Annotated in this window: 114 protein-coding genes, 1 tRNA gene and 3 pseudogenes (2 of these 118 cut by a window edge); 46 read left to right on the forward strand and 72 right to left on the reverse strand. The window is 68.5% G+C overall.

Features of this window, described 5'->3' with window-relative positions:
• From nadC to AC1C2R_RS19545, 4 genes are all read left to right on the forward strand, one after another.
• On the forward strand, positions 1-192 hold the 3' portion of the coding sequence (gene nadC, locus AC1C2R_RS19530; protein ID WP_495353441.1) for a carboxylating nicotinate-nucleotide diphosphorylase. The gene continues 663 nt to the left of window position 1, outside the view; only the last 192 of its 855 coding nucleotides appear in the window; its start codon lies beyond the left edge, outside the window; its stop codon occupies positions 190-192.
• Complete coding sequence (locus AC1C2R_RS19535) at positions 189-1,334, forward strand: cysteine desulfurase family protein (protein ID WP_495380995.1); 1,146 nt, start codon at positions 189-191, stop codon at positions 1,332-1,334. The genes nadC and AC1C2R_RS19535 overlap by 4 nt, the downstream gene beginning before the upstream one ends.
• The gene (locus tag AC1C2R_RS19540) at positions 1,331-1,498 is read left to right on the forward strand and encodes a hypothetical protein (RefSeq protein ID WP_495353439.1); all 168 of its coding nucleotides are present in this window, start codon (positions 1,331-1,333) and stop codon (positions 1,496-1,498) included. Before AC1C2R_RS19535 ends, AC1C2R_RS19540 begins: the two co-directional genes overlap by 4 nt.
• 237 nt (positions 1,499-1,735) lie before the next feature.
• Positions 1,736-3,196, forward strand: a complete 1,461-nt coding sequence (locus tag AC1C2R_RS19545) for a DHA2 family efflux MFS transporter permease subunit (protein ID WP_495354403.1) — start codon at positions 1,736-1,738, stop codon at positions 3,194-3,196.
• A 95-nt stretch (positions 3,197-3,291) separates the two neighbouring features.
• Here AC1C2R_RS19545 and AC1C2R_RS19550 read toward each other — a convergent pair whose 3' ends face one another.
• Complete coding sequence (locus tag AC1C2R_RS19550; RefSeq protein WP_495381113.1) at positions 3,292-5,010, reverse strand: VWA domain-containing protein; 1,719 nt, start codon at positions 5,008-5,010, stop codon at positions 3,292-3,294.
• A 241-nt stretch (positions 5,011-5,251) separates the two neighbouring features.
• Here AC1C2R_RS19550 and AC1C2R_RS19555 point away from each other — a divergent pair, with 241 nt between their 5' ends.
• Entirely contained in the window at positions 5,252-6,382 is a 1,131-nt protein-coding gene (locus tag AC1C2R_RS19555; RefSeq protein WP_495380996.1) for an N-formylglutamate amidohydrolase, read from the forward strand.
• Here AC1C2R_RS19555 and AC1C2R_RS19560 read toward each other — a convergent pair.
• Positions 6,373-6,597, reverse strand: a complete 225-nt coding sequence (locus tag AC1C2R_RS19560) for a hypothetical protein (RefSeq protein WP_495380997.1) — start codon at positions 6,595-6,597, stop codon at positions 6,373-6,375. The two genes, AC1C2R_RS19555 and AC1C2R_RS19560, sit on opposite strands and share 10 nt — an antisense overlap.
• Positions 6,598-6,600: 3 nt before the next feature.
• Here AC1C2R_RS19560 and AC1C2R_RS19565 point away from each other — a divergent pair, with 3 nt between their 5' ends.
• Positions 6,601-7,248: a phosphoribosyltransferase gene (locus tag AC1C2R_RS19565; RefSeq protein WP_495353436.1), complete on the forward strand. Its 648-nt coding sequence runs from the start codon at positions 6,601-6,603 to the stop codon at positions 7,246-7,248.
• On the opposite strand, the gene AC1C2R_RS19570 is transcribed toward AC1C2R_RS19565, so the two are convergent.
• A complete protein-coding gene (locus tag AC1C2R_RS19570; protein WP_495353435.1) occupies positions 7,237-8,052 on the reverse strand; it encodes a putative protein N(5)-glutamine methyltransferase in 816 nt (271 codons plus the stop codon). The two genes, AC1C2R_RS19565 and AC1C2R_RS19570, sit on opposite strands and share 12 nt — an antisense overlap.
• A 211-nt stretch (positions 8,053-8,263) precedes the next feature.
• Here AC1C2R_RS19570 and AC1C2R_RS19575 point away from each other — a divergent pair, with 211 nt between their 5' ends.
• Entirely contained in the window at positions 8,264-10,156 is a 1,893-nt protein-coding gene (locus tag AC1C2R_RS19575) for an anthranilate synthase family protein (RefSeq protein WP_495380998.1), read from the forward strand.
• On the opposite strand, the gene AC1C2R_RS19580 is transcribed toward AC1C2R_RS19575, so the two are convergent.
• On the reverse strand, positions 10,131-10,580 hold the full coding sequence (locus tag AC1C2R_RS19580) for a nitroreductase family deazaflavin-dependent oxidoreductase (protein ID WP_495353433.1): 450 nt from the start codon (positions 10,578-10,580) through the stop codon (positions 10,131-10,133). The two genes, AC1C2R_RS19575 and AC1C2R_RS19580, sit on opposite strands and share 26 nt — an antisense overlap.
• 136 nt (positions 10,581-10,716) lie before the next feature.
• Here AC1C2R_RS19580 and AC1C2R_RS19585 point away from each other — a divergent pair, with 136 nt between their 5' ends.
• Positions 10,717-11,160: a hypothetical protein gene (locus AC1C2R_RS19585; RefSeq protein ID WP_495353432.1), complete on the forward strand. Its 444-nt coding sequence runs from the start codon at positions 10,717-10,719 to the stop codon at positions 11,158-11,160.
• A 23-nt stretch (positions 11,161-11,183) separates the two neighbouring features.
• On the opposite strand, the gene AC1C2R_RS19590 is transcribed toward AC1C2R_RS19585, so the two are convergent.
• From AC1C2R_RS19590 to AC1C2R_RS19600, 3 genes are read right to left on the reverse strand one after another with little or no spacing between them, the layout of a single operon-like run.
• Positions 11,184-12,860, reverse strand: a complete 1,677-nt coding sequence (locus AC1C2R_RS19590; protein ID WP_495380999.1) for an ABC-F family ATP-binding cassette domain-containing protein — start codon at positions 12,858-12,860, stop codon at positions 11,184-11,186.
• Positions 12,861-12,903: 43 nt separating this feature from the next.
• The gene (locus tag AC1C2R_RS19595; protein ID WP_495353430.1) at positions 12,904-13,482 is read right to left on the reverse strand and encodes a GNAT family N-acetyltransferase; all 579 of its coding nucleotides are present in this window, start codon (positions 13,480-13,482) and stop codon (positions 12,904-12,906) included.
• A 25-nt stretch (positions 13,483-13,507) separates the two neighbouring features.
• Positions 13,508-14,368 carry an Fpg/Nei family DNA glycosylase gene (locus AC1C2R_RS19600; protein ID WP_495381000.1) on the reverse strand — a complete coding sequence of 287 codons (861 nt, stop codon included), beginning with the start codon at positions 14,366-14,368 and terminating at the stop codon, positions 13,508-13,510.
• Positions 14,369-14,470: 102 nt separating this feature from the next.
• Here AC1C2R_RS19600 and AC1C2R_RS19605 point away from each other — a divergent pair, with 102 nt between their 5' ends.
• Positions 14,471-14,836 carry a DUF4180 domain-containing protein gene (locus AC1C2R_RS19605; protein ID WP_495353428.1) on the forward strand — a complete coding sequence of 122 codons (366 nt, stop codon included), beginning with the start codon at positions 14,471-14,473 and terminating at the stop codon, positions 14,834-14,836.
• Positions 14,837-14,846: 10 nt separating this feature from the next.
• On the opposite strand, the gene AC1C2R_RS19610 is transcribed toward AC1C2R_RS19605, so the two are convergent.
• The 5 genes from AC1C2R_RS19610 to AC1C2R_RS19630 form a co-directional block, all read right to left on the reverse strand.
• Positions 14,847-16,151, reverse strand: coding sequence for a hypothetical protein (locus tag AC1C2R_RS19610; protein WP_495381001.1), 1,305 nt, complete (start codon positions 16,149-16,151; stop codon positions 14,847-14,849).
• A gap of 70 nt (positions 16,152-16,221) precedes the next feature.
• Complete coding sequence (locus AC1C2R_RS19615) at positions 16,222-16,794, reverse strand: RNA polymerase sigma factor (protein WP_495381002.1); 573 nt, start codon at positions 16,792-16,794, stop codon at positions 16,222-16,224.
• 59 nt (positions 16,795-16,853) lie between these two features.
• Positions 16,854-17,708: a DNA-formamidopyrimidine glycosylase family protein gene (locus AC1C2R_RS19620; RefSeq protein WP_495381003.1), complete on the reverse strand. Its 855-nt coding sequence runs from the start codon at positions 17,706-17,708 to the stop codon at positions 16,854-16,856.
• A gap of 157 nt (positions 17,709-17,865) precedes the next feature.
• A complete protein-coding gene (locus AC1C2R_RS19625; RefSeq protein ID WP_495381004.1) occupies positions 17,866-18,126 on the reverse strand; it encodes a DUF6458 family protein in 261 nt (86 codons plus the stop codon).
• A gap of 33 nt (positions 18,127-18,159) precedes the next feature.
• Entirely contained in the window at positions 18,160-18,342 is a 183-nt protein-coding gene (locus AC1C2R_RS19630; RefSeq protein WP_495353423.1) for a CsbD family protein, read from the reverse strand.
• 243 nt (positions 18,343-18,585) lie between these two features.
• Here AC1C2R_RS19630 and AC1C2R_RS19635 point away from each other — a divergent pair, with 243 nt between their 5' ends.
• Positions 18,586-18,714: a hypothetical protein gene (locus AC1C2R_RS19635; protein WP_495381005.1), complete on the forward strand. Its 129-nt coding sequence runs from the start codon at positions 18,586-18,588 to the stop codon at positions 18,712-18,714.
• Between the two features lie 90 nt (positions 18,715-18,804).
• Here AC1C2R_RS19635 and AC1C2R_RS19640 read toward each other — a convergent pair whose 3' ends face one another.
• A complete protein-coding gene (locus AC1C2R_RS19640) occupies positions 18,805-19,278 on the reverse strand; it encodes an NUDIX domain-containing protein (RefSeq protein WP_495381006.1) in 474 nt (157 codons plus the stop codon).
• Positions 19,279-19,366: 88 nt separating this feature from the next.
• On the opposite strand from AC1C2R_RS19640, the gene AC1C2R_RS19645 reads away from it, so the two are divergent.
• Positions 19,367-19,594, forward strand: a complete 228-nt coding sequence (locus AC1C2R_RS19645) for a hypothetical protein (RefSeq protein ID WP_495353420.1) — start codon at positions 19,367-19,369, stop codon at positions 19,592-19,594.
• Positions 19,595-19,709: 115 nt separating this feature from the next.
• Here AC1C2R_RS19645 and AC1C2R_RS19650 read toward each other — a convergent pair whose 3' ends face one another.
• A complete protein-coding gene (locus AC1C2R_RS19650) occupies positions 19,710-20,015 on the reverse strand; it encodes an NIPSNAP family protein (protein ID WP_495353419.1) in 306 nt (101 codons plus the stop codon).
• A 147-nt stretch (positions 20,016-20,162) separates the two neighbouring features.
• Here AC1C2R_RS19650 and AC1C2R_RS19655 point away from each other — a divergent pair, with 147 nt between their 5' ends.
• Positions 20,163-20,507: a LysR family transcriptional regulator gene (locus AC1C2R_RS19655; RefSeq protein WP_495381007.1), complete on the forward strand. Its 345-nt coding sequence runs from the start codon at positions 20,163-20,165 to the stop codon at positions 20,505-20,507.
• Positions 20,508-20,952: 445 nt separating this feature from the next.
• On the opposite strand, the gene AC1C2R_RS19660 is transcribed toward AC1C2R_RS19655, so the two are convergent.
• A complete protein-coding gene (locus tag AC1C2R_RS19660) occupies positions 20,953-21,447 on the reverse strand; it encodes an SRPBCC family protein (RefSeq protein WP_495353417.1) in 495 nt (164 codons plus the stop codon).
• Positions 21,448-21,550: 103 nt separating this feature from the next.
• Here AC1C2R_RS19660 and AC1C2R_RS19665 point away from each other — a divergent pair, with 103 nt between their 5' ends.
• The 3 genes from AC1C2R_RS19665 (at position 21,551) to AC1C2R_RS19675 (ending at position 23,074) form a co-directional block, all read left to right on the forward strand.
• A complete protein-coding gene (locus AC1C2R_RS19665; protein ID WP_495353416.1) occupies positions 21,551-22,024 on the forward strand; it encodes a winged helix-turn-helix transcriptional regulator in 474 nt (157 codons plus the stop codon).
• Between the two features lie 256 nt (positions 22,025-22,280).
• Entirely contained in the window at positions 22,281-22,595 is a 315-nt protein-coding gene (locus AC1C2R_RS19670) for a PadR family transcriptional regulator (RefSeq protein WP_495353415.1), read from the forward strand.
• Positions 22,592-23,074 (forward strand): hypothetical protein, encoded by a 483-nt coding sequence (locus tag AC1C2R_RS19675; RefSeq protein ID WP_495381008.1) that lies wholly within the window; start codon positions 22,592-22,594, stop codon positions 23,072-23,074. The genes AC1C2R_RS19670 and AC1C2R_RS19675 overlap by 4 nt, the downstream gene beginning before the upstream one ends.
• Positions 23,075-23,592: 518 nt before the next feature.
• Here AC1C2R_RS19675 and AC1C2R_RS19680 read toward each other — a convergent pair.
• Positions 23,593-24,894 carry a glycosyltransferase gene (locus AC1C2R_RS19680; RefSeq protein ID WP_495381009.1) on the reverse strand — a complete coding sequence of 434 codons (1,302 nt, stop codon included), beginning with the start codon at positions 24,892-24,894 and terminating at the stop codon, positions 23,593-23,595.
• Between the two features lie 338 nt (positions 24,895-25,232).
• On the opposite strand from AC1C2R_RS19680, the gene AC1C2R_RS19685 reads away from it, so the two are divergent.
• The gene (locus AC1C2R_RS19685; RefSeq protein ID WP_495381010.1) at positions 25,233-25,574 is read left to right on the forward strand and encodes a PadR family transcriptional regulator; all 342 of its coding nucleotides are present in this window, start codon (positions 25,233-25,235) and stop codon (positions 25,572-25,574) included.
• Between the two features lies 1 nt (position 25,575).
• Complete coding sequence (locus AC1C2R_RS19690) at positions 25,576-26,550, forward strand: hypothetical protein (RefSeq protein WP_495381011.1); 975 nt, start codon at positions 25,576-25,578, stop codon at positions 26,548-26,550.
• 296 nt (positions 26,551-26,846) lie between these two features.
• On the opposite strand, the gene AC1C2R_RS19695 is transcribed toward AC1C2R_RS19690, so the two are convergent.
• Positions 26,847-27,146, reverse strand: a complete 300-nt coding sequence (locus AC1C2R_RS19695) for an arsenate reductase/protein-tyrosine-phosphatase family protein (RefSeq protein ID WP_495381114.1) — start codon at positions 27,144-27,146, stop codon at positions 26,847-26,849.
• Positions 27,147-27,154: 8 nt separating this feature from the next.
• On the opposite strand from AC1C2R_RS19695, the pseudogene AC1C2R_RS19700 reads away from it, so the two are divergent.
• Both AC1C2R_RS19700 and AC1C2R_RS19705 read left to right on the forward strand, forming a co-directional pair.
• Positions 27,155-27,391 (forward strand): annotated as a pseudogene (locus AC1C2R_RS19700) (aquaporin family protein); the annotation flags it as partial.
• A gap of 95 nt (positions 27,392-27,486) precedes the next feature.
• Complete coding sequence (locus tag AC1C2R_RS19705; protein ID WP_495381012.1) at positions 27,487-28,284, forward strand: helix-turn-helix domain-containing protein; 798 nt, start codon at positions 27,487-27,489, stop codon at positions 28,282-28,284.
• A 14-nt stretch (positions 28,285-28,298) separates the two neighbouring features.
• Here AC1C2R_RS19705 and AC1C2R_RS19710 read toward each other — a convergent pair whose 3' ends face one another.
• The 10 genes and pseudogenes from AC1C2R_RS19710 to AC1C2R_RS19755 all read right to left on the reverse strand — a co-directional run.
• Complete coding sequence (locus tag AC1C2R_RS19710) at positions 28,299-28,847, reverse strand: nuclear transport factor 2 family protein (RefSeq protein WP_495353412.1); 549 nt, start codon at positions 28,845-28,847, stop codon at positions 28,299-28,301.
• A gap of 586 nt (positions 28,848-29,433) precedes the next feature.
• Positions 29,434-29,703 carry a hypothetical protein gene (locus AC1C2R_RS19715; RefSeq protein ID WP_495381013.1) on the reverse strand — a complete coding sequence of 90 codons (270 nt, stop codon included), beginning with the start codon at positions 29,701-29,703 and terminating at the stop codon, positions 29,434-29,436.
• Between the two features lie 264 nt (positions 29,704-29,967).
• The gene (locus tag AC1C2R_RS19720) at positions 29,968-30,576 is read right to left on the reverse strand and encodes a hypothetical protein (protein WP_495353404.1); all 609 of its coding nucleotides are present in this window, start codon (positions 30,574-30,576) and stop codon (positions 29,968-29,970) included.
• The gene (locus tag AC1C2R_RS19725; RefSeq protein ID WP_495381014.1) at positions 30,573-31,181 is read right to left on the reverse strand and encodes a hypothetical protein; all 609 of its coding nucleotides are present in this window, start codon (positions 31,179-31,181) and stop codon (positions 30,573-30,575) included. Before AC1C2R_RS19725 ends, AC1C2R_RS19720 begins: the two co-directional genes overlap by 4 nt.
• A gap of 159 nt (positions 31,182-31,340) precedes the next feature.
• The gene (locus AC1C2R_RS19730) at positions 31,341-32,102 is read right to left on the reverse strand and encodes an ABC transporter ATP-binding protein (RefSeq protein ID WP_495353402.1); all 762 of its coding nucleotides are present in this window, start codon (positions 32,100-32,102) and stop codon (positions 31,341-31,343) included.
• Positions 32,099-33,043: an ABC transporter ATP-binding protein gene (locus tag AC1C2R_RS19735; RefSeq protein WP_495381015.1), complete on the reverse strand. Its 945-nt coding sequence runs from the start codon at positions 33,041-33,043 to the stop codon at positions 32,099-32,101. Before AC1C2R_RS19735 ends, AC1C2R_RS19730 begins: the two co-directional genes overlap by 4 nt.
• Positions 33,040-35,841, reverse strand: coding sequence for a hypothetical protein (locus AC1C2R_RS19740; protein ID WP_495381016.1), 2,802 nt, complete (start codon positions 35,839-35,841; stop codon positions 33,040-33,042). Before AC1C2R_RS19740 ends, AC1C2R_RS19735 begins: the two co-directional genes overlap by 4 nt.
• A gap of 11 nt (positions 35,842-35,852) precedes the next feature.
• Positions 35,853-39,257, reverse strand: a complete 3,405-nt coding sequence (locus AC1C2R_RS19745; protein WP_495381017.1) for an FtsX-like permease family protein — start codon at positions 39,255-39,257, stop codon at positions 35,853-35,855.
• A gap of 278 nt (positions 39,258-39,535) precedes the next feature.
• The gene (locus AC1C2R_RS19750) at positions 39,536-39,916 is read right to left on the reverse strand and encodes a hypothetical protein (RefSeq protein ID WP_495353398.1); all 381 of its coding nucleotides are present in this window, start codon (positions 39,914-39,916) and stop codon (positions 39,536-39,538) included.
• Between the two features lie 170 nt (positions 39,917-40,086).
• A pseudogene (locus AC1C2R_RS19755) lies at positions 40,087-40,206 on the reverse strand (DUF6357 family protein); the annotation flags it as partial.
• A gap of 130 nt (positions 40,207-40,336) precedes the next feature.
• Here AC1C2R_RS19755 and AC1C2R_RS19760 point away from each other — a divergent pair.
• Positions 40,337-40,594, forward strand: coding sequence for a hypothetical protein (locus AC1C2R_RS19760; protein WP_495381018.1), 258 nt, complete (start codon positions 40,337-40,339; stop codon positions 40,592-40,594).
• Between the two features lie 6 nt (positions 40,595-40,600).
• Here the strand turns inward: AC1C2R_RS19760 and AC1C2R_RS19765 are convergent, their stop codons facing one another.
• Positions 40,601-41,245, reverse strand: coding sequence for a TetR/AcrR family transcriptional regulator (locus tag AC1C2R_RS19765; RefSeq protein ID WP_495381019.1), 645 nt, complete (start codon positions 41,243-41,245; stop codon positions 40,601-40,603).
• Positions 41,246-41,364: 119 nt separating this feature from the next.
• On the opposite strand from AC1C2R_RS19765, the gene AC1C2R_RS19770 reads away from it, so the two are divergent.
• The gene (locus AC1C2R_RS19770) at positions 41,365-42,375 is read left to right on the forward strand and encodes a glycoside hydrolase family 113 protein (RefSeq protein WP_495381020.1); all 1,011 of its coding nucleotides are present in this window, start codon (positions 41,365-41,367) and stop codon (positions 42,373-42,375) included.
• Positions 42,376-42,515: 140 nt separating this feature from the next.
• Here the strand turns inward: AC1C2R_RS19770 and AC1C2R_RS19775 are convergent.
• Positions 42,516-42,736, reverse strand: a pseudogene (locus tag AC1C2R_RS19775) (IS5/IS1182 family transposase); the annotation flags it as partial.
• A gap of 340 nt (positions 42,737-43,076) precedes the next feature.
• On the opposite strand from AC1C2R_RS19775, the gene AC1C2R_RS19780 reads away from it, so the two are divergent.
• Positions 43,077-43,367 (forward strand): ArsR/SmtB family transcription factor, encoded by a 291-nt coding sequence (locus AC1C2R_RS19780; protein ID WP_495353396.1) that lies wholly within the window; start codon positions 43,077-43,079, stop codon positions 43,365-43,367.
• Entirely contained in the window at positions 43,364-43,765 is a 402-nt protein-coding gene (locus AC1C2R_RS19785; protein ID WP_495353395.1) for a VOC family protein, read from the forward strand. The genes AC1C2R_RS19780 and AC1C2R_RS19785 overlap by 4 nt, the downstream gene beginning before the upstream one ends.
• Positions 43,766-43,768: 3 nt before the next feature.
• On the opposite strand, the gene ychF is transcribed toward AC1C2R_RS19785, so the two are convergent.
• The 3 genes from ychF to AC1C2R_RS19800 are packed head-to-tail and all read right to left on the reverse strand — an operon-like array spanning position 43,769 to position 46,579.
• A complete protein-coding gene (gene ychF / locus AC1C2R_RS19790; RefSeq protein ID WP_495353394.1) occupies positions 43,769-44,842 on the reverse strand; it encodes a redox-regulated ATPase YchF in 1,074 nt (357 codons plus the stop codon).
• Positions 44,843-44,848: 6 nt separating this feature from the next.
• Positions 44,849-45,754 (reverse strand): DMT family transporter, encoded by a 906-nt coding sequence (locus AC1C2R_RS19795; RefSeq protein ID WP_495381021.1) that lies wholly within the window; start codon positions 45,752-45,754, stop codon positions 44,849-44,851.
• Between the two features lie 27 nt (positions 45,755-45,781).
• Positions 45,782-46,579 carry a class I SAM-dependent methyltransferase gene (locus AC1C2R_RS19800; RefSeq protein WP_495381022.1) on the reverse strand — a complete coding sequence of 266 codons (798 nt, stop codon included), beginning with the start codon at positions 46,577-46,579 and terminating at the stop codon, positions 45,782-45,784.
• 138 nt (positions 46,580-46,717) lie between these two features.
• Between AC1C2R_RS19800 and AC1C2R_RS19805 the strand changes: the two genes are divergently transcribed.
• On the forward strand, positions 46,718-47,335 hold the full coding sequence (locus tag AC1C2R_RS19805) for a 3'-5' exonuclease (protein WP_495353391.1): 618 nt from the start codon (positions 46,718-46,720) through the stop codon (positions 47,333-47,335).
• A gap of 146 nt (positions 47,336-47,481) precedes the next feature.
• Positions 47,482-48,882 carry a DNA recombination protein RmuC gene (locus AC1C2R_RS19810; protein WP_495381023.1) on the forward strand — a complete coding sequence of 467 codons (1,401 nt, stop codon included), beginning with the start codon at positions 47,482-47,484 and terminating at the stop codon, positions 48,880-48,882.
• A gap of 90 nt (positions 48,883-48,972) precedes the next feature.
• Here the strand turns inward: AC1C2R_RS19810 and AC1C2R_RS19815 are convergent, their stop codons facing one another.
• Positions 48,973-49,605 (reverse strand): MurR/RpiR family transcriptional regulator, encoded by a 633-nt coding sequence (locus tag AC1C2R_RS19815; RefSeq protein ID WP_495381024.1) that lies wholly within the window; start codon positions 49,603-49,605, stop codon positions 48,973-48,975.
• A 1-nt stretch (position 49,606) separates the two neighbouring features.
• The gene (locus AC1C2R_RS19820; RefSeq protein ID WP_495381025.1) at positions 49,607-50,650 is read right to left on the reverse strand and encodes a S66 peptidase family protein; all 1,044 of its coding nucleotides are present in this window, start codon (positions 50,648-50,650) and stop codon (positions 49,607-49,609) included.
• Between the two features lie 176 nt (positions 50,651-50,826).
• Between AC1C2R_RS19820 and AC1C2R_RS19825 the strand changes: the two genes are divergently transcribed.
• Complete coding sequence (locus tag AC1C2R_RS19825) at positions 50,827-51,699, forward strand: serine hydrolase (RefSeq protein WP_495381026.1); 873 nt, start codon at positions 50,827-50,829, stop codon at positions 51,697-51,699.
• 6 nt (positions 51,700-51,705) lie between these two features.
• Here the strand turns inward: AC1C2R_RS19825 and AC1C2R_RS19830 are convergent, their stop codons facing one another.
• The 4 genes from AC1C2R_RS19830 to AC1C2R_RS19845 form a co-directional block, all read right to left on the reverse strand.
• The gene (locus AC1C2R_RS19830) at positions 51,706-52,101 is read right to left on the reverse strand and encodes a VOC family protein (RefSeq protein ID WP_495353386.1); all 396 of its coding nucleotides are present in this window, start codon (positions 52,099-52,101) and stop codon (positions 51,706-51,708) included.
• A gap of 76 nt (positions 52,102-52,177) precedes the next feature.
• A complete protein-coding gene (locus tag AC1C2R_RS19835; RefSeq protein WP_495381027.1) occupies positions 52,178-53,563 on the reverse strand; it encodes an MFS transporter in 1,386 nt (461 codons plus the stop codon).
• 77 nt (positions 53,564-53,640) lie between these two features.
• A complete protein-coding gene (gene glpX, locus AC1C2R_RS19840; protein WP_495353384.1) occupies positions 53,641-54,642 on the reverse strand; it encodes a class II fructose-bisphosphatase in 1,002 nt (333 codons plus the stop codon).
• Between the two features lie 148 nt (positions 54,643-54,790).
• On the reverse strand, positions 54,791-55,771 hold the full coding sequence (locus AC1C2R_RS19845) for a fructose-bisphosphatase class II (protein WP_495381028.1): 981 nt from the start codon (positions 55,769-55,771) through the stop codon (positions 54,791-54,793).
• Positions 55,772-55,892: 121 nt separating this feature from the next.
• Between AC1C2R_RS19845 and fbaA the strand changes: the two genes are divergently transcribed.
• Positions 55,893-56,924, forward strand: a complete 1,032-nt coding sequence (fbaA, locus tag AC1C2R_RS19850; RefSeq protein ID WP_495353382.1) for a class II fructose-bisphosphate aldolase — start codon at positions 55,893-55,895, stop codon at positions 56,922-56,924.
• A gap of 7 nt (positions 56,925-56,931) precedes the next feature.
• Positions 56,932-57,591, forward strand: a complete 660-nt coding sequence (locus tag AC1C2R_RS19855) for a DUF6264 family protein (protein ID WP_495353381.1) — start codon at positions 56,932-56,934, stop codon at positions 57,589-57,591.
• 381 nt (positions 57,592-57,972) lie between these two features.
• On the opposite strand, the gene AC1C2R_RS19860 is transcribed toward AC1C2R_RS19855, so the two are convergent.
• On the reverse strand, positions 57,973-59,013 hold the full coding sequence (locus AC1C2R_RS19860; RefSeq protein WP_495354401.1) for a 4-hydroxy-3-methylbut-2-enyl diphosphate reductase: 1,041 nt from the start codon (positions 59,011-59,013) through the stop codon (positions 57,973-57,975).
• An 87-nt stretch (positions 59,014-59,100) separates the two neighbouring features.
• Between AC1C2R_RS19860 and xseA the strand changes: the two genes are divergently transcribed.
• From xseA to AC1C2R_RS19885, 5 genes are all read left to right on the forward strand, one after another.
• A complete protein-coding gene (gene xseA, locus AC1C2R_RS19865) occupies positions 59,101-60,390 on the forward strand; it encodes an exodeoxyribonuclease VII large subunit (protein ID WP_495381029.1) in 1,290 nt (429 codons plus the stop codon).
• Position 60,391: 1 nt separating this feature from the next.
• Positions 60,392-60,655, forward strand: a complete 264-nt coding sequence (locus AC1C2R_RS19870) for an exodeoxyribonuclease VII small subunit (RefSeq protein ID WP_495353379.1) — start codon at positions 60,392-60,394, stop codon at positions 60,653-60,655.
• A complete protein-coding gene (locus tag AC1C2R_RS19875; RefSeq protein ID WP_495353378.1) occupies positions 60,655-61,296 on the forward strand; it encodes a DUF4245 domain-containing protein in 642 nt (213 codons plus the stop codon). The genes AC1C2R_RS19870 and AC1C2R_RS19875 overlap by 1 nt, the downstream gene beginning before the upstream one ends.
• 10 nt (positions 61,297-61,306) lie before the next feature.
• The gene (locus tag AC1C2R_RS19880; RefSeq protein ID WP_495353377.1) at positions 61,307-61,963 is read left to right on the forward strand and encodes a carbonic anhydrase; all 657 of its coding nucleotides are present in this window, start codon (positions 61,307-61,309) and stop codon (positions 61,961-61,963) included.
• Positions 61,964-62,030: 67 nt separating this feature from the next.
• On the forward strand, positions 62,031-63,443 hold the full coding sequence (locus AC1C2R_RS19885; protein ID WP_495353376.1) for a class II fumarate hydratase: 1,413 nt from the start codon (positions 62,031-62,033) through the stop codon (positions 63,441-63,443).
• A gap of 57 nt (positions 63,444-63,500) precedes the next feature.
• Here AC1C2R_RS19885 and AC1C2R_RS19890 read toward each other — a convergent pair whose 3' ends face one another.
• The gene (locus AC1C2R_RS19890) at positions 63,501-64,178 is read right to left on the reverse strand and encodes an HAD family hydrolase (protein ID WP_495381030.1); all 678 of its coding nucleotides are present in this window, start codon (positions 64,176-64,178) and stop codon (positions 63,501-63,503) included.
• Between the two features lie 127 nt (positions 64,179-64,305).
• On the opposite strand from AC1C2R_RS19890, the gene AC1C2R_RS19895 reads away from it, so the two are divergent.
• Positions 64,306-64,932: an MSMEG_1061 family FMN-dependent PPOX-type flavoprotein gene (locus AC1C2R_RS19895; RefSeq protein ID WP_495353374.1), complete on the forward strand. Its 627-nt coding sequence runs from the start codon at positions 64,306-64,308 to the stop codon at positions 64,930-64,932.
• Between the two features lie 89 nt (positions 64,933-65,021).
• Here AC1C2R_RS19895 and phoH2 read toward each other — a convergent pair whose 3' ends face one another.
• From phoH2 to AC1C2R_RS19910, 3 genes are all read right to left on the reverse strand, one after another.
• The gene (gene phoH2, locus AC1C2R_RS19900) at positions 65,022-66,368 is read right to left on the reverse strand and encodes an RNA 5'-3' helicase PhoH2 (RefSeq protein ID WP_495353373.1); all 1,347 of its coding nucleotides are present in this window, start codon (positions 66,366-66,368) and stop codon (positions 65,022-65,024) included.
• Between the two features lie 275 nt (positions 66,369-66,643).
• Entirely contained in the window at positions 66,644-67,762 is a 1,119-nt protein-coding gene (locus AC1C2R_RS19905) for an aminotransferase class V-fold PLP-dependent enzyme (RefSeq protein ID WP_495381031.1), read from the reverse strand.
• Positions 67,763-67,877: 115 nt separating this feature from the next.
• Entirely contained in the window at positions 67,878-68,663 is a 786-nt protein-coding gene (locus AC1C2R_RS19910; protein ID WP_495381032.1) for an isoprenyl transferase, read from the reverse strand.
• 73 nt (positions 68,664-68,736) lie between these two features.
• On the opposite strand from AC1C2R_RS19910, the gene trhA reads away from it, so the two are divergent.
• A complete protein-coding gene (gene trhA, locus AC1C2R_RS19915) occupies positions 68,737-69,540 on the forward strand; it encodes a PAQR family membrane homeostasis protein TrhA (protein WP_495381033.1) in 804 nt (267 codons plus the stop codon).
• A 32-nt stretch (positions 69,541-69,572) separates the two neighbouring features.
• On the opposite strand, the gene AC1C2R_RS19920 is transcribed toward trhA, so the two are convergent.
• Positions 69,573-69,902 (reverse strand): hypothetical protein, encoded by a 330-nt coding sequence (locus AC1C2R_RS19920; protein ID WP_495353369.1) that lies wholly within the window; start codon positions 69,900-69,902, stop codon positions 69,573-69,575.
• Between the two features lie 90 nt (positions 69,903-69,992).
• Between AC1C2R_RS19920 and AC1C2R_RS19925 the strand changes: the two genes are divergently transcribed.
• Together AC1C2R_RS19925 and greA are read left to right on the forward strand one after the other, a co-directional pair.
• Complete coding sequence (locus AC1C2R_RS19925) at positions 69,993-70,403, forward strand: DUF4307 domain-containing protein (RefSeq protein WP_495381034.1); 411 nt, start codon at positions 69,993-69,995, stop codon at positions 70,401-70,403.
• A 106-nt stretch (positions 70,404-70,509) separates the two neighbouring features.
• A complete protein-coding gene (greA, locus tag AC1C2R_RS19930; protein ID WP_495354400.1) occupies positions 70,510-71,001 on the forward strand; it encodes a transcription elongation factor GreA in 492 nt (163 codons plus the stop codon).
• Positions 71,002-71,045: 44 nt separating this feature from the next.
• On the opposite strand, the gene ilvA is transcribed toward greA, so the two are convergent.
• On the reverse strand, positions 71,046-72,293 hold the full coding sequence (gene ilvA, locus AC1C2R_RS19935; RefSeq protein WP_495353367.1) for a threonine ammonia-lyase: 1,248 nt from the start codon (positions 72,291-72,293) through the stop codon (positions 71,046-71,048).
• Entirely contained in the window at positions 72,290-73,516 is a 1,227-nt protein-coding gene (locus AC1C2R_RS19940) for an AI-2E family transporter (RefSeq protein WP_495381035.1), read from the reverse strand. The genes ilvA and AC1C2R_RS19940 overlap by 4 nt, the downstream gene beginning before the upstream one ends.
• A 107-nt stretch (positions 73,517-73,623) precedes the next feature.
• Here AC1C2R_RS19940 and AC1C2R_RS19945 point away from each other — a divergent pair, with 107 nt between their 5' ends.
• On the forward strand, positions 73,624-74,832 hold the full coding sequence (locus AC1C2R_RS19945; RefSeq protein ID WP_495381036.1) for a winged helix-turn-helix domain-containing protein: 1,209 nt from the start codon (positions 73,624-73,626) through the stop codon (positions 74,830-74,832).
• A gap of 27 nt (positions 74,833-74,859) precedes the next feature.
• On the opposite strand, the gene AC1C2R_RS19950 is transcribed toward AC1C2R_RS19945, so the two are convergent.
• Together AC1C2R_RS19950 and AC1C2R_RS19955 are read right to left on the reverse strand one after the other, a co-directional pair.
• Complete coding sequence (locus AC1C2R_RS19950; RefSeq protein WP_495381037.1) at positions 74,860-75,735, reverse strand: M48 family metalloprotease; 876 nt, start codon at positions 75,733-75,735, stop codon at positions 74,860-74,862.
• Between the two features lie 94 nt (positions 75,736-75,829).
• On the reverse strand, positions 75,830-76,396 hold the full coding sequence (locus AC1C2R_RS19955) for a LemA family protein (RefSeq protein WP_495353363.1): 567 nt from the start codon (positions 76,394-76,396) through the stop codon (positions 75,830-75,832).
• A gap of 129 nt (positions 76,397-76,525) precedes the next feature.
• On the opposite strand from AC1C2R_RS19955, the gene AC1C2R_RS19960 reads away from it, so the two are divergent.
• The 3 genes from AC1C2R_RS19960 to AC1C2R_RS19970 are packed head-to-tail and all read left to right on the forward strand — an operon-like array spanning position 76,526 to position 78,721.
• Positions 76,526-77,188, forward strand: coding sequence for a TetR/AcrR family transcriptional regulator (locus AC1C2R_RS19960; RefSeq protein WP_495381038.1), 663 nt, complete (start codon positions 76,526-76,528; stop codon positions 77,186-77,188).
• Positions 77,178-77,990, forward strand: coding sequence for an ABC transporter ATP-binding protein (locus AC1C2R_RS19965; RefSeq protein WP_495381039.1), 813 nt, complete (start codon positions 77,178-77,180; stop codon positions 77,988-77,990). The genes AC1C2R_RS19960 and AC1C2R_RS19965 overlap by 11 nt, the downstream gene beginning before the upstream one ends.
• Positions 77,987-78,721, forward strand: coding sequence for an ABC transporter permease (locus AC1C2R_RS19970; RefSeq protein WP_495353360.1), 735 nt, complete (start codon positions 77,987-77,989; stop codon positions 78,719-78,721). The genes AC1C2R_RS19965 and AC1C2R_RS19970 overlap by 4 nt, the downstream gene beginning before the upstream one ends.
• Before the next feature lie 24 nt (positions 78,722-78,745).
• On the opposite strand, the gene AC1C2R_RS19975 is transcribed toward AC1C2R_RS19970, so the two are convergent.
• The 4 genes from AC1C2R_RS19975 to AC1C2R_RS19990 are packed head-to-tail and all read right to left on the reverse strand — an operon-like array spanning position 78,746 to position 83,247.
• The gene (locus AC1C2R_RS19975) at positions 78,746-80,059 is read right to left on the reverse strand and encodes a D-arabinono-1,4-lactone oxidase (RefSeq protein WP_495381040.1); all 1,314 of its coding nucleotides are present in this window, start codon (positions 80,057-80,059) and stop codon (positions 78,746-78,748) included.
• Positions 80,060-80,117: 58 nt separating this feature from the next.
• Positions 80,118-81,365: an alanine racemase gene (locus AC1C2R_RS19980; protein ID WP_495353358.1), complete on the reverse strand. Its 1,248-nt coding sequence runs from the start codon at positions 81,363-81,365 to the stop codon at positions 80,118-80,120.
• On the reverse strand, positions 81,365-82,654 hold the full coding sequence (locus tag AC1C2R_RS19985) for an MFS transporter (RefSeq protein WP_495381041.1): 1,290 nt from the start codon (positions 82,652-82,654) through the stop codon (positions 81,365-81,367). Before AC1C2R_RS19985 ends, AC1C2R_RS19980 begins: the two co-directional genes overlap by 1 nt.
• Complete coding sequence (locus tag AC1C2R_RS19990; RefSeq protein ID WP_495381042.1) at positions 82,651-83,247, reverse strand: TetR/AcrR family transcriptional regulator; 597 nt, start codon at positions 83,245-83,247, stop codon at positions 82,651-82,653. The genes AC1C2R_RS19985 and AC1C2R_RS19990 overlap by 4 nt, the downstream gene beginning before the upstream one ends.
• Positions 83,248-83,331: 84 nt before the next feature.
• Between AC1C2R_RS19990 and AC1C2R_RS19995 the strand changes: the two genes are divergently transcribed.
• Positions 83,332-84,258, forward strand: a complete 927-nt coding sequence (locus AC1C2R_RS19995; RefSeq protein ID WP_495353355.1) for a Ppx/GppA phosphatase family protein — start codon at positions 83,332-83,334, stop codon at positions 84,256-84,258.
• A 6-nt stretch (positions 84,259-84,264) separates the two neighbouring features.
• Here AC1C2R_RS19995 and AC1C2R_RS20000 read toward each other — a convergent pair whose 3' ends face one another.
• The 12 genes from AC1C2R_RS20000 to AC1C2R_RS20055 all read right to left on the reverse strand — a co-directional run bounded on the left by AC1C2R_RS20000 (position 84,265) and on the right by AC1C2R_RS20055 (position 96,538).
• Entirely contained in the window at positions 84,265-85,662 is a 1,398-nt protein-coding gene (locus tag AC1C2R_RS20000; protein ID WP_495381043.1) for a glycosyltransferase, read from the reverse strand.
• Positions 85,655-86,980: a non-hydrolyzing UDP-N-acetylglucosamine 2-epimerase gene (gene wecB / locus AC1C2R_RS20005; protein WP_495353353.1), complete on the reverse strand. Its 1,326-nt coding sequence runs from the start codon at positions 86,978-86,980 to the stop codon at positions 85,655-85,657. The genes AC1C2R_RS20000 and wecB overlap by 8 nt, the downstream gene beginning before the upstream one ends.
• A 114-nt stretch (positions 86,981-87,094) precedes the next feature.
• A tRNA-Leu gene (locus tag AC1C2R_RS20010) sits at positions 87,095-87,168 on the reverse strand.
• Between the two features lie 51 nt (positions 87,169-87,219).
• Positions 87,220-88,626, reverse strand: coding sequence for an NAD(P)/FAD-dependent oxidoreductase (locus tag AC1C2R_RS20015; protein WP_495353352.1), 1,407 nt, complete (start codon positions 88,624-88,626; stop codon positions 87,220-87,222).
• Between the two features lie 49 nt (positions 88,627-88,675).
• On the reverse strand, positions 88,676-89,956 hold the full coding sequence (locus tag AC1C2R_RS20020; RefSeq protein WP_495381044.1) for a S8 family serine peptidase: 1,281 nt from the start codon (positions 89,954-89,956) through the stop codon (positions 88,676-88,678).
• Positions 89,957-90,018: 62 nt separating this feature from the next.
• Complete coding sequence (locus tag AC1C2R_RS20025) at positions 90,019-90,594, reverse strand: DUF501 domain-containing protein (protein ID WP_495381045.1); 576 nt, start codon at positions 90,592-90,594, stop codon at positions 90,019-90,021.
• Complete coding sequence (locus AC1C2R_RS20030) at positions 90,591-91,292, reverse strand: FtsB family cell division protein (protein WP_495381046.1); 702 nt, start codon at positions 91,290-91,292, stop codon at positions 90,591-90,593. The genes AC1C2R_RS20025 and AC1C2R_RS20030 overlap by 4 nt, the downstream gene beginning before the upstream one ends.
• Positions 91,293-91,371: 79 nt before the next feature.
• Positions 91,372-92,652 carry a phosphopyruvate hydratase gene (gene eno, locus AC1C2R_RS20035; protein WP_495353348.1) on the reverse strand — a complete coding sequence of 427 codons (1,281 nt, stop codon included), beginning with the start codon at positions 92,650-92,652 and terminating at the stop codon, positions 91,372-91,374.
• A gap of 225 nt (positions 92,653-92,877) precedes the next feature.
• On the reverse strand, positions 92,878-93,804 hold the full coding sequence (locus AC1C2R_RS20040) for a hypothetical protein (RefSeq protein ID WP_495381047.1): 927 nt from the start codon (positions 93,802-93,804) through the stop codon (positions 92,878-92,880).
• 147 nt (positions 93,805-93,951) lie between these two features.
• Positions 93,952-95,217, reverse strand: coding sequence for a histidine--tRNA ligase (hisS, locus tag AC1C2R_RS20045; protein WP_495381048.1), 1,266 nt, complete (start codon positions 95,215-95,217; stop codon positions 93,952-93,954).
• Positions 95,218-95,303: 86 nt separating this feature from the next.
• On the reverse strand, positions 95,304-95,744 hold the full coding sequence (locus AC1C2R_RS20050; RefSeq protein WP_495381049.1) for a DUF6841 family protein: 441 nt from the start codon (positions 95,742-95,744) through the stop codon (positions 95,304-95,306).
• Between the two features lie 80 nt (positions 95,745-95,824).
• On the reverse strand, positions 95,825-96,538 hold the full coding sequence (locus AC1C2R_RS20055) for a nucleoside triphosphate pyrophosphohydrolase (protein WP_495381050.1): 714 nt from the start codon (positions 96,536-96,538) through the stop codon (positions 95,825-95,827).
• A 149-nt stretch (positions 96,539-96,687) separates the two neighbouring features.
• Between AC1C2R_RS20055 and AC1C2R_RS20060 the strand changes: the two genes are divergently transcribed.
• Positions 96,688-97,887 carry a Na+/H+ antiporter NhaA gene (locus tag AC1C2R_RS20060; protein WP_495381051.1) on the forward strand — a complete coding sequence of 400 codons (1,200 nt, stop codon included), beginning with the start codon at positions 96,688-96,690 and terminating at the stop codon, positions 97,885-97,887.
• A gap of 36 nt (positions 97,888-97,923) precedes the next feature.
• The gene (locus tag AC1C2R_RS20065) at positions 97,924-98,220 is read left to right on the forward strand and encodes a hypothetical protein (RefSeq protein ID WP_495381052.1); all 297 of its coding nucleotides are present in this window, start codon (positions 97,924-97,926) and stop codon (positions 98,218-98,220) included.
• Positions 98,221-98,355: 135 nt separating this feature from the next.
• On the opposite strand, the gene mfd is transcribed toward AC1C2R_RS20065, so the two are convergent.
• Entirely contained in the window at positions 98,356-102,075 is a 3,720-nt protein-coding gene (gene mfd / locus AC1C2R_RS20070) for a transcription-repair coupling factor (RefSeq protein ID WP_495381053.1), read from the reverse strand.
• A 151-nt stretch (positions 102,076-102,226) separates the two neighbouring features.
• Here mfd and AC1C2R_RS20075 point away from each other — a divergent pair, with 151 nt between their 5' ends.
• Positions 102,227-102,943, forward strand: coding sequence for a ribonuclease H family protein (locus AC1C2R_RS20075; protein ID WP_495381054.1), 717 nt, complete (start codon positions 102,227-102,229; stop codon positions 102,941-102,943).
• Between the two features lie 33 nt (positions 102,944-102,976).
• Here the strand turns inward: AC1C2R_RS20075 and pth are convergent, their stop codons facing one another.
• The 7 genes from pth to AC1C2R_RS20110 all read right to left on the reverse strand — a co-directional run bounded on the left by pth (position 102,977) and on the right by AC1C2R_RS20110 (position 110,242).
• The gene (gene pth, locus AC1C2R_RS20080; protein WP_495381055.1) at positions 102,977-103,606 is read right to left on the reverse strand and encodes an aminoacyl-tRNA hydrolase; all 630 of its coding nucleotides are present in this window, start codon (positions 103,604-103,606) and stop codon (positions 102,977-102,979) included.
• A gap of 112 nt (positions 103,607-103,718) precedes the next feature.
• Positions 103,719-104,351: a 50S ribosomal protein L25/general stress protein Ctc gene (locus AC1C2R_RS20085; RefSeq protein ID WP_495353338.1), complete on the reverse strand. Its 633-nt coding sequence runs from the start codon at positions 104,349-104,351 to the stop codon at positions 103,719-103,721.
• Positions 104,352-104,604: 253 nt separating this feature from the next.
• Positions 104,605-105,843: a D-mannonate dehydratase ManD gene (gene manD / locus AC1C2R_RS20090; protein WP_495353337.1), complete on the reverse strand. Its 1,239-nt coding sequence runs from the start codon at positions 105,841-105,843 to the stop codon at positions 104,605-104,607.
• Between the two features lie 57 nt (positions 105,844-105,900).
• A complete protein-coding gene (dgoD, locus tag AC1C2R_RS20095) occupies positions 105,901-107,046 on the reverse strand; it encodes a galactonate dehydratase (RefSeq protein ID WP_495381056.1) in 1,146 nt (381 codons plus the stop codon).
• Positions 107,047-107,053: 7 nt separating this feature from the next.
• Positions 107,054-107,950 carry a carbohydrate ABC transporter permease gene (locus AC1C2R_RS20100; RefSeq protein ID WP_495353335.1) on the reverse strand — a complete coding sequence of 299 codons (897 nt, stop codon included), beginning with the start codon at positions 107,948-107,950 and terminating at the stop codon, positions 107,054-107,056.
• Positions 107,947-108,897: a carbohydrate ABC transporter permease gene (locus tag AC1C2R_RS20105; protein ID WP_495353334.1), complete on the reverse strand. Its 951-nt coding sequence runs from the start codon at positions 108,895-108,897 to the stop codon at positions 107,947-107,949. The genes AC1C2R_RS20100 and AC1C2R_RS20105 overlap by 4 nt, the downstream gene beginning before the upstream one ends.
• A gap of 49 nt (positions 108,898-108,946) precedes the next feature.
• Complete coding sequence (locus tag AC1C2R_RS20110; protein ID WP_495381057.1) at positions 108,947-110,242, reverse strand: ABC transporter substrate-binding protein; 1,296 nt, start codon at positions 110,240-110,242, stop codon at positions 108,947-108,949.
• Between the two features lie 148 nt (positions 110,243-110,390).
• Here AC1C2R_RS20110 and AC1C2R_RS20115 point away from each other — a divergent pair, with 148 nt between their 5' ends.
• Positions 110,391-111,164, forward strand: partial view of a FadR/GntR family transcriptional regulator gene (locus AC1C2R_RS20115; RefSeq protein WP_495353332.1) — the 5' portion only. 39 nt of this gene lie beyond the right edge of the window; the window shows 774 of its 813 coding nt (coding positions 1-774); its start codon is at positions 110,391-110,393; its stop codon lies off the right edge, out of view.

Raw genomic sequence — 111,164 nt, forward strand, 5'->3', positions numbered from 1 at the left:
TTCACGCCCGACGAGCTGCGGGCGGGCGTCGCGCTCGTCGCCGGACGGGCGATCGTCGAGGCATCCGGCGGGGTGACCCTCGAGACGGTGCGCGAGATCGCCGCGACCGGCGTCGATGTCATCTCGGTCGGTGCGCTCACCCACTCGGTGCGCTCCCTCGATCTCGGCCTCGACGTGGTGGTCGAGACGTGATCTTCCTCGACCATGCTGCGACCACGCCGGTGCGCCGAGAGGCGCTCGAGGCGATGTGGCCGTTTCTCTCGGGCTCATTCGGCAACCCGTCGAGCCGGCACGGCCTCGGTGACGAAGCTGCCCGGGCGCTCGCCGGTGCGCGCGCCGAGGTCGCCTCGGTCATCGGCTGCCGGCCCGGAGACGTCGTGTTCACGAGCGGCGGCACCGAGGCCGACAACCTCGCCGTGAAGGGGCTCGCGCTGGCGAACCCGCGAGGCAGGCACATCGTCGTCTCGCCGATCGAGCACGAGGCGGTGCTCGAGTCGGCCGCCGCCCTCGCCCGGTTGCACGGCTTCGACGTGTCGGAGGTCGCCGTCGATGCCGGGGGCGTGGTCGAGCCCGAGGCGCTCGCCCGGGTCCTCCGCCCCGACACGACGCTCGTCTCCGTGCAGCTGGCCAACAACGAGATCGGCACGGTGCAGCCCATCACCCGGCTGGCCGAACCGGCGCACGCGGCAGGCGCACTGATGCACACCGACGCGGTGCAGGCGGCCGGCTGGCTCCCGCTCGACATCGATGATCTCGGCGTCGATGCCCTCTCGCTCGCCGGCCACAAGATCGGTGCCCCGAAAGGCACGGGCGCACTCATCGTGCGCGGCCGGCTCCCGCTCGAGGCGGTGCTGCACGGTGGCGGGCAGGAACGCGGACGACGCTCGGGCACCGAGAACGTCGCCGGCGCGGTCGCCTTTGCGACTGCACTACGACTCGCTGAGGCCGAGCGAGCGGATGCCGCGGCGCGCGTCGGCCGTCTCGGCGCGCTGCTCGCAACCAGTGTCGCTGCGACGGTGCCCGGCGCGCGCCTCACCGGAGACCCCGAGCGCCGGCTCCCGGGCACGGTGTCCTTCGTCTTCCCCGGCACGAGCGGCGAGGCGGTGCTGCTCGAGCTCGAACGCGAGGGCGTGATCTGCTCGAGCGGCTCCGCGTGCGCGGCCGGCAGCGACGAACCCTCGCACGTGCTCACGGCGATCGGGGTGCCGGCCGAACTCGCGCAGACGGCGGTGCGGTTCACGCTCGGCGCCGAGACGACGACCGAGGATGTGACGGATGCTGCGGCATCCGTCACCCGCGCCGTGTCGGCGGTGCGCGCTATCGTGGAGTCATGAGCAATTCGATTCCGACTTCTGCAGGCGACGACGAACTCGCTCGCCGGGTTGCCGATGCCGATCTCGGCGCCGATGTCGATGCAGAGCTCGCGCCCGAAGAGCAGCTGCTGAAGGGCTGGCTCCCAGAGCCGACCCCGACTGACGGTCCAGCCCCGGCCCCGTAAACCGCCCCGCGACGACGATTCCCCAGCCGAACCGCTTCATCGGCTGAGCGCAGTTCCATACGTTCCGATCGATGTCGGAATCGGGGAATACTGTGTGACCCTGCGCGGGTTGTCTCACCTATTCGACGCTCTCCCTGGCGCAGCTCTGCGCCAAATCGATTGGACGCATTTTCCTTGACCGAACGCGCCGTTCCCGAACTCCGTGACCCCGGCGTCGCCCCAGCAGGCGACACCCCGATGCATGAACACTCCGATGTCGAGGCGCTGCATGGCGCTCGCAACAACCGGGTGATCTGGCTGCTGCTCGCCGCTTCCTTCGTCGTCATTCTCAACGAGACGATCATGGGCGTGGCGATCCCGCACCTCACCACCGACCTCGAGATCTCCATCGCCGCCGCGCAGTGGCTCACGACCGCATTCATGCTGACGATGGCCATCGTGATTCCGATCACGGGCTTCCTGCTGCAGCGGTTCGCGACCCGGCCGATCTTCATCGCAGCCATGAGTTTGTTCTCCGCAGGCACGCTCATCGCCGCCCTCGCACCGGGCTTCGAGGTGCTGCTCCTCGCCCGCGTCGTGCAGGCGAGCGGCACGGCCATCATGATGCCGCTGCTCATGACGACCCTCATGACCCTCGTGGCACCGGGCGACCGTGGCAGGTTCATGGGCCGGGTGTCGATCGTGATGTCGGTCGCCCCCGCGATCGGCCCGACCATCTCGGGCCTCATCCTGAACTACCTCTCGTGGCGGTTCATGTTCTGGCTCGTGCTGCCGATCGCACTCGTCATGCTGTTCATCGGCATCCGCCGAGTCGAGAACGTCAGCGAACCGCGCGTCGTCCCGATCGACGTCTTCTCGGTCGTGCTCTCGGCGTTCGGCTTCGGCGGCCTCGTCTACGGTCTCAGCCTGATCGGCGGCGAGACCGGCGGCAGCGTACTCGGAGCCGCGCCGATGTGGATCGCGCTCAGCGTGGGCGCCGTCGGCATCGCCGGATTCATCTGGCGTCAGATCGCCCTGCAGTCCGACGATCGGGCGCTGCTCGACCTGCGTACGTTCCGATCGGGCAACTTCGCGATCTCCGTGGGCCTCATGACGATCATGATGGCGGCACTGTTCGGCACGATCATCCTGCTGCCGATCTACCTCCAGAACGTGCTGCACCTCGAGCCGATCACGACCGGGCTTCTGCTGCTGCCGGGCGGACTCACCATGGGTCTGCTCGGACCGATCGTCGGGCGCCTCTTCGACCGGCTCGGGCCGACCCCGCTGCTCGTGCCCGGCTCGATCGTGGTCAGCGGCGTGCTCTGGTCGCTCACCCTCGTGACCGACCAGACGTCACCGTGGCTGCTGCTGATCGCGCACGTGGTGCTCTCGGCCGGCCTCGCGTTCATGTTCACGCCGCTCTTCACCTCGGCCCTCGGCTCCGTCGAACCGCGCCTCTACTCGCACGGCTCGGCGATCGTCGGCACTATGCAGCAGGTGGCCGGCGCCGCCGGCACGGCCCTCTTCATCACGATCATGGCGGCGCAGACCCTGACCAGCGCCTCGACCGGGGCGACGGCCGAGGCCGCCGCGGCATCGGGCGTTCGGTCCGCGTTCCTCGTCGGTGCGATCCTCTCGCTCGCGGCGATCGTCGGCGCGTTCTTCGTGCGCAAGCCCGCAGACATGATGGAAGGTTCGCCCGTCGTCGCACACTGAGCGACGACGCAACTCCGAAGTACAAGGTCCGAAGGGGCCCGGCAGTTCACATCCGCCGGGCCCCTTCGTCGTACACTGCCTCGTGCTCTGGCGACTCAGCCGCAGTTCGGTCGGCAGCTGCGCTGCGAGAGCGCGTCGACGAGCACGATGCCGAGGTCTTCGGGCTTCGACGCCGAGTATGCGGCCCCCTTCGTCGCCTGTGCGATGCGCTGCATCGCCGCGAGGTCGGTGTCGGGGCCGAAGCCGATCATGATGACCGGCACGGGCTTCTTCGGGTCGTCGATCTTCGCGAGTTCGGCGAGCAGGGTGTCGATGTCGATGCCGTTCTCGTCTTCGTTCTTGCCATCGGTGAAGAGCAGCACCGAGTTGACCTTCTCGGGGTCGTACGTCTCGCGCACTCGCTGCACCGCCGCGAGGGTCGTGTCGTAGAGGCCCGTGGCCCCGCCGAGCCGAGCCGGCAGGGATTGGATGACACCGGCGATCTGCTGCATGTGCGCGGCATCACCGAGCGGGGCGATCGGTGAGAGGTCTTCGTAGTCGAGGTCGCCGTTGCGCGCCGTCGAGAAGACCCACACGCCGAGCTCGACTTCGCCCGAGAACTTCTGCATCGCGCCGACGGCGGCCTGCTGGAAGATGTCGATGCGGCGAAGCCCGTTCTCGGCGGGCTCCTCCATCGATCCCGATACGTCGATGACCGCGAGCATGCGCGAGCGGAGCGTCAGCACGCTCCAGGCGCGAAGGATCTCGAGCTGCGCGGCGCCGTCGAGCGCGGCTGCCACCGGGGGCGCGTCCACACCGATGCCGGCGATATCGAGTTCACCGGATCCGTCGGGCGCACGGAAGCCCGCTGCGGCGAGTGTCGTTGCACCGTCGCGTACCGCTGCCTCGAACGCGTCGATCAGCTCGGCGCGCGAGACCGTGTCGGCGTCGGCCGAGTCCTCATCGGTCGAGTCTTCGTCGGCCGAGTCCTCGTCGGCGTCTGCCGATTCGTCGGAGGTCGCCGCATCCGCTGCCCCGAGTCGCACGAAGGGGTAGTCGAGGGCGACCGTGCCGTCGGTGGGATAGGCGGCGACGAGCCCCTCTGCGGGGTCGTCGAGGTTGTATGCGGCGACCTGTGCCTCGCTCGCGATGACGACGGCGGGTTGCCCGGTCGCACTCAACGCGCCGAACGCCGCACTGGTCGACGCCGGGATCGACTTGCCGAGTTCGATCATGGCCCCGGCGAACTGGCGCGGGTCGTCTGGTGAAGAATGGCCGCGCAGGGCGAGAAGGCCGGCAAGGCTCGCGGCGGATGCCTCGGGGTCGGGCAGGATCGTCGGCAAGGTGCCGCCGAGCACTCGTGCCCAGCTCACCGGCTCGGCCCCGAGTTCGGTGGCCTTCGCTGCGGCGCCGGCGAACACGACCGGCGAGGACGCCACCGATTCGCGGACGTCCACTTCGGGCGTGCTCTGCCCGAGCGAGGTCGCGGTCGCGTTCATGCGATCGAGCCACACGGCCGACTCGGGCACCCAGGCGTCGGCATCCGAACTGCCGGTCGCGACGATCGCGGCGGTGTCGGCCGAATCTTGAGCGACGATCTCGGTGGTCGCGCACCGTTCTGAGTTCTCGTCGAACGCCGCAGCGAGATCGGTGAGTGCGGGCGCGATCGACGTGTCGGCGACGACGACGATCTCTTCGGTCTCGGCGCAGCCGGCCTCGGCCGACGCGAAGATCGGGTTCAGGTAGCCGCCGACCCAGAGGAACACCCCTGACGCGATGACGCCGACCACGAGGACGGCGCCGACGATCGACAGAATGAGCTTGCGGTCCGGCATCTTCACCGGTGCCGCGACAGTATGACGCCCCACGGAGACTCCAAGCCGACGGGGCGGGGCCCGTCGAATCCTTTGTACGGGTTCCCCTCTCGGGGGAAGGATTTCGTTCAGTGTAAGCGACGAGTCCCAGTACGCGAACTTCGCTCGTCTTCTCGCTGCCGGTCGTGACCCGACCGTGACTCGTCGCCGGCCCGCCATCGCCCCACCACCCCGTTCAGGCGCCGGGTCTAGGGTCGGGAACATGGATGCCGCAACGCCGCTGCTGATCCCCGCCGGGACCGTCTTCACGAGCGAAGACATCACCCACTTCGCGGGCAAGGGCGAAAGCGGTGTGAACCTCGATGAGGCGATCGCCCGCGCCGACGTGCTCGTGACTGCCCCGCACGCGGGAGCCGCGATCCCCGAGGAGCTCGCCGCGTTCCTCGCGCCCGGCTTCACCCGGCGCCTGCAGTTCGATTACACCGATTGCTCGACGAGCCCGATCGTGCGCCGGTGGGCCGAGATCGACCCGCGCATCGTGGTCGTCGAGAATCCGCATCCGCGCATGGTGCGCGACCCCAACCGCGAGAAGCCGGCCGACCTCGCCGCCACGCTCACGGAGGCCTTCGCCCGCGTGCGCGCCGCGGGCGCCTGGAACCGCGTCGACCTCACCGGAGTCGATGCGATTCGCCCGGTCACCTTCTCGTTCTTCCCGTTGCTGCGTGTGCCGCAGTCGGCGGCCGAACTGCACGAGCTCGTCGACCAGTTCTCCGAGGTCGCCGAGCGCGGGCTCGGGGTGTATGAGCGCGCACGCGACGAGCTCATCGAGCGCCTCCAACAGCAGGCATTCGCGCTCGCCGCGCCGGGCTCACCGACCGCATTCACGATGTTGGCCTTCCACGACACGATGAATCACACGACGACGCGCGACGGTGCGATCTCGGTTGAACGCGCACCCGAGGCGCGTCTGCCCGACGTCGTCGCCCTGTCGAACCGCGGCGATCACCGCGGCGACCCCATCGGCGACTCCCCCGTGACAATGCGGCCCGATCTCCATCGCCTCCTCGCGGATACAGCTCGCCGCGCGTTCGACGTCGACGCGCCCGATGCGGTCGCCCTCAACCAGCCCTACCTCGGTAGCTACGAGATCATCGCCGCCGGGCGCCGCTTCGGCGACCTCGCCGGGCGAGCGGATGCCGCGGGCGTCGTGCTCTCGGCGGTGCAGGCCGAGTTCCGGCGCGAGTTCCTGCTCGGCGACGCGAACACCCGCATCCTCATGCGCCCCGGCACCGGTTGGATCGAGCCCGACGCCGATCGGGTCGACGCGATCGCCCGTGCGTGCATGGCGATGTTCGACGACGTGCGGCCAGGCCTCCTCGCACCTCACGACTGACGTCGCGCCGCGGCATCCGTCGCCTCATGATCGCGCCCCTTGGCACCGCGACTCCTCGGTGCGACCATGGGAGGAAGCCGACGGAAACGGGCCGACAGACCCGAACGACGGTGCAACGGACGCACGTCGTTCAACGGATGCACGTCGGTCAACGGATGCACGTCGGTCAACGGATGCACGTCGGTCAACCGACGCACGTCGTTCAACGGATGCACGTCATGGAGCAGTTCCGAAACCGGACGGACGCCGGTCGGCGTCTGGCCACAGCACTCGAGGGAGTCGACCTCGAGCGGCCGGTCGTGCTGGCACTGCCGCGCGGCGGCGTGCCGGTCGCGGCGCCGGTCGCACGAGCGCTGGGTGCACCCCTCGACGTGCTCGTGGTGCGCAAACTCGGAGTGCCGCGGCAGCCGGAGGTCGCTATGGGGGCGATCGGCGAGCAGGGTGCTCGCGTGTTGAACGACGACATCGTCGACGCCGTGCGCGTGTCACCGGGTGAATTGCGCGACATCGAACGGGTCGAGCGGCATGAACTCGAGGCGCGCGTCGCTCGCTTCCGGGGTGCCGAGCCGCCCGTCGCGCTCGAGGGGCGCACCGCGGTGATCGTCGACGACGGCGTCGCAACCGGAGCGACCGCACGCGTCGCGGCTGCGGTTGCGAAGGCCAGGGGCGCCGCTCGAGTGGTGCTCGCGGTGCCGGTCGGCGCGGCCGAAGCGCTCGCGACGATCGCCGAGACATCGGTCGACGAAGTGGTGTGCCTCTCGGTGCCGCCCGGGTTCATGGCGGTCGGCATGCACTATCTCGACTTCGCGCAGACCACCGATGACGAGGTCGCGGCGCTGCTGGCGGACGCGCGATCAGGCGGCTGAGTCGCGCTCGCCGATCACGATCGTCGCGTCGGCGTCATCGTCGTGCAGCACACGTGCCGAGAGGCCCGCGGCCTCGAAGAACCCCGCGGCGACCAGTGCCTGCCGAACACTCGTCTCGATCAGTAGCGCACCGCCGGGGGCGAGCCATGATCGAGCGGATGCCACGACCCGACGATGCACATCGAGCCCGTCGCTGCCGCCGTCGAGTGCCATGCGCGCCTCGTGGTCGCGCGCCTCGGGCGGCATCATGGCGATCGCCTCGCTCGGCACGTAGGGGGCGTTGACGGCGAGCACGTCGATGCGCCCTCGCAGCTCGGCCGGAAGTGCGGCGAAGAGGTCGCCCTCGAAGACGAGACCGCCCAGCGGTTCGAGGTTCGTGCGCGCCGCCTGCACGGCGACCGGGTCGAGGTCGGCGGCGACGAGGTGCACGGGGCCCGCGGCGCCCGCGATGGCCGCACCGATCGCCCCGGCGCCGCAGCACAGGTCGACGACGACCGGCAGGTGTGCCGAACCGTCGTCATCGCGCGCGAGCGCGGCGTGCGCGGCGAGGCGGGCGGCCTCGGCCGCGAGGAACTCGGTGCGTCGGCGGGGCACGAAGACACCCGGCAGCACGCGGATGCGCAGGCCCGCGAACTCCGCCCACCCGAGCACCTGCTCGAGCGGCTCACCCGCGACGCGGCGTTCGACGAGCCGATCGAGTTCCACCAGATCCTGGGTCGCCTCCACGAGGAGTCTGGCCTCGTCTTCGGCGAAGACGCATCCTGCTGCGCGCAGGCGGGTGACGATCTCGGGTTCAGCAGGCATCCGTCGCAGCCTACTGCGGGCAACCGTCGGGCGTCGTCGTCGGTCACGTCGTTCGGACGTGGTGCTACAGTGCTCTGCATGACCACGTCGAACCAGAACTGGTGGCTCGCCTCCTAGGCGGCCACGCGTTTCGACGTACTGACGACCGCCCGAGGGCGGTCGTTTTCGCGTTTGCGGGAGGGCCGAGCCGAAGGCCCGACCGGAGAACACCATGACGCGACTGCTCGCGACCCTGCTCGCCGCCGACGAACCTGGGCCCTTCGCGGTCCTGCGCCGCGAGAACGAACCTCGACTCGACGTGCTCATCGGCGACGTCGTCGACGTCGACCGACTCGCCGACATCCCGCTCGACGGCGCTGAGGTGCTCGCCCTCGTGCCGTTCCGCCAGGTGCGCGAGCGCGGTTTCGTCGCTCACGACGACGGGGCTCCCCTACGGTGCCTCGTCGTGCGTGAACGCGAGTCGATCGACGTGGATGAGGCCATCGGCATGCTGCCGGAGCATCCGCTCGCCGTCGACGGCCTCGCAGTCGACGTGAGCGATGTCGACTACGCCGCCCGAGTGCGCCGGGTGATCGATGAGGAGATCGGCCGGGGCGAAGGAGCGAATTTCGTGATTCGACGCGAGTTCGCGGGGCGCATCGGGGCACCGGCCGGCCGAGCCGTGCTCGGCTGGCTTCGTGCGCTGCTCGAGCACGAATCGGGTGCGTACTGGACGTTCGCGGTGCACACTCGCGGTCTTTCCGCAGTCGGTGCGACGCCCGAGCGGCACGTGAGCTCGATCGACGGGGTCGTGTCGATGAATCCGATCAGCGGCACCTTCCGCCACCTCAGCGGGCCGCCCTCCGACGACGAGCTCGCGGTGTTCCTCGATGACGTGAAAGAGCGCGAGGAGCTCGTCATGGTCGTCGACGAGGAACTGAAGATGATGAGCGCGGTCTGCCCTGACGGCGGGCGCATCCGAGGTCCGTTCCTGAAGCGGATGTCGCGGCTGACGCACACCGAGTACCTCCTCGAGGGGCGAAGCGACCTCGACCCGCGCGAGGTGCTGCGCCGCACGATGTTCGCCCCGACCGTGACGGGATCGCCGCTGGGCAACGCCTGCACGGTGATCGCACGCCACGAGGCGACGCCGCGGGGCTATTACGGGGGCGTCCTTGCCCGCTTCACGCCGACCGCGGCCGGGTACGACCTCGACGCGCCGATCCTGATCCGCACCGCGTACGTCGACGGCGCCGGCGGGGTGCGCGTGCCGGTCGGTGCGACGCTCGTGCGGCATTCCGATCCCGACGGCGAGGTCGCGGAGACGCACGCGAAGGCAGCGGGCGTGCTGACCGCGCTCGGCGCCGTCCCGCGCACCGGTGGGCCGATCGCGACGGTCGCAGCTGCCGAGGGCCGCGACGACGACCGCATCACCACCCTGCTCGCCGCTCGCAACGACCATCTCGCGCCGTTCTGGAGCACCCCGCAGGGCGCTCACCTCTCGCGCGGGGCCACTGCGCTCGTCATCGACGCCGGCGACGACTTCACGACGATGCTCGCGCACCAGTTGCGTCACCTCGGCGTCGCAGCGCGGGTCGTGCCGTGGAGCGAGGCCGTGCCCGAAGCATCCGACGATCTCGTGGTCTTCGGACCGGGGCCGGGCGACCCGCGCGACCCCGACGACGTGCGCATCGCTCGCGTGCGTGAACTCATGGCCGGGCGGCTCGCGAGCGGGGCGCCGCTGCTCGCGGTGTGCCTCAGTCATCAGGTGCTCGCCGACCTCGCCGGTCTGCCGATCGAGCCGCTGGCCGCACCGCATCAGGGACTGCAGCTCACGGTCGATCTGTTCGGCGAGCCGGCGGCGATCGGCTTCTACAACACCTTCACGGCGTCGGCGCCGAACCGCTCGATCACCCCGCGACTCGAGCTCGAAGTGGCATCGAATGCCGCGACGGGTGTGGTGCACGCGCTCCGCGGTCCCGGCGTGGCCTCGGTACAGGGGCATCTCGAATCGGTGCTCTCGCCCGACGGGCTCAGTGTGCTCGAGCGGCTCCTCGACGGGCTCCTCGACGGGCCGCTCGCTCCAGACCGGGCCGGGCTCATCGAGGCCGGAGGTGCAGCCTGACCATGGGGATGTCGGGGTCGACCAGACCGGTGACATCCTGAATCGAGCGTTGCAGCATCGCCCATGCCTTGGGCCGATGCGCGGCGTACCGCAGCAGCAGCTCGCGACTCTCGTCGGGGTCCAGTAACTCCGCACGGGCGGGCACACGCCGCCGCCAGCCGATGCTCACACCGCAGCGCGGTTCGGCCGAGAGATTCCGGTACCACTGCGCGCGGGTACCGAACCCGGAGGCCACCACGACACGGTCGGATGCCTCGCGGTCGACGGCCTCGATCACGGCGAACCGCGCCTCGCCACTCGTTCGGCCGCGATGCTCGAGCAGCAGAAGCCGGCCGCCGAAGATGAATCCGAACCCGGCCGTGAAGAGCGGGATCGGCAGGCGCACTGCCCACCGTGTCGTGAGGAACTTCGCACCGAAATCCACGTTGCTTCGCCTCTCATGAGATGACGAGAGCCTCTCCGGCCGGATGATCCCGCACTGCGGCCGGTTCCGCAAGGCGTTGCCACGCCGGGTCGGGCGCGCTTGACTTGCCGTGACCGACCTGAGGAGGCGGATCACCGTGGATACCACTATCGTCTGGATCATCATCGGCATCGTCGTCGTGATCGTGATCATCGTCATCATCGTCATGGCAACGAATCGGCGGCGCCGAGAGGCCCACGCCGAGGCCGGGCGCAGGAAGGCCGCGGATCTGAGGCAGGGAGCCGCCGAGACGGATGCCGCTGCGCGGCAGCATGACGCGGATGCGGCGAGCGCAGCCGCCGCAGCGAAGCAGGCCGACGCCGAGGCTGCGCAGGCCCGTCTCGAATCGCAACGGCGCTCCGACGAGAGCGCCGACCGGCAGTCGGCAGCCGCCGACCTTCATGCCGAAGCCGACGATCGACTCCGCAAGGCCGACACGCTCGATCCCGACGTCGAGGTCGCAACCGACGAGGCCGGCAGGGCCACCGAAGCGAACGGCGCCGGCGACGATGGTCGGCGCGGAGGGGCACACCTGACGTGACCGCGCGTCGGACCCAGGCGAGGTCAGCTGTCGCTGACCCGCCCGGCTTCGACGTGCCAGCGGCGGTCGAGCCGAACGTTCTCGAGCATCCGTCGGTCGTGCGTGACGAGCAGCAGGGTGCCCTCGTAGGATTCGAGCGCTTCTTCGAGCTGCTCGATCGCGACGAGGTCGAGGTGGTTGGTCGGCTCGTCGAGGACGAGCACGTTGACACCGCGGGCCTGCAGTAGCGCGAGCCCGGCACGGGTGCGCTCGCCCGGCGAGAGCGCGTCGACGGGTCGGCGCACGTGGTCGGCCTTCAACCCGAACTTCGCGAGCAGGGTACGCACCTCGCCGGCTGAGTACTCGGGCACGAGGGCCTCGAAGGCATCCGCGAGTGCGGCCTCTCCTGTGAGCTGGGTGCGGGCCTGATCGATCTCGCCGATGGCGACGGATGCTCCGAGGCTCGCGCTGCCGGTATCCGCAGCGCGCCGGCCGAGCAGAAGCCCGAGGAGCGTCGACTTGCCCGCCCCGTTCGGGCCGGTGATGCCGATGCGCTCCCCCGCATCGACCTGCAGCGAAACTGGGCCGAGCGTGAAGTCGCCCTGCGTGACGACGGCCTCGTTCAGCGTCGAGACGACCGAGCTCGATCGCGGCGCCTGGCCGATCGTGAACTCGAGCTGCCACTCTTTGCGCGGCTCCTCGACCTCGTCGAGGCGCGCGATGCGGCTCTCCATCTGGCGCACCTTCTGCGCCTGCTTCTCGCTCGACTCGGTCGCGGCCTTGCGCCGGATCTTGTCGTTGTCGGGCGACTTCTTCATGGCGTTCCGCACACCCTGGCTCGACCACTCCCGTTGGGTGCGTGCGCGAAAGACGAGATCGGCCTTCTTCGACGCGAACTCCTCGTAGTCGTCGCGCTGCTGTCGTCGCGCCGTCGCGCGTTCTTCGAGGTAGGAGTCGTAGCCGCCGCCGTAGATGCGGTTCGAGTGCTGGGCGAGGTCGAGCTCGAGCACGCGCGTGACCGAGCGGGCGAGGAACTCGCGGTCATGGCTGACGAGCACCACCCCGCCGCGAATGCCGCGCACGAACGCCTCGAGCCGGTCGAGGCCGTCGAGGTCGAGGTCGTTCGTGGGCTCATCGAGCAGCACGAGGTCGAAGCGGGAGCACAGCAGTGCTGCGAGACCGACGCGCGCGGCCTGCCCGCCCGACAGCGACGTCATCAGCGGGTCCGCTGAGAGTTGGGCGTCGGCTCCGTCGAGGGTCAACCCGAGCTCTGCGAGCACGGCGGGCAAGCGCTCATCGAGGTCGGCGGCGCCCGATGCGAGCCATCGCTCGAGGGCGACCGAGTACTCATCGGCAGGGTCGGGGGCGCCGGGCGCCGGGGCATCCGTCGAACCCAGCGCGGTCGCTGCGGTATCAAGGCGAGCGGATGCCTCGGCTGCGCCCGTGCGCCGTGCGACGTAGGCGGCGATGGTCTCGCCGGGAACGCGCTCGTGCTCTTGGGGCAGCCAGCCGACGAACGCGTCGGACGGCGAGAGGTGCACGGTTCCGGCTTGCGGCTCAAGTTCGCCTGCGAGGATGCGGAGCAGCGTCGACTTGCCCGCCCCATTCACCCCGACGATGCCGACGACATCGCCCGGAGCGACCGTCAAGTCGAGGTCTTCGAAGAGCGTTCGGTGGGCGTAGCCGCCGGCAAGGCCCTGAGCCACGAGTGTTGCAGTCACCGGTCAACTGTAGTCAGCCCGCGCTGCGAACTCACCGCGCGAGTCACCGCGATGCGCGCCACTCCTCGTCGAGGATCGCGTAGGTGCAGCCGTCGATCCAACCGAGCTCCGCATGCCACGAGTCCTGCACGCCGTGCTGCTCCCGCCGCATCCCGAGCTTCTCCATGATCTTCCACGAGGCGATGTTGTCGGCGAAGCAGCCCGCCGTCACCCGGCGCACGCCGAGCTCGCCGAACGCGAGGTCGAGCAGGGCCCGGGCGATCTCGGTGGCGTAGCCCTTTCCCGCATGCGCGGGATCGATCAGGTACCCGAGGCCCGCCTCGGCCCGGCGCCATGGCCCTTGGTCGACGTGCGACTGCCCCATGCCGTCGGTGATCCAGAGGGAACCGGTGCCGACGACTTGGCCGTCGATCAACGCCACGGCCGAGTGGTCGTTCGGGTCGTCGATGCCGCCGAGCCAGGTCGCACGGAACGCCTCGGGGTCGACCTCGGTTCGTATCAGCCACCGAGTGACCTCGGGGCGGTTGCGCCACACGAGAACCTGGTCGAGGTCGGCGCTCGTCGGAGGGCGGAGGATCAGTTGGCCCGCAGGGCGCGGCCACTGCACATCGGAGGTGGTCATGTCTCCTGCATAGCAGGCTCGAGGGCTACTTCAAGAGTCTGGACAGCACGCGGTCGGCAAGTGGCTTGCCGCCCGTCTGGCAGGTCGGGCAGTACTGGAACGTCGAGTCGGCGAAGATGACCTCGCGCACGGTGTCGCCGCACACCGGGCAGGCCTCGCCGGTGCGGCCGTGCACCTGCATGCGTGTGCGCTTGCCGTCTTTCAGCTCGTCTGGTCGTTTGCCGGATGCCCCCGCGACCGCCTCACCGAGCGTGGTGCGCATCGCGTCGTAGAGGCGCTCGACCTCGTCTGGGCTGAGCTTGGCGGCGAGCGCGTACGGGGACATGCGCGCGGTGTGCAGGATCTCGTCGGAGTAGGCGTTGCCGACTCCCGCGAACACCGACTGGTCGCGGAGAAGTCCTTTGATGCGGGTGCGTCGGTCGTGGAGGATCGCCGCGAAGTCGTCGAGGGAGAAGTCGGGTGCCGTCGGGTCGGGGCCGAGCCGCGCGATGCCGGGTACCTCGGCGGTGTCACGCACGACGTAGACGGCGAGCGACTTCTTCGTGCCGGCCTCGGTGAGGTCGAAGCCCGAGCCGTCGTCGAGCCGCACACGGAGCGCGATGGGCGACTTGCCGGGCTTGACGATCGTCTTCGGCACCTCGTCGTACCAGCGAAGCCAGCCGGCGCGCGCGAGATGGAACACCAGGTGCAGCCCGCCCGTGTCGAGGTCGAGGAACTTGCCGTGTCGATTCACCCGCTCGATACGTTCGCCACTGAGCGCCGACAGCGGCGGGTCGAAGGTCTTCAGCGCAGCGATGGCCGCCACCGAAGCCGACGAGACGGCTCGACCCACGGCGTGCTCGCGCAGGAATCCGGCGAGCGCTTCGACCTCTGGGAGCTCGGGCACACGACCATCCTGCACCCGGATGCCGACAACGGCACCCAGAAACCAACTCGACACCGGAGCTGTGACGCGCACAACGAGCGCGGCCGCAGCTATGGTCGACCCATGCGCACCGAAGAGAGCAACGGCACCAGGGTCCTGCACGTCCCTCATGAGGGGCCCGTCATCTCGACCCCCGACGATGCGGCCGATCTCGTGGGCGATGCCTGGGCGCACGCCGCCACGCTCGTCGCGGTGCCCGTCGAGCGCATCGATCCCGCGTTCTTCAAGCTCGGTTCGGGAATCGCGGGCGAGATCACACAGAAGTTCGTCAACTATCGACTCCGGCTCGCGATCATCGGTGACATCGCCGAGCATGTCGAGGCGAGCGACGCCCTGCGCGACTACGTCTGGGAGACGAACCGCGGCACGCAGGTCTGGTTTCTGCCCGACGGTGCTGCGCTCGACGAGAAACTCGGCCGACGCCACTGACCTCGTCACATCATTTCGAGCTGAAGTCGAGCATCGAGTCGGCGACCGCGATGACCGACCACGTGCCGCCCTCGGCATCGGTGAATTCGTAGGCCGGAACGACGAGCACGGCGCCGTCGGGTTGCCAGTGGCTCGCGAGACCGAGGCGCGCGCTGACGATCTCGACCTCGTTCACAGGCCAGGAGAGCGACGTGCCCTTCGTCCGGGTCACCGGCGGCTCGGTCGGAGGCAGCCACTCCTCTGCGACAGCCGGCTGCTCGCGCAGGGCGATCGGCAGGTTCGTCATCTGCGCACCGAACCGCGGGTCCGAGAGCCGCTCGAAAGCCAGCTGCTCGCTGACGATGGCGTAATCGCCCACCGTGACGAGGTCTGCGAGTGCACCGTTGACGGTGAGCACACCGCCCTCAGCCAGCTCGAGCGACCAGGCCTGGTCGAGGCGCTGCCCGTTGACGACGGGCCATGCTTGGGCGGTGCGCGTCACCGCCCCCTCCCAGGTCTCCGACGTGAACTCGAAGGTCTCAGGATCACGCCCCGCCGAAACGATGAACGAGCGGAGCGCATCGATCGCGGCCTCCTCGCTCGGAATCTCCCCCGCCGGTTCGCAGACGTCGTCGACGCACTGCCACGGATCGATGAGCGGGTTCCAGAACGAGAAGTTGAGCGCGCCGTCGAGCCCGACCGTGAGGGAGGGACCGGTGCCGTCCTGAGTCCCGACCGTCCAGCCGCCGTTCTGCAGCACGGCCGTTCCTTCGATGCCGAGTGCGAGCGCGAGCGCCGTGACGGTCTCGGGGCTCAACGAGCCCTGCGCGTCGAAGGCGTACGCGGGCGCAGTGCCCTCGCCGCCCGAGAGCCCAGAGGCACTGAAGCTATTACGCCCGAATCCGGAGGGGTACATCAGGTCGGTCGCCCCCGAACCCGCCATCTTCCGGCCATCGATGCCGATGGCCTCGGGCCCGGCGCCTTGCATCGCACCGTCCTGCACCGCCCCTTCCTGCATCGCATCGCCCTGCAACGAGATGGGCGGGGCGGCGGCCCCATCGGCGAGATTCGAAGCATCGCCGTTCGCCGCACCCAAGCCGTATCCGACGCTGCCGACGATTGCGATCGAGGCGGCAACGGCGGCGATCTGTAGCCACCGGGGGCGACGACGGGTACGCTCGACGGCCAGATCGGCCACCGCGGATGACCCATCCGTCGGCTCGGCCGTCGCACTCGCGACGACCTCGTCGGCGAAACCCGCTCGGGGTTCGACACCGGCAGCTGGGTCGGCCGCGCGCAGTCGCGAAATCGGGTCGAGCTCGTTGTCGTCGTTCATGTCGATCATCCTCCGTGCGTGCCGTTCACCTACGGATATGTGCGGCGCGACCCGAACCTTGCACGAGCCGTCAGAACGACATCCGTTCGCCCCATGCGTCCCGCAATCGTTTGCGGGCTCGGGAGAGCGCGGCATCCGCACCCGACCGGGAGATGCCGAGCACCTCGGCGAGCTCTGCTCCGTCGAGGCCCTCCCAGGCATGCAGGAGCAGAATCCGCCGGTCGCGCTCACCCACGCTGGCGAGCGCACCCCGGAGCTCGGCGTCGAACAGGGCACTCAACTCGGGGTCGTCGGCGACGCGCACCGCTCCCGACTCGGGCACCTCGTCGACCGGAAGGTCGATGCGCTTGCGGCGCTGGTTCGCGAGCGTGAAACCGGCCGTGCGGTAGAGCCACGGCAGCACGGCATCTCGGGGAACGTCATCGCGGCGACGCCAGGCGATCGCGAAGACGTCGGCGGCGAGATCTTCGGCATCCTGCCGCGGGCCCCGACGGGCGAAGTAGCGCACGAGCGCCGTCGAATGCTCGCGAACGGTCTCGGTGAACCATGCCGCGTCTGCGTTCATCGCGGGTGGTTCCGATCGCTCGGGCATCGCCACCCCCTCGGCCTCGTCGGCGCTTGCTGCGGTGCTGGCGATCCTCACGCCATGTCTATGTCGTGTCAGCCGCGAGTCTTGCACGGCCGCCGCGTATTCTCACGACGTCACGACGCCGACCGCAGCGGAAGGTGCTCACCGCCGGTCTGGCACGTCGGGCAGTACTGGGCCGTCGTGCTCGCGAAAGTGAAGTCGCGGATCGTGCCGCCGCACACCGGGCACGCCTCGCCCGCGCGTCCGTGCACCTGCATCGACGCGACCTTCGCCGCCTTCAGTTGATCGATCGGCACCCCGCGCTGCGCCGTGATCGCATTCCTGATGGTGCCGACGGTCGCCTCGAACAGGCGGTCGAGCTCGACGCCGGTCAGCGAGGCGGCGTGCACGACGGGCGAGATCTTCGCCGTGTGCAGGATTTCGTCGGAGTACGCGTTGCCGATGCCCGCGAGCGACTCCTGTTCCTGCAGCACTGCCTTCACCTGCTTGCGACGGCCGGCCACTGCCCGATCGAAGTCCACTCGCGAGAATCCGGCATCGGCCGGGTCGGGGCCGAGTTTCGCGATCGCCGGCACTTCGGCCGGGTCGTCGACGACCCAGCAGCCGAGCGACACCCAGCCACCGGCATCCGTGAACTCGACGATCGTGCCGTCATCGAAGATGAACACGACGAGGGCAGGCGGCGCCTCGGCGGCGGCATCGGATGCATCCGCCCCACTGCCTGCGTACCGCGCCCAGCCGTGCCGGCCGAGCGAGACGACCAGGTGCTGCGAGCCGCCGAGGGCGATGTCGAGGTGCTTGCCGTGACGTGAGACGCCCGCCACTCGCTCGGCGACGAGCGACGACGGCGGTCGAGCTCGTGTCTTCGTCGCGCGGAACTCGACGACGTCGACGCCGCTGATCTCATGGCCACTCAGTCGGGAGTCGAGATCTTCGACGAGTGCCTGTACCTCGGGTGACTCTGGCATGACGTCAGCCTCGCACAACCCCCCACCACTGGGTAGCGTTCTCGAGGGTCACGATCGACGCGACGAACCATCGATGAGGGAGGTGGTTTGCGGTGTCATGTGCAGAGAAGGTCGAGCGGATGTCGCGGCCCCCGCATGCGACATCCGCTCTCTTCCCTCAGGCCTCACACCTCAGGAGGTGCTGCCTGACCCTCGGTCCGCGTGACTGCTGCCCGGCCACCGGATCGGCGGTCGCGCTCGTCGTGGAGTTGCTCCGACGACGCTGCATCATGAAGACGAGACCGAGGATGATGACCGCCCCCGCGATCATCAGGATGTAGCCGACGAGATCGAGGTCGATCCAGTCGACGGTGATATTCAGCACGAAGGTGAGTACGGCGCCGATCGCGACGAGCAGAATGCCGAGTCTGATGCTCATGTCGTTGCCTACGGTCCTGCTGGATCGTCAGATCTACTTCGTGCCGTCCTTGAAGGCGTCCTTGACGTTCTCAGTCGCCTTCTTGGCGTCGGCCTTGACCTGGTCGGCCTTGCCCTCGGCCTCGAGCCGCTCGTTGTCGGTCATCTTGCCGATGCCCTCCTTTGCCTTGCCCGTCAGTCGTTCGGCAGTATTGCCGAGATCGTCCTTGGCGCTCATGGCGTCCTCCTCAGGAACAGGTGTCGCCGCACGCGTATCCTGCGCGTCGGTGTTTCCACGTTAGGCAGCCGTGCACGGGTCGACAACGGGTTGACAACGCGCCAGGCACCTCGTAGAGGCACACGTTCGCCACTTACGAGGTCACCAAGCTGACGCGCATCGGCCGCGGCATTCTCGGTCCACTACATCGCCACCGACGGCGCAGCCGGGCGGTTCACCGCCGCGCCCGACCACCTCGGCAACGTGTTCACGAAGCTCGGCCTCTCGTCGAGGTCGGCCGCGACCGCGTACGCCTCTGAGGACGGGCCGATCGCGATCAGCGTCGCCGAGGCCCGTCGCTACTTCGACGCTCTCGCCGTCCCCGCAGGTTGACAACGGGGACCCCGGTCCCAGGAGTGCCCGACCGTGTCGGTGACGTCGACCTGGTCGATCCAGTTCTCGTCGACGCGATACTATGCCGGGTCACCCCGATCCGAGCGGAGTTTGCTCCGCATCGGCGATGACTCGGTCGATCCATTCGAACCGCGAGAGTTCAGCGATCGCCGCTGCCTCGAACCACCCCACTTCCGAGAGCTCATCGGCCTCGAGCGAGTCGGGGGTGCCGACGATGCGGCAGCGGTACGCAGTGGCGACGTACGCGACGATGTCGCCGTTGTCGTAGGTGTTCACGAGTTCGGGGCCGCCGTAGGCACCCAGGATCGAGAGGATCTCGACCTCGGTGCCGAGTTCCTCACGTACCTCGCGAATCAGGGCATCCCGTGGCTCCTCGAGCGGCTCGACGGCACCGCCGACGAAGCCCCAACGGTCGCCATCGACGTGCTTGGCGAGGAGATACTCACCGCGTTCGTTCGTGACGACCGCGGTGACGCCGGGAAGCATCAAGAGTTGGGTGCCGATCCGGCGACGGATCTCGGTGACGTACTCGGAGGCGGGCATGCGTCGAGGCTAGGACATCCGAAGTGCCCTGCGATACGCACATCCGGGTAGGCCGTGGGATGTCAGTGGTTACTGAGACACTCTCACTATGGAGACGATCGAACTGCGACAGACCCGGCACCTCGCCGTCGGCGACACGCTCGTGAACGCCTCCGGCAGCACATACGAGGTCACCAAGCTCACGCGCATCGGCCGCGGCATCCGAGTTCAGTACCTCTCCACCGACGGCGCGGCCGGGCGCTTCACCGCAGCGCCGGAAGCCGTCAGCCGGGTGCTCACTGCCCGTACGGGCGCTTCGACCCCGCACGTCGCCTGACGTCTGCTCAGACGTGTGCTGTGGATGGCGAGCGACGCCCGGTTGTGTCGGATCGTCGGCCTGCGTCGGATCGTCGGCGACCGCCCATCTCGCCTGTCGCTCGCTGATCGACGCATCAGTCGAAGACCGGCGAGACGAACCGCCGCTCGTAGCGCCGGATGCACTTCGTCTCGACGGCGAACTGGATTGCCTCGACGCATTCCGGGTCGTCGGCGGCGGCCAGTCGGTATCGCTCGTAGTCGGCGAGCGAGGGGAAGGTGAACAGCGCGAATGCCTCATCACTGTCGCCCTCGCTCGGCAGGAAGTAACCGTGATGCACGCCGCCGAGCTTGTTGACCAGGCGGATCCAACGCTGGCCGTACTCACGGAATTCGGCGAGCTTGTCGGCGTCGATTTCGTATCGCAGGTGCACGGTGATCACGAGTTCGGCTCATTTCAGGTCGGGCGGGCTGTCGCGGCGCCCGTCATGGGAGGCCGCGCTCAGTTCAGATGGTCTCACGTGACGAACACCGACCCGCGTAACCTGAAGAATGGGCCGCGATTCGCGCGGACCGACGAAAGGCTCCCCGTGAACATCATCCTGCTTCGACGTTTCGTCGCAGTCGCCGAGGAGTTGCACTTCCCGCGTGCCGCAGACGCCCTCGACATCCCGCTCGCTTCGCTCTACTCGTCGATCGAGAAACTCGAAACCGAGGTCGGGCACCCGCTCTTCACCCGGCACGGCGAAACTCAGCTGACCAAGGTCGGAGTCCTCTTCCTCGACGAGGCCAGGGCGGAGCTCGCCACGGCCCCCGTTGCCGCCGAGGCACCCGTGGTGAAGGCCGGCGGCAAGGCGAAGGCCTCGAAGGGCAAGGGCCGTGCCCCCATCGTGAAGGGACAGCCGAAGCCGTACAAGAGACGTCAGGGGCGCTGACCCGAAAGGCCACCGGGGAACCGTAGCGTCGAATCCGGAACAGGCGGCACGGCGGTCAATGCCGTGCTCTGTCACGCGAACTTCAGGCGCAGCTCCTCGTGGATCCCGTCGAAGGTGTCCGGTGTCACCTTCCAGCGCGACAAGTCGGTGTCCTCAAGAATGATTTCGTACTCGCCCGCAGTTCGGTCGAACTGGACGAGGAGCTTCGAGAAGCGTGCGTATACCGGTGCGCTCTTCGACGGTCGACCGCTCGAACGCGCCCACGAGGCGGAGCGATGGCGCGTGACCCTTGCCGCCGAATCACCGCTGCAGCGGCATCCATTCGGCGATCACCGCGACGGCGCAGTCCATGCTGAACCGTACGACGGGCGGAGGTGCAAGTCGAGGAGCGAGGCAGCGCGGTGCGCGCGGCCTCGGGGATGCGGGACGTCCGGGGCGGCTGGGCTCACACGTAGATCGCGACGAGCTTGTCGAGGGATTCCTCGAGGCCCTTCTTCGAGAGCGCGAGCTGCTCGGGGTCGATGTAGCCGAGTTCGGTGACGGTGAGTCGAGTCGCGTCGTCGCCGATCGACTCGAACGTGATGACGTGCCGCACGTCGCGCGGGATGCCCGCGGCCCCGATGGTCGCGGGGTCGATCGTGGCGCCGTGCTCGTCGGCGATGTTGTGGATGAACTCGATGCGGTGCGGTGCGTCGACGAGCGTGTACGCCCAGGTGCTGTACAGCGCCGGGAATCCCCAGTCGGGGGCGCTCATGCACACGAGGGACGTGCCGCCGACGCGCACGTCGAGCTCGGCGACCGTGCAGGTGAAGCCGTTCGGGCCCCACCAGCGAAGCACGCGGTCGGGTTCGGTCCACGACTTCCAGGCCGCCTCGATGGGGGCGGGGATGTCGCGGCTCACGACGAGATCGTGCGTCTCGTGCTGGGTCGTGTCGTTCATCGTGGCTCCTCCGCTGCAGGCCGCCGCCGCGGCATCTGTTTCACTTCGATGATCGAAGCGTAGGTCACTACGATGATCAAAGTCAATGCCGTAGACTCGACGCATGAAGCGAGCTGAAGGGCGGTCGACCTGCCCCACCAACTTCACCGTGGAGACCTTCGGCGACAGCTGGTCGCTGCTGATCATGCGCGACCTGCTCACACTCGGCAAGCACACCTTCGGGGAGTTCCTTCGGTCCGAGGAGCGCATCGGTCCGAGCGTGCTCGCCGACCGCCTCGCCCGACTCGAGCGCAGCGGCATCATCGTGCGCACCCCGAGCGAGACGGATGCCCGCAAGGTCACCTACTCGGCGACGGAGCGCGGCATCGCGGCGATCCCACTCTTGTACGAGGCGGTGCGATGGGGCATGGGCGGCGTTCCCATCGAGGAGGACGATCCGTGGGAGGCGGTCATGGCGATGGACCGCCACGACGTGCTCGACGCGTGGCAGCAGGCCGTGCGCGAGGGTGGTTCGCTCCTCGGAGGCGCGGAGAGCGCTTTCGCGTGGCTGAGCGCCAGGGCACGCGCGGTCGTGTGACGGCGACGCATCGCGGCGGAGCGCCAGCGCGCGCGGTCGCGTGACGGCGACGGTGGAGGCTTCCGGGCGCACATAAGCGGCGAACCACGTGGAAATCGCGGCATTTGTCATCGGTTCTGTGGGCTAGATCCCATGAGAAGTGGCCAATTCCTACACCGGCCGGCCGCTGCGAGGTCCCCGCTCGAATTCTCGGACTCGACTCTCGAGCACCGTCGTCCCGAAAGTCGATCCGCTATTGACGATCTTATTTTGTATCATGGGCCCGATCACTCGTGTGACTGCTTCGACGGTTCAGGTGCTCGAAGTGCTTCTCAGCGAGGACGGACCGACCTGGGGGCTACGGATCGCCAAGAACACCGGCCGTACGCCCGCCAGCATCTACCCGATACTCAACCGCCTCGAGAGCGGTGGCTGGCTCAACGCAACATGGGAGTCCGATCCGGAACGACCTGGCCCACGCCGTCGCTTGTACCAACTCACGCCCCATGGCCGCATCGAGGCTAAGCGGGTGACATCGGAATTCCGGCGGCGCGAACGTCGCACCGCACCCATAGAGCCGAGGCTGGCATGAACGTATCCCGCGTCATCGTGACCGCGAGCAGCGCACTGATCGCCTCAGAGCACCGAGAGGTCTGGCGCGAAGCAATGCTCGCAGACCTCCGAGATTGCGACGAACTCGGGATCAAGCCCGGCCAAGTGGCCCTCGGTGCAGCACGCCTATCGGTCTCGACCCAAAACCTTCGCCAACTCATCCGTGCCGGCTCGCCGCCAGGAAAGGAACACCCAATGAATCTCACTCCGAGTGCGAGAACCTTTCTGCTGACCATCATTTCGACCGCATGGACAGTGGGAGCACTTGGCCTACTCAATATCGTGTTGACCCAGCTCTCGGTCAGCGGCAGCAATCTCGGCTTCCGCTTCCCCAACGGTGGCCCTGAATTGGACCTGATTCCCATCATGATCGGGATCGCCGCGGCGGCGATCGCCGCCGGAGTCGCGAGTCTCGCGCTCATCGTGCTCAGAGCACGACGGTCCGCGCCAGCCGCCTAATCAGCCGCTGAAGTCGACCTCCAGAGGTCTACAACGCTGCCCAATAGCCGGTCGTTATTCGGCGTTCCGCAGAGGAGTCAGAAACTCCCGCCCCCGCCGCCGATCCCTGTGCCGCGCCCAGCATCTGCCGCATATGCGCGGCCCATCGCTGCTGCATGCGACGCATCTCCGTGAGCCCCGGAGTGATGCTCGCTCAGTGAACGATTCCGGCGCTCGCGAACGACGAGGAGCGCCGTCGCGACGACTGCGAGTACGGCGGCTACGACCGCCGCAACAACTACCCACTCCATTGTGATCCTCCGCATCGGTTGGGCACACGCTACATCAGAGACCGCCGTGCCACCGAGATGGTGGGGAACAATACCAGTTCGCCGCTTCGGAGGTCAGAAACGGTCATTTCTGACCACGAGGCAGACAGGGCTCGCCAACTGGGGCCGATTGTGGCCGTTGAGGATCCCGATGAGCGATCGATGCCCGCGATGGTTTCGGGAGTTGGTCGGTGTGCCTCATAGTCGGTGTCAGCCGCCGGATCGAAGGGTCGACTCGTTCGCCGGTTGAGCGAGCTGCTCGAGCAGTTCGGCTGCTCGAGCAGCCCCGCCGAGCGACCGCAGTTGTGCGCCGACGCGGGCTGCGGCATCCCGGTATGACGGGTCTGTCGTCACTCTGTCGACTGCGGCTGCGACCTGAGCCGCGGTTGGCGAGCCGGTCTTGAGATTGACGGCTGCTCCGGTCCACGCGACGCGGGAGGCGATCTCTGGTTTGTCGAGATCCCCTCCAGCGATCACGAGGGGGATGTCGTGGGCGAGCATCGCGAGCGTCCCGCCCCATCCCCCGTTCGTCAGGGCGACATCCACTCGCGGAAGGAGCTCGGCGTAAGGCAGGAATCCTGCGACCCGCGTGTTGGACGGGACGGGGAAGGACAGCTCATCATCTCCGTCGACGCCCGTCGCCACCACCACGAGCAGGTCGTCGCGGTCGGCCAGGGCCTTCAGCGTGGGCACGATGAGGTCGGCGGGATCGATGTTCAGGGTCCCCTGCGTGACATGCACGACCCGTCGGCCTTCGAGTTCGCTCCACCACGCCGGCCGCGTATGCGACGCCTGCGGAGGCAACCGGAGCTCGCCGACGAAGTGCAGGTAGTCGGGCCGATCGGCGCGCTCAAAATCCAGCAGCGGGGATCCGCTCGCAACGATGAGCTGACGTGAGAAGGTGACCTCCTCCATGGTCATCCCTCTCGGCCGGAGGCCGATAGATTCCTCGGATCTCGCGATCGCCTTCACGAGCGATCGGGCTATGAGCGGCGCAGTCGCGCGGAGGGCGGCATCCCTCACCTTGGTGAACGGATTCGTACCGGGCCACAGACCCATCCCGGCGGGAGGGCCCTGCGTTCCGGAGAGATTCAGCGGGGTGATCGAGACCGTTGCCCAGGGGCCGCCGTTCTGCGCCGTGTACAGCGCCGCGCCGATCGAGACGTCGTCGCCAGCGATCGCATCCCACGGTTCCCGGACCCACTCCTCCCGCAAATCCTGCACCTGCCCGGCAGAGGTGTTGATGAAGACGTCTTCGACGTTGATGAGGAGCTGACTGAGCCCCTTCTTGCCCCTGAGCCGCGGGAACGTCGCGGTGAGGTCACTCTCATCGAAGTCGGGAGCGTGATGCCACGGGACGAGCCGCGAGCCCGTCGACTCGACGGCCGCGCGGAACGCCTCGCCCGAATAAACGCGCACGTCGTGTCCGCGAGCAACGAGCGCAGTCGCCAGGGCGCGAACGGGGTTGACGTGCCCCGTGAACGGCATCGCCGAGAGCAGGAAGCGAGCCATGCGACCCAGCATGCCGTGCGGAATAGGATCCCGCCACCGGGGGGCTTCACAAACCGCAAGCCCGCCGGCAATACGAACGGCGAAGCAACCAAGCTGGCGAATGCCCGAAAGCGGGCCCCCTTCGTGCATCGCCCGATTCCGGATCCGCCTACGCGACATCGGCTGCCGCGCCTGCATCGCAAATCAGCAGTGGCAATACGGGGCTGCGATATTCGCCCTCGTGTGGCGTGGCGGCGGTGTCAAGACCGAGCCGCCGCACGTCACCAATAGTGGGGCGGCTCGATGAGGTACGTGCGTCATGGTTGCGACACTGTGTGGCGCTATGTAGTATACGCGGCATGGTAGATAGCCCGACACAGCTCGGTCGGCTCGAGCAGGACCTCCGCAAGGGCGTCCTCGTGCTAGCCGTGCTCTCCCAGCTGCGAGCCCCGCAGTACGGCTACTCCCTGCGACAAGCACTCGCCCAGCGCGGGATGCCGATCGAGGAGGGAACGCTCTATCCGCTTCTGCGGCGGCTGGAGAGCCAGGGACTGCTCGCTTCGCAATGGCAGGCGGACGTCGGGCCCCCCCGCCGCTATTACGAGCTCAGCGTGCTCGGGACCGGCGTGTACCAAGATCTGACCTCCGCGTGGGGGTCGCTGGCGTCGGTGATGAACCGTCTCCTGACCGAGGAGGACTGAAGTGGATCCCAACGCCATCATCGACAGCTACGTGGCCGACGTCGTGCGTCACCTGCCGCGACGCCAGCGCGCCGACGTCGCCCTCGAACTCCGCTCACTGCTCGACGACGAACTCGGCGGCCGGGCAACGGATGCCGGCCGCCCCGCCGACTCCACGCTCGCCATGGAACTGCTCACAATGTTCGGCGCACCCCGGGATGTGGCCGATCGTTATCGACCCGCCGGCTTCACGATCATCCGCCCCTCCGACGCCCCGCGATTTACCTTAATCGCACTCGGCGGGGTCGCGCTGATCTGGGCGATCACTCTCCCGGCAACCATGTTGGGCGTCATCCCGGTCACCGGCTGGGACTACGGCGCAGACGCCTGGTGGGGTCGCCTCACCGTCTGGTGGCTCGGCCCGGGCATCGGCGCCCTCTGGTGGCCCGGCGTCGTGATCACCTTCACACTCATCGGGGCGCTGATCGTTCGCCGCCGCGAGTCCGCTGCCGAGGCCTGGGCCCCGGCGCCGCCCCGGACGATCGACCGCGACCTGGTTAGTCGCCCGGCCACGGTCGTTGGAATCGCGGCCGGGGTGATTTGTGCCACCCTCGTCATCGCCCTCCCCTGGCTTGCCTCCTGGGCGCCCGGGCTGCCAGAACCCGCCATCGAAGCCCTCGCACTCGACCCCGAGTTCCTGCAGTGGCGTGCGCCCTGGGTGCTTCTCTTGTGGGCGGCGGAGCTGGTCCTCTACGTGCTCGTGCTCATCGCAGGGCGTTGGACTGTGCCCACTCTGCGCGCCCGCAGCCTGCTGTCTCTGGCCGGGGCCAGCCTGCTGCTTTGGTGGTCGCTTGCGGGGCCGGTGTTCACTGCCCCAGTGACAGACAGCACAGCGAGGATCCTCTTGGGACTAATCGCCATATACCCAGCAATCGACGCGGTCATCGCCTTTCGACGCAGTAAGTCAACGTCCCGAAGAACACCCAGCCTGGCTTGACATCAAACGCTCTGGGCACACGAGGTCCCGCCGGAACTTTGCCGGCGGGACCTCGCCGTACATCAAGCGAGCCGTTTGGTCAGTTGCGCGCGTGGTTCAGGCGAGTCGTCCGGTGCAGCAGAACCGCGCGAAGAGAGCCAGACGCATGAGCGTGCCTCTCACGCCACCTTCCGCAGGGCTAGCCGTAAGCCGATCCTTCAACGGGACAACCGAACTTGGCTCGCACACGGGCTCTTGGCGCGACACGGTCCCCTTCGAGCGCCGCTCCATCCGCAAAGGGAGCTGACCGGGTCAGGTCAGCGCGAGCATACGTGGCGAAAGTCGGGTGACCCGGGCGGTGAGATCCGCGAAGACGGCCTCGAACGCCTCGTCCGTGGAGGCGGGAACGGGATCCGGAACCGACCAGTGCACCGCCCCGGCCAGGGAACTCCTCGTGCGCGATCGCAGACGGTGACCACGAAATCGGTGTCATGGACGAGCCCATCGACTTGCTGCGGAATTACCCCTACGAAGTCAAGGCCGTGGCGAGCGGCGGCCGCGACTGCGCAAGGGGCGACACGATCAGCGGGATGCGTGCCGGCACTGACCGCAGGAATCTCGCTGGCTCGTACTGCCGATCATCGGCCTCTCCCGCGCCCATCAGAGCACTCCGGTGATCGCTGCCGCAGTCGGCTCCTACATCGGCGCCGCCTACTGGTTCACCAGCTCCACCTCATTTGCCAATCCTGCCGTGACCATCGGCCGCGTCTTCACCGACACGTTCGCCGGCATCGCCCCTACCTCCGTCCTCCCCTTCCTCGCCGCCCAACTCATCGGCGGCGGCATCGGCATCCTCCTGGCCGTGCTGCTGTGGGTGAAGGTCTCGGTGGCGCCAGTCGCATTCATACTGGAACGCAGTCCGGTCCTCTCGCATCAGAAGGGGAGGAGAATGGTCGAATGCAGGTTCGCGCGCGTCCCGAGTTCGGAGAGTTCCTGCGCCAGCAGCGAGCCCTCAAACAGCCGCCGATACGCTCCGGGAACGCCAGGGCGTCTGCGCGGCGAGTTCCTGGATTGCGGCGTCAAGAGCTCGCGGAGGCGGCTGGAATTTCGGTTGAGTACTACACGCGCCTCGAGCAAGGCCGGGCGCCGCGGCCGTCCCGTGAAATTCTTACCGCTCTGCAAAAAGCCTTCGGACTGTCCATGGCAGAACGCGATCTGCTCTTCCGTCTCGCCGGCGAGCACCCACCGGAGCTCGACGCGCCATCCAGCGTCATCCGACCAGGGCTCGAGCTGCTTCTCCGCGGGCTCGACAAGGTGATGCCGGTGACCGTCCACGATGGTCGGCTCGACCTCCTGGCCGCCAATGAAGCAGCGATCGACCTTCTCGGGCCACTCCTTGAGACGGGCCCGTTCGGCCGTAACGTGGCCCACCTCGCGTTCACGTCGCTCCGGGTGAAGGCGATCGTCGGCGAGGAAGGCGCGGAGCAGCTGGCCCGCATCACAGCCTCGGAACTGCGGATGGCACTGAGTCGCTACCCGGAGGATGCCTATCTCCGCGCGATCTTTCGTGACCTCGCCGAGCGAAGCGCGCGGTTCCGCGAGTACTGGGACATCGGTGAGGTCGGCACCTGGCGATCCGCGATGAAGGAACTACACCATCCTGAGAGGGGCTGGCTACGGTTCGAAAGCGAGATGCTCCACGACCCCGAGAACGACCACTGGATCATGCTGTACACGCCTCGCGGCGACGCGTAACACGTCGCACCAGATCAGTGTCCAGACGTGGCCGAGAGGGTCGGATTGACCATCCGACCCACCGCGCGCAACAATGCCCGGAATTCTGCGCCATTGGGGCGAACGCCCAGACCCGCGTATAGGAAGGCGTTGGCGTACTCCGCCATCTTCACGATGTGGCCGCTCTCGACGTCGAAACGAGTCACGTAGGTGTTGCGGTACGGCTTCCGGTTTGATGTGAGGAGCATGTCGCCCCGCCCAAAGAAATACACCGCCCCGTCTTTCTGCGAGACGGTCCAGCTGTGGTCGCGCCAGATCAGCGGGGTGAATTTTCGAAACAGTGCCTCCGTGTAGGCCATGATCTCGTCTCGGCCGTCGACATCGGCCACACAGAAACCCTTGGCGCGGTCGGCGATGAGGTCGGCTGCACCGGCCTCTGTAGTGGTGCGGCCCGAGTGCATGAAGAGCTGACGAGCATCAGATGAAAGGGTCGCCTGGACTGCGTCGAAGTCCTTGGCCTCGACAGCCCTGATGAACTCCTGGGCCGTCTCCAGCACGGTGCGTACGGCAGGTGTGATGGTCATGTGTTCTCTCCAGAGTCCCGGGCGGCTGATCGAGAACCAAGTCTTGCTTCAACCAAGACGTCCCGGAAGACCCCGTCGAGACTGGTAACGCCAGGGACAGGCAGTCCAGGGCGGTCCCAGCCGTGTATGACCGAGCGCCCACGCTCGAGCTTCGACACCGTGCCGGGCGCACCCGCCATTGAACGATCACAGATCGCCGCCAAAGAACGGCAAGGTCCACAGCTCCCCTGAGCAGGCTTGAGTAGGTGCCCGATAGACGGTCCCCCAGCGGTGCTCGCGCTCGAGCGGAGCAGCTCGAGGGCAAGAACCGGCCGCGATTCCCGTATGCCCCGCCCGCGTCACTTTCGCGTTGACGGGGCGCTAAACGCTTCAGGTGCGAGCTTTGTGGAAAAACGGTTGAGGGACTTCACCATCACAGCGGGGCTGCTCGCCCGGCACGAAGTAGCGCAGCGGGGACATGCTTGTGCGCACGACTGCGTCGCCCGCCGCATCGACGCAACACTGATCGAACCGGACGGATCGGCGATCATCACATTATCGACCACCGGCAGCAGCGTCGCAGTGCCCTTCGGCCATGCCGCGAACGTTACCGTTGCGCCGCAGTCGAGCACCGGATTTTGGGGTCGGCGAGGTGAATATCGGGACGCTGCAGCGCTACGGTCTGAGCCTCGTACGCACGCACGCCGAACAATCGAAGCATCCGCTGGATGCGCAGCTCAAGCGCCGGGAACCGCTCAAGCCATGGGAAGCGAGCCCACACGCCGTCAGCAAGAACGACCGGGTGGGCGCTCACGAGCGGGCCGCCCGCGTCATGCAATTCCTCGCCCAGATCCAAGACGCACGATGCCGACTTCATCATCCGCTCCGACGACCACAAGCCGATCGCGAGACAGTGCGAACACGACGGGAACACCTACGTGCCGCGTCCCTGCGACGACCCGCGCAGGATCGAGTAGGACAGCGGAGGCCGCCACCTCATCGTCGACGATGATCGTGCCTTCGACGGGCTCAGGCAGCGGCCCTGGCGGTACGATCGCCGCGGTCACCACCTCACCGAAAGGACGAGCCCATCCCTTGGACTGTCCCTGCGTGACCGGCACGCCGGCCTCGTCGAGCGCCTTCAGCCTGACATCGACGCGGAATCCGCGTCATCGGCGTCTCCGCCATCAGCAACGACCAGGGGCCACGCCCACGCCGCATCGGCAGCCTTCAGCTCGCGCATGAGCCGTCGATGGCGCGACAGCTCTCGCTTGTGGGGAGTGCCAAAGGAGACGTACCACACCCAGTCCTTCGGGATCACGTGGAGGGACAAGCTCGTGAACGCCCGGCTCTGATCAACCGCGTGAACGAGCACGACGGCGAAGTGCTCGACCGACCACCAGCGCGGCAGCCTTTCGAGTGCTCCAGCCTCAGCGAGTGTACGACCGTACGTTTCGTCCATCTCGACGCTCGACAGCCGGTCGTAGTTGCCTCCGTGCGCGCGTCCCCATTGGCTCTCCAGAGCGTTCGCCACCTTCTTCAGGAGCTGTTCGTCGTCGGAATCTCCGCCTTCTGTGACGGCCGCGGCCGAGAGCGGGAAGATCGCATATCCACCCCGGTCGACCACGGGCAGGCCAAGTTCTGGCCACCGCGGGGTCCTGCCGATCTGGCTGCGGATCGCGCCATCGATCACGTTCGCCGTCGACACGGCACTCCCGTATTCCTTCAGAAATTGCTCGTACTCGGTCACGGATTTTCCGCCTCTACCACTGACGGCTGGCCCGCGAGTTCTCTTCTTGCCTGAGAGGCGAGCAGCAACATCAGGAGCGCCCACACTGACGCCAGAACCGCACCAATGACGGGGATCAAATACAGCCAGAAGTGCGGAGAAAGCTGCTCCTCGTTGATCCGCCACACCATTCCGACAATGGTTGCGAGTCCGAAACCAGGGGTCCATAGCGCACTCCGGGTCATCGCCGCTGCGTGCGGGACGTTCGGCGCGTCCCGGCGCACAACCAGTATCAGACACACGATGCCGACAAGAGCGAGTGTGAAGAACACTGCGGATGCCGGGTACACCACATCTGCCGTCCACACTGGAGTACCCCACGAGAGCTGACCGAGATTCGACCACCGCAGTACATCGCGCACTGTGTAGATGGCCCATATGCCGATCGCACCCGCCGCAGACAACAGCGCGGAGTACCCGGCGACGACGACGAGGAGCCCCGCCTCTCTTTGGGTACGCAGGCTGGCCCAGGTGTCTCGCTTCCACCGTTTCCAACCGCCGTAGCGCCGAACACCAACGAACGCGCCAATGATGATTGCGGCAGAGACCAACAAAATCGTTATCATGTCACGTTCCTGTGAGGAGTAGCGCCTTGGGGCAGACCGGTACCTCCACGATAGAGCGGGGGCGCGATCCGCGTGCGTACGCGCACCACCGGTTTCGTCATCGCGCTGTTTGCGATGTGGTGGCTGCGGCGTCGTAGCGGCGGGCGCGCGGCCCCGTCGTCAGCCGCGATGTCGTCCGGATGCCGGCATCCGTCCGGCGCCGTCCTGAAGCGTGCCGTCGGCCAGCACGAGCACGACGTCGGAGCGCTCGCGGATGCGCAGGTCGTGGGTCGCCACGATCGCGGTCATGCCCTGGTCGCGTACGAGACCCTCGAGCAGCACCATGATCGATTCGCCGGTCTCGGCGTCGAGCTGGCCCGTCGGCTCGTCTGCAATGAGCACGCGGGGCGAATTCGCGAGTGCCCGCGCGATGGCCACCCGCTGTTGCTGCCCGCCCGAGAGCTCCGCCGGGCGCTGCCGGGCGTGATCTGCCAGCCCCACGAGGTCGAGCAGCTCGGCCACCCGCTGCTCGCGATGCCGTGAATCCACGCCGCGCATGCGCAGGGGCAGGCCAACGTTCTCGGCGGCCGAGAGCATGGGCACCAGCCCGAAGGTCTGGAACACGTAGGCCAACCGGTCCCGCCGCAGCGCGGTGCGGCCACGGTCATCCAGCGCCCCAACCTCTGTCCCGTCGACGATGACCGAGCCCGAGGTCGGGGTGTCCAGCCCGCCGAGGCAGTTCAGCAGTGTGGTCTTGCCAGATCCCGACCGGCCGACCAGGGCGATCAGGGCGCCGACGGGCAGGCTGAAGGTGACGCCGGCCAGTGCGTGCACGTCGCCGCCGCCCGAGGAGTATGTGCGGGTCAGGCCCGTAACGACCACGATCGGCGCGGGCTCCGGTTCCCGCTCCACGACGACAGACGGATCCGGTGTCGCGCTCATGCCTCGTCCTCATTCCCGGGCTCGCGGTTCCCTCGCTTGCCATTCCCTGGCTCGTGTTGCTCCGCCCAGACCCCGACATGGTCGGTCTCGAGTTCCAGTCGCACCCGCCGCTCGAGTCCAAGCGCCTGCCGATAGCCGGCAGGCAGTTGCAGCCGACCGGCACGGTCGAGCACCGCGAACTCGCGCGCGATCACGTGCGAATCGCCGAATTCATCGACGCGCGTGCTGCGCTGCACCTCCGATGACGTGCGGCCGTCGCGGATGGCGAAGGTGAGCTGCACCTGGTCTGAGACCGCCGAGTCGTGTGTGACGATCACCACGGTCGTACCGCGCTCGGCATTGACACGGCGGAAGGCCGCGAACACCTCCTCGCCGGTGTCTGAATCGAGCTCGCCGGTCGGCTCGTCGGCGAAGACCAGCTGCGGCTCATTTGCCAGCGCCACGGCGATGGCGACCCGCTGCTGCTCCCCTCCTGAGAGCTCACCAGGACGCCGCCCGGCCTTGTCCACCATGCCGAGGGATGCCAGCAGCTCGCGGGCGCGCTCCCTTCTGGCGGAGGCGCGGGTGCCGCGCAGACCCATCGGCAGCTCGACGTTCTCCAGCGCGCTCAGGTAGGGCATGAGATTGCGGCCGGTCTGCTGCCAGACGAAGCCGACGGTCGAGCGTCGGTAGGCGAGTCGATCCGCAGCCGACATGGTCATCAGGTCCCAGCCCGCGACCCTCGCCGCGCCGGCAGTGGCCGCGTCGAGTCCAGACAGGATGCCGAGCAGGGTCGACTTGCCCGATCCGGATGCGCCGACGATGGCGACCATCGCACCCTCCTCCACGTGCAGGTCGAGGCCCTGCAGCGCCTGCACCTCGACCTCCTCCGTCTGGTAGATGCGCACGAGGTTCTCGCACACGATCAGCGGATCCTTCGCCGGCGTCGTCGTCACACTCATATCGTCTCCCCTGCTCTCAGCACATCCCGCGAACGCCGCTGCCGTGAGGCCAGAGCGTCGATTCCCAACCCGACCACGAGGGCTGCGACCAGTCCGCCTACGAGCACCGCAGCCGTCCCGGCCGGCACGACCGGATGCGGTGCACCGATCCCGCCGGTGAGGGTCGCGAGGCCGAGACCGGAACTCGTCATCCACACGATGGCCACGCCCGTCGCAGCACCGCCGAGCAGGGCGGCGAGCACGAGCGGCAGCTCATCCGCAAGCCCCAGCCAAGCCCGCACAGAAGCCGGCATGCCGACGGTGCGCAGCAGTGCGGCCGATCGAGCCCGCTCCCGGCTGCCTCCGGCGATCCAGCCGGCGAAGCCGATCAGCGCGAGAACCGCCAGCACTGCGATGCCCCAGGTGAGGCCGGCCTGCACACCGGCGACGTCGGCCTGGTCTCGCCACCGCGCCAGCCAGCTCGCTCGGGTCGTCACCTGTCCGACATGCGCGTCCCGCGCGGCCTGCGCCGCACCGGGCCCGACCACCAGGAGCGTGTCGGGGTGCCCCGCATCCGAACCGGCATCGGCGAGCGCATCGGCGAGCCCCGCGAGGTCGACATAGAGAAATGGACCGGCCCCCGAGCCGGTCGGGCCGGCATCGATCGTGGCCACGACGTGCACAGGTACTTTCGCTTCGCCGATCTTGAGCGTGATGTCGTCGTTGATGAGCCGATCGGCGAGCGCACGGTCGACGATGGCTGGCAACACCGCCCCGGCGGATGGATGGAGCGAGTCGAAGATGGCGGCATCCGTCGAGGCATCCGCACCGACCGACCCCACGACCCCGGGAAGTGCAGGCAACGCGGCCACCAGCTCGGCGTGGTGGCTGTCGACCGCGAGCACTGTCGCAAGCGACGATGCCGTGCCGAGGTCGATCGACGTCTCGGGGGAGGTGAACTGGGCGGATGCCGCCTCCACGCCGGGCGAGCTCCTCGCCTGGTCGGCGATCTCGGTCGTCACCGGGCCGTCGACGCGCGCATCGGCACCGACCCTGGCCCAGGCGGCATCCTCCTGCCCTGACCTCACCGTCGTCGCCAGCGTCGCGTCGGCCGCGAGGAGTGCCACGGCCAAAGTCAGGGCCAGCAGTGGCAGCACAGCCAGTGAACCCTCCGCGCGCACGGATGCGAGCAGCCCCCATGGACCACGAGCACGACGAGTCACGGCCGCGACGCCGCGTACCGGCCAGCGGTACACGCGCAGTACGAGCACCGTCACCGCGGCCGCGGCCAGCACGGGAGCGCCGGCTGCGATCAGGTCGATGCCGCCGCCACTGATCGTCAGACCGCGCGACTGCAACGAGGCCATCGCGAGAACGGCGAGCACGACCACCGCGATGTCGACGACCGCCCGGCCGGTCGTCCTCCGCCGCTGCAGTGCGTCGCGATCACGCCGATTGGCCGGCGAACGCCGACCGCCGGCCTGGAGGCGCGCCACCGCGATGGTCTGCATGGGCAGGGCCAGCACCGCCAGAGCGAGCACCGCGATCGGCCAGGCGGGCTCGACGATCGGACCGGACTGGATGACCGCGGCCACCCCGACTCCGATCACGAGGGCCACGGCGCCGAGCAGCAGCGCCTCCCATCCTGCGCGCAGCGCCACGGCGGCAAGCGATGACCCCCTCGCCCGTTCGAGGGCGACATCCGCAGCCCTCCGGCGCACCAGGATGCCGCCGACGATCAGCTGCACGAGCACCGCGACAGCGAGGATCCCGACGATGAGCACGGTGAAGTGGGCACGCACCGTGCGCTCCATTGCGGCGAAGGCGTTCTGCACGTCATCGAAGTCGCTGCGCACCTGGATGGTGTATGCCGAGTTCTGCAGCAGCAGCGAGGGGTCGAGCTCGAGCTGCCGCGACTCGAGGGCGACCTCCTCGAGCAGCGCACCGGTGAAGGCGTCGGCGTCCGCACGCATCCGCAACGTCGCGGTTGCGGGCTCGCCGCCTGCTCGAACGGATGCCGCCAGCCCGGCCGGCGTCACCAGCACGGTCACTCCCACCGAGGTGTCGCCGCTGCCCGGCGCCCGGGCGACGTAGGACGCCGGGATCTGGCGGGCGCCGGCATCCGCGTCCGCGTCCGCACCGGCAGCCGCATCCGGCCGCGGCGCAACCGTGATGCCGACGATCACCACGTGCGCTGAGACCTCGCCGGCGAAGAGGATCCCCAGGCGCGATCCGACCACGAGGCCGGCCGCGCGCGCTGACGGCTCCGAGACGACGGCCTCGATGTCGTCGGGCGATGCGTCGGCCGGCAGCCGACCGTCACTGATCGTGAGCGTGCCCGATGCGGCATCGGTCAACAGGCCGGTACTCAGCAGCACGCGGCGCGATGGCGATGGCGATGGCGATGGCGCCATCGAACCGTCGATGGGCGCGGCCGCGATGGCCGGTGTCATCACCGAGAAGGTCGTGTCTTGATGGACGGTGGCGAGCGCGATCGGCAGGGTGCCGGCCAGGGAATCGGCGACCTCGGAGATCTGATCGGGCGGAATCACTGGAACCTGGATCGACATGCTCGGCTCTGCCACGCGCGCCTGCACCACGAGATCGGCGGATGCGCCTGCCGTCGCCACGGACTCACGTGCCGCGGCGTCGATCACGACAGCGGCCAGTCGTGGGCCGCCGATCGCGACCAGGAGGGTCAGGGCGAGCAGCGCCGTCCAGCTGACCAGCACGCCGAAGTCGCGGCCGGCACGGCGACGCGGCAGCGTGAATCCGAACGCGGTCAGTGCCCGCCAGCGCACTCCGATTCCCGGTCGCATCCGCAGCTCGTTCATTCGGCGGCCCCCCGCAGCGCGCGCGACGGCTCTTCGGACCGCTGCCGGAGGCCGACGGCGCTCACCACGACCGCGATCACCGCCACGAGACCCAGTGCGAGCGCAACGACCTGCAGCCACGGGATCGAGACCACGACCGATGGCACGGCGGGAACACCGCTCGGCGACACGGCCACGACCGGTGCCGTCATCATCGACAGGAGCAGTCCGATGGCAACTCCGAAGACGATGCCGAGTGCGCCGACCACGAGTGCCTCCGCGGCGATCACTCCCGTCAGGGCGGCGCGGGTGAGGCCGATGGCGCGCAACTGCGCGAACTCCAGCCGGCGCGCTCGCACGGTCGCGGCCGTGTGCGCCGCGAATCCGATCGCGGCCAGTACGGCCGATCCGCCGATCACCAGGAACAGGGCAGCCTGAGCAGCGATGCGCAGCGGTCCGCTCTGCAACGCGCGGGCGACGCCGTCGACGCTGAGGGTGGGCTGGTGGCCGGCGGGCGACGGATGCCCGGCCGCATAGGCCTCGCCCGTGCCATCCGGCACGTCGACCCACCACTCGTCGACCGATGCACCATGCTGGCCTGCCTGAACGAGCGCCCGGGAGAGGGCCTGCTGGTGCACCACGACGACAGCGCCGTCCGGCTCGTCGGTCCCGGTGCGCAGGCTGCTGCCGGATGCACCGGGTACGAGGGCAGCCGAACCGCTCAGCACGATCGGCACCCGCGCCCCCGCGATGCCGAGCGACAGCGGCAGAGCGTCGCTGAGGCCGAGCTGCTCCACGAGTTCCGACGACACCACGGCCGCCATGCCCGTGGTCGGGAGCCAGCCCAGCAGCACATAGCTCGCCGGATTCACGGCGAGGTCGCCGGGCAGCTGCACGTTCAGTCGCAGTTGTGAGCCGGCCGGGGCATCGCCGGTGATGGGTGCAGAGCCGTACGCCACATTCGTGGACGCTTTCCAGGCCGTCGCGGGCGCCATCTCGAGAGGACTCGCGGTGAGCTCGGCCGGCTCGGCCGCCGGTGCTCCGGTCAGCGCTGCGACGTCGCCGAGCAAGACGTCGACGGATCCTCCCGGCTGGCCGGCGTACCCCTCGGGATCGCTCACGAAGACATCGACCTGCAGGCCGACCAGCCGCATCGGCTCATGGGATGCGGGTGCGGGTGCGGATGCGGTCGCGGGTTCCTTCGCGGATACCGCGGGCAGCGCAGCCCTCAGTTCGACCGGCCGACCGTCGAGGGCTGCTGACCCGAGGTCGAGGGTGTCGAGCAGGCCGGCGGCATCCTCGAGCACGGCGTAGATGCGCGCCGTCGCGCCCAGCAGGGGCGCATCCGCATCGCCGACGCTCACCGTCGCGGCCACGCCGCGGGCATCGACGCCGAGATCGACCCCCTCTGCAGTATCGATCGATTGCTCGGCGGCCAGCCCCTTCGCCACGTCGTCGCCGCCCTCCGCGCCGAGCCGACCGCGCTCGATCAGCGGCATGGCGGTGACCGGCAATCCGAGCACCGTCGCGGATGCCACTCCGCTCGAGTCGTCCACGGTGAGGTCGGCGGCGGCCCTCGCCAGCCTGGCCGATCGCCGGATGACCGGCTGCGGTTCGCCGATGGCGCCGCCCGCGAGCTCGGACCGCTGCGAAGCGGCGTCGACACTGTCGGCTGAGACCACAACGGGCGCGCCGAGGGCGAGCGCGGCCTGGTCCACCTGCGCCTGCCGCCAGGTGGAGAGGAAGACCACGCCGAAGCTGCTGACACCGAGGGCGAGGGTCAGCAGCAGCACGGCCGCCGTGGCACTGCGAGTGCGCCTGGCGACCTCCCACGTCGCCAGTGGAAACACCACCCGGCGCGAACTGGACGCGATCCGATCGAGCGGCCTGGCCGCGAGAGGAATGAGGTGGGCCGCCACGAGCGCACCGGCCACGAGCACGAGCGCCGGCGCTGCCACGAGAACCGGATCGATGGCGAATGCCGCCTGCGCATCGACCGGGCTGCGGTAGGCCAGCAGGCGCGCGAAGGCGACCCCGGCGACTACGACGACGGCCAGGTCGATGCCGGCGCGCAGCAGGCCTCCGGCACGGCCCCGACTGGAGCGGTCATCCTCGCGGTCGGCGCGCAGCACGGGCGCGGCGAGCACCACCACGAAGGCCGCGGCGACGAGCGCCGAGACCGCCCACACGGATGCCGGAACCAGGACTGCGCGTGGCATCCCCGCTGCCGTCATCGCCGGCAGGGTCGCGATGGCGGCATAGACGAGCCCCGCAAGCACCGGCGCCAGCGCGAAAGTCGCGACGGCCAGAACCACGCCCTCGAACACCGACATCGTCAGCAGCTGCCCGGTCGATCCGCCACGGGCACGGAAGAGCCCGCGCTGCACGGTTCGACTGTCGGAGAGCAGGGCGGCGGTCTGCGCGAGGGCGACGAGAGCGACCACGAGCAGCAGCAGCGCGACCACGGCGACGGTGGATCGTGTGACGACGAGGTTCGCCGATGCCCGCGACACCGTCTCGGCGAGGTCGCTCGATGACGAGACGCTGTCGGCGATGTTCCCGACACCAACGGTGATCGCCTGCGACAGCTCACCCAACTGCTCGTTGAGAACGGGCAGCTGCTCGACGGTCAGGGTGCTGAAGTCGGGATGGAAGTCGATGTCGATGCGCTGGACCGGCACCTCCGCGGCATCCAGTGCACCCGCAGCGGCCACGAGCGGCCCGAAGCCGTGCATGGGAACGTAGACGCTGACTCGCGGCTTCGGGAACCCGGGCACATCGCCCTGCCCGGCAAACGGGTCACTCGCCCAGAACGCACTCGTGGGGTCGTCCGCCCGGTACACCCCCACGACGCGCACCGATACCGGCGCGCCTCCCGCGCCGGCCTCGACGCTCAGTCGATCGCCGACAGCGAGCCCGAGTGCCTGGGCCGCCGCGTCGGGTATGGCGACGGCCACTTCCGACGTCGACACTGCTCCGGATGCCGCATCCGGTGCTGCATCCGGGAAGGAGCCGCTCACGAGATCCGCGTGGTCGGCGAAGTTGTCGTACTGCGCCAAGTAGGTCAGCGCCGGGGTATCCGCATCACGATCGGGCACACGCGCGAAGTCGGTGAGCGCAGCGGCCTCCGTCGTCACGTCGAGCCCGCCGAGAACGTCGTCCTGCACGGCGCGCGTCGCGGCGTCGGTCACGACCTCGACAGCCACCGCGGGACGAGAGATGTGCACCGAGATGTCCACGCTGGCATCCGATGCCCCCGCGAACGTGGCGCGCAGGCCGGCGGGCTCGCTCACCACGACCAGGAGCACCAACGCAGCGATCGCGGTGGTCGCCGCGACGGCGAGTGCGAACGCCACCAGCAGCAGGCGAGCATCCGCCCGCATTCGTCGCAGCGCCGTGCGCAGCATCCAGACTGCGCTCACCGGGCGCTCACCGGTGCGTTGCCCGCGGCGCTCACCACGCGGTTCCGCGCCGGTCTCGGCAGTCCACGCATCCCCCGTCTCCCCCGGCGAACGTCAACGGGCGCCCGGCAATACTAGTAGGCCCGGTCGCCGATCATGTCGAGCCCCTTCCCCTGTACCCAGCCGCAACGCGATGTCGGCAGTTAGGTCCAACAATCCACCGGGGTAGCATCTTGGCCAATCCCCGCACGAGAATCGGGTTAATTCACTCGCCACCTCCGCGGTTTCACGAACGCTCCTCAGCTGTCGAACTTCGGGCGCAACTCCTCGACAAGCTCCGTGTAGTTCCGTAGGGTCACCTTCCAGCGCGTCACGTCAGCCTCTTCGAAGGTCACGTTGTATCGCCCCGACGTACGGTCGAACTGAACGAGGAGCTTCACCGGCAGTTTCTCATCCTGCTGGTAGTAGCCGTCCGTATACGCCTTCACCGCAGGCGCGACGGCCCACGGGTCTGAAACCACAGCCGAGATGACGTTTCCGGGAGAGTACGCGTATCCATGCGCCTCGTTGAACTCTGATTCGGGGAACTCGAGGATCATCGCGAACGAGTCCCAGCCGCTGTCGCCCTTCATGTTCTCGACCAGCGCTCGAATGAGTTCGACTGTGACGTCGCTTGGCATAGGACTCCTTGTTGTCGGATCGAAGAGCGTTCCTGTATTCGCGGGCTCGCGCTCGGCCGTCTGGCCGGACACATGATCACTCATCGGCCAATCAGCGTGCATGATCTCCCCACCCGTCAGGGTCGTGATCGCTTACGAGACTCGACAATACTGCGCCCGACGTACAGGTATCACTGAGAGGACGGGACGTGCTGATCGGGGTCGTCGCGTCGCCGACGCGCCGCCTCGAGCTCAGTATGGTCAGACATCCAGGGCGCAAACCCATCCAGGGCGTCGAATCCGCCAGTGGCGCGGGATCGCGCGCTCGAGCGTCTCGAGGTCGGCGAGGATCAGCTCGGTGTTGAAGGACGCCCGAGACCCCGTTCCTGTGCCGTCAATGTCAACGGGCGATACCACTCTCCCGATGGGGTACGAGCCCTGATGAGTGAACTGACCGGGCGCGAGGTCCCCGAGCCCTTCCAGCTCTTCCCGCCATTCAGCGCTGACTTCGGCAAGAACATCCGCTTCGGTGAGGATGTGTTTGTCAACAGCGGTTGCCGGTTCCAGGACCAGGGCGGAATCGATATCGGCGATGGCGCCCTCATCGGCCACAACGCCGTCATTACGACGTTGAACCACGACATGTCGCCCAGTCGACGTGCTGACATGCACCAGTTGCCTGCAAGAGGAAAGGCTTAGGGCCCGTCAGCGGTTGTTCTGGCGTGTTGCTGCGGCTTCAAGTGCCGGTGCCAGCGGCATCAGTGCGGCACGCATCTGATCCGGCAGCGATCCGGACGGCACCACGAAACCGCTACTCGATGGCGACGCGGCAGCCGACTTCAGCCAGCCCTGTAGGGCAATTTTGGCGGCAGCACCCACACTGGCGGCAAATACCTGCGCGGTCAGGGGGTCCATGCCACCCGTGCGCTCGATGAGCGCTTCGGCCAGAGCGCCCTCATCCATCGCCACGGCGTCGACATAAGCAGCTTGGAGCGTAGGGCTGGTGGTGATCATCAGCAACGCATCCCGCGCGTGATCGCCCCGGTCAGCATACTGATCGATGATGGCCTCGATGATCGCATCGGAGAGGCCGATCGCGGCTGGACGAGCGACGAGGGCCGCCGCGATACGCAACTCACGCTCCGCGGTGACGGCAGAGACGATCGCCTGCTCGCGACTTGAGAAGTAGTTGTTATAGGTCCTAGGCGACACACCGACCGCGTCCGCGATGTCGTCGACGCGGACATTCTCCGGGCCTCGCTCCAAGGCAAGGCGCAGAGCAGCGGCCTGCAACGCTGCTCTTGTGGCCCGCTTCTTCTGCTCGCGCAGACTCGTGTGTGGAGTTGTCACGCTCTGAGCATGGCAGCATTCGTGCGTGCACGCAAAATTGCGTGCACGCATTTTTCTCAGTAATCTCGCCGCTACCCCACTCGGCAAGAAAGGATCAATACACGATGCGAGGCAAAGGCATGACCTACGACACCGGCTTCGTCCGCAACGGCAGCAACTCTCTGGAGCACTTCGACCCATCGCGGGTCAAAGGGGAACTCGCCATCATTCGGAACGATCTGCACTGCAATGCCGTCCACATCGTTGGCAGCGATCCGGAGCGCTTGGAGATCGCGGCACGCTACGCTGCCGAACTCGGACTTGAAGTCTGGTTCTCCCCATACCCGCTGGAACAGACGACCGACGAAATCCTCACCCTGTTCGCAGACTGCGCAGCACGGGCAGAACGACTTCGTGCGGAGGGCAGCGAGATCGTGTTCGTCGCTGGAGCCGAGATGAGCATCATGAACCGAGGATTTATTGACGGTAATGACGTCAACGAACGGCTTGCTTGGCTGCTCGCAAACCCAGAAGGCCGAGGCGAACGACTTGCCGAAGTGAGCAAGCGTCTCAATGCCTTCCTCAGTGAGGCCGTTGCGGATATCCGCAAGCGATTCCATGGAAAAATCACCTACGCAGCCATCCAGTTTGAAGCCGTCGACTGGGACCTGTTCGACTTTGTGACAGTCGAACTCATTCGATCCGCGGCGGTGGCCGACATCTTCCGGTCTGGGGTGCGCACGCTCGTTGCGCAGCCGAAACCCGTTGCCGTCACCGGCTTCGGCACGGCAACATGGCGCGGTGCCGGCGACATGGCACCCCGCAGTATGGAGATCCTCGAAAACGACAAGGAGACTGGCGCGCCGCTCCGACTCAATGGGGAGTACGAGCGCGACGAGACCGGACAGGCGGCTTATCTGAGTGAACTGCTGGAGATATTTGTTAGCGAAGGCGTCGACAGCGCCTTCGTATTCCTCTTCGCGCTCGACAACATGCCTCACCGGCCAGACGGCGATCCCCGCTATGACCTGGATCTCGCCAGCCTCAGCATCGTCAAAGTCCTCGAAGGCGGAGGCGGCAGCACCTACCCCGACATGCCATGGGAGCCGAAAGAAGCATTCGCCGCGGTTGCCGAGTTCTACTCCAGCTGACCTGAGTCACAGCCGGTATCGCGGCCGCCCGACAGAACGGGACCGGTTCGTCCGGCCTCTCTCGGGCCCGGCGGTGATCGCCGACAAGCTCCAGCTGGCTACAGAGGCGCGCGCGAAGGGCCGCACCGAAGAGGACGCGGCCCGCCCCGAGAACAACCGATGCCGTGACCGGCCGGCTCTACCAGTCCGAGCGGCAGATTCTTGTGATTCGATCCCGCCCCGTGTGTCCTGCTCCGGGCGGGTCGTGTTCGTGGCGTGCTGGTGCGCACGCGCGATCGTGGCATCCACCGACCGTCCAGTCGATCCTGCCAGCCGCGTCAGCCTCGGCGAGCACCAGCGCAAGCACCCGGTCCCAGGTTCCACGCGGTGACCCAGCCAGAACCTACCGAGACATCCGTCTCTGACGAGGACCACAAGCAGGAGGCCGCTTCCACGTCGCACAATGGAAGCACGCGCTCAGCGCAGGCCAGCGCCCAACGTGCGGCGGCCCGTCGGTCTGACCGATGAGAGTCTGAATCGATGACACGAACAGATCGTGTCAAACCAGAGCGGATGTGAGCTCCGTACTTTCACGACGTTGAACCGGAACGCGACTACACGTTGAAGCGAAACTCCACCACGTTCCGCTACGGAGCAACCTCTCCAGGTCGGATTCTGTCGGGTAGTTGACATGCAAGCGGGCACTTGCATAAAGTGACGATGTGGATCACACCCCAGAGCTCTACCGGGCGCTCGCCGATACGACGCGTCGCCTGATCCTGGATGAGCTCGTCGAACGCGACGGGCAGACGCTCTTCGAGATCTGCGGACGGCTCACGATGAAGCACGGTTTGACATCGTCTCGCCAGGCCGTTTCCCAGCACCTCGATGTCCTCGAATCCGCGGGCCTCATCCATACCCGCCGCGAGGGCCGATACAAGTTCCACGATCTCCACACCGAACCGCTCGCGGCGATCGCTGAGCGGTGGCAGCGAAAGGCATCCGCATCATGATCAGCATCAAGATCACCAGTATCTACGTCGATGACCAGGGGAAGGCGCTCGATTTCTACACCGAGAAGCTCGGTTTCATCAAGCAGCTTGACGTGCCGACCGGCGAGTACCGCTGGCTCACGGTGAGCAGCCCCGCCGATCCCGACGGGGTGCAGGTGCTGCTCGAACCCGATCAGCACCCCGCCGCAAAGGTGTACAAGGCCGCCCTGGTCGAGGACGGCATCCCGTTCACGCAGCTGGCCGTCGACGACATCGACAGGGAAGTCGCGCGCATGAAGGACCTCGGCGTCACATTCACGCAAGACGTGACGGACTACGGAAACGTGGCCGTCGCTGTCTTCGACGACACGTGCGGCAACCTCATCCAGCTCGCGATGATGAAGGATCCCAACGCCTGATCGTCACACGTTGAAGCGAAACTCCACCACGTCGCCATCGTGCATGACGTAGTCCTTGCCCTCCATGCGGGCTTTGCCTTTCGCACGGGCCTCGGCGACCGACCCGGTCTCGACGAGGTCATCGAACGAGATCACCTCGGCCTTGATGAAGCCGCGCTCGAAGTCGGTGTGGATGACGCCGGCTGCCTGCGGCGCCTTCGCGCCTTTCGGGATCGTCCAGGCGCGCGATTCCTTCGGGCCGGCCGTGAGGTAGGTCTGCAGCCCGAGGGTGTCGAAGCCGATGCGGGCGAGCTGGTCGAGGCCCGACTCCTCCTGCCCGGTCGAGGCCAGCAGCTCTGCGGCGTCGGCGGGGTCGAGATCGATGAGCTCCGACTCGATCTTCGCGTCGAGGAAGACCGCCTCGGCGGGAGCAACGAGCGCTGCGAGTTCGGCCTTCTTCGAGGCATCCGTCAGTACCGCCTCGTCGACGTTGAAGACGTAGATGAAGGGCTTCGCGGTGAGCAGGCCGAGTTCCCTGATGGGCGCCAGGTCGACGGATGCCGCGGAGAGCGGCGTGCCCTTCTGCAGCACCTCCTGCGCTTCCTTCGCCGCCTCGAGCACCGACGGGTCGATCTTCTTGCCCTTGAGCTCCTTCTCGTAACGCGGGATGGCGCGTTCGAGCGTCTCGAGGTCGGCGAGGATCAGCTCGGTGTTGATCGTCTCCAGGTCTGACTTGGGGTCGACGGCCCCCTCGACGTGCACGACGTCGTCGTCGGTGAAGCCGCGCACGACCTGCGCGATCGCGTCGGCCTCGCGGATGTTGGCGAGGAACTTGTTGCCGAGGCCCTCACCCTCCGAAGCGCCGCGCACGATGCCGGCGATGTCGACGAACGACACGGCGGCGGGCAGGATGCGCTCCGAGTTGAATATTCCGGCGAGCGTCTCGAGCCGCGGGTCGGGCAGGTTCACCACGCCGATGTTCGGTTCGATCGTCGCGAAGGGGTAGTTCGCCGCGAGCACCTGGTTCTTGGTGAGCGCGTTGAACAGGGTGGACTTGCCGACGTTGGGCAGGCCGACGATGCCGAGAGTGAGAGCCACGGGGGTCTATCGTACCGGCAGGCTGCCCGAGGCATCCGCTCGGCTGCGTCGGCCGACTCTGAGCGTCAGGTATACGCCGAGGATCACGAGTGCTCCGCCCACCATCGTGATGGGCTCGAGCGACTGGCCGAGCAGCACCGCGATGAGCACCGTGAAGACCGGCAGCAGGTTCAGGAAGATGCCGGCGCGGGCCGGGCCGACCGCACCGGCGCCGAGGTTCCAGAACGCATACCCGAGCATCGAGGGGAAGATCACGATGTACGCGAGCCCCAGGGCGCCGCCCGTCGAGGCGGGGAGCGTGACACCGACGACGGCGATGAGCGGCAGCATCGTCACGACGGCCATCACTGCCTGCACGGCGGTCGCCGTGATCGGCGGCGTCGTGAGCCGCCGGGAGAGGATCGAGTACGCGCACCACGAGATGACCGCCGCCACGATGAGGAGGTCGCCGAGCTGGAAGCCCTGCCGCACGACGGCGATCACGTCGCCGCCGGTGAGCACGAGCAAGACGCCCGCGAACGCGACGACGAGACCCGCGATCTGTGGGCCGCGCAGTCGCTCGTGCAGGAAGATCGCCGCGGCGAGCGCGATCGTCGCGGGGTTGATCGCCGAGATGACCGAGGCGTTCACCGCCCCGGTGAGTCCGAGCCCGCTGTAGAGGAAGAGGGTGTACCCCGTGAGGCCGAGCACCGAGAGCAGCAGATGCCACGGCCACTCGCGGGCGGCACCACGCCAGTCGGGGCGCTCGATCGCCCACGCGAGCACGAGCAGCGGGATCGCGGCGAACGCCCAGCGCCAGAAGGTGAGCGAGATCGGGGAGATCTCGGCGGTGACCATCTCTGCAGAGATGTAGTTGCCTGCCCAGAAGAGATTGGCGAGCGCGAGTGCCAGGTACGCCCGTCTGCGATTCATCCCCTCAGGATATGGGCGCGATCCGGCTCACTTCGCGAGCACGGTGCGGAAGCACCGGGTCACGTACGGCACCACGAGCTCCTCGGCGCCCGCGATGTCGGGATGCGTCGTGAGCAGCGTCTCGAGAGCGCTGATGGTCGCCTGCTGCTCGACGGATGACGCGGTGATGAAGTAGCTGCGCGAACGAACGAGGTCGAGGAACCCCTCACGCGACATCCGTGCGCCCCATTCGACGGTGTGTTCGGCGATCTCGCCGAACGGTGGCCCGACCTTCACGTAGCTCTCGAACGTCGCGCTCGCATCGTGCCGCTCGTGCATGATCTCACCCGCCTCGCGCAGCCAGTCGACGCTCGTGTCGCGGCTGTTCCAGACGAGGCCGAGCACGCCGCCCGGCTTCAGCACTCGGGCTATCTCGGGGATCGCGCGATCGGGCTGGAACCAGTGCCAGGCCTGGCCTGCGACGACCGCGTCGACGGCGTCGTCTTCGATCGGGATGTCTTCGGCCGTACCGAGGATGCGCGGAACCCCCGGCACCGCGACCTCGAGTTCCTCGAGCATCTCCTCGACGGGGTCGACGGCGATCACCTCGCGGTCGAGCGCGACGAGCGCTTCGGTGAGCTTGCCGGTGCCTGCGCCGAGGTCGAGCACTCGCGTCGCGTCGCCGATGAGCCAGGCGACGGCTTCCACCGGGTAGCCGGGACGGGCCTGATGATAGACGGATGCCGCTGAGCCGAACGAGCGCGCACTCGCGAGCGTCTCGGGGTCGGCCGGGTCGGCCACGAGACCGTACTCGCGCGTCGCGTCGGCGTCTTCGTGCATTCTCATGCTCCGCTCCCTCAGCCTGTCGAAGGGAGCATCCTGCTCCACCACGGCCATTCCACGCCCTGCCCGGGGCATCCGTCAACCTCGGCGTTCGCGGCGGGGGCGTCGGGCGGTGTCGGCCTGACGTGCGACGATGCATGTGTGCCAGTGGACTTCACCGCGATCGACTTCGAAACCGCCAACTCCTCTGGCGCATCCGCCTGTTCAGTGGGGCTCGTGAAGGTGCGGGCCGGCGTCGTCGTCGATCGCGAGCACTGGTACATCCGGCCGCCGTTCCCGCACAACGAGTTCTCGGAGTGGAACATCCGCATCCACGGCATCACGCCTGAGATGGTGGCGGGCGCGCCCGACTGGTCGGTGCACCTGCCCGCGCTGCGCCAGTTCGCGGGCGACGACATGCTCGTCGCGCACAACGCGGGCTTCGACATGGGCGTCATCGCCAAGACCTCGACCGCGCTCGGCCTCGACGTACCCGACTTCCGCTACCTCTGCAGCCTGCAGGTCGCCCGGCGCACATACCACCTCGACTCGTATCGCCTGCCCGTCGCCGCGATGGCCGCCGGCTTCGAGGGCTTCTCGCACCACGATGCCCTCGCCGACGCCGAGGCGTGCGCGGCGATCATCGTGCACGCGGCGGCGCGCCATGAGGTCGACGACCTCGACCGGCTCGCGCACATCACCCGCGTGAAGGTCGGCGCCATCGGGCCGGTCGCCACGCGCGACGACCGTGCCGCGCACGGTCCCATGGCCCTGCAGTAGGCCGGCCCGCCGATCGAGGAGCGGGCGCCGGCGAGCGTATCGAGACCCACCCGTCGGTCGAGGAGCGACCGACGAAGGAGACCGCGTATCGAGACCCTCCGTCCGCGTCGCCCGCCGTTGTCGGTTGCCCCTGCGACACTGTCGACATGGACATCCTCGCGCTCGTCATCGGCCTCCTCGTCGGCGGCGCCATCGGCGCGCTCGTGGTCGCGCTGCTCCTGCAGCGGCGCACCACCGCCTCCCCCACCGAAGACCCCGCGCTGATCGAGGCGCGCCACCAGGCGCAACTCGCCGAGGTCCGTGCTGCCGAGGCTGCGGCCCTCGCCGAGCTGCGAGCCCACGAGCAAGAGGTGCGCGCGAGCCTGCAGGCCGAGCTTGCCTCGACGCTCTCCACTGTCGATGCCCTCGAAAAGCAGATCGACGAACACCGCGCCCGATACCGCGACCTCGTCGAACAGCAGCGCACCGACCAGACCGAGCGAACAGAGCGGGAGAAGCGCGAGAGCGCAGTGCTCCAGGCGCTCAGCCCCGTTCGCGAGACACTGCAGACGATGCAGACCAAGGTCACCGAGCTCGAGCGCCAGCGCAGTGAGCAGTACGGCTCGCTCGCCGAGCAGCTCAAGCAGGCCCAGGTCTCCGGCGCCGAACTGCGTGCCACGACCGAGTCGCTCGCGTCTGCACTGCGCTCGAACAGCACGCGCGGCGTGTGGGGTGAGACCCAGCTGCGACGCGTCGTCGAGGCTGCAGGCCTCACGCAGTACGTCGACTTCTACACCCAGCAGAGCATCGTGACCGATGCCGGCTCCGGCCGGCCTGACATGGTGGTGCGTCTGCCCGGCGGCAAGTCCATCCCGCTCGATGCCAAGGTGCCGCTCGAGCACTACCTCGAAGCGAGCCAGATTCCCGTCACCGCCACCGGAGACGAAGGCGCCCGTCGCAAAGAACTCGTGAACCGCCATGTGAAAGCCGTGCGCGGTCACATCGACGCGCTCGCGAAGAAGACGTACTGGGAGGGGCTCGACGCCAGCCCCGAGTTCGTCATCGCGTTCATCCCGAGCGAGTCGCTGCTGTCGTCGGCACTCGAGGCCGATCCGGCGCTGCTCGACTATGCGTTCGGCAAGCGCGTCGCGCTCGCGTCGCCTGTGAACCTCTGGGCCGTGCTGAAGACGGTGGCGTTCACGTGGCAGCAGCAAGCCGTCTCCAACGAGGCGAAGAAGCTCTTCGACCTGGGCAACACCCTCTACCAGCGCATCGGCACCCTCGCAGGGCACGCCGACGGGCTGCGCAAGGCCATCGAACGCACGGTCGACAGCTACAACAAGTTCGCGAACTCGCTCGAGACTCGCGTGCTGGTCACCGCCCGGCAGTTCCCGGGCATCGACGAGACGAAGATCGAGCTGCTCACGACCCCTGCCGCGGTGCACGAGCAGCCGCGGCGGCTGACCGCGCCCGAGGTCACGGGCGGCGACACCGCCGATGTCTTCGACGAACGCGACGCCGAGGGCGAGCCGCTCCTCGAACTCGACCCCGACATCCGTTCGATCTGACGGCCTGGCCGGGTGCCGGCCGTCGGGTGAGCGCGCTCACTCGTCGTGCAGCGCTCACTCAGCGTCGAGATCTCGGTCCGAGTGCAGAGCTCAGTCGTAGTACAGGTCGAGACTCTCGCTCAGCCGATCCCGTTCCCGCAGGCGCCGACCCGCGCCTTTCGCGCTAGCAGTCGTCAGGGTGACGAGCAAGTGGATGACGAGCGCAACCGTCGTCGGCGAGTTCGCGAACGACGCGCTCTCGGTGTTGACGATCAGCTGCTCCTTCGCCACGGACACCAGCGGCGCGTCCGGTGAATCGGTGATGACGATGACCGTGCCGCCCGCCTCGGCGAAGCGACGCGCGATGTCGACGGTGTACCTGCGGTACCGCGCGAGCGAGATCGCCACGAGCACGTCGGTCGGGCGCACGTCGCTCAGCACGTCCAGCGGCCGCACGATGGTGCCGTCGATGAGCGTGACGTTCGCGAGGCCGGCGCTCAAGTCGATCGCGAGCAGGGAAGCGTACGTGAACGACTTGGCCGCGCCGAGGATGAACCGTCGACGGGATGCGACGATCAACGCCGCGACGCGCTCGAAAGAACCGTCGTCGCGCGCCCATTCCAGCGCGGCGAGGTAGTGCTCGCGTTCCTGGTCGACGATGCGGCGCTTGAGGAGGATCGCGGAGCGGCGCTGCAGGCGCGCGTCGAACCGCTCATGAGGACTTCCGAGACTTTCTGGCGACATGTCACCCCTTCCGATGCCATCGTGCCCGGTCGGCGGGGCGCCGACAACCGCGACACCCCGAGAGACGCCCCGGATTGGGGGCTGTGCGCCGAATCACCCGATCGCGAGGTGCGGTGAGGCGCCCGCATGAAGCGTGCCACGCACCCCGAGCGGGATGCTCGATGCGTGCGGCCCGTGGCCGAAGCCGAGTTTCCCAGACCAGTGGGATGCCGAGCGGAACGAGCAACTCCTCGACGAGGGCGCGCACCTCGGCGAGCTCGCCGCACGTCAGCCAACTCCCCAGGGCGATGCCGGTCAGCCCATCGAACCACCCCGCCCGCAGCAACGAGCAGAACAGCCCGTCGAGACGATAGACGTCCTCGCCGACGTCTTCGAGCAACGCGATGCACCCGCCGTTGTCGGGCGCCGGGCGCCCTCGTGCCCCGAGCGTCATGGCGAGCAGACTGAGGTTGCCGCCGACCAGTCGGCCGCTCGCCTCGCCCGAGACGAGCGTCTCGGTGGCGGGCCCGCTGAAACGCCGCCCTTCGGCCGGCTCGAAGACCGCACGTCTGAGACTCGAGACGGCCTCGAGGTCGTCGAGCAGGGCGTCGGTCGCCGGCATCGGGGTGAACCACGTGGCGAGTCCCAGCCGCTCGCACCAGTACTCGTGGATGCCGGTGATGTCGGAGCTGCCGTAGAGCGGCTTCGGCCTCGCGGTCGCAAGTGCCTCGGGGTCGAGGAGATCGAGTATTCGGACCGAACCGTACCCGCCCCGCGCACAGAACACGGCGTCGATCGTCGCGTCGCACCAGGCCTCCTGCAGGTCGGCGGCGCGCTCGTGGTCGGTGCCGGCGAGATAGCCCGCCCTCGGGTGCGCCGCCGTCGTGCTCGGATACACGACCGGATCGAGGCCCCACGTCGTGAGCAGCTCGATCGAGCGCACGAGCAGCTCCGCCGGCGGCGGTCCGCTCGGTGCGACGAGGGCGACGCGGGCTCCGGGAGCAAGCGGTCCGAGTTCAGGGGCGGTCATCGCGGGCATCTCGTCCTTCGGTTGGGTGACAAGCATACGTTCCGCATTCTTCAGCAACGGCGGCCGGATGGCCTGATCGAATCGCGCAATCGATGAGCACTGGTACGGAATCGAGCCGACTGACTGCCCGAGTGCTGCTCGATGATACGGTGCGTAACAGGCGCATTCACGACCTCCCCACTCTCCGGCGCCACCGACCCGAAGGAGCCGGCATGGCCGATCACTGGACGCTGCAGGGCCTCGATGACATCGTCTCAGCCGACCCCGAGAGCGTCGGTACTGTCGAATGGTCCGCCGCCGTCGCAGATGCTCGCACTGGTGTCGTGCTCTGGTCCCACGACGCTGAGCGGGTGCTGAAGACCGCGAGTGTGGGCAAGGTGTTCCTCCTCATCGAAGCGGCACGACAAGCGGAGGCCGGCGAGCTCGATCTCGACGAGCTTGTGCAGCGCACACCGGAAGACCTGGTCGCCGACTCCGGCCTCTGGCACATCCTCGACGCCAGTGAACTGAGCATCCGCGATGCCTGCGCCCTGATCGGGGCGGTCAGCGACAATCTCGCCACGAACGTCCTCGTGCGCCGGCTCGGCATCGACCGCATCGGGCAGACCGGTCAGGCGCTCGGGTTCACCGACTCGGCGCTGCTCGACCGAGTACGTGAAAACCGCGGCCCGGAGCATCCGCCCACTCTGTCGCGCGGCAACGCGGTCGAACTCGTCCGGCTGATGGCCGACCTCTCGCGCGGCCGGATCATCTCACCGGCGGTCTCGGCCCGCGTGCTCGACTGGCTCGCGCTCAACACCGACCAGTCGATGGTCGCCGCGCCGTTCGGTGTCGATCCGCTCGCGCACGCCGAACCCGACAACGACTTCGTGCTGCGCAACAAGACCGGCACGATCAGCACCGCTCGCATCGACATCGGCGTCTGCGACATCGACGGCGGCGGCGGGCTTGCATGGGCCGTGCTCGCGAACTGGGATGGCACGGTCGACCGACGGGATGCCGTGCTCTCTCGCATGAACGCGATCGGCACCGTGCTGCGTGCCGCGCTGCAAGAATCGGCCGCGATCACCGCGAACGCCGGGTGATGCGCGTCAGCCGACGAGCACGCTGAGCACGTTGCCGGCCGGGTCCGTGAACCAGGCGATGTCGGGCCCCTGCCCCGACTCCGATCCGCGCGCGATTCCGCGTTCGTCGGTGCCGAAGTCGTCGGGAGCGGTGTAGATCTTCGTCACGACACCCGCGGCATTGAGCTCAGCGACGGCCCCGTCGATGTCGTCGACGACGAGGTTCAGGATCGTGAAACTCGCAGGCGTGTGGTTCGGCTTCGGATAGACGAACACGCCTTGACCCGACGGCAGGGTGACGCGCAGCGCGCCGGCCCCAGGCTCGTCATCGATGGGAAGCCCCAACTTCGTGCCGTAGAAGTCGCGTGCCGCCTCGATGTCATCGACGCTGAACCCCGGGAATGCATCTCGAATCGTGACCATCGTGGTCCCCTCTCGCAACCGTGTGCGCCCAGACTCGCACGATGCCATGTCGGCGTCGACCCCCTGCTGCGGTCCGCTAACGAAGCTCGGGGTCGGCCGGAGGCTCGAAGCCCGCAACGGCTTCCGCCCCAGGCACGCTCTCGACCTCGACCTCGACATCGCCCTCGTCCTCGGCCTCGGGCTCGGCGTCCAGCATCGCGTCGAGCGGATGCGCGAGCTCGTCTTTGCCGAGGCGGGCGAACGCGAGCGTCGCGAGCGCAAGCAGCGGCGAGACGAGCCCGGCGATGAGGAACGCCGGTGCGAGGCCGATCAGCTCGCCGACCGGGCCGGCGACGGCCATCGAGATCGGCATGAGCGCCAGCGACACGAAGAAGTCGAGACTCGACACCCGACCGAGCATCGAGGGCGGCACCCGCCGCTGCAGCAGGGTGCCCCACACCACGCTCGCCGAAGAGAACAACAGTCCGCAGATGAAGAGCGCCGCGACCATCACCCAGAGCAGCGAGGTGAAACCGATGATCGCGAGCGGGAGACATCCGAAACCCCACGCCAGGATCATCAGGGTGAGGTAGCGGCGTGGCAGCCGCATCGAGGCGACGGCGAGCGAGCCGATGGCGCCGCCGACGCCGAACGCGGCGAGCGCGAGCGCGAAGGCCCCTGCGCCGCCGCCGGTCTGGTCTTTCACCGCGAACGGCAGGAGCACCTCGATCGGCCCCATGATGAGGAAGACGAGCACGATGGAGAACAGCAACGTCGCGAAGAGCCAGCGCGTGCGCAACAGGTAGGCGAAGCCGTCGCGCAGGTCGATGAGCGTCTGGCGCACCGGATGCACCGGCGGCCCGTCGAGCTCGCGGCGCACGGGTGTCGTGTGCATTATGGCGAGCACGGCCGCTGCGACGACCTGCAGACCGGCGACGACCGCGAATGCGAGCCACGGCCCCTGCATCGCGATGAGCGCGCTCGCGACCGCCGGCCCGGCGGCGTTCATCACCGACGGACGCAGCACTCCCTCGATGCCGTTGGCGGCGAGCAGCTGCGACTCGGGAATGATCGCCGGAAGCCACGCCGAGTAGGCGGGGTAGAAGAAGCCGTCGGCCACACCGAGCGCGAACGAGATGACCGCGATGTGCCACACCTCGATTTGCCCGCTGATCGCGAGGAACGCGGCGACCGAGAACCCGACGCCTCGCACGATCTCGACGGTCAACAGGATGCGTCGCTGGGGTATTCGGTCGGCCGCGACGCCGCCGAAGAGCACCGCGAGCACGAGCCCGAGGCTCGAGCCGACCGCGACGAACGAGAGGTCGATCGGCGTGCCGCCGAGGTCGATCACCTGCCACACTGCGGAGACGATCCAGGCACCGGCGCTCAGCAGCGACGCGGCGAGCGCCGCGGTCAGCAGGCGGTACTGGCTCGACCCGAACGGGCGGAGCGCCCGAGGCAGTCGTTCGACAGTGGTCACCGATCCATCATGTTCGGCGGCACCGACATCCGCACTCTGCCGAAAGCGAACGACGGGTCGGCAAACGCGGCTGAGCCTCAGAGCACGTCGTCGACGAGCCACTTCGCAGCGAGGTGATCGGCCCGCACGCGCCGAATCGTGCCCGACTTGCCGCGCAGCACGATCGACTCGGTGCGGATGATCGGCCCTTTTCGCGAGACGCCGTCGAGGAGCTCGCCGTCGGTGACCCCCGTCGCGACGAAGAAGGTGTTGTCGCCCTTGACGAGGTCGTCGAGCTCGTAGACCTGGTCGCAATCGAGGCCGGCCGCCTCGCCGCGCGCTCGCTCGGCATCGTCGCCCGGCGCGAGCCGGCCCTGCATGAATCCGCCGAGCGCCTTGATCGCGCAGGCCGTGGTGATGCCCTCGGGGCTGCCGCCGATGCCGACGCACATGTCGATGCGCGACTCGTAGCGCGCGGCGTTGATGCCGCCCGCGACGTCGCCGTCGCTGATGAGGCGGGTGCCGGCTCCCGCCGCACGGATGTCGGCGATGAGCTGCTCGTGACGCGGACGGTTCAGCACCGTCACCCGCAGCTCACTGACCTCCTTGCCCTTGGCCGCGGCGAGCGCCCGCAAGTTCTCGCCGATCGGTTTGCGGATGTCGACGACGCCGATGCCCGCGGCATCCGTCACGATCTTGTCCATATAGAAGACGGATGACGCGTCGAGCATCGAACCCCGGTCGGAGACCGCGATCACCGAGAGCGCGTTCTGGCGCCCGGCGGCGGTCAGCGAGGTGCCGTCGATGGGGTCGACGGCGATGTCGCAAGCGGGGCCGCGGCCGTTGCCGACCCGTTCGCCGTTGAAGAGCATCGGCGCTTCGTCCTTCTCGCCCTCGCCGATCACGACGACGCCGTCGAAGTCGACCGTTCCGAGGAATGCGCGCATCGCGTCGACTGCCGCACCGTCGGCGCCGAGCTTGTCGCCCCGGCCGATCCACGGGTACGAACGGATCGCCGCCGCCTCGGTGGCGCGCACGAGTTCGAGGGCGATGTTGCGGTCGGGGTGCAAGAACAGGCTTGCCGTATCGGTGCTCACCATCGAGGGTCCTCCCGGACGCTAGTGCGATCGGCCGTCGAGGCCGGCATGGATGGACGATCGTCCGTCTTCAGCCTAGGCAGCCACGGCGGGGAAGACCGCTCGGATCACGCCGAAGGCGATGAAAGAATGTGCATTCTTAACACGTCGTTCAGGGAAGCCGCGACTCGACGAGGGTCGGGCCGACACCCGGGCCGGCGTGCCAGGTGGCGACCTGCGCGCTGCCATCGGGTGCGAACCGCACGCCCGGCACGGCCGCCCGACCGGGTGTACACTCGGTCACCGCGCTAAGGAACACCCACGCCGGCGCACCGCACAGCGCGTCGAGCGCCCACACCAGATCGAGGTCGAACCCGGCCGTCACGAGCCGGTCGTGCTCGGCGGCGGATTGCGGGGCGAGCCTCGCCCACATCGAACCGCCGAGCGCACGCACGGCGGCGGCGGCGGTCAACACACCCTCGGGAGCGCCGCCGACACCCGAGACGAGATCGAGCCCCGTGCCCCGTTGCGCGGCGCGCAGGCTCCGCTCGACGTCGCCGTGCACGAAGAGATCGACGGATGCCCCTGCGGCCCGAGCCTCGGCGGCGAACTGCTCGTTCCTCGGCCGCTCCTGCACGGCGACGCGCACGTGGCTCGCAGGTACGCCCCGCGCCGTCGCGATGCGAGCGACGAGCTCGCCGACCGATGCGCCGGCCGGGGCATCCGGAAGCCACGTGACGTGCTTCTCGAGGTAGTGGGCGGCGCCGAGTGCCGCGAGCGAGCCGCGCGGGGCGACGGCGAGTACGGCCATCGCACCGGGTTCGCCGGCCGCCGCGAGCCGGGTGCCGTCGACGGGGTCGACGGCGAGGTCGATGGCGGGCGCGGGTGGGCGCGTCCCGTCGGCAGCCAGGCCGAACCGCTCCCCCACGTACAGCATCGGCGCCTCGTCCTTCTCGCCTTCGCCGACCACGACCACCCCGTCGACGTCGAGCTCGGCGAGAGCTGCTCGCAGCGCTCGCACCGCGAGCGCGTCGACACCGTGCCCGTCGCCGGAACCGACGAGCGGTGCTGCGGCGAGCGCGGCGAGCGCCGTCGCGCGGCGGAACCCGTCGACGAGTCCGAGGTCGGCGAGGCGGAGCTGATCGGTGGGCATCCGTCCATCCTGCCGTGCACGCATGATGCGCCGTCGCATCGGCCGCGGCATCCGACACCTGAGTACCCCTCGGCAAGTCGGTAGACTCGACCCCAACCCCACCGTCGTCCGAAGGAGCACCATGCCCATCGCAACACCTGAGCAGTACGCCGAGATGCTGGACACCGCGAAGGCCAAGGGCTTCGCGTTCCCGGCCTTCAACGTCTCCTCCTCGCAGACGCTCAACGCGGTGCTGCAGGGCCTCACCGAGGCGGGTTCCGATGGCATCATCCAGGTCACGACAGGCGGCGCCGACTACTTCGCCGGCCACACCGTGAAGGCGCGCGCCACCGGCGCGCTCGCGTTCGCGCGCTTCGCCCACGAGGTCGCGAAGAACTACCCGATCACCGTGGCGCTGCACACCGACCACTGCCCGAAGCCCGCCCTCGCCGACTTCGTGTTCCCGCTGATCGAGGCCTCCGAGGCCGAGGTCAAGGCCGGCCGCAACCCGATCTTCCAGTCGCACATGTGGGACGGCTCGGCAGTGCCACTCGCCGAGAACCTCGAGATCGCGAAAGAGATCCTCCCCCGCATGAAGGCGATCAACGCGATCCTCGAGGTCGAGATCGGCGTCGTCGGCGGCGAAGAAGACGGCGTTCAGCACGAGGGCTCGAACGAAGCGCTCTACACGACGCTCGACGACGCGATCGCGACCGTCGAGGCGCTCGGTTTCGGCGAGCAGGGCCGCTACATGGCCGCCCTCACCTTCGGCAACGTGCACGGCGTCTACGCACCCGGCAACGTCAAGCTGCGTCCCTCGCTCCTCAAAGAGATTCAAGACGGCCTCGCAGCGAAGTACGGCACCAGTGCGAAGCCCCTCGACCTCGTCTTCCACGGCGGCTCGGGCTCGACCGACGCCGAGATCGCCGAGGCCGTCGCCAACGGCGTCGTGAAGATGAACATCGACACCGACACGCAGTACGCGTTCACGCGTTCGATCGCCGGTTACATGTTCGACAACTACGACGGTGTGCTGAAGGTCGACGGCGGTGTCGGCAACAAGAAGCAGTACGACCCGCGCGCATGGGGCAAGGTCGCCGAGACCGCCATGGCCGCACGCGTCGGCGAGTCGACGCGTCAGCTCGGCTCGGCCAGCCAGTCGATCAGCGCGTAAGGCCCGGATGTCGCAGCACGAGATCGCTCGAACGCCCGACGAGTCGGGTGACACCGCAGTGACGCACGGCGACGGCGCGGCGAGCACGCACGCCGCTCCGTCACGTCGCGACGAGCGGCCTCGACCGCAGTACGGCGAGTACGCCCCCGAGGGCTGGACGTGGACTCCGCCGGTCGACCCCGTCGCGACTCCGGATGCCCCGGTCGAACCCGCGGCCGCCGCGCAGGCCGCTCCGGCGACCGCGGCGAGCGGCACTGGGAGCGCCGCTGCCCCTGGCACGCGCCCGATCGATCGCATGTGGACCATCGCACTGCTCGTGCTGGGTGTGTTCGGCGCGCTCTACAACAGCCTCGTGCTCTTCCAGCTGCCGACCACCGCCCTCGAGTCGGCGAAGCTGTCGGCGTCGATGCTCGGCGTCGACGCACCGACTGAATTCACGCCCGGCCCCGTCGTGCCTGCGGCCATCATCGTGGGCATCGCCCTGCAGCTCGCGCTCTGGATCGGGGCGTTGCTCTGGTCGCGTGCGCGCCTGCGCGCGGGCCGGGCGACGTGGTGGGTGCCGCTGCTCGCGGGCGTGGCGGCGTTCATCGTGGTGCTCGTGGTCGGCATGATCGTGTTCGCGAGCGACCCCGCCTTCCTGCAGTCGCTGAGCCCCGCCCAGACGTAGCTCGCGTCGACGGAACAGCCGCGTCGAACCGTCGAAGTCCGCCCCGACAGCGTTGAACGGGCGGACTTCGACGTTCGTTCGCGAGTCAGCTCGCGGCGCACTCGGGTACGACCTGTACGCGACCGGTCTCCGGTCCCGGGGCATCCTCGGGGTCGACGAGCTCGGAAGCGTCGACCGGTGCCGCGAACTGCGCCTCGTAGAGCCGCGTGTACGCGCCGCCGACGACGAGCGAACAGGTCGATCAGGTTCTGCGCCGTCGCCGGGAGTCGGGCGGCGAGGCATCCGCCATCTGGAATCGCAGCACACCGTCGCCAGAGCACGGCGGCCGTGAAAGCGAGACCCGATCACCCGTTCGCAGCGGATGATTCGATGCGACGGCGATCAGCGCTGGGCGCGACCCCGCCCGCCGATCGCCCGCGCATCGGGCTTGCCCGCGAGGTCTTTGCGCAGCTCTTTCGGGAGCGAGAACATGAGGTCTTCTTCGGCCGTCTTGACCTCGGCGACGTCGCCGTAGCCTGCATCGGAGAGCGCCTCGAGCAGTTCGTGCACGAGTTCTTCGGGCACGGATGCCCCGCTCGTCACGCCGACCGTCTCGACGCCGTCGAGCCACTCCTGCTGCACCTCACTCGCGTAGTCGACTCGGTAGGCCGCCTTCGCACCGTACTCGAGGGCGACCTCGACGAGGCGCACACTGTTGGAGCTGTTGGCCGAACCGACGACGATGACGAGATCGGCGTCTTGCGCGACCTTCTTGATCGCGACCTGCCGGTTCTGGGTGGCGTAACAGATGTCGTCGGAGGGAGGGTTCTGCAGATTCGGGAACCGCTCGCGGAGGCGCCGCACGGTCTCCATGGTCTCGTCGACCGAGAGCGTGGTCTGCGAGAGCCAGACGACCTTGTCGGGGTCTTGCACCTCGATGTTGTCGACGTCGTCGGGGCTGTTGACGATCGTGACATGGTCTGGCGCCTCGCCTGCCGTTCCCTCGACCTCTTCATGACCTTCGTGGCCGATGAGCAGGATCTCGAAGTCGTCGCGTGCGAAGCGCACGGCCTCGCGGTGCACCTTGGTGACGAGCGGGCAGGTCGCATCGATCGCGTGCAGGCCTCGGTCGGCTGCGGCGTTCACGACGGCGGGAGACACACCGTGCGCGCTGAAGACGATGTGCGCGCCCGCCGGCACTTCGTCGACCTCTTCGACGAAGATCGCACCCTGCGCCTCGAGCTCGGTGACCACGTGGATGTTGTGCACGATCTGCTTGCGCACGTAGACCGGTGCGCCATAGTGCTCGAGCGCCTTCTCGACGGCGATCACGGCACGGTCGACGCCGGCGCAGTAGCCTCGTGGCGCCGCGAGCAGCACGCGCTTGTGTCCGGGGACCGGGTTATCCTTGAGCCGGCCGCGCACGCCCGGAACTCTGGGCATGCCGAGGCCGATTCGCGGGGCACCAGTCAAGCTCGTCACGGTGTCCATCCTACGTGGCTGAGACGGGCGGGCGGCTGGGAGGCCCAGATGACGGATGCACCGGCGACACGCGATGCACCGTGGCCGGTCGCGCTCCTCTCGGGCAAGCTCAAGCAATACATCGACCGGCTCGGCACGGTGTGGGTCGAGGGCGAGATCACGCAGTGGGGGGTCTCGGGCGGCAACGTCTACGGCAAGCTCAAAGACCTCGACGCCGAGGCGACCCTGTCGTTCCAGGTGTGGTCGTCGGTGCGCGCACGCTTCGACGAGCAGTTCAAGCAAGGCGACCGGGTGATCGCACTCGTGAAGCCCGGCTGGTGGGTCAAGGGCGGCTCACTGTCGATGCAGGTCTTCGAACTCAAGCACGTCGGCCTCGGCGACCTGCTCGAGCGACTCGAGCGGTTGCGGACCCAGTTGGCTGCCGAAGGGCTGTTCGACGCCGGGCGAAAGCGCCGGCTGCCGTTCCTGCCCGGGGTCGTCGGCCTCATCACCGGCAAAGACAGCGACGCCGAGAAAGACGTGCTGCGCAACGCCCGACTGCGCTGGCCCGCCGTCGAGTTCCGCGTCGTGCACGCCGCAGTGCAGGGCGACCGCACGGTGCCCGAGGTCGTTGCGGCCATCGAGCGGCTCGACGCCGACCCCGAGGTCGAGGTCATCATCGTCGCGCGCGGCGGCGGCGACTTCCAGAACCTGTTGGGGTTCAGCGACGAGCGCGTCGTGCGGGCGGCCGCCGCGGCATCCACCCCGCTCGTGTCGGCGATCGGCCATGAGGCCGACCGCCCCCTGCTCGACGAGGTCGCCGACCTTCGGGCCTCCACACCGACCGACGCCGCGAAACGCGTCGTGCCCGACGTCAACGAAGAGCTCGTGCGGGTCGAGCAGGCACGCGCGCGCCTCGGCATGCGGCTGCAGGCGATCCTCTCCCGCGAGATCGACCGCATCGGCCACCTCCGTTCGCGCCCGGCGCTGGCGGAGACCTCGTGGATCGTCGACCGGCGTGCCGAAGACCTCACCCGCTGGGTCGCCCGCGGCGCCGAACTCGTCGAGCGCATCATCGACCGCCAGACTCACCGCGTCGTGGAACTGCGCGGCCATCTGCGCGCGCTCTCCCCGCAGGCGACGCTCGACCGCGGCTACGCCATCGTGCAGGGCGGCGACGGCCACGTGGTCCGGGGTCCTGCAGGGGCGCCCGATGGCACCGAACTCACGCTCACGCTCGCCGAGGGCTCGCTCGCCGCCGTGTCCCGCGGCGCCGTGCCGTCGGTGCACGACGCAGCGCCGGCGGAGTCGTCGGCATCGTCCTCACCCGCGACCGGCCCTGTCGGTCGCGGCGAATAGAATGGACGTCATGCCCACCTCCACCGACGTCGCCGAGCTGAGCTACGAGCAGGCGCGAGACGAACTCGTGCAGGTCGTCGGCGAACTCGAGCAGGGTTCCGCGACCCTCGAGCAGTCGCTCGCGCTGTGGGAGCGCGGCGAGGCCCTCGCGGCACGTTGCGAGGAATGGCTCATCGGTGCGAAGGCGCGCCTCGACGCGGCTCGCGCCGGCACCGCGGCGTCCGGCACCGCCCGCACCGCATCCGACGACACCGGCGCCCGCTGATGGCGACGCGCCCGCCGCAGGTGGTCGCCGAGCTCGGCCGGCCAGAGACGCCTGAAGAGACCGCGGCCCGCAAAGCCGAGAACTCGCGGAACCACCGGCAACGTCAGAACGTGACCAACCTGCTCCTCGCGCTCGGTGCGAGCCTCATCGTCGTGCTCGTCATCGTGCTCCTGGTGCCGCGCAGCGACACGGCCATCGAGCGCGATGTCGACGTGGCATCCATCGCCCAACAGGCGCAGGTCGCCAGCGACGACCCGCTCGCCGTTCCCGAGCTGCCCAAGGGGTGGCGTGCCAACGCCGCCGAACTGCGCACGAGCCAGGGCGACGACGTCACCGCGTGGTACGTGGGTTACCTCACACCCGGCGACGAGTTCATCGGGCTGTATCAAGGGCTCGATGCGAACCCGACCTGGACGGCCGGCCTCCTCGCTCGCACACTCGCCGCGGGCACCACCACGATCGACGGCGTCGAGTGGACCGTCTACGACAACCGCGACTCGGCCGACGACGTCGGCAACGCCCGTTACGGACTCACCACCGAGGCGGGCGGCAGCACGTTCGTGCTGCTCGGCACCGCGACACCCGATGAATTCGAGACGCTCGCGTCGGCGCTCACGCCGACGATCGAGGCGCAGAACTGAGAGGCACGCCGTGACCACGCAGCCGATCGAACGCCCTGAGACACCGGCCGAGACGTGGCGCGAGCTGCGCAGCGGCAACGCGCGATTCGTCGAGGGCAAGCCGCAGCACCCTCGCCAAGACGTCGACCGCCGGGCCTCGCTCGCCCACCAGCAGCGCCCCCTCGTGACGATCTTCGGTTGCAGCGATTCCCGCCTCGCCGCCGAGATCATCTTCGACGTGGGCCTCGGCGACGCCTTCGTCGTGCGCAACGCCGGCCAGGTGGTCACGCCGTCATCGCTCGGCTCCCTCGAGTACGCTGTCGGCCTGCTGCACGTGCCACTCATCATCGTGCTCGCCCACGACGAATGCGGTGCGGTGCGCGCCGCCATCGACTCGCAGGTCGCCGACGCGCCACCGCTGCCGCCGCACATCGCCGGTCTCGTCGAGAAGATCGTGCCCGCCGTACGCAAGGTCGCCGGTGGCGCAGCCGATGCCCCCGTCGATGCCGATCACGTCGATGTCGGCTTCGTCGGTCGCGAGCACCTGCGTAACACCGTCACCGAGCTCGTCGAGTCGTCCGAGATGATCAGCGACGCGATCGCAGCGGGTACGCTGGCTATCGTCGGAGCGAACTACCGACTCTTCGAGGGTCGCGTCGAGACCGACATCGTCGTCGGTGCGGTCTGACGGCCGACACCTCCACACGAGCGACACCGGCCGGGGCATCCGGCAAGCACATCGAAGGGAACACACCGTGGTGGACAACGCCGCCGACTATCGCATCGAGCACGACACGATGGGCGAGGTGCGGGTGCCCGCATCGGCGCTCTACCGGGCGCAGACGCAGCGCGCCGTCGACAACTTCCCGATCTCCGGTGCAGGCCTCGAGCCCCAGCAGATCCAGGCGCTGGCCCGCATCAAGAAGGCGGCCGCGCAGGCCAACGGCCAGCTCGGCGTGCTCGACCCCGCCATCGCGAAGGCCATCGAAGACGCCGCCGATGAGGTCATCGCTGGCGTGCACGGCTACACCGAGCACTTCCCGGTCGATGTGTACCAGACCGGTTCCGGCACCTCGTCGAACATGAACATGAACGAAGTGCTCGCGACCATTGCAACGGGCAAGCTCGGCAGCCCGGTGCATCCCAACGACCACGTGAACGCGTCGCAGTCGTCCAACGACGTCTTCCCGACCTCGGTGCACATCGCGGTCACGGCGGCGCTCATCGACGAACTCATCCCGGCACTCGACCACCTCGCGGTCGCCCTCGAGGCGAAGGCCGTCGAGTGGGCCGACGTCGTGAAGGCCGGCCGCACCCACCTGATGGACGCCACCCCGGTCACCCTGGGCCAGGAGTTCGGCGGCTACGCCCGCCAGGTGCGTCTCGGCATCGAGCGCGTGCGCACGGCGCTCCCCCGCGTCGCCGAGGTTCCGCTCGGCGGCACTGCCGTCGGCACCGGCATCAACACCCCGGCCGGCTTCCCGCAGCTCGTGATCTCCCTCCTGCAGGCCGAGACCGAACTGCCGATCACCGAGGCCGCCGACCACTTTGAGGCGCAGGCCAACCGCGACGGCCTCGTCGACGCTTCGGGGGCCCTCCGCACGATCGCCGTGAGCCTCACGAAGATCTCGAACGACCTGCGCTGGATGGGCTCCGGCCCGAACACCGGTCTCGGCGAACTGCGCATCCCCGACCTGCAGCCGGGCTCATCGATCATGCCCGGCAAGGTGAACCCGGTCGTGCCCGAGGCCGTGCTCATGGTCTGCGCCCGGGTCATCGGCAACGACGCGACGATCGCGTGGGCCGGGGCATCCGGCGCATTCGAACTCAATGTGCAGATCCCCGTCATGGGCACCGCACTGCTCGAGTCGATCCGCCTGCTCGCCAACTCGGTGCGGGTGCTCGCCGACAAGACCGTCGACGGGCTCGAGGCCGACGTCGAGCGGGCGACCGCGCTCGCGGGAATGTCGCCGTCGATCGTGACGCCGCTGAACAAGCTCATCGGCTACGAGGCCGCCGCGAAGATCGCGAAGCACTCGGTGGCCGAAGGCATCACGGTGCGCGAGTCCGTCATCGCCCTCGGCTACGTCGAGCGCGGCGAGCTCACCCTCGAGCAGCTCGACACGGCCCTCGACCTGCTCTCGATGACGCGTCCGCCGCAGGCCTGAGCCTCCCGCCCCTCGCGCCACGACCTTTTGCCGCGTGACGACTCACGCAGATGACCGTCACCCGTCGAAAGGTCGTGGCGCGACGTCAGGCGGATGTCGCGGGGACGTCATTCCCCGCGAGAACTCGATGATGTCGGCCGCTGCGTCGGCGAGCGTGCGAAAGTGCCGGTGGGCGCCCGCAACCGGCGTCGCGCCGTTCACGCTCCACGTCGTCATGCCGGCGGCGAGTCCCGCGACGACGCCCGCCGGAGCGTCCTCGATCACGAGGCAGTCGCGGGGTGCCGCGCCGAGACGACGCGCCGCGAGCAAGTAGGGGTCGGGCGCAGGCTTGCCGGCGGGGGTTGCCAGGTTGTCGACGATGACCCCAGGCAACGGCAGCCCGAGTCGTCGGAAGCGTGCCGCCACTCGACCTTCGGCGTTCGAGGTCACGAGGGCCCAGCTGTTCGGCTCGAGCGCCGAGAGGAGTTCCGCCGCGCCGTCGATGCCCCGCAGCTCTCCGTGCTCGGCTTCGGCGTCCTCGAGCCGGTCGAACGCGGCGACGAACGGGGCGGGGTCACGCCCCGGCAGCAGTTCGGCCACGGTCTCGAACGGCCGCGTGCGCAGCGCCGTCTCGTACACGACCGACGCGTCGAGCCCGAACTGCTCCGCCCACTCGTGCCAGATGCGTCGCTGGCCCGCCATCGCGTCGATCAGTGTGCCATCGACATCGAAGAGCACCACACGATTCGGCCGCATGCCCTCAAGCCTCGCGGGTGTCGAGTTCACCGGCGAATCCGGCCCGCACGCGGCGGATCCTCCGCGTCGGCACGTCCCCCTCCGCGAATGAATCCGCGGCCCGCCCCGCAGGCGTAGCTTGGAAGCCATGGACCACGGAGGCACACCAGTCACGACCATCGACGAGCTCGAGGAGATCATCGGTCGGCCGTTGCCCACCGTTCGCGACAAGACGCGCCCTCGACTTCACGACCTCGATCGGCAGTGGCTCGCGGCATCCCCGTTGTGCTTCATCTCGACGGCCGATGCAGCCGGCAACGCCGATGTCTCCCCCAAAGGCGACCCGCCCGGGTTCGCGATCGCGCTCGACGACTCGACGATCGCGATTCCCGAGCGACCCGGCAACCGCCGCGCCGACGGCTTCCACAATGTGCTCGAGAATCCGCACGTCGGACTGGTCTTCGTCATTCCGGGCCGCGGCGACGCCCTCCGAATCAACGGCCGCGGACGGCTGCTGCGTGATGCCCCCTACGCCGACCGCATGCAGGTGCACGGCCACGAGCCCGACCTCGTGCTCGAGGTCGCGATCGACGAGGTCTTCTACCACTGCTCCAAGGCCTTCCTCCGATCTCAAGCGTGGAAGCCCGAGACGTGGGATGCTGCCGCCGCCCCACGACGTGCCGTCATCTCCCAGACCTTCGAACGCTCGGGCGAAACGCTCGAAGCACTCGACGCGTACTACGGCCCCTCGTACGCCGCGAAGATCTACGACTGACGCAGCGTCTCCGGTCGACGGAGGTCTCCGGCTGACGCGACGCGGGCCCCGGTTCCCCGGGGCCCGCTCGCTGCCGTCGATCGCGGCCGCTACGCCAGTTCGTGCCCGTCGAGCATCTCGGAGACGAGCGCCGCGATCGCCGAGCGCTCCGATCTGGTCAGCGTGATGTGAGCGAACAGCGGATGCCCCTTCAGCGTCTCGATCACGCTCGCGACCCCGTCGTGGCGCCCGACGCGGAGGTTGTCGCGCTGAGCGACGTCGTGGGTGAGCACGACGCGCGAGTTCTGGCCGATGCGTGAGAGCACGGTCAGCAGCACGTTGCGCTCGAGCGACTGCGCCTCGTCGACGATCACGAAGGCGTCGTGCAGCGAGCGCCCGCGGATGTGGGTGAGCGGCAGCACCTCGAGGATGCCTCGGCCGATGACCTCTTCGAGCACGTTGTCGGAGACCACCGAGCCGAGGGTGTCGAACACCGCCTGGCCCCACGGGTTCATCTTCTCCCCCTGATCGCCCGGCAGGTAGCCGAGTTCTTGCCCACCCACGGCGTAGAGCGGCCGGAACACCATGATCTTCTTGTGCTGCTGGCGTTCGAGCACGGCTTCGAGACCGGCGCACAGCGCGAGCGCCGACTTACCGGTGCCTGCACGTCCGCCGAGCGAGAGGATGCCGATCTCGGGGTCGAGCAGCAGGTCGATCGCGAGCCGCTGTTCGGCCGAGCGTCCGTGCAGTCCGAAGACCTCACGGTCGCCGCGCACGAGCCTCACATCGCGCTCGCCCACGACCCGGCCGAGCGCCGAACCGCGGTCGGAGTGGATGACGAGCCCGGTGTTGATCGGCTGTTCGACATCGGCCGGCAACGTGAGGTGTTCGTGCTCGTACAGCTTGGCCATGTCGTTGGACCCGAGGTCGAGTTCGGCCATGCCGTTCCACCCGGAGTCGATCGCGAGCTCGTGCCGGTACTCCTGCGCGTCGAGGCCGACCGAGGCGGCCTTCACGCGCAGCGGCAAGTCTTTCGAGACGACCGTGACCGCGAGACCGTCGTTGGAGAGGTTGAGCGCGCACGCGAGGATGCGTGAGTCGTTGTCGGAGAGGCGCAGGCCGGACGGCAGCACGCTCTGGTCGCTGTGGTTCAGCTCCACGCGCAGAGAGCCGCCGTCGCCGACGGTGATCGGGAAGTCGAGCCGCTCGTGTTCGACGCGGAGCTCATCGAGGATGCGCAACGCCTGACGGGCGAAGTAGCCGATCTCGGGATCGTTCCGCTTGGCCTCGAGTTCCGTGATCACCACGACGGGCAGCACGACGGCATGCTCGTCGAAGCGGAACAGGGCCTTCGGATCGGACAGCAGCACCGAGGTGTCGAGCACGTAGGTGCGCTCCTGTTGTGCTGCTGCGGCATCCACCGCGAGATCGGTCGACTTGGAGGTAGAGAGTGACACGCCAGCTCCCGCCCCGAGCAATCAGCTCGGCGTTCCGCGCCGGCGGCGATCCTCCCACGAGCGGTTCACGAGCCGACTCGATCGGACACCATGCCCGATGTCTCAGACGCTACGACGAGGTCGGCGATTCGGCCCGAGCGACACGCGGTGCGACACGTGCCGTTCATACGGAGAGCGCGTGAGTCGAGCGGATGTCGCGGCTCGACAAGCCCGCACAGACCACGCCGATCGCGACGACGCCCCGACCACGACGAGGCCGCTCAGTACGACGCGGCTCAGTACGACGCAGCCGTGCCGTATGACACGAACGCCGCTCGCAGCATCTCGAGCGTCTCGTCGGAGGTCGCCGCATGCACCGACAGCCGTACGCGCCCCGCTCGGGTGGTCGCCGTCACGCCGTGATTGTGCAGCGACGCGGTCAGCAACGTGACCTGCTCGGTCGGCGGCTCGAGCACGACGATGCCGGCGCGCTCCCGCTCGGCGCGTGACGAGATGACGGCGATCGCGTACTCGTCGGCCAGCTCGATGGTGCGGCTCACCCGGTCGGCGACGGCCGAGTTGATCGCGGCGACGCCGACGTCCGCGATCTCTTCGAGGCCCGCGGCCAGTCGTGCTTCGGCGATCGGGTCGGGGTTGGACACACGGAACGCGCGGGCGTCGGCAGCGGGCGGCGGAACCTCGCCCCACGGCTCGGCCTCTTCGGTGCCGGTGAAGCCCGAGAACACGGGCGTCAACTGTTCGAGCGCGCGCGCCGATACGGCCATGAAGCCGGTTCCCCAACCGGTGCGGCACCATTTCTGACCGCCCGTGAGCACGATGTCGGCTGCCTCCCATGGCGCGTCGACCACGCCGAAGCCCTGGATGGCGTCGACGATCAGCAGCCGGTCGCCGATGACCTGCCTGATGCCCTCGATGTCGCACAGGTAGCCGGTGCGCGAGTCGACGAGGCTCACGGCGACAGCGGCGACGTTCGACTCGAGCTGCTCCCGGATCTGACCCGGAGTCACCTTGCCGTGGTCGGTCTCGAGCCAGACCGGCTGCACCGTGTGCAGCGCTTCCTGCGCGCGCACGGCGGCGATGGGCAGGCTCGGGAACTCCTCGGCGGAGAGCAGCACGCCGCCGGTGAGACCGAACATCGCGTGCATGATGCCCTGGGTCGTGTTCGGCTGGAAGACGATCTGGTCTGCGGGAAACCCGGTGACGGCCGATGCGGCATCGCGCACCCGTCGGTCTTGCTCGGTGAACGCGTCGAGGCTGCCGTAGCGCGCGCGCTGGAGCACCTGGGTGAACACGAGGGTCTCTTCAGCCGCGACCGTCGAGAGCGGCCCCACCCGGCCGTAGTCGAGATACCCGGGTTCAGCGGTGAATCCGGCGGTGAAATCGTCAATGGTCACGTGTGCGTGCCCCTTCGTCCGAGGCAGAGATCTGCCAGCCAGCACAGTCTTTCAGACCGAGGTGACGCCGGTCACCCTCCGAAGCGACGCCGGTCACCCTCCGAAGCGACGCCGGTCACCCTCCGAAGCGACGATGACGCTTCGCGTAGTCGCGCAGCGCCCGCAGGAAATCGACCTTGCGGAGGTCGGGCCCGAGCGCCTCGACGAAGTAGAACTCGCTGTGCGCGGCCTGCCAGAGCATGAAGTCGCTGAGCCGTTGCTCCCCCGAGGTGCGAATGACGAGGTCGGGGTCGGGCTGGCCGCCCGTGTAGAGGTGCTGGCCGATGAGGTCGGGGGTCAGTCGTTCGGCGAGGTCTTCGAGGCTCCGGCCTTCGGCGTGGTGGGCGGCGACGATCGAGCGCATCGCATCGGTGATCTCCTTGCGCCCGCCGTAGCCGACCGCGAGGTTCACGTGCAGGCCGCCCTTGTCGGCCGTGCGATGCTCCGCGGCATCGAGGGCCGCGATGAGGGTCTCGGGCAACCCGGCATCCGAGCCGACGTGCTGCACTCGCCAGTCGCGATAGTGCGAGAGCTCTTCGGCGAGTTCGGCGATGATCTCGATGAGGTCGGCGAGTTCGGCGCTCGGCCGGTTGCCGAGGTTGTCGCTCGAGAGCAGGTAGAGGGTGACGGTCGAGATGCCGGCGTCGTCGCACCACTCGAGGAACTCGCGCATCTTCGCCGCGCCGGCCCGGTGGCCGTGCGCCGCCGTGTCGTAGCCGAGCTGCTTCGCCCAGCGGCGGTTGCCGTCGATGATCATCGCGACATGGCGCGGCATCGCCGCCGGGTCCAGTCCGCGGCGGAGCCGGTTCTGGTAGAGGCGGTAGAGGATGCCGCGACCGAGGGGCTCATCGCTCGTCTGCACGGCACTACGCTACCGCTCCGGCGCATCCGCCACTCGCAGACGGACGCGCGACGAAGGCGGATACGCTGTCTGCATGCCCTCGAAGCGCCGCCGCGCAGCACACGATCCAGCGGAAGAGCTCTCCCGCCCGGTCGCGGCGGAGGATGTGGGCGACACCGCGGTGGCCCGCGAGGCGCACGGCCCCGACCTGCCGAACATCCCCCTGCTCGACGACTCACTCGCCCAGACCGGCGAGGTGAAGCCGACGTGGCGGGGCTGGATCCATGCCGTCACGTTCCCCGTCACCGTCGTGGCCGGCGTCGTGCTCATCGTGCTCGCCGAAGGCGCCCCGGCGAAGTGGGCGTCGGCGGTGTTCGTGCTCACCTCGATGCTGCTCTTCGGCAACTCCGCGCTGTACCACCGCGTCGACTGGAATCCGAAGACCAAGCTCGCGCTGAAGCGCATCGACCACGCGAACATCTTCCTGCTGATCGCCGGCACGTATACACCGCTCGCGATCCTCGCGTTGCCGCCCGACAAGGGCTGGCTACTGCTCGGCCTCGTCTGGGCCGGCGCGCTCCTCGGCATCGGCTTCCGGGTGTTCTGGATCACCGCACCGCGCTGGCTCTACGTGCCGCTCTATCTCCTGCTCGGCTGGGCGGCCGTCATGTACCTCGGCGACCTGCTCGCGGTGAACGCCGCGATGATGGTGCTCGTCATCGTCGGCGGCGTGCTGTACACGGCCGGCGCGATCGTCTACGCGCTGAAGAAGCCAAATCCGTGGCCGGGCGTCTTCGGCTTCCACGAGATCTTCCACGCCTGCACGGTGCTCGCCTTCATGTGCCACTGGACCGCGACGCTGCTCATCGCCATGGCACCGGCGTACCATCTCGGCTGAACCGAGGGGCGCTGCCGACCGCGAGAGACTTGTCAGCGAGCGGATGCCCCGTCGGGGCCGTCGTTCGTGTCGTTCGGCGTCTCACCCGAGGCATCCGTCGCCTGGCCGTCGGCCTCGCCCATCTCGGCGTCGTGCTCCCCTGATTCGAGCCGTTCCGCCTCGAGACGTTCCGCCTCGAGCTGCTCGCGCACCTCGGCACGATAGTTGACTCTGCGGATGCGTCGCACCATGTCGACGACGAGGAGCACCACGACCAGCATGACGAGGAACGTGAGCACGAACCCCCAGATGCCCGGTGTGACGGTATTCGGGTCGAACTCCTCGTCTTCTGCCGAGAGGATCAGCGTGGGCAGGACGAGCATCGGACTCTCTTTCACGGGCGAGCTACGGCTCCACCGGGCGGGTTAAGCTTGGGTACAAGACTAGACGATCGAGATCGAAGGAGCCGTGCGGTGGCAGAGCTCGAGAACGACGCGCTCGCCGCGCGCTACGGGCGCACCCGCTCGCATCGCACCCGTGATCGACTCCTGCTGGTCGCCGGTGCGGTTGCCGTCGCGATCGTGCTCGTCGCATGGGTCGTCTGGGCCGGTCTCGATGGCCAGAAACCGCAGATCGAGGTCACCGACACCGGTCACCGCCTCATCAACGAGGAGCGCGCGGTCGAAGTCAGCTGGAACCTCTCCGTACCGGCCGGCAACGACAGTGCCTGCATCGTGCAGGCACTGAATGAAGACTTCACCGTCGTCGGCTGGAAAGTCATCGCGGTGCCGGCCTCGACCCGGCATATCCGCAGCCTCACCGAGACGGTGCGGGTCGCGCAGGAGGCGAACACGGGTTTGATTTACCGCTGCTGGCTCACCTAACATGGGACATTCGCCCCGGCATTCGTCGGGGCGTCACGTCTCTACAGCATGAAGAACGTATTCAGCGTGAAGAACGCGAAGCGTGAAGAACACGGGAGTGTGCATCATGGCGCAAGACGCCACCGTCACCTGGCTCACCCAGGAGGCCTACGACCGCCTCGCGGCGGAGCTCGAGCACCTCTCCACCCACGGCCGTGAAGAGATCGCGAAGCGAATCGAGTCCGCGCGCGAAGAGGGCGATCTCAAGGAGAACGGCGGCTACCATGCCGCCAAAGACGAGCAGGGCAAGCAAGAGGCCCGCATCCGGCAGCTGAAAGAGCTGCTGCGCACCGCAGAGGTCGCCGACGCGCCCGTATCCACGGGGGTCGTCGAGGCGGGCACCGTCATCACCGCGATCATCGCGGGCGACGAAGAGACGTTCCTCATCGGCAGCCGTGAGATCGCCGGTGACTCCGAGCTCGACGTGTGGAGCACGCAGAGCCCTCTCGGCGCCGCGATCCTCGGCCTGAAGGTCGGCGCGAAGACCAGCTACACCGCACCCAACGGGCGCGAGATCCCGGTCGAGGTCACGGGCGTCGCGACCTGGGGCGGCCAGTAGGGCGAGCTACCGCGCTCGAGCGGCGGCTCCACGCTGCAGGGCGGCTACTCGTTGTAGATGACCGGTTCGTATCCGGCACGACGCAGCACGGCGACGACCTGGGCACGATGATCGGGGCCGCGAGTCTCGACCGAGAGCTTCAGCTCGACCTCCGAGATCTGCAGGCCAGAGCCGTGCCTGGTGTGCAGCACCTCGATCACGTTGGCGTTGGCTTCCGCAAGCAGCTCTGCGATGTGCGCGAGCTGCCCCGGGCGGTCGGGCAGCCCGATTCCGAGCGTGAGATAGCGGTCGGATGCCGCGAGCCCGTGCGCGATCACCCGTTGCATGAGCAGTGGGTCGATGTTGCCGCCCGAGAGCAGCGCGACGACGGGGCCGTCGGAGGAGATCTGGCCGGTCATGATCGCGGCGACCGAGACCGCGCCGGCCGGCTCGACCACGAGCTTCGCGCGCTCGAGCAGCACGAGCAGCGCCCGGGCGATGTCGTCTTCGGTGACGGTCACGACCTCGTCGATGGCCTCGCGGATGATCTCGAAGTTCAGCTCTCCGGGCCGATAGACGGCGATGCCGTCGGCGATCGTCGGCACCACCGGCACGTGTTGCGGCGACCCGGCGGCGAGGGATGCGACGTACGGCGCCGCGTTCTCGGCCTGCACCCCGACCACTCGGATCGTGCGCCCGAGTTCGGCGGCGCGTTGCTTGACCGCGCTCGCGATGCCCGCGGCGAGACCGCCGCCGCCGATCGGCACGACGATGGTCGCGACATCCGGTGCCTGGTCGAGGATTTCGAGACCGAGGGTGCCCTGGCCGGCGATCACGTCGGGGTGATCGAACGGCGGGATGATGACCGCGCCCGTCTCGTTCGCGAAGGCGGCCGCGGCTTCGAGCGTCTCACCGACCGAGTCGCCGCGAAGCACGACCTCTGCGCCGTACGCGCGGGTCGCCTCGAGCTTCGGCAACGCCACGCCGACCGGCATGAAGATCGTCGCGCGGATGCCGAGCTCACGCGCGGCGAACGCGACGCCCTGCGCGTGGTTGCCGGCCGAAGCCGCGACGACGCCCCGCGCCCGTTCGGACTCGGTCAGTGCCGAGATGCGGTGGTAGGCGCCACGGAGCTTGTAGGAGCCCGTGCGCTGCAGGTTCTCGCACTTGAGGTGAACGGGAACACCCAGCAGCTCGGCGAGGAACCGGGACGACTCCATCGGAGTCACCCTCGCGATGGCGGAGACCACGCCCCGCGCGTGCTCGAAATCGTCGAGGCTCGGCCCGGGAATCGCAGTCTTCAACTCGTTCATTCTCCTCGCTTGTACCCGGGACGTCGCGGCACGGTGCGCCAGAGCGGTGCGCGCCCCGGCGCACCGGGCGGAGTCGCATCGTCTTTCCATGCGCCACTCGCGACGGAGAGGACCATGACATTGAGCACGGCAGCCACGGGCACGGCGAACAGTGCGCCCGGGATGCCGGCGAGGAACCCTCCGGCGGCAACTGCGAGGACGACGCCGAGCGGATGCACCTTCACGGCCGTACCCATGATGAGCGGCTGCAGCACGTGCCCCTCGACCTGCTGCACGAGCAGCACGATGCCGAGCATGATCACGGCCGGCCAGAACCCGAGGTAGACGAGCGCGACGAAGACCGCGAGAGCGCCGGTCGCCACCGCACCCACGATCGGGATGAACGAACCGAGGAAGACGAGGATCGCGATCGGCACAGCGAGCGGCACGCCGAGGAAGAACGCGCCGAGGCCGATGCCGATCGCATCGATCGTGGCGACGAGGATCTGCACCTTCACGAAGTTCTGGAGTGTCATCCACCCCGCGTTGCCGGCATCGTCGATGGCGGTGCGCGCCCGTCGGGGGAAGATCCCGACGATCCAGTTCCAGATGCCGCGGCCGTCGATGAGGATGAAGAGCGTCGCGAAGAGCGCGAGCAGCATGCCTGCGAGGAAATGACCGGCCGAGGTGGTCACCGAGAGCGCGCCGCTCACGAGCACACCGGTGTCTTGCTGCACGGACTGGATGATCTGATCGACCCAGTCGTTCAGTTGGGACTCGGTGATGTGCATCGGACCCTCGAGAAGCCACTCGCGGAAATCGTCCCATGCGACGAGCGACTGCGCGGCGAGCTCACCGGAGCCGCGCACGATCTGCGTGATGCCGAGCGTCAGCAGCCCACCGACCACCACGAGCGCCGAGAGCATCGCGGCCGTCACCGCGAGCCACTTCGGCCAGCGATGCCGCTGCAGGAGGGCTGAGAACGGCACGAGCAGGGCTCCGACGAGCACCGCGACGAGGATGGGAATGACGATGAGTCGAAGCTGGATGATCAGGAAGACGACGACCGCGAGCACACCGCCGATGAGCAGGAGCCGCCAGGCCCAGCCTGCCGCGAGCCGCACCCCGAACGGGATCGACTCGGTCACTGCATCTGGTGCGTCCTCCGGCGGCTGCGCCGGCGCCGAAGCGTCCGTCGTGCGCCGTGACAGTCGGCCCCGTATCCGCCCCCTGGACTCCGTCATAACTCCATTCTAGGCGCGGCGTATGAACCGAGCGGTATGAGGCATCGGATGTCTCGCGGTCGACCGAACCCCGCGTGTCGGCGGTCCCGGCTATCGTCGAAGTCATCATGGTCGACGTCGTCAGCCCAGCCCTCGCCCGCCGCATCGCCCTGGCCGCGCAGGGCTTCGCCCGACCGCTCCTCGAAGCGCCGGGCACCCGCGCCGTCAACGGGGTGATCGATCGACTCGGCCTGCTGCAGATCGACTCGGTCAACGTCTTCGAGCGCAGCCACTACCTGCCGGCGTTCAGTCGGGTCGGCGCCTACGATCGGGGCGCGCTCGACCGCATCACCACGGGGCGTCGCGGCCGCATGGTCGAGTATTGGGCGCACCAGGCGGCGTACATCCCGCGCGAGCTCTGGCCGCTCTTCGAGTTCCGGCGCACGGCCTTCCGCACGAAGGGCACCGACTGGGGCGGGTGGGTCGCCGAAGACGCCCCACTGGCCGAATGGCTCAAGGCCGAGCTCGCCGCGAACGGCCCCATGCGGGCGAGCGAGATCGAGCACGACGCCAACGAACGACGCGGCCCCTGGTGGGGCTGGTCCGACGTCAAGCGCACGCTCGAGATGATGTTCCGCACCGGCGAAGTCGTGTGCGTCGAGCGGCGCCGTTTCGAGCGTGTCTACGCGCTGCCCGAGCAGGCGCTGCCGAGCCACTTGCTCGACACCGCGCCCATCGAGGCCGACGCCGTGCGCGAGCTCGTGAGACTCGCAGCATCCGCTCTCGGCATCGCTACAGAAGCCGACCTCGCCGACTACTGGCGCATGAAGCGCGTGCCCGTGCGGCAGGCGATCGGCGAGCTCGAAGAGGCCGGCGTGCTGCTGCCGGTGGAGGTGCCAGGCTGGACCACCGGCGCTCGCCAGACCCCCGCGTGGCTGCACCGCGACGCGAAACGGCCACGTCGAATCGAGACGGCCGCGGTGCTCTCGCCGTTCGACCCCGTGGTGTGGTTCCGGCCGCGCACCGAGCGCCTCTTCGACTTCCACTACCGCATCGAGATCTACACTCCCGAACCCGATCGCAAGTTCGGGTACTACTCGCTTCCGGTGCTCATCGACGATCGGGTCGTCGGTCGCGTCGACCTGAAGAGCGATCGCAAGGCCGGGGTGCTCAGAGTGCAATCCGCCTGGAACGAGCCCGGGGCTCCCGATGACGCTGCGGCGCGCATCGTACCGGTGCTGCGGCGGGCTGCCGCGTGGCAGGGGCTCGGCGACGTCGCCGTCGCCGGCCGCGGCGACTTGTCCCCCGCGCTGACGGCGGAGTTGCGCATCGCCTGAGCGACGGCGCCGCGGTCGCACGCGGCGCTAGAACGCGCCACCCATCTGCTCGAGTCGCTTGACGCGCTCGGCGATCGGAGGGTGGGTGGCGAAGAGCTTGTCCATGATGCCGGGCTTCAACGGATCGGCGATCCAGAGGTGGGCCATCGAGGAGTTCTGCCGTTTCATGGGCCGACCGTAGGTCTCGAGCTTCTCGAGGGCGCTCGCGAGCGCGTCGGGGTGCCGGGTGGTCATCGCGCCCGTGGCATCCGCGAGGTATTCACGTTGGCGCGAGACCGCGAGCTGCACGAGGCTCGCCACGAGCGGGGCGATGAGCATCGCCACGAGCCCGAAGATCATGACGATCGGGTTGCCGTTGTTGTTGCCACGGCCGAAGAACGCCATGCGCACGAGCATGTCGGAGATGAAACCGACGGCGACGACGAGACCGAACACGACCATCGAGAGCCGGATGTCGTAGTTGCGCACATGCCCGAGCTCGTGGGCCATGACGCCCTCGAGCTCGGCGTCGTCCATGATCTCGAGCAGGCCGGTCGTCGCGGCGACGACGGCGTGCTCGGGGTCACGGCCGGTGGCGAAGGCGTTCGGCGCTGGGTCTGAGATGACGAAGACCCGAGGCATCGGCGTGCCGGTGGTGATCGAGAGGTTCTCGACGGTTCGCCAGAGCCGCGGGTGGTCGGCCTTGGACTGCAGCTCGACCGCGCCCGACATCGAGAGCGCCTGCCGATCGGCGGTGAAGTACTGGAACAGCGCGTAGGCGGACGCGATGACGAGCGTGACGATGACGATCGTGACGTCGCCGTAGATCACCGCTGCGAGCCACCCCAGCCCACCGATGATGGCGAGGAAGAACAAGACGATGAAGACGGTGTTTCGTTTGTTCTTCGCGATCGCGCGGTACATCAATGACCCTTCGGGGTCTCGATACGCGTCACGCTCCGCGCGGCGCTACTCGACCTTGATGGGCGCTTGACGGCGTCTATCAGCAGGGCGTCCATCAAAACTGAACGCGCGGCGGCTCTGCGATGGCCGCGGGCTCCGTGACCTCGAAGAAGTCACGCTCGTGGAAGCCGAGGTTGCGCACGAAGAGCGTGTTCGGGAACACCTTGATCTTCGTGTTGAGCTCGCGCACACCGCCGTTGTAGAACCGGCGCGAAGCTTGGATCTTGTCTTCGGTGTCGACGAGCTCGGACTGGAGCTGGAGGAAGTTCTGGCTCGCCTGCAGCTGCGGGTACGCTTCGGCGACCGCGAAGATCGACTTCAGCGCCTGCTGCATGTGGTTCTCGGCAGCACCGGCCTCACCGGGGCCTTGGGCCGACAACGTCTCGGCACGAGCCCGGGTGACGTTCTCGAAGACCGACTTCTCGTGGGCGGCGTAGCCCTTGACCGCCTCGATGAGGTTCGGAATCAGGTCGGCGCGACGCTTCAGCTGCACCGTGATGTCGCTCCACGCCTCGTCGACACGCACGTTCAGTGTGACGAGGGAGTTGTACGTGGCCCAGAGGTAGATGCCGATGATCACCACGAGCGCAACGACGATGATGACGGGGATGAGCCATTCCATGGCACGGACTCCTAGCGCTCTGAGCTTGGTTGCTGTGCGTCCATCCTACCGAGGGGCCTTCACAGCGGCCTGCGCTTCCCATGAGACTCGGAGGAACTCGACGGCCGCCTCCGGGCATAGGCTCAGCCTGTGACGGAGCACGCAGAACCCCGCCGGAGAGGTCGCCCCCGTGGCGCGAAGGCCGGCGACACCCGTGCGCGCATCCTCGAGGCGGCGACGGCCGAATTCGGCGAGCACGGCTACGAAGCCGCGTCGATGCGGGCGATCGCTCGGCGCGCGGGCGTCGATCCGGCGCTCGTGCACCACTACTTCGACGACAAGCAGGCCCTCGTGGCGGAGGTCGTCGAGGTGCCGTTGCGCCCCGACCGCTTGGTGCGCGACGCACTCGCCGCCCCGATCGACGAACTCGGCGAACGGCTCGTGCGCGCGGTGCTCGGCGCCTGGGATTCCGGCGCGGTGCGTCCGGCGGCGGTCGCGGCACTCCGTTCCGCGATCGGCCAGGGCCCGGTCGCTCGCATGCTGCGCGAGTTCCTGCGCCGCGAGATCATGCAGCGAATCGCGTCGGCACTCCCTGATGCCGACGACGCCGATCTGCGGGCCGAGCTCGCGGCCTCGCAACTCGTCGGCGTGATCATGGTGCGGTACGTACTCGAGTTCGAGCCGGTGGCGTCGGTCAGCGTCGACGAGCTCGTGCGCCGGGTCGCGCCAGCGGTGCAATGGCACCTGACCGGGCGTCCCGACTCGCTTGACAGCGTCGTTCGCCCGGCGCACAATTCAGCAAATGATGAATAGTTCGGATGCCGCCGCAGACGCCGCCGCAGACGCCGCCGGCGCCGCCAGCGCCGCCAGCGCCGCGGTCATCGTCGAGAACCTCACGATCGTCCGGGGCGGTGCGACCGTGCTCGACCGGCTCTCACTCGCGGTCCCCCGCGGCCGTATCGTCGGCCTCCTCGGCCCGAGCGGCAGCGGCAAGACCACGCTCATGCGTGCCCTCGTCGGCGTGCAGATCGTGAAGTCGGGCACGATCGAGGTGCTGGGGCTGCCGGCGGGCAGTCGCCCGCTCCGCAAGCGCATGGGGTACGTCACCCAGCAGGCGAGCGTCTACGACGACCTCACCGTGCGCCAGAATCTCGCGTACTTCCGGCGCATCGTCGGCGCACCGGCATCCGACATCGACCGTGTCATCGAACGCACCGACCTCGGCACCGTCGCCGGCCGCCTCGCCGGCTCGCTCTCGGGCGGGCAGCGCAGCCGGGTTTCACTGGCGGCGGCGCTCCTCGGCCGACCCGAGGTGCTCGTACTCGACGAGCCCACCGTCGGCCTCGACCCCGTGCTCCGCGTCGAGTTGTGGGGCCTGTTCCGGAGCCTCGCCGATGACGGCACCACCCTGCTGATCTCGAGCCACGTCATGGACGAGGCCAAGCGATGCGACCGCCTGCTGCTCATGCGCGACGGCCGGCTGCTCGCCGACGACACCGTGCGCGGCGTGCTCGAGGTCACCGGCGCCGACGATGTCGAGCAGGCCTTTCTGCGCCTCATCGAGCGCGGTGAGCCCGACCTGCGGCCGACGAGCGAGACGGAGGCGCAGCGATGAACCTCACGCGCACGTTCGCGACCACCGGCCGTGTGCTCACCCAGATCCGCCACGACCCGCGCACCGTGGGCCTTCTGCTCATCGTGCCGAGCCTGCTCATCGGCCTCGTCGCATGGATCTTCACCGACACCGACGTCTTCTCCGACATCGGCCCCGCGATGATCGCGCTCTTCCCCTTCATCGTGATGTTCCTCGTCACGAGCATCTCGACCCTTCGGGAGCGCCGCAGCGGCACCCTCGAGCGGCTGCTCTCGATGCCGATGGGCAAGGGCGACTTCATCCTCGGTTACGCCCTCGCGTTCGGTTTGCTCGCGGTGTTCCAGACCGCGATCGCCGTCTCCTTCGCCGTGTGGGTGTGCGGCCTCGAGATCGCAGGGTCGATCTGGCTCCTCTTCGCCGTCGCCGTCGCCGATGCGCTCCTCGGCACGGCGCTCGGGCTCCTCGCGAGCGCCTTCGCGCGCTCCGAGTTCCAGGTCGTGCAGTTCATGCCTGTGCTCGTGTTCCCGCAGATCCTGCTCGGCGGCATCTTCATCCCGCGCGACCAGCTGCCCGAGGCGCTCGAGGTGATCAGCGAGTGGCTGCCGCTCAGTTTCGCGATCGACGCGCTGCAAGCGGTCGCCGACGACTCCGAGAGCGCCGCGTGGATCGCGGCGAAGATCCTCGTCATCTGCGCCTGGATCGTCGGCTCCATCGTGCTCGGCTCGGTGACCCTGCGCCGGCGCACCCCGTAGGGGACGGTTACTCGCCGAGCACGGCTACTCGCCGAGCACCCGGTCGAGATACGGGTTCGCGAAGCGGCGCTCGGGGTCGAGCTCGTCGCGAACCCGCACGAAGTCGTCGAAGCCGGGGTAGACCTCGCGCAGCGAGTCTGCTGTCTGGGTATGCAGCTTGCCCCAGTGCGGCCGGCCGCCGAAGTCGCGCATGATCGCCTCGACGCCCGCGAAGTACTCGCGGTGGTCTTCACGGAAATAGCGATGCACGGCGATGTAGCCGGTCTCGCGGCCGTGCGCGGTCGAGAGCCAGTTCTCATCGGATGCCGCGGCGCGAACTTCGATCGGGAAGCTGACGCGCCAGTCCTTCCGCTCGATGAGTGCGCGCACCTCGCGCACCGCATCGGGGACCGTGTCGAGCGGCACGGCGTACTCCATCTCGCGGAAGCGCACGGTGCGGTTCGTCACGAACACCTTCGGCGAGAAGTCCGCGAAGTCGCGGTCGCCCGTGAGCTTCTCCACCTGACGGGCGAAAGTCGGGATGACACCGGGCACCGCGCGGCCGACCGCGCAGATGCCGCGATACATTCCGTTCGCGAGCAGTTCGTCGTCGACCCAGCGCGAGACTCGACCGAGTGGGCGCCGCGGGGCGTCGCCCGGCAGTCGGGTGTTCGTCTTCGTGAGCGCCGCCTCGGTGTGGGGGAACCAGTAGAACTCGAAGTGATCGGCGCTGCGCACGCGCTGCTGCCAGCCATCGAGCACCTCGCCGAGCGGCTCGGGCTTCTCGACGGCGTTCAGCACGAATCGCGGCACGAGTTGCAGCGTGACCTCGACGAGCACGCCGAGCGCGCCGAGCCCGAGTCGCACCGCGGGCAGCAGTTCAGGTCGCTCGGTCTCGCTCACCGTGAGGAGTTCGCCGCCGCCCGTGACGAGCTTCGCGGCCACGATCTGCGTCGCGAGTCCGCCGAGCCCGAGCCCTGTGCCGTGCGTTCCCGTGGAGGTCGCACCGGCGATGGTTTGCCGGTCGATGTCGCCCATGTTGGGCATCGCGAGACCGTACGGGGCGAGAAGCGCCGGCAGTTCGTGCAGTCGGGTGCCGGCGCCGAGCGCGACTCGGCCGGTCGCGATATCGGCATCGACGACGCCCGACAGCGCGGTGAGGTCGAGCTGCACGCCGGGCGCGACCGCGATGCCGGTGAAGCTGTGTCCGGCACCGACCGCCTTGATGCGCAAACCGGATGCCGCGGCGGCGGTGACCGCCCGTTGTACCGCGCCAGCGGTGGCGGGCCGCTCCACGCGTAGAGGCCGCACCGATTCCGTGCGACCCCAGTTGCGCCACGTCGCCCCGGTCGCCGTCACCGGAACGCCTCGTTTCCGTCCCGACCCGTCGACACAGGCCACGTCGCCCCGGTCGCCGTCACAGGAACGCCTTTCCTTCGCCCCGATAGCTCGGGATCGTCTCGACGACCTCGCCGGCTTCGACGACGACGAACTCGTTCAGGTGTTCGGCGAGCTCCCCCGACTTCGTGTGCCGCAACCACACCCGTTCGCCCACCGAGAGGCCGCGAGCGGCCCGCCCGCTCACCGGCGTCTGCACTTCGCCCGCCATCTCGCGAGGCTCCATCACGAGCCCCTCGGGCCACGCGATCTTCGGCAGCCGGTCTGCGGCAGGCGGGCCCGAGGCGACCCAGCCGCCGCCCAGGATCGTCGCGTGATCGTGGCTCGGCCGGCGCACGATGTCGAGTGCGAACGCGGCGGCCGGCGCCGGAGTGAATCGCTGGTAGCCGTCGAAGAGATGCCCGCCGAAGATGCCGGAGCCGGCGGCGATCTCGGTCACCGAGGCATCCGCCGCCGTGACCTCGAGCGACCCCGTGCCGCCGCCGTTCACGAACTCGAGCTCGGTGACCTTTCGCACTGCAGCGACCGCGCGAGCGCGGCGCTCGACGAGCTCGGGCATCGACTTCGATTGCATCCACCGGTTCACCGCGCCGTCGACGGGGCGGCCGGCCGGCCGGTTGACGACGCCCGCGATCTGCGCCTCGTACGACATCATGCCCACGAGCTCGAACCCCGGCCGCTTCACGATGTACGCGGCGAGCGCGGCGGCGTCTTCGGGCGAGTGCACGGGCGAGCGGCGCACGCCGAGATGTCCGAGCAACGGGGCGTTCCACGAGGCGTCGAGCTCGAGGCAGACCCTGATCCGCTCTCGCTTGCCGGGCGGCAGCACCGCGTCGACGAGGTCGAGCTGTGCCGGCGAGTCGACCATGAGGGTCACTCGCGCGGCGAAGTCGGGGTCGCTCGCGAGCCGGCGGATGCTCGCCCGCTCGGCGGTCGGGTAGCCGACGACGATGTCGTCGACCGTGTCGGCGAGCCAGAGGGCCTCGGCGAGCGTGTAGGCGAGCACCCCGTGGTATCCCGGCATCGCGAGGAGCGCCTCGACGACCCCGCGCACGCGCAGCGACTTCGAAGCCACCCGGATCGGCGTGCCGTTCGCCCGGCGCAGCATGTCGAGGGCGTTGTGGCGCAGCGCCCCGAGGTGCAGTGCCCCGACGGGAGCGTCGAGGTGGGCGGTCGCGGCGGTCAGCGCCGGCCAGTATCGTTCGGGCCGCAGCCACTCCGCGGCATCCGTCGCCGGCACGCCGGTCTTGCGCAGGTCGAGAGCCATCAGCGCACGCTTCTCACGCGGGCGACCGCGAAAGCGCCGGCGAACGAGAAGGCGGCACCGAGGAGGAACACGAGCATGAACGAGCCTGAGATGACCACCGCGGCGGCACCGATCATCGGAGCAACGGCCTGCGGAACCGCCGAGGCGATGTTCATGATGCCCAGGTCTTTGCCCCGCGACGCCGCGTCGGGCAGCACCTGGGTCGCGAGCGCCTGATCGACCGAGAGGAAGCACCCGTAGCCGAGCCCCAGCAGACCGGCTGCGACCATCGCGACGGTGAGGTCGGGGAAGAGCGCGAGCAGCAGGGCCGCGACGCCCTGCAACGCCGAAGCGAAGAAGACGAACATCTTGCGACGGCCGAGTCGGTCGGAGAGCTTGCCGAGGAGCAGCGAGGCCGCGATCACGAACACCATGTAGATGAGCGTCAGCACGATGAGATCGTCTTCGGCATGCGCGTCGTTCAATTGGAACATCAGGAAATAGAGCAGCAGGCTCGTGCCGAGCGCGTTGCCGACCGAGACGAGCACCCGGCTGAGCAAGGTCCAGCCGAAGTCGGGGTGCTTCCGCGGGCTGATCCAGAATCCGGCGATGATGCCCTTCGCCGTGACGCGGGCGCGCTCGGCCGTCGCGAGCGGCTGATCGGCACGGAAGAGGAACGGAACGGCGAGCACGACGAGGATCACGGCGAGCAGGATGTAGCCGACCGAGGCGTCGGTCACGAGCTCGGTGACGAGCACGAGCCCGACGATGATGCCGACCGCCTGCGGCGCCGACATCCAGCCCGAGACGAAACCGCGCTGATTCACGGGCACCTGGTCGGAGATCGTCGCGGTGAGGGCGGCGGTCATGATGCAGAAGCCGACGGATGCCGCGACCCACGCCGCCCCGATCGCCCAGATCTCCGTTTGGAAGCCGAGCGAGACGAGCGAGAGCGCGAAGACGACCGCGCCGATCGCGATCCAGGGGCGGCGGCGCCCGAACCGCGACGTCGTGCGGTCGGAGAGCGCGCCGGTGAGCGGATAGGCGATGATCGTCGCGATCGCGGCGATGCCCGAGATCATGCCGAACGCGACGACGCTGTCGACCCAGTTCTCGGGGTGCAGTTGCGCGTCGATCTGGGCGGGCAGCAGCAGCTGCACGGGCGTCAGCTGCGCCATCCAGATGCCGAGCCAGACCGTCGCGAACGAGGCGATCCATCCGGCCGAAACCCGTCGAACCGGCTCGCCGAGCGCGGAAGCGGGCGGCGGCACGGGAGGTTGCGCGGAGGGCGCGGCATCGAGGCTCGTCATCGGGGTTCGGCCATTCTCGAGAGGGCGTCGGCGGCCGCGTGCGCGACCGCCCGGGAAGCGGCATCGTCTCGGTCGACGAGCCAGGTGAGGGTGAGCCCGTCGGTGAAGGCGACGAGCACGCGGGCGACCTGCGCGACGGGGGCGCGCCACACGGTGCCGGCCCGCCGGGCGGCCGCGTCGAGGGAGCGGGCGGCCAGTTCGGTGTACCGCGCGTATTGCGCTGCAGCGAGCGGATGCCGCTCGGGCGAGCGCAGCGCGTACTGGGTGAGCTCGAGCATCGCCTGTTCGTGCTCGGGGTCGGCACGGAGGTGCTCGAAGTACCGCAGCAGCCCGGCCTCGAGCATGTCGCGCAGGTCGTCGCCCTCGAGCTGATCCGGCAGCACGGCTGCCTGCTCGCGGGCGACGACCGTGGTGATGAGCTCGTCGATGAGTTCGTCGCGGGAGTCGAAGGCGTAATGGAAGCTCGCGAGCGACATGCCCGCCTCCGCGACGATGGCTCGGGTCGTGGCCTGCGCGATGCCACGGCGCGACACGACCCGCAGGGCCGCTTCGACGAGAGCGGCGCGGCGCTCCGGTGCTGGGATGCGGGTCACGCGACTCCTCTCGACACCATTGACGCGAAGTGGGACACCTGTCCCAGTCGCATCAGTATGCACGAAAACCGTTACGCTCGCACCATGCGCCTCGGAGTGCTCGACGTCGGTTCCAACACGGTGCACCTCCTCGTCGTCGACGCGCATCGCGGTGCCCGGCCGGTCCCGACGTCATCGAACAAATCGGTGCTTCGGCTCATGCGATACCTCGAGCCAGACGGCGCGATCAGCGAGGTCGGCGTCAGGGCGATCATCGAGGCCGTGGGCGCAGCGGTCGACGCGGCCGGTCGAGCCGGACTCGACGAGCTCCTCGCGTTCGCGACTTCGGCGATCCGAGAGGCCGCGAACGGCGAGGCGGTGCTCGATCGCGTCGCCGAGGAGACCGGCGTGCGCCTGAGCGTGCTCTCGGGCGAGGAGGAGGCACACCTCACGTTCCTCGCCGTGCGCCGCTGGTACGGCTGGTCCGCGGATCGGATCCTGGTCTTCGACATCGGTGGCGGCTCGCTCGAACTCGTGCAGGGACTCGACGAGATCCCGGATGTCGCGCGTTCGCTCCCCCTCGGCGCCGGCCGGTCGACGATCGAGTTCCTGCCCGACGACCCGCCGTCGACCGAGCAGGTCGCCCACCTCCGGGGGCACGCCCGCGCCGTGCTCGCGGAGGCGATCGCGCCGTTCCGCGAACTGCCCTCACCCGATCACGTCGTGGGCTCATCCAAGACGATCCGATCGCTCGCGCGGCTCGCGGGCACGGTAGAGGAGGGTGTCGGGTCATCCGATCGGATCGTGCTCACGCGCCGCGCTCTCGACGACTGGACGCCGCGCCTTGCGAAGATTCCCGCTGATGCGCGGCCCGCGCTCCCCGGTATCACCGCCGACCGAACCTTCCAGATCGTCGCAGGCGCCGTCGTGCTCTCCGAGACGATGCGCGCGTTCGGCGTCAACGAGCTCGAGGTCTCGCCGTGGGCGCTCCGCGAAGGGCTCATCCTCCGGCGACTCGATCGGCTCGGCTGAGACCGATCACGTTTCGGGGCGGATCGGGCCGGCGACACCGGCGGGGCCCGTCGGTTCACCCGCGAGGGGGTCGACCGGTTCGGGCAGGTCGGGCTCGATCGCCTCGCGCGCGGTCTTCGCCCAACTCGTTCGCCCCGTCCAGTGACGCACGAGTGCTGTGAGGAAGACCGGGAAGACGATCCAGGTGTAGGCGGCGTACGGCACCGTCTCGACGAGCGCGAACAGGAACCCGCGAACGCTGCGACGACGGAGGAAGAGCGTGATGAAACCCGGACCGAACCCGAGCATGAAGAACAGCAGGAGGATCGTCAACGTCGCCGGGATGATGGGAATCTGCAACACGACGGCCAGCACGATCGTCGCGAAGAAGTCGAGCCCGGCGGCGGAGATCAGCACGGGCGTCAGCATGTAGTGCACGGCGTCGATCCTCGCGATCGGGCCCTGCTCGATGCGAGCGGTGCCACCGATCAGGCCGAGCGCCTGCCAGCCGCCCTGAGCCCAGCGCACCCGCTGGCGGTAGAGGCGTCGCAAGGCGGGAACGCCCTGCTGGTCGATCGCAGCGCCGTTCTCCTGGGCGCCGCGCCATCCGGCCTGGAGGAGCCGCACCCCCAGATCCTGGTCCTCCGTGAGTCGATCGCGCCACGGCCCGTCGTCCACCGCGATCGAGGTCAGCGCGGACAAGCGGTTGAACTGGCCGTTGCCGCCCATGTTCGCCGTCCCCCACGAAGCGCGGCCGGCCTGGTAGACGAACCCGAACGACGAGAACTCGACATCCTGCGCCCAGGTCAGGAATCGATCCGAGTTGTAGATGCGCACGAGCACCTGCACTCCGGCCACGAAGGGGTCGACGAAATGCCAGGCGACCCGGCTCGGCGCGTGGCGCTCGAGTCGACCATCGGCGTCGACGATGCCGACGATCACCCGGTCGTGTGCGATTCCGCTGAACGCGGGCTCGCTCAGCAACTCGTCGCGGATGTGATGGTAGGCCTCGTTGAGGGCGGCCGCCTTGCCGCGCCGAGCGTTCGGAGGTGTGCGGGTCAGCACCCGCAGTCGCGGGTCGTCGATACCGCGCAGGATCTCTCCGGTCCGGTCGGTCGACCCGTCGTTGACGACCAGGATGACCGCGCGTTGCGCGTCGACGTCGCGGAGTCGTGCCACGCTGTCGGCGATCGTCACCTCCTCGTCGAGCGCTGGCACCACGAAGACCCAGAGGAAGTCGTCCACGTCCGGCTCGCCCTCCGGAATCGGATGTCTGCGCCCTCGCCGAGACCGGTGACCCGCGATCGCGAGACCCGAAATGGAGACGAAGGAGATCACCGTCAAGGTCAACGCGATCCAGAAGAGCACCTGGAAGACGATCGGAACCCCGGCGAACAAGTCCGCCCAGACGATCGGCTCAAGCACCAGCCACACCACCGAGGCCGTCGGCCACACCATCGTGCTGAAGCTCGGCGAGATCGTCGGCAGGGTCCTCGAGGTACCCCGCCGCGCGCAGCACGCCCTTGCGGTCGATCCCGGTGCCGAACTGTTGCGGAGCGTGACCATCGAATACGACGTGCTCGGTGAGCGCGAGAATCCGATCGGCTGCGTGGCCGTCACCGTACGGGTTCGACCGAGCCGAGCGCCGAGCGTACTCCCGCGGATCGTCGAGCAACCGGGATGCGGCCGAGATGATGCGATCGGGGTCGGAGCCCACGAGCTCGACCGTGCCCGCCTCGACGCCCTCCTGCCGCTCCGTGGTCTCGCGCAGCACGAGAACCGGCCTGCCGAGCGCCGGCGCTTCCTCCTGGATGCCACCCGAGTCGCTGATGACGAAGGCGGCTCGACCGAGGAGTCGCGAGAACCCCGCGTAGCCCATCGACTCCACCAAGGAGGCATTCGGATGCGATGTCAGGTGACGGCGCAGCACCTCCTGCACCGCCGGATTCGGATGCAGCGGCACGATGAATCGCACGTCGGGATACGCCGCCGCGAGGTGTGCGACGGCCCCCGCGATGCGCTCGAGCGGATCGCCCCAGTTCTCTCGTCGGTGGGCCGTCACCACGACGATGCGCGTCGTCTCGTCGTCCTCGAGATCTTCGAGGCCCGCGACCCCGTAGGGCACGTCGAGCGAGGCCGCGAAGAACAGCGTGTCGATCGCGGTGTTGCCGCTCACGAAGATGCGGCCCTCATCGATCCCCTCGAGGATCAGGTTCTGCTCGTTGCGGAAGGTCGGGGCGAGGTGCAGCGCGGCGATGCGCGAGATGAGCTGACGGTTCAGCTCCTCGGGGAACGGCGAGAGCGTGTCATCCGTGCGCAGCCCGGCCTCGACGTGCACGACCGGCACCCGGGTGTGGAACGCCGCGAGCGCCGCCGCTGCCGCACTCGACGTGTCGCCGTGCACGAAGCATGCCACCGGAAACCCATCGGGTGGCGCACCGTAGTTCGTCTCCCGAGTCGGCCCGAATCTCTCGAAGACACGGCTCATGCCGCCGAGCACGTCGGCGAAGAGCTGGTTGAGGCTGCGGCCGGGGGCCGCGACATCGAACGTCACATCTGCCTCGACGCCGCCCAGGGCGAGCACATTCTCGACGAGCTCGGCGTGCTGACCCGTCGAGACGACGAACGAGGCGAAGCGGCTGCTGTCGCGGAACGCCCGGATGACGGGCAGCATCTTGATCGCCTCCGGCCGCGTGCCGACGACGAAGACGACGACGAGCGGTCCCTGCACGGCGTTCTCCATGCGCCCACCGTATCCATGTGGCGCGACAGGTGCCAGAGTCGGGCGATCCGATCCGCCGCGCTCCTCGGCATGCCAAGCGGGGTCCGAATCGCACGGGAATGGAGGAGCGTACGGTGCTCCCGCTGGGACTCGAACCCAGACTGAGGCGATTTTAAGTCGCCTGCCTCTGCCGATTGGGCTACGGGAGCGCGGCGCCACCCGAAGGGCGGCGCCGCGTCACAGCATAGTCAGAGCCGTCGCTACTTGGCGGCGACGGTCTCTCTCTTGGTCGACTTGCTCACCTTCGCGGCTGCATCCGCAGCCGGGACCGGCGCCTCGACGGCCGGCGGCTTCGGACGTGCGGCGAACAGCTCGAACTGCGCGCGCGGCTGTTGCACCGCAGCGAGCGAGACGATGTCGCGGCCGAGCCAGAAGTTGTTCCACCAACCCCAGAAGACGCGGAACTTGCGCTCCCAGCTCGGGATGGCGAGCCCGTGGTACCCGCGGTGGGCGAACCAGGCGATGAGGCCCGTCAGCGCGAGCTTGCCCGACTGGAAGACGCCGGAGCCGATGCCGAGACCGGCGACCGCGCCGAGGTTCTTGTGGAAGTACTGCTTCGGCTCTTCGCCGCGCAGCACCGCGACGATATTCTTCGCGAGGAGCTTGCCCTGACGCACCGCGTGCTGGGCGTTCGGCACGCAGTAGCCGCCGACGCCCCCACCGGTCAGGTCGGGCACCGCGGCGATGTCGCCGGCTGCCCAGGCGTCGGCCACGAACTCCTCGTCGTCTCCGATTCGGAGGTCGGCGCGGGTCTTGAGACGGCCGCGCTCTTCGACGGGCAGGTCGCTCGACCGCACGATGGCAGGGTTCGCCATGACACCGGCGGTCCAGACGATCAGATCGGTCTCGAAGCTCTCACCGGTCGACAGCTCGATGACGCCGTCGACGGCGCTCGTGAGCTGCGTGTCGAGGTGGATCTCGGCGCCGCGCTGGGCGAGGTGCTTGATGACCCAGTGGCTCGTCGGCAGGGAGACCTCGGGCATGATGCGCCCCATGGCCTCGATGAGGTGGAAGTGCGTCTCGTCGAAGGTGAGCTGCGGGTAGTACTCGAGCAGTGAGCTCGCGAAGGAACGGAGCTCGGCGAAGATCTCGATGCCGGCGAAGCCGCCGCCGACGACGACGAACGTGAGCAGCCGCTCGCGCTCGGGGCCCGGGGGCAGGTTCGAAGCCAGGTCGAAGTTCGTGAGCACACGGTCGCGGATGGCGACCGCCTCTTCGATCGACTTGAGGCCGATGGCGTTGTCGGCGATGCCCGGGATCGGGAAGGTACGCGAGACTGCGCCGCCCGTGACCACGACGACGTCGTAGTCGAACTGCCACGGCTCGCCCAACTCGGGCGTGATCGTCGCGGTCTTGGCCGCGTGGTCGATACGGGTGACCTTGGCGGTCACGACGTTCGTCTTCTTCAGGTGCCGGCGCTGTGCGACGACGGCGTGCCGGGGCTCGATCGAGCCGGCCGCCACCTCAGGCAGGAACGGCTGGTACGTCATGTAGGGCAGCGGGTCGACGATCGTCACCTCGGCCTCGCCGGCACGCAGCCACTTCTCGAGCTTCCACGCCGTGTAGAACCCCGCATAGCCACCGCCGACGATGAGAATCTTGGGCACGGTGAATGGACTCCTCAGTTTTGGAACGTGCGGGCTGATTTGCGTGCGATCACTGCTCGCGAATGCGGACAGTCCGCCTGGTATGCCGAGTGGCGCCGATGCCCAACAGCGCTGCTAGCGTACCAAACCCTGCGACCAGTGAGAGCGGCACCGTGATGTAGGCGAGCGTCCAGGGCGTGGGCAACAGCGTCTGCGCGCCATCCGACCTCGGTAACGGCGGATCGGCGATCGGCACGATCGGCACTTCTTCAGCGCTCTCCTCGGGAGACGCCACCTCGGCGCGGCGATGCAGGGTGATCCAGTCGGCGAGGCTGCCGAGCGGATTCTCGTCGACCTTCGTCACATTCGCCGTGAGGGCGGCAACGGGGTCGATCAGGCCGTAACCGTAGAGCGCACTGGGCACCGCCTGGTCGTTCGGGTCGGCCGTCGCGATGAGACGTTTGATGACGTTCGCCGCGTCGAGCTCGGGATGCTCGGCGCGAATGAGCGCGACGAGCCCCGAAACGATGGGCGCCGCACCGCTCGTGCCGTCCCAGATCACGTAACTGCCGTCGGGTTGCAGACCGACGAGCTGTTCGCTCGGCGCCGCGACGGCGATCGTGATGCCCTGAGAGCTGGCATCGAGGCTCGCGTTCTTCGACTTGTCGACGCCTGCGACCGTCAGTACGCCCGGGATCGTCGCCGGCGCGCCGACCTCGCTCGTTCCGCTGCCTCGATTGCCGGCCGCCGCCACGACGACGACGTCGTGGTCGTACGCGTACATGAACGCGTCGTCCCAGCTCACGGGCCAGTCGCGGGTGTTGCGGGTCAGCGACATGTTGATGACGTCGGCGCCGTTGTCGACCGCCCAGCGCACCGCCTCGGCGATCTGGTCGTCGTTCGACTTCACCGCGCCCGTGTCCTGCCCGAACGCGACCGAGACGGTCAACAGGGATGCCTCGGGCGCGATGCCGATCATGCCGTTGCCCTCGCCGGTGCCGCGACCGGCGAGCAGGCCCGCGACCATGGTGCCGTGCGTGTTGTCTTCGCCCACGGGCGTCTGCCCGTCGGGGGTGCCGAGCCCCGAGACATCCGTGCCGTCGGTGACCGCGCCGCGAAGCTCGGCGACGTTGCCGTTGACGCCCGTGTCGATGACCGCCACCGTGACACCCTTGCCGCGGGTCGTGTTCCACGCGGTCGTGAAGCCGTAGTCGGTGAGCCAGTACTCGTAGTCGCGCACGAGGTCGGCGTGCGCCGGTGCCGCGCCCGCGAGTGCGAGGAGGGTCGCCGCCGCGACCGCGGCAGTCGCCCGCGCGAGCAGGGCGAGGGGGCGGCGGCGGGCGCCGAGCACACCACGAGCACCCCGCGCCGGAGGCGGCGGGCGCTCAGCAGATCGAGTGCGACGACGGAGGATCACGCGGTCGAACCCCCGGTCGCGTCGGCCTCGGCTGGCGCGTCGATCTCGACCGGCGCGTCGTCGACTCCGTAGTCGGGGCAACGGCACACTGCAGGCGACCAGCTCGAGCGCTCGAGCGCGATGTCACCCATCGGGTTGGCGCCCGGCCCCGCTGCGAGCGCATGTGCAGCGAGCGCGTGCAGGCATTTCACGCGGGTGGGCATGCCGCCCGCGGAGATGCCGGCGAGCTCGGGGACGACCGCGATCGACTCCCGATCGGCGAGGTAGTCGCCGTGCGCCCGCCCGTAGGCGCCGGCGACCCCTGGGTCGCTCTCGAGGAGCTCACTGCACTCGACCATCAGTTGCGCCGCTTCGAGGAACGACATCGCCGCGGTCGCGACGGGGTGCGAGAGGTAGTAGAACGTCGGGAACGGGGTGCCGTCGGACAGGCGTGGGGCCGTCGAGACCACGGTCGGCGCGCCGCAGACGCAGCGGGCGGCGATGCCCACGACGTCGCGCGCAGGGCGGCCGAGTTGCGCAGAGACGATGCGAACATCGCGCTCGCTCACCGTCTCGAAGGGCGGGCGGCTCATCGGGTCTCCTGGGCGGCGGGCGGCGCGATCGTCGCCGCGGGGTCGGTCGGCGCGGGGTCGGTCGCTGCGGGGTCGCTCGACTGCGGCACGGCCTCGGGTGCCAGCCCCGCGGTCAGCGCGGAGTCGAGCAGGGTGCGCATCCAGTCGCCCTTCGATTCGGTCACGTCGGCGGAGACTTCGGTCGCGGCATCCGCCTTCGCCGCTGCCGTCCGGTCGTCGTAGACGAGGTAACTCACCTCGCCCGGCATCACGTAATAGAGACGCTCTCGCGCCTGGGTCACGATGAACGTGTCGTCGTTCCAGCGCTCACGTTCGGCGCGGAGGCGCGCCACCTCCTCCTCTTGTGCGGAGACGGCGGCGCGGAGCTCTGCGATCTGCTGCCGCTGTTGTGCATACGCCCCGATGGTCGGCGCGAGCACCACCACGGCGAGCACGAGCACTCCCATCATGATGAGGGAGAAACCTGAGAATCGGATGCCGCTGAGCCATCCCGATCGCACCGAGCCGGTCGCCTGGGCGGCCTGACGGCTGCGTGCGGTGGCTTTCGCGGAGCCCGCGGCCTTCGCCGAGCCCGCGGCCTTCGCCGATGTGCCTGCCCCCCGCTTGGTCGGGGCCGGCTTCGAGGTCGGGGCCGGCTTCGGGGTCGGAACCGTCGGACGCCTGGGGGCACGGCCGGAGCGACCGGTATCGTCGCGCATCGCTCCTCCTCGTCGTCGACCCGGATCAACGCGACGACGGGGGCGGCCACGCGGCCGCCCCCGTCACGCGCGAACTGCTCTAGGCCGTGTAGCGGGGGAACGCCGTGCGGCCGGCGTACACCGCGGCCTCACCGAGCTCCTCTTCGATCCTCAGAAGCTGATTGTACTTGGCGACCCGCTCGCTCCTGGCCGGCGCGCCCGTCTTGATCTGACCGCAGTCGGTCGCGACCGCGAGGTCGGCGATCGTCGTGTCTTCGGTTTCGCCGGAGCGGTGCGACATGACGACGGTGTAACCCGAGCGCTGCGCGAGCGTGACGGCGTCGAGCGTCTCGGTGAGGGTGCCGATCTGGTTCACCTTGACGAGGATCGAGTTGCCGGTGTGCTTGGCGATGCCCTCGGCGAGACGCTTCGGGTTGGTGACGAAGAGGTCGTCACCGACGAGCTGCAGCTTCGTGCCGAGCTCGGTCGTGAGCTGCGCCCAGCCGTCCCAATCGGACTCGTCGAGCGGATCCTCGATGGAGACGAGTGGGTAGGCGGCGGCGAGCTCGGCGTAGTACGCGCTCATCTCGGCCGACGTGCGGTCCTTGCCCTCGAAGCGGTAGACGCCGTTCTCGTGGAACTCGCTCGCCGCGACATCCAGGCCGAGGGCGATGTCGGTACCGAGCGTGAAGCCGGCCTTCTCGATCGCCTCGGAGATGAAGTCGAGTGCAGCACGGTTGTGCGCGAAGTCGGGGGCGAAACCGCCCTCGTCGCCGAGACCGGTCGACAGGCCCTTGGCCTTCAGCAGGCCCTTGAGCGCGTGGTAGGTCTCGACACCCCAGCGGAGGCCCTCGGAGTAGGTGGGTGCGCCGATCGGCAGCACCATGAACTCCTGGATGTCGACACCGGTGTCGGCGTGCGCGCCACCGTTGATGATGTTCATCATCGGCACGGGCAGCACGTGGGCGTTCGGGCCCCCGAGGTAGCGGAAGAGTGGCAGGTCGGCCGATTCGGCTGCGGCCTTCGCGACGGCGAGGGAGACGCCGAGGATGGAGTTGGCGCCGAGGCGGCTCTTGTTCTCGGTGCCGTCGGCCTCGATGAGGGCGGCGTCGACGAGGCGCTGGTCGGCAGCGTCGAGGTCTTCGATGGCGGGGCCGAGGTCGTCGAGCACGGCGTCGACAGCCTTCTGCACGCCCTTGCCGAGATAACGGTCGTTGTCGCCGTCGCGCAGCTCGTACGCCTCGAAGGCGCCCGTCGATGCGCCCGAGGGCACTGCGGCGCGGGCGAGCGAGCCGTCGTCGAGCAGCACCTCGACCTCGACGGTCGGGTTGCCGCGCGAGTCGAGAATCTCGCGTGCGCCTACAGCTTCGATGATTGCCACAGTGAACTCCTCTGTGATGGGTGGGTGTACAGCGGACGACTCCGTCGTGATCCGCCAGCCAGTCTAGTTACGCTCGCGACCGGCGACCACGCCGCCGCAGGTCTCGGCCGGATGACCTGCGCCACGTGGCATCCGCTCGCCGCCCGACGCGAAACGTCGCAGATGGCGACTTCTGCGCGCAGGTGGTCGCCATCTGCGACCTCTCGGTGAGGTGGTCCTCGGCACTCAACGGGCGACGCGAGCCTCGGCGAGCGCGATCAGCGCTCGGACTCGCGCGATGAACGCCGCCTGATCGACGAAGAGATCATCTGAGGTCACGCGGATCACGGTCCAGCCCGCGGCCTCGAAATCGCGCTTCCGACGGATGTCCCGCTGCCAGATCGCACGATTCGTACGATGACCGTCGCCCTCGTACTCGAAGACGATCCGCCAGTGCTCCCACTTCAGATCCGGATGCAGCACGGTCCCGTCTGCCATCGGCGTCGGGTCGTTCGGCACCGGCTCGGGGAAGCCATGTTCGACGAGCACGAGCCGAGTGAGCGATTCGGGTCGCGACTCGGCTCCGACCCTGACCCTCTGGAGCGCCCATGTGAGGTTGCGGGCACCTCGGCGCCCCGCCCAACGCTCCGCGGCACGCGCAAGCTCTTCCCTGCTCGTGAGCGCCGGAGCTCGCCCGCTTCGCGTACGGGCTCCGGTGACGAGCGCATCGCCGACGGCGACGAGGTCGGAGCGATCGAGCGTTGCCGCGAGCTGACACCACACGAGCGCAGGGTCCACGACCGGGAGTGCATGGCGCAGCACCGCGGGACTCGGTGCATCACTCGAGTGCCCGGCCACACCACGGCCGCGCGCCCGCACGAGCCCGGGAGGCGAGATCACGTGGAGCAGCGGGCCCGCCGCCGGCAAGGGCGCACCGAACAGCAGCGCAGCAGTCTCGTGACTGAATGCCTCGCCCGGGCGCAGCAAGGGCTCGTAGGCACGGCAGCGATCGAGCACCGAATCGAGGTCGAGACCGACCGACCGCACGGCCGTGAACGGCCGCTGCACGTCACTCGCGCGAAGCCGGCTCCGTGTCGATTCGTGCAACGCCACGTCGCGCACGTGGAACGCCATGCCGGTGAGGTAGCCGGGCAGAGTTGATCGATTCCGCACACACCGACTCTGCCCCTACGCCCGGATTCGGGTCGTTCACTCTCCACAGGCCCGTCTCAGAGCGCGTCGAAACGTCGCGGATGGCGACTTCTGCGCGCAAGAGGTCGCCATCCGCGACCTCTCGCGTGCAGGGAGCGGAAGGAAGGGTCAGCCGAGGTCGCGGAACGCGAGCGACGCGGCATCCGTAGAGCCGACGCCGACCTGCGCGAAGGCGTCGAAGCCGTCGGCGGTCACGCGGTCGAGCAGGGCGCGCAGGTTCTTCACGCGGCGCTCGAGACGAACCCGGGCTCCGGATGCCACGAGCTCGCGTTTCAGGGCGAGCAGCTGTGCCGCAGGGACATCCGCGTCGTGGACGAGCACGACGGCACGGGGGCGTTCCTCGTCGCGCACGGCCAGCAGGTCGACGATGCGCTCGAAGCCGATCGAGAAGCCGCACGCCGGCACCTCCTGGCCCAGGAAGCGCCCGATCATGTGGTCGTATCGGCCGCCGCCGCCGAGCGAATAGGCGTAGTCGGGGTGGGCGATCTCGAAGATCGAGCCGGTGTAGTAGCCCATGCCGCGCACGAGGGTCGGGTCGAACTCGATCGCAGCATCGGGCAGCGCCGCGCGCAGCGCGAGCAGCTCGGCGTAGGCCTCGCGGTCGAGCCACGCAGGCGGGGGCGTGACGCCATCGGCCAGGTGCCAATCGGCGGCGGTCAGCGCCTCGAGCTCCGCCGCGACATCCGCGTCGCCAGTCACGATGCCGAGCTCGGCGAGTTCGGCCGCCACTCCCCCGGTGCCGATCTTGTCGAGCTTGTCGATCGTGATGAGCGCGCGTTCGCGCAGTTCGTCGGGCACGCCCCACGAGCCGAGGATGCCGGCGAGGATCCGCCGGTCGTTCAGCCGGATCGTGCACCCGGCGAGGCCGAGCGCGTCGAGCGTCGCGACGGTCGCGGTGAGCAACTCGAGCTCCGCGAGCGGGCCGGCTTCGCCGATGATGTCGATGTCGCACTGCACGAACTGGCGGTAGCGACCCTTCTGCGGGCGCTCCGCGCGCCACACGGGCGCGATCTGGATCGCCCGGAACACCGGTGGCAGCGCGGCCCGGTGCGTCGCGTAGAACCGCGCGAGCGGCACCGTGAGGTCGTAGCGCAGGCCGAGATCGGCGAGCGAGAGGGCATCGCCGGATGCCGCGGCGCGCGCCAGGTCGTCGGTGGTCAAGCCGCGCTTCATGACGGCGAATGCGAGTTTCTCGTTGTCGCCGCCAAGGCCGGCGTGCAGCCGCGACGCGTCTTCCATGACCGGCGTCTCGATCTCGTCGAAGCCGTGCGCCGCATAGACCCCGCGGATCACGCCGAGGGCGTGCTCGCGTCGGGCCTTCTCGGCAGGCAGGAAGTCGCGCATTCCGCGCGGTGGAGTGACGGATGCGACCATGCCGACCATTCTTCCAGCACGCGGGCGTCGCCCGTGGCGCACGCCTGCGCACGCGTCAAGCTCGCGTGAGCCCACGTCAACCTGCGTCAGCCCGCGTCGAGCTCGATCCCGCGAGCCGCCGCCGCGCCGCGCAGCGCCTCGGCTTCGTCGATGCCGACGGCGAGGTAGACGTGCAGTCCGTCGGCGTCGTCGCGCACGAGGTACTCGGAATCGCTCGTCACGATGAGCTCGTCGTTCGCGTCGAGATAGCTCCACCGCACGCGCACCATGGAGATGAGCTCGGTGAGCGCGCTCACGGCGCGAAGTTCGGGCACTGCCGACTCGAGCCCGAGCCCCTGGTAGAGCGGATACGACGATGAGAGGCCGGCGGCCATGTCGGCGCGACTCTCGAGCGCTCCGGCGAACTCGTCGGTCATCACCATGCCGGGCAGTCCCCAGAGCTGCGCGGTCGCTTCCGCGTCGTATTCGCGGAGCGCCGCAGCGTAGGCATCGAAGAACTCGGCGAGCCGCTCCTCTTCGATGCCCATGGACTCCTCCTCGGTGCGCCCGTCTCCTCCGACGGTACGCCCGCGCCGCGGCATCCGCGAGCCATCGGGCGGCGGGGCCGTCAGTCGGTGCGCGACCGCTCCGCCGCGCGCACCTCGTCTTCGAGGCCCCGCACAGCGACGCGCAGCGCGCGCTCCGCGTCGAGTCCCTGCGAGCGCGCGGATGCCACGAGCCCGAGCAGTACCGCGCCGAGCTCGCCCTCGGTCGCGGGCGTCGCGGGCGCGGGCGTCGCGGGCGGCGCCGACCCCGCGGCATCCGTCACGCCGACCTTCTCGGCCTTGCCGAGCACCTTCTGCGCGAGCGCGAGCGCCGGCATGCCGCGCGGGATGCCGTCGAGCACGCTCGTACGGTGCGGCTTCTCGTCGGCCTTGAGGTCGTCCCAGAAGGCGACGACGTCGGCGGCGGTCTCGGCCTCGCGATCGCCGAAGACATGCGGATGCCGCGACACCATCTTCGCCGTCATGTGACGGGCGACATCGTCGATGTCGAAGTCTTCACCGGGTGTCTGCGCGGCGAGGTCGGCGTGGAAGAGCACCTGGTAGAGCACATCGCCGAGTTCCTCGATCATCTCCTCGCGACTACCGGACTCGATCGCGTCGATGAGCTCCCAGCTCTCCTCCACGAGGTACTGCACGAGGCTCTCGTGGGTCTGCTCCGCGTCCCAGGGGCATCCGCCCGGCGCACGGAGCCGGGCGACCATCGCGACCAGCTCCGTGAGTCCCTCGTGCGCGTCGCGGGACTCGGCCGATGCGTGTTCGGTGCGGGCGTCGCTCATGCGTGCCAGCCTACGTCGACCCCACCCCGATAGGATCGAACGCGGAGCGCCGGGAAGTCTGGTCGGCCGACGGGAGACCGTCGTCATCGTCCCACCGACGTCGCATGCGTATCCGAGGCTGGTGCGCACGAGACTTCTTGGAGTCCCATATGAACTTCCTTCGCTCGGAGCGCTGGTCAGCAGCCCTCCTCCTCATCGCCGCAGTGCTCGGCCTCGTGATCGCGAACCTGCCCGTGGGCGCCGAGCTCATCGCCCTGAAGAACGAACACCTCGACCTGCCGTGGCTCGGTCTCGACCTCTCTGCCGGGCACTGGATCAGCGACGGGCTGCTCGCCGTCTTCTTCTTCATCGTCGCCGTCGAGCTGAAGCGCGAACTCGTCATCGGCGAACTCAACTCGCTGTCGAAGGCGCTGCTGCCTGCGATCGCAGCGATCGGCGGGGTCGCCGTGCCCGCGCTCATCTTCTTCGCGTTCACGGCGGGCACCGAGACGGTCGACGGATGGCCCATCCCGACGGCGACCGACATCGCCTTCGCCCTCGGCGTGCTCGCGATGTTCGGCAGATGGATCCCGACCCGCGTTCGGGTCTTCCTCCTCGCGCTCGCGGTGCTCGACGACCTCATCGCGATCCTGATCATCGCCTTCTTCTTCACCGACGACGCCGACCTCGCATCACTCGGCTTCGCCGGCATCGCCATCGCCCTCTTCGGCGCGGTCAGTCGCATGATGAAGCCGCGCTCGACGTGGATCCTCTCGCGACGGCCGCAATGGCCGATCGGGCTCGTGCTCGTCGCACTCGGCGTGCTCGCCTGGTACTTCGTCTCCCAATCGGGTGTGCACGCGACGATCGCGGGCGTCGCGCTCGGCCTCGTCATGGCGCGTCGCCCGGGCGGGCGGGCGGTGCACTCGCTCGAGCCGTGGTCGAACGGCATCATCTTGCCGCTGTTCGCGTTCTCGGCGGCGATGGTCGCGTTTCCGCAGGTGGAGCCGAGCGAACTCGACCCCGCGTTCTGGGGCATCCTCGTCGGGCTGCCGGTCGGCAAGATCGTCGGCATCATGCTGGCCGGCGGCCTCGGCGCGCTCGTCGTTCGCCGTCGAACTGGAATCCCGCTCACGCTCGGCGACCTCTTCGTCGTCGGTACGCTCGGCGGCATCGGTTTCACGGTCTCGCTGCTCATGAACGAGCTCGCCTTCGCCGGGCTGCCGGAGGTCGCCGACGAGGGCACGCTCGCGGTGCTGCTGGGCTCGGGTATCGCGATCGCGGCCTCCGGCGTCGTCGTGAGTCTGCGCTCGGCGCAGTATCGCAAGCACGGCGGCCACGCGGGCGTCGGCGGGGCGTTCTCGCGCTGACCATGCAACACCGAACCCACCTGTCAGACTGATTCGATGAGCGACAGCACGCCCGCAGCCCGTTTTCTTCGTGCAGAGCTGCACGAGACCCGCCGTCGGGGCCTCGGCAAGGCGTGGCACACCGCCCTGCTGCTCGCTGGCGAGGCCACGGGCCTCGGCGGCCCGTCGATCGCCGACCTCGTGGTCATGCGTGCGGGCACCGATGCACCGGTGATCCGCACGAGGGCCGGCTCCCTCGACGAGGCCGACGCCCTGCTTCGGGCGATCAACGCCGATCTCGAGCGGATGTCGGTCGAGGAGTTCCTCGCCGAGTGGGGCCACCTGAGGGTCTAGCTCGAGGTTCCGCCGACGGTTCGACTCGCTCGCGGCACCCGCCGACGGTTCGACTCGCTCGCGGCACCCGCCGACGGTTCGCTCGCTCGCAGCTCCGCCGAAGGTTCGACTCGCTCGCGGCTCCGCCGACGGTGTCTAGCTCGCGGCACCGCCGCCTGAGCCGGCGGCGCTCCCCGCCGCCGCGGCATCCGTCGCAGGCGCCTCAGGCACCGGGAAGATCGCGATGATGAGCCGCGACACCCAGTCGATGAGGTCGGCGTCGCCCGGCAGTTCGCCGTTGGTGACCGGGAACGGCACGAGGATCACGTCGTTCTGGGCGAAGTGCTTGGCGCCCGGGTACATGCGCTCGAGGCGCACACGACGCGAGTCGGGGATGTTCGCGGGGGCGATGCGGAGTTTCGACCCGGTGGCGATGACGTCGGAGAGGCCGGCGCGCTGCGCCTCGCGGCGCAGTCGGGAAACGGCGATGAGGTGCTTGACCTGCTCGGGGGGCTCACCGTAGCGGTCGACGAGTTCGTCGAGCACCTCATCGATCTGCCCGTCTTTGGCGGCGGGGCCGCTCGCGGCGGAGAGCTTCTGGTACGCCTCGAGGCGCAGCCGTTCGCTGTCGACGTAGTCGTCGGGGATGTGTGCGTCGACCGGCAGTTCGAGCCGGAGCTCGGTCTGCCCTTGCGCGACATCGCCGCGGAACGCGGAGACCGCCTCGCCGATCATGCGCAGGTACAGGTCGAAGCCGACGCCCGCGATGTGACCGGCCTGCTCGGCACCGAGGAGGTTGCCTGCGCCGCGGATCTCGAGGTCTTTCAGCGCGACCTGCATGCCGCTGCCGAGCTCGTTGTTCGCGGCGATCGTCGAGAGGCGGTCGTGCGCGGTCTCGGAGAGCGGCTTCGCCGGATCGTAGAGGAAGTAGCCGTACGCACGCTCACGGCCACGGCCGACGCGACCGCGCAGCTGGTGCAGCTGGCTGAGCCCGTACTTGTCGGCGCGATCGATGATGATCGTGTTCGCGTTCGTGATGTCGAGGCCGGTCTCGATGATCGTCGTCGAGACGAGCACGTCGAACTTGCGCTCCCAGAAGTCGTTCACGATCTGCTCGAGCACGTGTTCGTTCAGCTGGCCGTGCGCGACGGCGATGCGCGCCTCGGGCACGAGCTCGGCGAGTTGCGCGGCGGCACGGTTGATCGAGGAGACCCGGTTGTGCACGAAGAAGACCTGCCCCTCGCGGAGCATCTCGCGGCGGATCGCCGCGGAGACCTGCTGCTCGGAGTACGGCCCGACGAAAGTGAGGATGGGGTGCCGGTCTTCTGGCGGCGTCGCGAGCGTGGACATCTCGCGGATGCCGGTGACGGCCATCTCGAGCGAACGCGGGATCGGCGTCGCGCTCATCGCGAGGATGTCGACGTTGGTCTTCAGCTTCTTGAGCGAGTCTTTGTGCTCGACGCCGAAGCGCTGCTCCTCGTCGATGATGACGAGGCCGACATCTTTGAAGATCACCTTCTCGGTGAGGATGCGGTGCGTGCCGATGACCATGTCGACCGTGCCGTCGGCGAGCCCCGCGATGGTGTCCCGCGCCTCTTTGTCGCTCTGGAACCGGCTGAGGGCGCGCACGTGCACGGGGAATCCGGCGTACCGCTCGTTGAACGTCTCGAGGTGCTGCTTCACGAGGAGCGTGGTGGGCACGAGCATCGCGACCTGCTTGCCGTCTTGGATCGCCTTGAACGCGGCACGAACGGCGACCTCGGTCTTGCCGAACCCGACGTCGCCCGCGAGCAGGCGATCCATGGGGATCGGCCGCTCCATGTCGGCTTTCACCTCGTCGATCGTCTGCACCTGGTCGGGTGTCTCGACGAACGGGAAGGCCTCTTCGAGTTCGTGCTGCCAGGGCGTGTCGGGCCCGAACGCGTGGCCCTTCGCCGCCATGCGCGCCGAGTAGAGCTTGACGAGCTCGACGGCGATGTCGCGCACCGCCTTGCGGGCGCGGCCCTTGGCCTGGGACCAGTCGCTGCCGCCCATCTTCGAGAGCGATGGGGCTTCGCCCCCGACGTATCGGGAGAGCAGGTCGAGCTGGTCGGTCGGCACGAAGAGCCGGTCGCCCGCGTGACCTCGCTTGGATGGCGCGTATTCGATGACGAGGTACTCGCGCACTGCGGTCGGCTGCTGCTGGATGCCCGCAGTACGACTCGGTCCGGTCGGGCGCGAGCCCGTGGCAACCTCGCGTTGGACCATTTCGATGAACTTGCCGATGCCGTGCGTCTGGTGCACGACGTAGTCTCCGGCCTTCAACTGCAGCGGGTCGACGACGTTGCGGCGACGACTCGCGAGCTTCTTGCCCTGCCGTGCGTCGTAGCCGGCCGAGCGACCGTAGAACTCGGCTTCGGCGATGAGGCCGAGTTTCAGCTCGGGCACTTCGTAGCCGCGCGAGGCATCGGCCTGCACGAGGTAGGCGACCCCGGGCTCGAGCTTCGGCGGGACCTCGTCGACGATCCGTGCGGCGAGTCCTGCTTCTGCGAGCACGTCTCGTGCGCGCTCGACGAGACCGTGACCGGCGGATGCCACGACGAGGCTCCATCCGTCGCGCAGGCGTTCGGCGGCATGATCGACCGCGCCGGCCACGTTGCCCTGGAAGCTCGGCATCGCATTCGCCGCGAGCCGCACCGTCGTCGATGCGCCGGCCGTCTGCGGTGCGACCTCGCCGCCCGCGGCCGCGACGACCTCGGCCGCGTCGCCGATGTCGAAGCCCGAGAAGTTCCACCACACCCGACGAGGGTCGGGCTCTCCGGGTGCACTGAACAGCGCGGCATCCCGTAACTGGCGCACCGTGAGGAAGTCACCGGCCGCGAGATCGATCGGCGCTTCGGCGCCCGCTGTGGCTGCGCTCCACGCTGCTCCGAGGAACTCGCGGTTGGTCTCCCCGAGACTCACCGCCCGGCCGGCGACGCGCTCGGGCGCGAGCACCGCGACGGCCGCCCCCTCCGGCAGGTAGTGCGTGAGCGGCACGAGTCGGTCGAGGAGTGCCGGCGCGAGCGATTCCATGCCCTCGACGGGGATGCCCTCGGAGATCTTCTCGAGCAGCCCCGACAAGCTCGGGAACTCGTGCACCATCTCCCGCGCGCGCTGGCGCACGGGCCCGGTGAGCAGCAGTTCTCGGCTCGGCGGCAGGGTCACGCGTTCGACCGCGTCGGGCAGCGACCGCTGGTCGGCGACTGAGAACGCGCGCAGCTCTTCGACCTCATCACCGAAGAACTCGACCCGCACCGGATGGTCGGCGGTCGGCGGGAAGACGTCGAGGATGCCGCCGCGCACGGCGAACTCGCCTCGACGCGCGACCATGTCGACGCGGGCATATGCGAGGTCGACGAGCTTCGTTGCGAGGTCCGCGAGGTTGTACCCGCGCCCTCGGGCGACGAGTTCGACAGGTTCGAGCGAGGCGAGATTGTCAGCGAGCGGCTGCAGGGCCGCGCGCACCGAGGCGACCACGACGAGCGGATGCCGCGAGCCGGCCTCTGACCATTCGTGCATGCGGCGCAGCGCATGCAGCCGGCGTCCGACGGTCTCGGCCGACGGGCTCAGTCGCTCGTGCGGCAGCGTCTCCCATGCGGGGAACTCGAGCAACTCTGCATCGGCGAGGTACGGCGCAAGCGACGCCCTCAAGGATTCGCCCTCACGGCTCGTGGCGGTGATGACGAGCAGCGCGGGCGGGAGTCCTGCCTCTGCGCGGCGTTGCAGGAGGCCGGCGAGCAGTGGGGCGTCGAGACCGTCGGGGGCCGAGAAGTCAGCGTTCCTCTGGGCTTCGGCGAGCGCGGCGTCGACGGTTGCGGCGCGCGAAAGCGCCGTGAGAAAGCCTTGGAGGTTCACCCGACGAGTCTACGCGGCACGTCCGACACACCGTCCGGCCTCGCGGAGTCCGAGGCGATCCGCACGCGACCCGCCGCTGCACGCGCGCACGGCGTCGTCGTCGCCCGCCGATACGATGGGCGCGCACGTCGAACGCCAGGAGGCTCCCGCAATGATCACCGCTGCCGCAGACGGATCCGCCCTCGGCAACCCAGGCCCGGCCGGCTGGGCCTGGTACGTCGACGACGACTGCTGGGCCGCCGGCGGGTGGAAGCACGCCACCAACAACCAGGGCGAGCTGAAGGCGGTGCTCGAACTCTTCCGCGCGACGGCCCACCTCGACGATGACCTCCTCGTGCAGTGCGACAGCCAGTACGTGATCAACTCGGTCACCAAGTGGATGCCCGGCTGGAAGCGCAAGGGCTGGCGCAAGTCAGACGGCAAGCCGGTCATGAACGTCGAGCTCCTTCAGGAGCTCGACGAAGCGATCGCCGGGCGCCGCTACCGCTTCGAATGGGTGAAGGGCCACGTGGGTCACGAGCTCAACGAGGCGGCCGACGTGCGCGCTCGCGCGGTCGCCGAGGCGTATCAACGCGGCTTGTCGGTTCCCGGTGGCCCGGGGTGGAGCGGGGCCTGCGAGACGGATGGCTCGGCGACGATCGCCGAACCCGCGCCTGCAGCCGAAGCCGTACCGGAACCAGAGCCCGCACCGACACGCGACGCCGTCGCGCCCGCCTTCGACGACGGCGCGCTGTTCAGCCTCGACCCCGAGCCCGAGGCGTGGCACAGCATCACGCTCGAGCTCTCGACCGAAGAACTCGATCGGCTCCGCGTACGCTCCCAAGCCGAGGGCCTTCCGCCCGAGGAATTCCTCCGCGGGCTGATCTGAGTCCGCGGCGAGCCGATCCGGTCCGTCTTGCGCCTAACTCGGTGCGTGGAATCGCTGTTGCGCCGCCACGAGCCCTTCGCTCGCCACCGCCTCGACCGCGTCCGCGGCATCCGACACCAGGTTCGGAAGGTTCGGGCGCTCCGCGCTCGAGAAGTCCTTCAGTACGAAATCGGCCGGGTCCTGCCTGCCGGGAGGGCGGCCGATGCCGACGCGCACGCGCGTGAACGGCGCTGAATCGGTGGCCTTCTGAATGTCTCGGAGTCCGTTGTGCCCGCCGTGCCCGCCGCCCTGCTTCAAGCGCACGGTGTCGAACGGCAGATCGAGTTCGTCGTGCACGACGATGAGGCGCTCGGGCTCGATCGAATAGAACTTCAGGAGCGCCGCGACCGGCCCGCCCGAAGTGTTCATATAGCCATTGGGCTTGGCGATGACGAGCTTCGGGCCGCCCGGGCGGAGGAATCCCTCGGCGACACGCGACGGCGTCTTGTGGCTCTTGAACTGCGCACCGATGCGTGCGGCGAGTTCGTCGGCGACCATGTGGCCCACGTTGTGCCGGTTGCCGGCGTATTGCGCGCCCGGGTTGCCGAGGCCGACCACGAGCCAGGTGTTCTGGGCCACGATGTCGTCCTTCCGGCGAGGGCGCAACAGGTCGAGGAATCCCATCTGACCTCCGAGCGAGCGAGAAACGCGTGGGCCCCGCGCCCCGCGTTCCGAGCGTACCCGGATGCGGGAGGCGAGGCCCCGACGCGGTGGTGCGAGTGCAGTGGTGCGAGTGCTACTCGGCCGGCTCTTCGGCGGCCTCTTCGGCAGCGCCTTCGGCCGCTTCGCCCTCGGCGGCCTCTGCAGCGGCCTCTTCGCCCAGGTCGACCTTCTGCGGCGTGTGCACGTTGATGACGAGCGCCTCGGGGTCGGAGAGGAGCGTCGAGCCCTTGGGCAGTTCGACGGCGCCCGCAAGGATCTGCGTGCCCTCTTCGAGACCTTCGACGTTCACGACGACGCGCTCGGGGATGTGGGTCGCTTCGGCCTCGAGCGAGAGGGTGTGCTGGTCGAGGTCGGCGATCGTGCCCGGGGCAGGCTCGCCCTCGAGGTGCACGGGCACCTCGACTTGGACCTTCTCGCCCTTCTTGATGACGATGAGGTCGAGGTGCTCGATGACCTGGTGCACCGGGTCCTTCTGCACGTCCTTCACGAGGGCGAGCTGGCTCTTGCCGTCGATCTGCAGGTCGAGCACGGCGTTCGCCTTGCGGAGGATGAGCCCGATCTGGTGCGCCGGGAGCGCGACGTGCACGGGGTCGGTGCCGTGACCGTAGACGACCGCGGGGATCTTGCCGGCGGCGCGGAGCTTGCGGGCCGCACCCTTGCCGAACGATTCGCGCGCGTCTGCGACGACCTTGTTGTCTTCAGCCATTTGTTTCTCCTTGCTGGGCCCGGCTTTGGAGGCGCTGGCGGCCCAGATCGTGTGTCTGTTGTCTCGACTCGAACGCGCGCAACGAATGTGCGCAAATGCGTGAGGAAAAGCCGTGGAGCCTGCTCCTACCGCGTCGATCACGGATGCCGCCGCCCGCTCTCGCGACCGGTGAGGCATCCCTCGCCGAAGTCCAATCGACAAGTCTACCGGATGTCGCGCGCCCTCGACACCGCGGTCTTCAGCACGCCGGAGTTCACCAGTCGTGGACGGTGCCGTCCGCAAGACGGTTGTATGGGAGGTATGCCTGCTCGTAGGGATACTTTCCCGCTTCATCCACGTTGAGGTCGACGCCGATGCCCGGGTTGTCCCCGGGGTGCAGCAGTCCGTCCTTCCACGTGTACGACTGCTCGAAGACCGCATCGGTCTTCGAACCGTGCTTCATATACTCCTGGATGCCGAAATTGTGAATCGCGAGGCCCAGGTGCATGGCTGCGGCCATGCCGACGGGTGAGATGTCGGTCGGCCCGTGCATGCCCGACTTGATCTGGTACTGCGCCGCGTAGTCGAGCACCTTCTTCAGGTGCGAGATGCCGCCCGTGTGGGTGACCGCGCTGCGCACGTAGTCGATGAGCTGCTCACGGATGATCTGCTGGTAGTCCCACACCGTGTTGAAGATCTCGCCGATGGCGAGCGGCGTGGTCGTGTGCTGACGCACGAGCCGCAGCGCCTCGGGGTTCTCGGCGGGCGTGCAGTCCTCGAGCCAGAACAGGTCGTAGGGCTCGAGGGACTTGCCGAGCTGGGCGGCCTGGATCGGCGTCATCCGGTGATGTCCGTCGTGCAGGAGCGGTAACTCCGGCCCGAACTCGGACCGCACGGCCTCGAACACCGTCGGCACATGGCGCAGGTACGAGCGGGTGTCCCAGTCCTCCTCCTTCGGATACGCGCCGCGCTGGGCGGGCTCGTAGTCGTAGCGAACGCCCGTGTTCCCCTCGAGGGTGGCATTGGAGGCGATGCCGTAGATCGATTCGAGACCGGGCACCCCGGTCTGGATCCGAATCGCCCGGTACCCCTGTTCCTGGTACGAACGCACGCTGTCGAACAATTCCTCGTTCGACTTGCCAGAGGCGTGACCATAGGCGAGCAGACCGGTTCGCGATGCCCCGCCGAGCAACTGGTAGAGCGGCATCCCGGCGGCCTTCGCCTTGATGTCCCAGAGCGCGACATCAACCGCCGCGATCGCCGCCATCGTGACCGGACCACGACGCCAGTACGCGCTTCGGTAGAGGAACTGCCAGGTGTCCTCGATCTTCGACGCATCGCGACCGATGAGCAGAGGCACCACGTGGTCCTTGAGATAGCTCACCACCGCGAGCTCCCGGCCGTTGAGGGTTCCGTCGCCGAGCCCGGTGATGCCCTCGTCGGTCGTCAGCTTGAGAGTGACGAAGTTGCGATCGGGGCTGGTGACGATGACTTCCGCGCGTTCGATCTTCATGATGGATCCTATTCTGCTGAGAGTGGCTCTGGCCGGCGAGATCTCCGGGTCATCTCGTCACCATTCCGCCAGGGAACCGTCGTCGTGCCGCCAGATCGGCGAACGCCATTCGTGCCCCGCCCTGTCGGCCGCACGCACGGCGGCCTCGTCGATCTCGATGCCGAGGCCAGGCCCGGTCAGTCGCTCGATGGCGCCGTCGACGAATTTGAGCGGCTCCGTGTCGAGCACGTAGTCGAGCACCTCGGCGCCCGTGTTGTAGTGGATGCCGATGCTCTGCTCCTGGATGAGGTAGTTCGGCGTCGCGAAACCCACCTGCAGGCATGCGGCGAGCGCGAGCGGCCCGATCGGGCAGTGCGGCGCCAACTGCACGTCGTAGGCCTCGGCGAGGGAGGCGATGCGACGCACCTCGCTGATGCCGCCGGCGTGCGACAGGTCGGGCTGAGCGACGGCGATTCCGGCCGCGAGCACGGGAAGGAACTCCTGCCTGCTGTACAGCCGTTCGCCCGTCGCCACCGGGATCGTCGTCGACGAGACGAGCGCACCGATCGCATGCGAGTTCTCGGGCACGATCGGCTCCTCGAGGAAGAACGGGTGGAACGGCTCCAGCAGCGGCGCGATACGGCGCGCGGTCGCGAGCGTGAATCTCCCGTGGAGGTCCACGGCGATGTCGCGGGCCGGGCCGAGCACCTCACGGGCAGCGGCGACCCGCTCGACGACGGCATCCAGTTCAGCCGCCGAGCCGTTGCGGCTCATCCGGCCGCTCGCGTTCATCTTCACCGCGGTCAGCCCGACATCGAGCTGAGCCCCGATGGCATCCGCAATCTCCGCCGGGTCGTCGCCGCCGACCCAGCCGTAGGCACGGATGCGGTCGCGCACCGCTCCGCCGAGCAGTTGGTGCACGGGCACGCCGAGGTGACGGCCGGCGATGTCCCACAGCGCCTGGTCGATGCCCGAGACGGCGCTCGAGAGCACCGGCCCGCCCCGGTAGAAGCCGGACTTGCTGAGTACCTGCCAGTGGTCCTCGATCGTGAGCGGGTCGCGCCCGATCAGGTACTCGGCGAATTGCTCGACGGCGGTGCGGACCGTTGCCGAGTGGCCTTCGAGGGATGCCTCGCCCCAGCCTGCGACGCCCGAGTCCGTCTCGATGCGGACGAACAGCCAGCGGGGCGCGACCATGAAGGTCTCGACGCGATCGATGAGCACGGCGGGATCAGCCCTTCGTCGCGCCGGCGGTGAGCCCCGACACGATGTACTTCTGGGTGAACAGGGCGATGACCATGATCGGCACGGTCACGACGACGGCGGCAGCCATGAGTCCTCCCCAGTCGATGCTCGCGTACGACACGAAGTTGAAGATCGCCACGGGCAGGGTTTTCGTGTTTGCGCCGGAGAGCACGAGCGCGAACATGAAGTTGTTCCACGAGAAGATGATCGACAGGATTCCCGCTGTCGCGATGCCGGGGGTCGACAGCGGCAGCGTGATCCTGAGGAATGCGCCGATCGGCGTGAGCCCGTCGACCTGCGCCGACTCTTCGAGGTCCTCCGGAAGCGAGTCGAAGAACGACATCATGATGTACACGATGAGCGGCAGCGCGACGAACATGTGCGACAGGATCAACACGCTGTAGTCGCCCACCATGCGCAGATTCGCGAAGATGAAGTACCACGGCACGAGCAGGCTGACACCGGGGATGATGCGCGCCAGCAGCACGATGCCCGCCGACTTCTGCATGGTGAACCGGCTCATCGCGTAGGCGGCGGGAACCCCCACCAGCAGGGAGAGCGCCGTCGAGGCGAATGCGATCCAGGCGCTGTTGAAGATGAACTGGAAGTAGTTGTCGCGCCCCAGCACGTTCGCGAAGTTGTCGAGCGTGGGCGTGAACGCGAGCGTCTTGCCGACGTCGTAGATGTCGACGTTCGTCTTGAACGACGACAGCAGCATCCAGGCGAGGGGCAGGATGAAGACGACGACGATGACGATGAGCGAGACTGCGCGGAACCACGTGTAGGCGCGGGAGCGCAATGGTTTGCGCCGACGGGCCGGCGGCGGAGGCGGTGAACTCGCGGGGGGAGCCGGTGTCGTGGTCGATTCGACGGTCGTGGTCATTGCGACGCCTTCTCCTTTCTTCTGAACGTGATGGCCCACATGATCGCGATGATCAGCAGGAAGAAGATCATGAGCACAGCGGATGCGACGCCGTAGTCGTTGTAGTCGAAGCTGAGTCCGTAGGCGTAGACGTTGAGCGTCTCGACCTCGTGGAACGAGCCGCCGCCCTTGCCCTTCGTCGCGTACAGGATGTCGAAGGTCTTGAGCGCGTCGATGCTGCGCAGCAGGATGGCGACGATGACCGTCGTCCTGAGCAGCGGCAGCGTGACATACCAGAAGCGCTGCCACGCGCTGGCGCCATCGATGCGGGCCGCCTCGTCGGGCTCGTCGGAGAGGGAGGTGAGGCCTGCGAGAAGGATGAGCACGACCATCGGCGTCCACTGCCAGATGTCGACGAACATGAGGGTCGGCAGGGCCGTCAGCTCGCCCGACAGCCACGGCTGCGGCGGGATGCCGAAGAAGCCGAGCAGCTGGTTGGCGAAGCCGATGTTGGGGTCGAAGATGAGCTTCCACATCATGCCGACCGCGACGGGAGTCGCGACGAGAGGCAGCAGGATGGCGACCCGCACCCAGCGCTCGCCGCGGAACGGGCGCCAGAGGAGCAGGGCGATGGCCATGCCGAGCACGAGTTCGACGATGAGCACACCGCCCGTGAACAGGAAGGTGCGCCAGACCGCCGGCCAGAAACGGTCGAAGTCGGTGAAGACCTCGGCGTAGTTCTCGAAGCCGATGAACTCGTGCTCGGCGCGCACCGATCCTTCGGAGTTGGTGAAGCTCAGGTAGATCGTCCAGACGAGCGGGATGGCGACCAGCAGGCCGACGATGATCATCGCCGGGGAGGCGAACAGCCACTTGCGGCGGCGATTCGCCCAATCGGAGAACGCCTTCTGTGGCGATGGGCGGATGCCGGTCTCCGTCGATGTACGGGCACTGGTCGTCGCAGTCATCGTTCACCTCCTCGTGAGTGAGAATCCGGGGGTTGGGTGCTGGGTGCTGCTACTGGCTCTCTTCGTCGAGGAGCGCCTGGAGCGCCTCGTTCGCGGCATCCGCGGCGGCATCCGAGTCTCCACCGGTGATGGCGACGACGATCGGATCGCCGACGATCTCACGCGCCTCGGGGACCTTGACGACGAGCGGTCGGTCGTGGCCGACGCCGTTCTTGGTGCTGATGGCGATCGCCTCGGCGAGGTCTGCCGGGTAGGTCGAGATTCCCTCGGGGTCGTCCCACACGGAAGCGCGGGCGCCGGGGACGCCGGCCTGCTGGATCTCGAGCGTCATCTCCTGGCTGGTCGCCCATTCGATGAACTTCCAGGCGTTGTCCTGGTTCGAGGAAGTCTCGTTGACGCCGAGCGCCCACGAGGGCACGTTGTATGCCTTGGAGCCGTCGGGACCGGCCGGGATGGGGGCGAAACCGACGGTGTCGGACACCTTCGAGTTCTCGGGGTCGGTCGCGTTCTTGTAGAGGCTGTCGGCCTCGGTGTAGAACGCCGCACCGCCTTGCGTGAAGATGGCCATCGCCTCGGACCAGCTCATGTCGGTGCTGACGTTTTCGGGGCCGAAGTCGTGGATCAGCTTGCCGTAGGTCTCGTACGCGGCCTTCGCTTCTGGCGTGTTCACGCTCGCGTCGCCGTCTTCGTCGATGAAGTCACCGCCATAGCTGTACAGGAAGCTCGAGAATTGGGTGACCGCCGCGGACTTGCCGGTGCGGGCCACGAAGCCCGCGATGCCGGGGTTCTCGTTCTTGATCTGCTCCGCCGCGGCGAGGAGGTCGTCCATCGTCTTGGGAACCTCGAGGCCGGCTGCCTCGAGCAGATCCTTGCGGTAGTAGAGCACCTCCTGCTCGGTGATGATCGGCACGCCGACGACCTGGCCGTCATAACTCGTCGAGTTGACGGGGCCCTCCTGGTAGTCCGACCAGTCCCAGTCGCTGCTCTCGGTGACGCGGTCGCTCAGGTCGGCCATGTAGCCGTTCTTGGCGAAGAGCTTGCCCTCCTGGAGGGGGCGGTACATCATGACGTCGATCTCGTCGGTGCCCGCGTTGAGCTTGACGTTGTACTGGTCGGAGAGCTGGTCTTCTCCGAACTGGGCGACCTCGACCGTGATGCCCGTCTCCTTCTCGAACTCGGGGATCTTCTCCTTGATGATGTCGGTCCACACGTGGTTGACGAGCGTGACGCGCACCGTGTCGGAGCCCTCCCCGCCGTCGCCGCCCGAGCTGCAGGCCGAGAGCCCGCCTCCCAGGAGCAGGGCGGCGGTCGCGAGCCCGGTGATTCGGATGACAGATCGCTTCATTACGACTTCCTCTGTGTCTTGGTGATGATGCACTCCTCTGTGCACGGAGATTCCGCACTTCACGATCGCTACGTCATCTCAATGGAGGCACCATAACAAATAAAGTCATACTTATTCAACTCGCAAGCCGGTCCGGTATGATTTATCCGTGACTAGCGATGCAAAAGGGACGGCCGTCGAGAAAGATCACGGCCCCTCCGGCCCTGTGATGGGCCTCCACGCGCAGGTCCTCGACAGGCTCGGCCTCGCCCTGTGTTCGGGAGAGCTTCCCGCAGACGTCGTCGTCCGCATCGACGAACTCGAGCAGCGCTACGACGTGTCCCGCTCCGTCGTGCGCGAAGCGCTCCGTGTGCTCGCCGCGATGGGCATGATCTCCTCGCGGCGTCGCGTCGGAGTCAAGGTGCTGCCCCAGTCCGAATGGAACCTGTACGACCCGCAGTTGATCCGCTGGCGCCTCGCATCCCCCGGCCGCATCGCCCAGCTGCGATCGCTGACGGAGCTGCGGACGGCAGTCGAGCCCGAGGCCGCGCGGCTCGCCGCCATCCGCGCCCCCCTCACGGGAGCGAGCGAGCTCATGGGGCTCGCGGGCAAGCTGTGGGCGGCGGGCCAGGAGGGCGACAGCGACCGGTTCCTCGAACTCGACATCGAGTTCCACCGCCTGGTGCTCACCAACTCGGGCAATGAGATGTTCGGCAAGCTGCACACCCTCGTCGAGGAGGTGCTCGCAGGTCGCACTCATTACGGGCTCATGCCGACGAATCCGCATGTCGAAGCACTGCAGTTCCATGTCGACGTCGCCAGCGCCATCCAGCGTGGCAACCCCGAAGATGCACAAGCCTCGATGCTGCGGATCATGCAACGCACCTTCCTCGAGATGAGCTCCATCTGGGAAGGAGGCGAGGCGGATGCCATCTCGGGAACC

This window comes from Agromyces sp. Y182 (genome assembly GCF_059445385.1).

Excerpts from the sequence above, each read along its gene's own strand:
- manD (WP_495353337.1), bottom strand. The coding sequence starts at position 105,843 with ATGAAGATCGAACGCGCGGAAGTCATCGTCACCAGCCCCGATCGCAAC.
- AC1C2R_RS19920 (WP_495353369.1), bottom strand. The coding sequence starts at position 69,902 with ATGCTCGTCCTGCCCACGCTGATCCTCTCGGCAGAAGACGAGGAGTTC.
- AC1C2R_RS19795 (WP_495381021.1), bottom strand. The coding sequence starts at position 45,754 with ATGAATCGCAGACGGGCGTACCTGGCACTCGCGCTCGCCAATCTCTTC.
- AC1C2R_RS19860 (WP_495354401.1), bottom strand. The coding sequence starts at position 59,013 with ATGCCCAGAGTTCCGGGCGTGCGCGGCCGGCTCAAGGATAACCCGGTC.
- AC1C2R_RS19965 (WP_495381039.1), top strand. The coding sequence starts at position 77,178 with ATGATGAATAGTTCGGATGCCGCCGCAGACGCCGCCGCAGACGCCGCC.
- AC1C2R_RS19570 (WP_495353435.1), bottom strand. The coding sequence starts at position 8,052 with ATGCCTGCTGAACCCGAGATCGTCACCCGCCTGCGCGCAGCAGGATGC.
- AC1C2R_RS19675 (WP_495381008.1), top strand. The coding sequence starts at position 22,592 with ATGAACGTATCCCGCGTCATCGTGACCGCGAGCAGCGCACTGATCGCC.
- AC1C2R_RS20060 (WP_495381051.1), top strand. The coding sequence starts at position 96,688 with ATGAACTTCCTTCGCTCGGAGCGCTGGTCAGCAGCCCTCCTCCTCATC.
- AC1C2R_RS20085 (WP_495353338.1), bottom strand. The coding sequence starts at position 104,351 with ATGGCTGAAGACAACAAGGTCGTCGCAGACGCGCGCGAATCGTTCGGC.
- AC1C2R_RS20025 (WP_495381045.1), bottom strand. The coding sequence starts at position 90,594 with ATGAGCCGCCCGCCCTTCGAGACGGTGAGCGAGCGCGATGTTCGCATC.
- AC1C2R_RS20050 (WP_495381049.1), bottom strand. The coding sequence starts at position 95,744 with ATGGGCATCGAAGAGGAGCGGCTCGCCGAGTTCTTCGATGCCTACGCT.
- AC1C2R_RS19890 (WP_495381030.1), bottom strand. The coding sequence starts at position 64,178 with ATGCGGCCGAATCGTGTGGTGCTCTTCGATGTCGATGGCACACTGATC.
- AC1C2R_RS19940 (WP_495381035.1), bottom strand. The coding sequence starts at position 73,516 with ATGACGGAGTCCAGGGGGCGGATACGGGGCCGACTGTCACGGCGCACG.
- AC1C2R_RS20055 (WP_495381050.1), bottom strand. The coding sequence starts at position 96,538 with ATGAGCGACGCCCGCACCGAACACGCATCGGCCGAGTCCCGCGACGCG.
- AC1C2R_RS19825 (WP_495381026.1), top strand. The coding sequence starts at position 50,827 with ATGGCCGATCACTGGACGCTGCAGGGCCTCGATGACATCGTCTCAGCC.
- AC1C2R_RS19665 (WP_495353416.1), top strand. The coding sequence starts at position 21,551 with ATGAAGCGAGCTGAAGGGCGGTCGACCTGCCCCACCAACTTCACCGTG.
- AC1C2R_RS19740 (WP_495381016.1), bottom strand. The coding sequence starts at position 35,841 with ATGCGACCGGGAATCGGAGTGCGCTGGCGGGCACTGACCGCGTTCGGA.
- AC1C2R_RS19640 (WP_495381006.1), bottom strand. The coding sequence starts at position 19,278 with ATGCCCGCCTCCGAGTACGTCACCGAGATCCGTCGCCGGATCGGCACC.
- AC1C2R_RS19595 (WP_495353430.1), bottom strand. The coding sequence starts at position 13,482 with ATGACCACCTCCGATGTGCAGTGGCCGCGCCCTGCGGGCCAACTGATC.
- AC1C2R_RS19710 (WP_495353412.1), bottom strand. The coding sequence starts at position 28,847 with ATGACCATCACACCTGCCGTACGCACCGTGCTGGAGACGGCCCAGGAG.
- AC1C2R_RS19735 (WP_495381015.1), bottom strand. The coding sequence starts at position 33,043 with ATGAGTGTGACGACGACGCCGGCGAAGGATCCGCTGATCGTGTGCGAG.
- AC1C2R_RS19575 (WP_495380998.1), top strand. The coding sequence starts at position 8,264 with ATGACGCGACTGCTCGCGACCCTGCTCGCCGCCGACGAACCTGGGCCC.
- AC1C2R_RS19540 (WP_495353439.1), top strand. The coding sequence starts at position 1,331 with ATGAGCAATTCGATTCCGACTTCTGCAGGCGACGACGAACTCGCTCGC.
- AC1C2R_RS20110 (WP_495381057.1), bottom strand. The coding sequence starts at position 110,242 with ATGAAGCGATCTGTCATCCGAATCACCGGGCTCGCGACCGCCGCCCTG.
- AC1C2R_RS19820 (WP_495381025.1), bottom strand. The coding sequence starts at position 50,650 with ATGCTTGTCACCCAACCGAAGGACGAGATGCCCGCGATGACCGCCCCT.
- AC1C2R_RS19855 (WP_495353381.1), top strand. The coding sequence starts at position 56,932 with ATGTCGCAGCACGAGATCGCTCGAACGCCCGACGAGTCGGGTGACACC.
- AC1C2R_RS20100 (WP_495353335.1), bottom strand. The coding sequence starts at position 107,950 with ATGACCACGACCGTCGAATCGACCACGACACCGGCTCCCCCCGCGAGT.
- AC1C2R_RS19555 (WP_495380996.1), top strand. The coding sequence starts at position 5,252 with ATGGATGCCGCAACGCCGCTGCTGATCCCCGCCGGGACCGTCTTCACG.
- AC1C2R_RS19980 (WP_495353358.1), bottom strand. The coding sequence starts at position 81,365 with ATGGCTCTCGACCTGCGCAAGACCGGCGTGCCGGCGACGGATGCCGCG.
- ilvA (WP_495353367.1), bottom strand. The coding sequence starts at position 72,293 with ATGAACGAGTTGAAGACTGCGATTCCCGGGCCGAGCCTCGACGATTTC.
- AC1C2R_RS19800 (WP_495381022.1), bottom strand. The coding sequence starts at position 46,579 with ATGAGAATGCACGAAGACGCCGACGCGACGCGCGAGTACGGTCTCGTG.
- AC1C2R_RS19620 (WP_495381003.1), bottom strand. The coding sequence starts at position 17,708 with ATGCCAGAGTCACCCGAGGTACAGGCACTCGTCGAAGATCTCGACTCC.
- AC1C2R_RS20075 (WP_495381054.1), top strand. The coding sequence starts at position 102,227 with ATGATCACCGCTGCCGCAGACGGATCCGCCCTCGGCAACCCAGGCCCG.
- AC1C2R_RS19715 (WP_495381013.1), bottom strand. The coding sequence starts at position 29,703 with ATGAAGTCGGCATCGTGCGTCTTGGATCTGGGCGAGGAATTGCATGAC.
- AC1C2R_RS19760 (WP_495381018.1), top strand. The coding sequence starts at position 40,337 with ATGAGTGAACTGACCGGGCGCGAGGTCCCCGAGCCCTTCCAGCTCTTC.
- AC1C2R_RS19970 (WP_495353360.1), top strand. The coding sequence starts at position 77,987 with ATGAACCTCACGCGCACGTTCGCGACCACCGGCCGTGTGCTCACCCAG.
- trhA (WP_495381033.1), top strand. The coding sequence starts at position 68,737 with ATGCCCTCGAAGCGCCGCCGCGCAGCACACGATCCAGCGGAAGAGCTC.
- glpX (WP_495353384.1), bottom strand. The coding sequence starts at position 54,642 with ATGGTGAGCACCGATACGGCAAGCCTGTTCTTGCACCCCGACCGCAAC.
- AC1C2R_RS19810 (WP_495381023.1), top strand. The coding sequence starts at position 47,482 with ATGGACATCCTCGCGCTCGTCATCGGCCTCCTCGTCGGCGGCGCCATC.
- xseA (WP_495381029.1), top strand. The coding sequence starts at position 59,101 with ATGACGGATGCACCGGCGACACGCGATGCACCGTGGCCGGTCGCGCTC.
- AC1C2R_RS19955 (WP_495353363.1), bottom strand. The coding sequence starts at position 76,396 with ATGGAATGGCTCATCCCCGTCATCATCGTCGTTGCGCTCGTGGTGATC.
- AC1C2R_RS20030 (WP_495381046.1), bottom strand. The coding sequence starts at position 91,292 with ATGCGCGACGATACCGGTCGCTCCGGCCGTGCCCCCAGGCGTCCGACG.
- AC1C2R_RS19660 (WP_495353417.1), bottom strand. The coding sequence starts at position 21,447 with ATGAACGACACGACCCAGCACGAGACGCACGATCTCGTCGTGAGCCGC.
- AC1C2R_RS19815 (WP_495381024.1), bottom strand. The coding sequence starts at position 49,605 with ATGTCGCCAGAAAGTCTCGGAAGTCCTCATGAGCGGTTCGACGCGCGC.
- AC1C2R_RS19630 (WP_495353423.1), bottom strand. The coding sequence starts at position 18,342 with ATGAGCGCCAAGGACGATCTCGGCAATACTGCCGAACGACTGACGGGC.
- AC1C2R_RS19685 (WP_495381010.1), top strand. The coding sequence starts at position 25,233 with ATGGTAGATAGCCCGACACAGCTCGGTCGGCTCGAGCAGGACCTCCGC.
- AC1C2R_RS19670 (WP_495353415.1), top strand. The coding sequence starts at position 22,281 with ATGGGCCCGATCACTCGTGTGACTGCTTCGACGGTTCAGGTGCTCGAA.
- AC1C2R_RS19680 (WP_495381009.1), bottom strand. The coding sequence starts at position 24,894 with ATGGCTCGCTTCCTGCTCTCGGCGATGCCGTTCACGGGGCACGTCAAC.
- AC1C2R_RS19770 (WP_495381020.1), top strand. The coding sequence starts at position 41,365 with ATGACCTACGACACCGGCTTCGTCCGCAACGGCAGCAACTCTCTGGAG.
- AC1C2R_RS19870 (WP_495353379.1), top strand. The coding sequence starts at position 60,392 with ATGGACGTCATGCCCACCTCCACCGACGTCGCCGAGCTGAGCTACGAG.
- AC1C2R_RS19645 (WP_495353420.1), top strand. The coding sequence starts at position 19,367 with ATGGAGACGATCGAACTGCGACAGACCCGGCACCTCGCCGTCGGCGAC.
- AC1C2R_RS19610 (WP_495381001.1), bottom strand. The coding sequence starts at position 16,151 with ATGAACGACGACAACGAGCTCGACCCGATTTCGCGACTGCGCGCGGCC.
- AC1C2R_RS19725 (WP_495381014.1), bottom strand. The coding sequence starts at position 31,181 with ATGATAACGATTTTGTTGGTCTCTGCCGCAATCATCATTGGCGCGTTC.
- AC1C2R_RS19830 (WP_495353386.1), bottom strand. The coding sequence starts at position 52,101 with ATGGTCACGATTCGAGATGCATTCCCGGGGTTCAGCGTCGATGACATC.
- AC1C2R_RS19845 (WP_495381028.1), bottom strand. The coding sequence starts at position 55,771 with ATGCCCACCGATCAGCTCCGCCTCGCCGACCTCGGACTCGTCGACGGG.
- AC1C2R_RS20105 (WP_495353334.1), bottom strand. The coding sequence starts at position 108,897 with ATGACTGCGACGACCAGTGCCCGTACATCGACGGAGACCGGCATCCGC.
- AC1C2R_RS19605 (WP_495353428.1), top strand. The coding sequence starts at position 14,471 with ATGCGCACCGAAGAGAGCAACGGCACCAGGGTCCTGCACGTCCCTCAT.
- AC1C2R_RS19565 (WP_495353436.1), top strand. The coding sequence starts at position 6,601 with ATGGAGCAGTTCCGAAACCGGACGGACGCCGGTCGGCGTCTGGCCACA.
- greA (WP_495354400.1), top strand. The coding sequence starts at position 70,510 with ATGGCGCAAGACGCCACCGTCACCTGGCTCACCCAGGAGGCCTACGAC.
- pth (WP_495381055.1), bottom strand. The coding sequence starts at position 103,606 with ATGGGATTCCTCGACCTGTTGCGCCCTCGCCGGAAGGACGACATCGTG.
- hisS (WP_495381048.1), bottom strand. The coding sequence starts at position 95,217 with ATGGTCGCATCCGTCACTCCACCGCGCGGAATGCGCGACTTCCTGCCT.
- wecB (WP_495353353.1), bottom strand. The coding sequence starts at position 86,980 with ATGGAGAACGCCGTGCAGGGACCGCTCGTCGTCGTCTTCGTCGTCGGC.
- AC1C2R_RS19950 (WP_495381037.1), bottom strand. The coding sequence starts at position 75,735 with ATGTACCGCGCGATCGCGAAGAACAAACGAAACACCGTCTTCATCGTC.
- AC1C2R_RS19625 (WP_495381004.1), bottom strand. The coding sequence starts at position 18,126 with ATGAGCATCAGACTCGGCATTCTGCTCGTCGCGATCGGCGCCGTACTC.
- AC1C2R_RS19750 (WP_495353398.1), bottom strand. The coding sequence starts at position 39,916 with ATGCCAAGCGACGTCACAGTCGAACTCATTCGAGCGCTGGTCGAGAAC.
- AC1C2R_RS19945 (WP_495381036.1), top strand. The coding sequence starts at position 73,624 with ATGGTCGACGTCGTCAGCCCAGCCCTCGCCCGCCGCATCGCCCTGGCC.
- AC1C2R_RS19875 (WP_495353378.1), top strand. The coding sequence starts at position 60,655 with ATGGCGACGCGCCCGCCGCAGGTGGTCGCCGAGCTCGGCCGGCCAGAG.
- AC1C2R_RS19550 (WP_495381113.1), bottom strand. The coding sequence starts at position 5,010 with ATGCCGGACCGCAAGCTCATTCTGTCGATCGTCGGCGCCGTCCTCGTG.
- AC1C2R_RS19985 (WP_495381041.1), bottom strand. The coding sequence starts at position 82,654 with ATGACGAGCCTCGATGCCGCGCCCTCCGCGCAACCTCCCGTGCCGCCG.
- AC1C2R_RS19785 (WP_495353395.1), top strand. The coding sequence starts at position 43,364 with ATGATCAGCATCAAGATCACCAGTATCTACGTCGATGACCAGGGGAAG.
- AC1C2R_RS19545 (WP_495354403.1), top strand. The coding sequence starts at position 1,736 with ATGCATGAACACTCCGATGTCGAGGCGCTGCATGGCGCTCGCAACAAC.
- AC1C2R_RS19730 (WP_495353402.1), bottom strand. The coding sequence starts at position 32,102 with ATGAGCGCGACACCGGATCCGTCTGTCGTCGTGGAGCGGGAACCGGAG.
- AC1C2R_RS20065 (WP_495381052.1), top strand. The coding sequence starts at position 97,924 with ATGAGCGACAGCACGCCCGCAGCCCGTTTTCTTCGTGCAGAGCTGCAC.
- AC1C2R_RS19995 (WP_495353355.1), top strand. The coding sequence starts at position 83,332 with ATGCGCCTCGGAGTGCTCGACGTCGGTTCCAACACGGTGCACCTCCTC.
- AC1C2R_RS19705 (WP_495381012.1), top strand. The coding sequence starts at position 27,487 with ATGCAGGTTCGCGCGCGTCCCGAGTTCGGAGAGTTCCTGCGCCAGCAG.
- fbaA (WP_495353382.1), top strand. The coding sequence starts at position 55,893 with ATGCCCATCGCAACACCTGAGCAGTACGCCGAGATGCTGGACACCGCG.
- AC1C2R_RS19895 (WP_495353374.1), top strand. The coding sequence starts at position 64,306 with ATGGACCACGGAGGCACACCAGTCACGACCATCGACGAGCTCGAGGAG.